Source organism: Telluribacter humicola, assembly GCF_017355935.1.
GTDB lineage: Bacteria > Bacteroidota > Bacteroidia > Cytophagales > Spirosomataceae > Telluribacter > Telluribacter humicola.
Window position 1 is genome coordinate 1 of the sequence record NZ_JAFIQT010000001.1, and the last position, 115,343, is coordinate 115,343.

Annotated in this window: 96 protein-coding genes, 3 tRNA genes, 1 rRNA gene and 1 riboswitch (1 of these 101 running past the window's edge); of the genes, 37 read left to right on the plus strand and 63 right to left on the minus strand. The window is 49.5% G+C overall.

The window, feature by feature from the left end; all coding sequences use genetic code 11:
- From JUB14_RS00005 to JUB14_RS00015, 3 genes are all read right to left on the minus strand, one after another.
- Window positions 1-82 (minus strand): 16S ribosomal RNA (locus JUB14_RS00005); the annotation flags it as partial.
- Between the two features lie 806 nt (window positions 83-888).
- Window positions 889-1,236, minus strand: coding sequence for a hypothetical protein (locus JUB14_RS00010; protein ID WP_207503334.1), 348 nt, complete (start codon window positions 1,234-1,236; stop codon window positions 889-891).
- On the minus strand, window positions 1,236-1,589 hold the full coding sequence (locus tag JUB14_RS00015; protein ID WP_207503335.1) for a carboxymuconolactone decarboxylase family protein: 354 nt from the start codon (window positions 1,587-1,589) through the stop codon (window positions 1,236-1,238). Before JUB14_RS00015 ends, JUB14_RS00010 begins: the two co-directional genes overlap by 1 nt.
- A gap of 84 nt (window positions 1,590-1,673) precedes the next feature.
- Here JUB14_RS00015 and JUB14_RS00020 point away from each other — a divergent pair, with 84 nt between their 5' ends.
- A complete protein-coding gene (locus JUB14_RS00020) occupies window positions 1,674-2,369 on the plus strand; it encodes a ComF family protein (RefSeq protein WP_207503336.1) in 696 nt (231 codons plus the stop codon).
- Window positions 2,370-2,407: 38 nt separating this feature from the next.
- On the opposite strand, the gene gldJ is transcribed toward JUB14_RS00020, so the two are convergent.
- Window positions 2,408-3,658 (minus strand): gliding motility lipoprotein GldJ, encoded by a 1,251-nt coding sequence (gldJ, locus tag JUB14_RS00025; protein WP_207503338.1) that lies wholly within the window; start codon window positions 3,656-3,658, stop codon window positions 2,408-2,410.
- Window positions 3,659-3,762: 104 nt separating this feature from the next.
- Window positions 3,763-7,110, minus strand: coding sequence for a transcription-repair coupling factor (gene mfd, locus JUB14_RS00030; RefSeq protein WP_207503340.1), 3,348 nt, complete (start codon window positions 7,108-7,110; stop codon window positions 3,763-3,765).
- A gap of 222 nt (window positions 7,111-7,332) precedes the next feature.
- On the opposite strand from mfd, the gene pnuC reads away from it, so the two are divergent.
- Window positions 7,333-7,944 (plus strand): nicotinamide riboside transporter PnuC, encoded by a 612-nt coding sequence (pnuC, locus tag JUB14_RS00035; RefSeq protein WP_207503342.1) that lies wholly within the window; start codon window positions 7,333-7,335, stop codon window positions 7,942-7,944.
- On the opposite strand, the gene JUB14_RS00040 is transcribed toward pnuC, so the two are convergent.
- The 4 genes from JUB14_RS00040 to JUB14_RS00055 all read right to left on the minus strand — a co-directional run bounded on the left by JUB14_RS00040 (window position 7,941) and on the right by JUB14_RS00055 (window position 10,480).
- Window positions 7,941-8,390, minus strand: a complete 450-nt coding sequence (locus JUB14_RS00040; RefSeq protein WP_207503344.1) for a barstar family protein — start codon at window positions 8,388-8,390, stop codon at window positions 7,941-7,943. The genes pnuC and JUB14_RS00040 overlap by 4 nt on opposite strands.
- Window positions 8,391-8,486: 96 nt before the next feature.
- The gene (locus JUB14_RS00045) at window positions 8,487-8,783 is read right to left on the minus strand and encodes a muconolactone Delta-isomerase family protein (RefSeq protein WP_207503346.1); all 297 of its coding nucleotides are present in this window, start codon (window positions 8,781-8,783) and stop codon (window positions 8,487-8,489) included.
- Window positions 8,784-8,802: 19 nt separating this feature from the next.
- Entirely contained in the window at window positions 8,803-9,435 is a 633-nt protein-coding gene (locus tag JUB14_RS00050) for an alpha/beta hydrolase (RefSeq protein WP_229367447.1), read from the minus strand.
- Between the two features lie 100 nt (window positions 9,436-9,535).
- Complete coding sequence (locus JUB14_RS00055; RefSeq protein ID WP_207503348.1) at window positions 9,536-10,480, minus strand: ring-cleaving dioxygenase; 945 nt, start codon at window positions 10,478-10,480, stop codon at window positions 9,536-9,538.
- Window positions 10,481-10,727: 247 nt separating this feature from the next.
- Window positions 10,728-10,823: riboswitch (TPP riboswitch) on the plus strand.
- A gap of 121 nt (window positions 10,824-10,944) precedes the next feature.
- On the opposite strand from JUB14_RS00055, the gene JUB14_RS00060 reads away from it, so the two are divergent.
- Together JUB14_RS00060 and JUB14_RS00065 are read left to right on the plus strand one after the other, a co-directional pair.
- A complete protein-coding gene (locus JUB14_RS00060) occupies window positions 10,945-13,401 on the plus strand; it encodes a TonB-dependent receptor (protein ID WP_207503350.1) in 2,457 nt (818 codons plus the stop codon).
- A gap of 95 nt (window positions 13,402-13,496) precedes the next feature.
- Window positions 13,497-13,760 (plus strand): DUF167 domain-containing protein, encoded by a 264-nt coding sequence (locus JUB14_RS00065; protein WP_207503352.1) that lies wholly within the window; start codon window positions 13,497-13,499, stop codon window positions 13,758-13,760.
- 3 nt (window positions 13,761-13,763) lie between these two features.
- Here JUB14_RS00065 and JUB14_RS00070 read toward each other — a convergent pair whose 3' ends face one another.
- Both JUB14_RS00070 and JUB14_RS00075 read right to left on the minus strand, forming a co-directional pair.
- Window positions 13,764-14,243 carry a DinB family protein gene (locus JUB14_RS00070; protein ID WP_207503354.1) on the minus strand — a complete coding sequence of 160 codons (480 nt, stop codon included), beginning with the start codon at window positions 14,241-14,243 and terminating at the stop codon, window positions 13,764-13,766.
- A 41-nt stretch (window positions 14,244-14,284) separates the two neighbouring features.
- Window positions 14,285-14,794 (minus strand): DUF4442 domain-containing protein, encoded by a 510-nt coding sequence (locus JUB14_RS00075; protein WP_207503355.1) that lies wholly within the window; start codon window positions 14,792-14,794, stop codon window positions 14,285-14,287.
- Between the two features lie 92 nt (window positions 14,795-14,886).
- On the opposite strand from JUB14_RS00075, the gene hemE reads away from it, so the two are divergent.
- The gene (hemE, locus tag JUB14_RS00080; RefSeq protein WP_207503357.1) at window positions 14,887-15,915 is read left to right on the plus strand and encodes a uroporphyrinogen decarboxylase; all 1,029 of its coding nucleotides are present in this window, start codon (window positions 14,887-14,889) and stop codon (window positions 15,913-15,915) included.
- 6 nt (window positions 15,916-15,921) lie between these two features.
- Here hemE and JUB14_RS00085 read toward each other — a convergent pair whose 3' ends face one another.
- The gene (locus JUB14_RS00085; RefSeq protein WP_207503359.1) at window positions 15,922-16,317 is read right to left on the minus strand and encodes a VOC family protein; all 396 of its coding nucleotides are present in this window, start codon (window positions 16,315-16,317) and stop codon (window positions 15,922-15,924) included.
- Between the two features lie 119 nt (window positions 16,318-16,436).
- Here JUB14_RS00085 and JUB14_RS00090 point away from each other — a divergent pair, with 119 nt between their 5' ends.
- Entirely contained in the window at window positions 16,437-16,991 is a 555-nt protein-coding gene (locus JUB14_RS00090; protein ID WP_207503361.1) for a D-glycero-alpha-D-manno-heptose-1,7-bisphosphate 7-phosphatase, read from the plus strand.
- 254 nt (window positions 16,992-17,245) lie between these two features.
- Here the strand turns inward: JUB14_RS00090 and JUB14_RS00095 are convergent, their stop codons facing one another.
- Entirely contained in the window at window positions 17,246-18,742 is a 1,497-nt protein-coding gene (locus tag JUB14_RS00095; RefSeq protein WP_229367449.1) for a type III PLP-dependent enzyme domain-containing protein, read from the minus strand.
- Window positions 18,743-19,159: 417 nt separating this feature from the next.
- Between JUB14_RS00095 and JUB14_RS00100 the strand changes: the two genes are divergently transcribed.
- From JUB14_RS00100 to JUB14_RS00120, 5 genes are all read left to right on the plus strand, one after another.
- Window positions 19,160-19,780, plus strand: a complete 621-nt coding sequence (locus JUB14_RS00100; RefSeq protein ID WP_207503363.1) for a TetR/AcrR family transcriptional regulator — start codon at window positions 19,160-19,162, stop codon at window positions 19,778-19,780.
- Window positions 19,777-21,171 carry a TolC family protein gene (locus JUB14_RS00105; protein ID WP_229367451.1) on the plus strand — a complete coding sequence of 465 codons (1,395 nt, stop codon included), beginning with the start codon at window positions 19,777-19,779 and terminating at the stop codon, window positions 21,169-21,171. The genes JUB14_RS00100 and JUB14_RS00105 overlap by 4 nt, the downstream gene beginning before the upstream one ends.
- A gap of 28 nt (window positions 21,172-21,199) precedes the next feature.
- A complete protein-coding gene (locus tag JUB14_RS00110; RefSeq protein WP_207503365.1) occupies window positions 21,200-22,333 on the plus strand; it encodes an efflux RND transporter periplasmic adaptor subunit in 1,134 nt (377 codons plus the stop codon).
- A gap of 94 nt (window positions 22,334-22,427) precedes the next feature.
- Window positions 22,428-25,865 carry an efflux RND transporter permease subunit gene (locus JUB14_RS00115; protein WP_207503368.1) on the plus strand — a complete coding sequence of 1,146 codons (3,438 nt, stop codon included), beginning with the start codon at window positions 22,428-22,430 and terminating at the stop codon, window positions 25,863-25,865.
- Between the two features lie 135 nt (window positions 25,866-26,000).
- A complete protein-coding gene (locus tag JUB14_RS00120; RefSeq protein WP_207503369.1) occupies window positions 26,001-26,516 on the plus strand; it encodes a DUF6265 family protein in 516 nt (171 codons plus the stop codon).
- Between the two features lie 32 nt (window positions 26,517-26,548).
- Here the strand turns inward: JUB14_RS00120 and JUB14_RS00125 are convergent, their stop codons facing one another.
- The 13 genes from JUB14_RS00125 to ubiE form a co-directional block, all read right to left on the minus strand.
- Window positions 26,549-27,118, minus strand: coding sequence for a hypothetical protein (locus JUB14_RS00125; RefSeq protein WP_207503371.1), 570 nt, complete (start codon window positions 27,116-27,118; stop codon window positions 26,549-26,551).
- 21 nt (window positions 27,119-27,139) lie between these two features.
- Window positions 27,140-27,586 carry a DMT family transporter gene (locus JUB14_RS00130; protein ID WP_207503373.1) on the minus strand — a complete coding sequence of 149 codons (447 nt, stop codon included), beginning with the start codon at window positions 27,584-27,586 and terminating at the stop codon, window positions 27,140-27,142.
- Between the two features lie 47 nt (window positions 27,587-27,633).
- Window positions 27,634-27,939: an NADH-quinone oxidoreductase subunit NuoK gene (gene nuoK / locus JUB14_RS00135; RefSeq protein ID WP_207503375.1), complete on the minus strand. Its 306-nt coding sequence runs from the start codon at window positions 27,937-27,939 to the stop codon at window positions 27,634-27,636.
- A 2-nt stretch (window positions 27,940-27,941) separates the two neighbouring features.
- Window positions 27,942-28,466, minus strand: coding sequence for an NADH-quinone oxidoreductase subunit J family protein (locus JUB14_RS00140; RefSeq protein ID WP_207503377.1), 525 nt, complete (start codon window positions 28,464-28,466; stop codon window positions 27,942-27,944).
- Between the two features lie 66 nt (window positions 28,467-28,532).
- Window positions 28,533-30,164, minus strand: coding sequence for a 4Fe-4S dicluster domain-containing protein (locus JUB14_RS00145; protein WP_207503379.1), 1,632 nt, complete (start codon window positions 30,162-30,164; stop codon window positions 28,533-28,535).
- 156 nt (window positions 30,165-30,320) lie between these two features.
- Window positions 30,321-30,773, minus strand: coding sequence for a methylglyoxal synthase (locus tag JUB14_RS00150; protein ID WP_207503381.1), 453 nt, complete (start codon window positions 30,771-30,773; stop codon window positions 30,321-30,323).
- Between the two features lie 60 nt (window positions 30,774-30,833).
- Window positions 30,834-32,063, minus strand: coding sequence for a glycosyltransferase family 4 protein (locus JUB14_RS00155; RefSeq protein ID WP_207503383.1), 1,230 nt, complete (start codon window positions 32,061-32,063; stop codon window positions 30,834-30,836).
- 10 nt (window positions 32,064-32,073) lie between these two features.
- The gene (locus tag JUB14_RS00160; protein ID WP_207503385.1) at window positions 32,074-33,975 is read right to left on the minus strand and encodes a heparinase II/III family protein; all 1,902 of its coding nucleotides are present in this window, start codon (window positions 33,973-33,975) and stop codon (window positions 32,074-32,076) included.
- Window positions 33,976-33,989: 14 nt separating this feature from the next.
- Complete coding sequence (locus tag JUB14_RS00165; protein ID WP_207503387.1) at window positions 33,990-36,101, minus strand: bi-domain-containing oxidoreductase; 2,112 nt, start codon at window positions 36,099-36,101, stop codon at window positions 33,990-33,992.
- A 773-nt stretch (window positions 36,102-36,874) separates the two neighbouring features.
- A tRNA-Val gene (locus tag JUB14_RS00170) sits at window positions 36,875-36,949 on the minus strand.
- A 231-nt stretch (window positions 36,950-37,180) separates the two neighbouring features.
- Window positions 37,181-37,255: transfer RNA gene (locus tag JUB14_RS00175), tRNA-Val, on the minus strand.
- A 109-nt stretch (window positions 37,256-37,364) separates the two neighbouring features.
- Window positions 37,365-38,102 (minus strand): type IX secretion/gliding motility protein PorT/SprT, encoded by a 738-nt coding sequence (porT, locus tag JUB14_RS00180; RefSeq protein ID WP_207503389.1) that lies wholly within the window; start codon window positions 38,100-38,102, stop codon window positions 37,365-37,367.
- Window positions 38,051-38,773 carry a bifunctional demethylmenaquinone methyltransferase/2-methoxy-6-polyprenyl-1,4-benzoquinol methylase UbiE gene (gene ubiE / locus JUB14_RS00185; protein ID WP_207503392.1) on the minus strand — a complete coding sequence of 241 codons (723 nt, stop codon included), beginning with the start codon at window positions 38,771-38,773 and terminating at the stop codon, window positions 38,051-38,053. Before ubiE ends, porT begins: the two co-directional genes overlap by 52 nt.
- A gap of 152 nt (window positions 38,774-38,925) precedes the next feature.
- Between ubiE and JUB14_RS00190 the strand changes: the two genes are divergently transcribed.
- Window positions 38,926-40,572, plus strand: coding sequence for an OmpA family protein (locus JUB14_RS00190; protein ID WP_207503394.1), 1,647 nt, complete (start codon window positions 38,926-38,928; stop codon window positions 40,570-40,572).
- A gap of 288 nt (window positions 40,573-40,860) precedes the next feature.
- Window positions 40,861-42,258 (plus strand): vanadium-dependent haloperoxidase, encoded by a 1,398-nt coding sequence (locus JUB14_RS00195; RefSeq protein ID WP_207503396.1) that lies wholly within the window; start codon window positions 40,861-40,863, stop codon window positions 42,256-42,258.
- 156 nt (window positions 42,259-42,414) lie between these two features.
- Here JUB14_RS00195 and JUB14_RS00200 read toward each other — a convergent pair whose 3' ends face one another.
- Complete coding sequence (locus JUB14_RS00200; RefSeq protein ID WP_207503398.1) at window positions 42,415-44,307, minus strand: amidophosphoribosyltransferase; 1,893 nt, start codon at window positions 44,305-44,307, stop codon at window positions 42,415-42,417.
- A gap of 282 nt (window positions 44,308-44,589) precedes the next feature.
- Here JUB14_RS00200 and JUB14_RS00205 point away from each other — a divergent pair, with 282 nt between their 5' ends.
- Window positions 44,590-45,471 carry a TraB/GumN family protein gene (locus JUB14_RS00205; protein WP_207503399.1) on the plus strand — a complete coding sequence of 294 codons (882 nt, stop codon included), beginning with the start codon at window positions 44,590-44,592 and terminating at the stop codon, window positions 45,469-45,471.
- Window positions 45,472-45,489: 18 nt separating this feature from the next.
- Here JUB14_RS00205 and JUB14_RS00210 read toward each other — a convergent pair whose 3' ends face one another.
- Window positions 45,490-46,971, minus strand: coding sequence for an NADH-quinone oxidoreductase subunit N (locus JUB14_RS00210; RefSeq protein WP_207503401.1), 1,482 nt, complete (start codon window positions 46,969-46,971; stop codon window positions 45,490-45,492).
- Between the two features lie 153 nt (window positions 46,972-47,124).
- Here JUB14_RS00210 and JUB14_RS00215 point away from each other — a divergent pair, with 153 nt between their 5' ends.
- Window positions 47,125-47,805 (plus strand): hypothetical protein, encoded by a 681-nt coding sequence (locus tag JUB14_RS00215; RefSeq protein WP_207503403.1) that lies wholly within the window; start codon window positions 47,125-47,127, stop codon window positions 47,803-47,805.
- 25 nt (window positions 47,806-47,830) lie between these two features.
- On the opposite strand, the gene JUB14_RS00220 is transcribed toward JUB14_RS00215, so the two are convergent.
- Window positions 47,831-48,538 (minus strand): response regulator transcription factor, encoded by a 708-nt coding sequence (locus tag JUB14_RS00220; RefSeq protein WP_207503405.1) that lies wholly within the window; start codon window positions 48,536-48,538, stop codon window positions 47,831-47,833.
- A gap of 96 nt (window positions 48,539-48,634) precedes the next feature.
- A complete protein-coding gene (locus JUB14_RS00225) occupies window positions 48,635-49,477 on the minus strand; it encodes a YjiK family protein (RefSeq protein ID WP_207503407.1) in 843 nt (280 codons plus the stop codon).
- 74 nt (window positions 49,478-49,551) lie between these two features.
- Here JUB14_RS00225 and JUB14_RS00230 point away from each other — a divergent pair, with 74 nt between their 5' ends.
- Window positions 49,552-50,739 carry an AI-2E family transporter gene (locus JUB14_RS00230; RefSeq protein ID WP_229367454.1) on the plus strand — a complete coding sequence of 396 codons (1,188 nt, stop codon included), beginning with the start codon at window positions 49,552-49,554 and terminating at the stop codon, window positions 50,737-50,739.
- Here the strand turns inward: JUB14_RS00230 and JUB14_RS00235 are convergent.
- The 3 genes from JUB14_RS00235 to JUB14_RS00245 are packed head-to-tail and all read right to left on the minus strand — an operon-like array spanning window position 50,711 to window position 52,398.
- A complete protein-coding gene (locus JUB14_RS00235) occupies window positions 50,711-51,340 on the minus strand; it encodes an LON peptidase substrate-binding domain-containing protein (protein ID WP_207503409.1) in 630 nt (209 codons plus the stop codon). The genes JUB14_RS00230 and JUB14_RS00235 overlap by 29 nt on opposite strands.
- A gap of 13 nt (window positions 51,341-51,353) precedes the next feature.
- Entirely contained in the window at window positions 51,354-51,842 is a 489-nt protein-coding gene (locus tag JUB14_RS00240; protein ID WP_207503411.1) for a gliding motility lipoprotein GldH, read from the minus strand.
- A 58-nt stretch (window positions 51,843-51,900) separates the two neighbouring features.
- Window positions 51,901-52,398 carry a hypothetical protein gene (locus JUB14_RS00245; protein WP_207503412.1) on the minus strand — a complete coding sequence of 166 codons (498 nt, stop codon included), beginning with the start codon at window positions 52,396-52,398 and terminating at the stop codon, window positions 51,901-51,903.
- A gap of 157 nt (window positions 52,399-52,555) precedes the next feature.
- Between JUB14_RS00245 and JUB14_RS00250 the strand changes: the two genes are divergently transcribed.
- The 3 genes from JUB14_RS00250 to JUB14_RS00260 all read left to right on the plus strand — a co-directional run bounded on the left by JUB14_RS00250 (window position 52,556) and on the right by JUB14_RS00260 (window position 57,036).
- The gene (locus JUB14_RS00250) at window positions 52,556-53,410 is read left to right on the plus strand and encodes a sugar phosphate isomerase/epimerase family protein (RefSeq protein WP_207503414.1); all 855 of its coding nucleotides are present in this window, start codon (window positions 52,556-52,558) and stop codon (window positions 53,408-53,410) included.
- A gap of 92 nt (window positions 53,411-53,502) precedes the next feature.
- Window positions 53,503-56,412, plus strand: a complete 2,910-nt coding sequence (locus JUB14_RS00255; RefSeq protein WP_207503416.1) for a PVC-type heme-binding CxxCH protein — start codon at window positions 53,503-53,505, stop codon at window positions 56,410-56,412.
- Between the two features lie 111 nt (window positions 56,413-56,523).
- Entirely contained in the window at window positions 56,524-57,036 is a 513-nt protein-coding gene (locus JUB14_RS00260) for a GNAT family N-acetyltransferase (protein ID WP_207503418.1), read from the plus strand.
- Between the two features lie 62 nt (window positions 57,037-57,098).
- On the opposite strand, the gene JUB14_RS00265 is transcribed toward JUB14_RS00260, so the two are convergent.
- Window positions 57,099-57,896, minus strand: a complete 798-nt coding sequence (locus JUB14_RS00265; protein ID WP_207503420.1) for a (Fe-S)-binding protein — start codon at window positions 57,894-57,896, stop codon at window positions 57,099-57,101.
- 236 nt (window positions 57,897-58,132) lie between these two features.
- Window positions 58,133-59,467, minus strand: a complete 1,335-nt coding sequence (locus tag JUB14_RS00270) for a 4Fe-4S dicluster domain-containing protein (protein ID WP_207503422.1) — start codon at window positions 59,465-59,467, stop codon at window positions 58,133-58,135.
- 259 nt (window positions 59,468-59,726) lie between these two features.
- Between JUB14_RS00270 and JUB14_RS00275 the strand changes: the two genes are divergently transcribed.
- Window positions 59,727-59,799: transfer RNA gene (locus JUB14_RS00275), tRNA-Phe, on the plus strand.
- A gap of 997 nt (window positions 59,800-60,796) precedes the next feature.
- On the opposite strand, the gene JUB14_RS00280 is transcribed toward JUB14_RS00275, so the two are convergent.
- Together JUB14_RS00280 and JUB14_RS00285 are read right to left on the minus strand one after the other, a co-directional pair.
- Window positions 60,797-61,720, minus strand: coding sequence for an IS3 family transposase (locus JUB14_RS00280; protein ID WP_207505895.1), 924 nt, complete (start codon window positions 61,718-61,720; stop codon window positions 60,797-60,799).
- 105 nt (window positions 61,721-61,825) lie between these two features.
- Window positions 61,826-62,020, minus strand: a complete 195-nt coding sequence (locus JUB14_RS00285; protein ID WP_207503424.1) for a hypothetical protein — start codon at window positions 62,018-62,020, stop codon at window positions 61,826-61,828.
- Between the two features lie 543 nt (window positions 62,021-62,563).
- Here JUB14_RS00285 and JUB14_RS00290 point away from each other — a divergent pair.
- Together JUB14_RS00290 and JUB14_RS00295 are read left to right on the plus strand one after the other, a co-directional pair.
- Entirely contained in the window at window positions 62,564-62,758 is a 195-nt protein-coding gene (locus tag JUB14_RS00290; protein WP_207503426.1) for a helix-turn-helix domain-containing protein, read from the plus strand.
- Window positions 62,759-63,488: 730 nt separating this feature from the next.
- Entirely contained in the window at window positions 63,489-65,792 is a 2,304-nt protein-coding gene (locus JUB14_RS00295) for a DUF7133 domain-containing protein (protein WP_207503428.1), read from the plus strand.
- 59 nt (window positions 65,793-65,851) lie between these two features.
- On the opposite strand, the gene JUB14_RS00300 is transcribed toward JUB14_RS00295, so the two are convergent.
- From JUB14_RS00300 to gldB, 8 genes are all read right to left on the minus strand, one after another.
- Window positions 65,852-68,986 (minus strand): efflux RND transporter permease subunit, encoded by a 3,135-nt coding sequence (locus tag JUB14_RS00300; protein ID WP_207503429.1) that lies wholly within the window; start codon window positions 68,984-68,986, stop codon window positions 65,852-65,854.
- Window positions 68,987-68,993: 7 nt separating this feature from the next.
- Complete coding sequence (locus tag JUB14_RS00305) at window positions 68,994-70,112, minus strand: efflux RND transporter periplasmic adaptor subunit (RefSeq protein WP_207503431.1); 1,119 nt, start codon at window positions 70,110-70,112, stop codon at window positions 68,994-68,996.
- A 46-nt stretch (window positions 70,113-70,158) separates the two neighbouring features.
- Window positions 70,159-71,475: a TolC family protein gene (locus JUB14_RS00310; RefSeq protein WP_207503433.1), complete on the minus strand. Its 1,317-nt coding sequence runs from the start codon at window positions 71,473-71,475 to the stop codon at window positions 70,159-70,161.
- 107 nt (window positions 71,476-71,582) lie between these two features.
- The gene (locus JUB14_RS00315; RefSeq protein WP_207503435.1) at window positions 71,583-72,941 is read right to left on the minus strand and encodes a sensor histidine kinase; all 1,359 of its coding nucleotides are present in this window, start codon (window positions 72,939-72,941) and stop codon (window positions 71,583-71,585) included.
- Window positions 72,931-73,623 (minus strand): response regulator, encoded by a 693-nt coding sequence (locus JUB14_RS00320; RefSeq protein ID WP_207503437.1) that lies wholly within the window; start codon window positions 73,621-73,623, stop codon window positions 72,931-72,933. Before JUB14_RS00320 ends, JUB14_RS00315 begins: the two co-directional genes overlap by 11 nt.
- An 11-nt stretch (window positions 73,624-73,634) precedes the next feature.
- A complete protein-coding gene (locus JUB14_RS00325) occupies window positions 73,635-75,419 on the minus strand; it encodes a MutS-related protein (protein ID WP_207503439.1) in 1,785 nt (594 codons plus the stop codon).
- Window positions 75,420-75,521: 102 nt separating this feature from the next.
- The gene (locus JUB14_RS00330) at window positions 75,522-77,336 is read right to left on the minus strand and encodes an ABC transporter ATP-binding protein (protein WP_207503440.1); all 1,815 of its coding nucleotides are present in this window, start codon (window positions 77,334-77,336) and stop codon (window positions 75,522-75,524) included.
- 57 nt (window positions 77,337-77,393) lie between these two features.
- Window positions 77,394-78,416 carry a gliding motility lipoprotein GldB gene (gene gldB, locus JUB14_RS00335; protein WP_445515040.1) on the minus strand — a complete coding sequence of 341 codons (1,023 nt, stop codon included), beginning with the start codon at window positions 78,414-78,416 and terminating at the stop codon, window positions 77,394-77,396.
- A gap of 145 nt (window positions 78,417-78,561) precedes the next feature.
- Between gldB and JUB14_RS00340 the strand changes: the two genes are divergently transcribed.
- From JUB14_RS00340 to JUB14_RS00370, 7 genes are all read left to right on the plus strand, one after another.
- Complete coding sequence (locus JUB14_RS00340) at window positions 78,562-79,410, plus strand: Rossmann-fold NAD(P)-binding domain-containing protein (protein ID WP_207503444.1); 849 nt, start codon at window positions 78,562-78,564, stop codon at window positions 79,408-79,410.
- 287 nt (window positions 79,411-79,697) lie between these two features.
- Window positions 79,698-80,210 carry an RNA polymerase sigma factor gene (locus JUB14_RS00345; RefSeq protein WP_207503447.1) on the plus strand — a complete coding sequence of 171 codons (513 nt, stop codon included), beginning with the start codon at window positions 79,698-79,700 and terminating at the stop codon, window positions 80,208-80,210.
- 156 nt (window positions 80,211-80,366) lie between these two features.
- The gene (crtID, locus tag JUB14_RS00350; protein WP_207503448.1) at window positions 80,367-81,851 is read left to right on the plus strand and encodes a bifunctional phytoene desaturase/3,4-desaturase; all 1,485 of its coding nucleotides are present in this window, start codon (window positions 80,367-80,369) and stop codon (window positions 81,849-81,851) included.
- 93 nt (window positions 81,852-81,944) lie between these two features.
- Window positions 81,945-82,796 (plus strand): phytoene/squalene synthase family protein, encoded by an 852-nt coding sequence (locus JUB14_RS00355; protein WP_207503449.1) that lies wholly within the window; start codon window positions 81,945-81,947, stop codon window positions 82,794-82,796.
- A gap of 212 nt (window positions 82,797-83,008) precedes the next feature.
- On the plus strand, window positions 83,009-84,148 hold the full coding sequence (locus JUB14_RS00360; RefSeq protein ID WP_207503450.1) for a Re/Si-specific NAD(P)(+) transhydrogenase subunit alpha: 1,140 nt from the start codon (window positions 83,009-83,011) through the stop codon (window positions 84,146-84,148).
- A 43-nt stretch (window positions 84,149-84,191) separates the two neighbouring features.
- Window positions 84,192-84,476 (plus strand): NAD(P) transhydrogenase subunit alpha part 2, encoded by a 285-nt coding sequence (locus tag JUB14_RS00365; RefSeq protein WP_207503451.1) that lies wholly within the window; start codon window positions 84,192-84,194, stop codon window positions 84,474-84,476.
- 42 nt (window positions 84,477-84,518) lie between these two features.
- Window positions 84,519-85,913, plus strand: a complete 1,395-nt coding sequence (locus tag JUB14_RS00370; protein WP_207503452.1) for an NAD(P)(+) transhydrogenase (Re/Si-specific) subunit beta — start codon at window positions 84,519-84,521, stop codon at window positions 85,911-85,913.
- 58 nt (window positions 85,914-85,971) lie between these two features.
- Here the strand turns inward: JUB14_RS00370 and JUB14_RS00375 are convergent, their stop codons facing one another.
- The 4 genes from JUB14_RS00375 to JUB14_RS00390 are packed head-to-tail and all read right to left on the minus strand — an operon-like array spanning window position 85,972 to window position 88,720.
- Window positions 85,972-86,667 (minus strand): hypothetical protein, encoded by a 696-nt coding sequence (locus tag JUB14_RS00375; RefSeq protein ID WP_207503453.1) that lies wholly within the window; start codon window positions 86,665-86,667, stop codon window positions 85,972-85,974.
- An 11-nt stretch (window positions 86,668-86,678) separates the two neighbouring features.
- Window positions 86,679-87,059, minus strand: coding sequence for a GntR family transcriptional regulator (locus JUB14_RS00380; protein WP_207503455.1), 381 nt, complete (start codon window positions 87,057-87,059; stop codon window positions 86,679-86,681).
- An 11-nt stretch (window positions 87,060-87,070) separates the two neighbouring features.
- Entirely contained in the window at window positions 87,071-87,856 is a 786-nt protein-coding gene (locus tag JUB14_RS00385) for a hypothetical protein (protein ID WP_207503456.1), read from the minus strand.
- Between the two features lie 9 nt (window positions 87,857-87,865).
- Window positions 87,866-88,720, minus strand: a complete 855-nt coding sequence (locus JUB14_RS00390; protein WP_207503458.1) for an ABC transporter ATP-binding protein — start codon at window positions 88,718-88,720, stop codon at window positions 87,866-87,868.
- Between the two features lie 324 nt (window positions 88,721-89,044).
- Between JUB14_RS00390 and JUB14_RS00395 the strand changes: the two genes are divergently transcribed.
- From JUB14_RS00395 to proC, 4 genes are all read left to right on the plus strand, one after another.
- Window positions 89,045-90,130, plus strand: coding sequence for an alginate lyase family protein (locus JUB14_RS00395; RefSeq protein WP_207503460.1), 1,086 nt, complete (start codon window positions 89,045-89,047; stop codon window positions 90,128-90,130).
- Between the two features lie 673 nt (window positions 90,131-90,803).
- Window positions 90,804-92,300: an Asp-tRNA(Asn)/Glu-tRNA(Gln) amidotransferase subunit GatB gene (gatB, locus tag JUB14_RS00400; RefSeq protein ID WP_207503462.1), complete on the plus strand. Its 1,497-nt coding sequence runs from the start codon at window positions 90,804-90,806 to the stop codon at window positions 92,298-92,300.
- A 69-nt stretch (window positions 92,301-92,369) separates the two neighbouring features.
- Window positions 92,370-93,506, plus strand: a complete 1,137-nt coding sequence (locus JUB14_RS00405; RefSeq protein ID WP_207503464.1) for a TlpA disulfide reductase family protein — start codon at window positions 92,370-92,372, stop codon at window positions 93,504-93,506.
- Between the two features lie 190 nt (window positions 93,507-93,696).
- Window positions 93,697-94,500, plus strand: a complete 804-nt coding sequence (proC, locus tag JUB14_RS00410; RefSeq protein ID WP_207503467.1) for a pyrroline-5-carboxylate reductase — start codon at window positions 93,697-93,699, stop codon at window positions 94,498-94,500.
- 85 nt (window positions 94,501-94,585) lie between these two features.
- Here proC and purB read toward each other — a convergent pair whose 3' ends face one another.
- Window positions 94,586-95,941, minus strand: coding sequence for an adenylosuccinate lyase (purB, locus tag JUB14_RS00415; protein ID WP_207503469.1), 1,356 nt, complete (start codon window positions 95,939-95,941; stop codon window positions 94,586-94,588).
- Between the two features lie 156 nt (window positions 95,942-96,097).
- On the opposite strand from purB, the gene JUB14_RS00420 reads away from it, so the two are divergent.
- On the plus strand, window positions 96,098-96,838 hold the full coding sequence (locus tag JUB14_RS00420) for an MIP/aquaporin family protein (protein ID WP_207503471.1): 741 nt from the start codon (window positions 96,098-96,100) through the stop codon (window positions 96,836-96,838).
- A gap of 184 nt (window positions 96,839-97,022) precedes the next feature.
- Here the strand turns inward: JUB14_RS00420 and JUB14_RS00425 are convergent, their stop codons facing one another.
- The 13 genes from JUB14_RS00425 to JUB14_RS00485 form a co-directional block, all read right to left on the minus strand.
- Window positions 97,023-98,306, minus strand: a complete 1,284-nt coding sequence (locus JUB14_RS00425; protein ID WP_207503473.1) for a M16 family metallopeptidase — start codon at window positions 98,304-98,306, stop codon at window positions 97,023-97,025.
- 96 nt (window positions 98,307-98,402) lie between these two features.
- Window positions 98,403-99,596, minus strand: coding sequence for a type IX secretion system outer membrane channel protein PorV (gene porV, locus JUB14_RS00430; RefSeq protein WP_207503475.1), 1,194 nt, complete (start codon window positions 99,594-99,596; stop codon window positions 98,403-98,405).
- 109 nt (window positions 99,597-99,705) lie between these two features.
- On the minus strand, window positions 99,706-103,113 hold the full coding sequence (gene porU, locus JUB14_RS00435) for a type IX secretion system sortase PorU (protein ID WP_207503477.1): 3,408 nt from the start codon (window positions 103,111-103,113) through the stop codon (window positions 99,706-99,708).
- A complete protein-coding gene (locus JUB14_RS00440) occupies window positions 103,076-103,708 on the minus strand; it encodes a SprT family zinc-dependent metalloprotease (RefSeq protein WP_207503479.1) in 633 nt (210 codons plus the stop codon). The genes porU and JUB14_RS00440 overlap by 38 nt, the downstream gene beginning before the upstream one ends.
- Window positions 103,709-103,774: 66 nt before the next feature.
- Entirely contained in the window at window positions 103,775-103,957 is a 183-nt protein-coding gene (locus JUB14_RS00445) for a hypothetical protein (protein WP_207503481.1), read from the minus strand.
- Between the two features lie 152 nt (window positions 103,958-104,109).
- The gene (locus JUB14_RS00450; protein WP_207503483.1) at window positions 104,110-104,886 is read right to left on the minus strand and encodes a phosphoglycerol geranylgeranyltransferase; all 777 of its coding nucleotides are present in this window, start codon (window positions 104,884-104,886) and stop codon (window positions 104,110-104,112) included.
- Window positions 104,867-105,256, minus strand: a complete 390-nt coding sequence (locus JUB14_RS00455; RefSeq protein WP_207503485.1) for a hypothetical protein — start codon at window positions 105,254-105,256, stop codon at window positions 104,867-104,869. The genes JUB14_RS00450 and JUB14_RS00455 overlap by 20 nt, the downstream gene beginning before the upstream one ends.
- Window positions 105,257-105,436: 180 nt before the next feature.
- Entirely contained in the window at window positions 105,437-105,772 is a 336-nt protein-coding gene (locus JUB14_RS00460; RefSeq protein ID WP_207503487.1) for a phage holin family protein, read from the minus strand.
- Window positions 105,773-105,782: 10 nt separating this feature from the next.
- Window positions 105,783-106,397: a bifunctional phosphoribosyl-AMP cyclohydrolase/phosphoribosyl-ATP diphosphatase HisIE gene (hisIE, locus tag JUB14_RS00465; protein ID WP_207503489.1), complete on the minus strand. Its 615-nt coding sequence runs from the start codon at window positions 106,395-106,397 to the stop codon at window positions 105,783-105,785.
- Between the two features lie 81 nt (window positions 106,398-106,478).
- Window positions 106,479-107,258, minus strand: coding sequence for an imidazole glycerol phosphate synthase subunit HisF (gene hisF, locus JUB14_RS00470; protein WP_207503491.1), 780 nt, complete (start codon window positions 107,256-107,258; stop codon window positions 106,479-106,481).
- Between the two features lie 13 nt (window positions 107,259-107,271).
- Window positions 107,272-107,994 carry a 1-(5-phosphoribosyl)-5-[(5-phosphoribosylamino)methylideneamino]imidazole-4-carboxamide isomerase gene (gene hisA, locus JUB14_RS00475; RefSeq protein WP_207503493.1) on the minus strand — a complete coding sequence of 241 codons (723 nt, stop codon included), beginning with the start codon at window positions 107,992-107,994 and terminating at the stop codon, window positions 107,272-107,274.
- Window positions 107,991-108,578 (minus strand): imidazole glycerol phosphate synthase subunit HisH, encoded by a 588-nt coding sequence (gene hisH / locus JUB14_RS00480; RefSeq protein WP_207503495.1) that lies wholly within the window; start codon window positions 108,576-108,578, stop codon window positions 107,991-107,993. Before hisH ends, hisA begins: the two co-directional genes overlap by 4 nt.
- A gap of 365 nt (window positions 108,579-108,943) precedes the next feature.
- Window positions 108,944-109,852 carry a DUF72 domain-containing protein gene (locus JUB14_RS00485; RefSeq protein ID WP_207503497.1) on the minus strand — a complete coding sequence of 303 codons (909 nt, stop codon included), beginning with the start codon at window positions 109,850-109,852 and terminating at the stop codon, window positions 108,944-108,946.
- A gap of 239 nt (window positions 109,853-110,091) precedes the next feature.
- On the opposite strand from JUB14_RS00485, the gene JUB14_RS00490 reads away from it, so the two are divergent.
- The 3 genes from JUB14_RS00490 to JUB14_RS00500 all read left to right on the plus strand — a co-directional run.
- On the plus strand, window positions 110,092-111,582 hold the full coding sequence (locus tag JUB14_RS00490; protein WP_229367458.1) for a M14 family zinc carboxypeptidase: 1,491 nt from the start codon (window positions 110,092-110,094) through the stop codon (window positions 111,580-111,582).
- 225 nt (window positions 111,583-111,807) lie between these two features.
- Complete coding sequence (locus tag JUB14_RS00495; protein ID WP_207503499.1) at window positions 111,808-114,624, plus strand: TonB-dependent receptor; 2,817 nt, start codon at window positions 111,808-111,810, stop codon at window positions 114,622-114,624.
- A gap of 56 nt (window positions 114,625-114,680) precedes the next feature.
- A protein-coding gene (locus JUB14_RS00500; RefSeq protein WP_207503501.1) for a beta-helix domain-containing protein crosses the window boundary here: on the plus strand, window positions 114,681-115,343 show its 5' portion. Its footprint extends 657 nt past the window's final position; 663 of the gene's 1,320 nt are visible here — the first part of the coding sequence; the start codon lies at window positions 114,681-114,683; the stop codon falls past the right edge of the window.

The window sequence follows — 115,343 nt, forward strand, 5'->3', positions numbered from 1 at the left end:
GTGGTATTGCTACCCCCTCGCCTTGCATGTATTAAGCCTGCCGCTAGCGTTCATCCTGAGCCAGGATCAAACTCTCCATTGTAAATATTCATTCAGTCTGACAGTAGTTACACTAGCTGCCAGCTGTTGTTGTATTGTCTCATACAACGCTGCTTGCATTACTTGCTCTTTTCTCACTAAGCCAAAGAACGTTGCTCGTCAGGACTGCTCCTTCTGAACTAGTGGGTTAAGACCGTCTGTCTTACCTGTGTATGCTACTCTTTTTTACTGTGTTTCCCTTTCTTGTTCCCGAATGGGAGTGCAAAAGTAGTAGAAGCTTTTCTTGTTTCCAAACCCAGACGCCGAAATATTTTCTGAGTTTTTTTTCGCTCAGCCTCTCTGGCTTATGTATCCTGTGGATGGGTCAGACACCTCTTATCAATCTGCTCGGGAAGTGGGACCTTGTAAAAGGTCGCTTTACCTGGGGGCGCCTGGTTATAACGGCACCGGGAGTCTTGTTAGTTCCTCACAAAGGAGAGAACTTTTTGCTTCACTACTCAGGGGCTTCTTGCTGCCCCGACCGGACCGTCTGTCCTGCCTTGTTCCCGTTGATTGGGAGTGCAAAAGTAGTATACGTACTACCTATTCTGCAAGGCTTTTCTGAAATATTTTTTAGTTTCTGCTAAGATCCTCAAAAGCAGGATAAAGCGGTTTCTTTTAAACCAAGACCAGAAGTATTACAGTAGCTACTCTTTCCGAAGTTCCTTCACACTGCCTTTTGTAGGAGCTCCTTTTGACACAAAAGGAGGCCCCTTTCTTTATAGAACAAGGGCCTCCATATCATATAAGGTAATGTAGTAACACCGCTGACAGCATAGTTAACTCTCTATTTAGAAGATTTTGCTGATCCTACTGGGCATCGCTTTTGAAGTATTCAAGCACGTGGATTTTCAGCAGAAGCTCCTGCGAAAGAAGATCTCCGGCGGGTAAGGGAGTGACCAGACGCCAGTGTGGCCAGCCATCGGCATCCGTACCTTCATACTCATAGTACCCGGACACACTAAGGATCCGGCAAATACCAATATGCATCAGATCCTGCTTTTGCTCTTTTGTAAAATGCTTAATCCCCTGGCCTAGCTCCTGTACTCCTATAAGGAACAGGACACTATTCAAATCACCGGGACGCTTGCCTACCGTTTGTTCTAAAGTATCCAGTAGTTGTTCCCACTGGACATCTAGTGGTTGTTCGTCTTCCATTATGATAGAGGTTCTTCTGATGACAGAGCTTCCCAATATTCAAAGGCACGACGCAGGTGAGGGATTACGATAGTACCACCGATCAAGGTAGCAATAGAGAATACTTCCTGCATCTGCTTATCGGATACCCCCAGTTCCTTGCATTTGCCCAAGTGGTACTTAACGCAGTCGTCGCAGCGTAGTACCATTGAGCAGGCCAGTCCGATCATTTCTTTGGTGATCTGATCTACTTCGCCCGGGGCGTAGCAATTTGTATCCAGATTAAAGATTCGTTTCAGAATGAGGTTGTCCGAATCCATAATCTTATCGTTCATCCGGCTGCGGTAGTCATTGAAGTCTTCTACAAGGCTCATTGTATTTGATTATATTTTTATGATTTGTCTAAATTTTGAACTGTATTCTCCTAACGGATTGGGTTGATAAAGAGTTTACGATGTATGAAGCTAACCTGTTACTGGTCTGATTTTCTGGATCTTCTTTTTCCTCGTTGCTGCGAAGCCTGTGGTAAGGCACTGGTAGGAACGGAGGAAACAATTTGTACCTCATGCCGGATCACGCTACCACGCCTGAGCCAGGATAGTATCATCAGTAGTTCGGTAAAGAGTAAGTTTGTGGCGACACCCGAAGTGAAAGACGCGTTAGCTTACCTGGTATTTACAAAGAAAGGAAAAGTACAGGAGTTACTATACGCACTTAAATACAAAGGGAACCAGGAGGTGGGAAGGGTACTGGGTATAATGTACGGGCAGGAGTTGATGGAACAGGGACAGGTACCACCGGCGGATCTGATCGTAAGTGTACCACTGCACCCCCGAAGGCTGAAGGAAAGAGGGTATAACCAGAGTGATGCTTTTGCTCAGGGACTTTCAGAGGCAACGGGTATTCCCTGGTCGGGAGCAGTACTGAGTCGAACCCGCTATACCAAAACGCAAACCGGAAAAAGCAGAGCTGAGCGCTACGAGAATATGAGCGGAGTGTTCAGGGTAAACCAAAAAGAGGTAGTTAAAGGGAAGCAAATTGTACTGGTAGATGATGTACTTACGACGGGTGCTACTCTGGATGCCTGTGTAGAAGCTATGAAAGGCTTGAACTGCACGGTATATATAATGACAATAGCCGCCGCTCAGATCTGAGCGGCGGCTATTGTCATTATATCAGAATCTAACTAGTCTTATTTGTTACGACCGGTGGCGATCATGGCGCAACGGAAACCTACCATCGCAGTAGCTGAATCCTGATCCATGAAACGACGGGTACCGGGAGATAGCCAGTAAGCAACATCAGACCATGAACCTCCTTTGTATACACGCAGGCGATCACTAACCAGTGAGTTGCTGTTCTTGGTATCGTAGTTCTTCTCTTCATCCATGTAACCATCGCGACGCAGTGAGTTAAGGTCAGCGAAATCCGTGTAAGAAAGAGGACGGTATACGTCATACACCCACTCATTTACGTTACCGGCCATATCATACAGACCGTAGTCGTTGGCAGGGTAAGAACGTAGCTCCTGAGTAATGATGGCACCGTCGTTAGAACGACCCGCGATACCAGCATAGTCACCACGACCACGCTTGAAGTTGGCTAGCATAGTACCTTGCTTACGGCCACGAGGCTGACGTACTGTAGAACCATCCCAGGGATAGATACGCTGATTAGACTGGTTTTCGTCAGCATACTGAGTACCAATCATACCTTTGGCGGCGTACTCCCATTCGGCTTCTGTTGGAAGGCGGTAAGGAGGCAGTACGTATCCGCTTTCAACTGAGAGTTGTGCAGGATCGGAAGCAGCGACAGTTTCTGCGGTAGCTTCTGACTTCTTCCGCTTACCCAGTGAGAAGCCTTTTTTGTTGCCGTCAATGGTAGTACCCTTGCTGGCCATGGACTGATTTACGGCATTGGAGCGCCATGTACAATAGTCATTAGCCTGAACCCATGACACACCTACTACCGGATACAAACGGAAACCGGGGTGACGCAGATACATGGTTACGTACGAGTCATTGAATGACAGAGGGTTGTACCATACAGCGGTATCAGGTAGCGCCTTACGATAAAACTCCTCGGAAGAGTCGCGCAGGACTGCATCAAGATATTCAAGGTAGTGTACGTTAGCTACCTCGGTTTCATCCATATAGAAAGACTGGATACTAACAGTACGCTCAAGGTTATCACGAGTATTCATGACATCCTCTTCCAGCGATCCCATTGTAAAACGGCCTCCTTCGATGAATACCAGATCAGGACCGGCGGGCAACGCTTTGTATTGCTTCACCTCAAAACCGTCCTCTGTGTTATAGGCTAAGCCAGTTTTAGAGCTGGTTTTGCCTGGTTTTAAACTAGTTGGCTCTTTTTTCTTACAGGAACTGACAACTGTCAGGACCATAAGTAGTAACGCCAGCGACCGGATACCAATACTACGCATGCAAGTCATTGCTTTAATTGTGGCTTTATAAAATTGAAGGTACTTCCTATGATTAACGAACAACAAATATAAATTACAGATATAACTAATTGCTAAAAAATTAATTACCTGCTCATCTCCTGTAGAAGATGGTGAGCCTGATCCAGACTTTTTACTTCATAGCAGGTAAGTATCAGTTTGCCTTTCACATCTTTCAACGAACTTTGCTTAGGATGCTGCTGGATATAATCAATTACTTTGCCAAATTTGGCTGAATGATAGAAGTTGTCGTTCTGGGATGAAACGAAGTAGCCTTTCATCGTATTGTTTTTCAGCGTCAATTTTTCAAAGTGAAGGCTTTCAGCCTCCCAACGCAGACGAACCGTCTTCAAAAGGTCTCTAACCTCTTTCGGTATCGGGCCAAACCGGTCAATCACCTCAGCTTCGAAGGCAGCCAGTTCTTCCTCATTCTTGGTATTGTCAAGACGAGTATATAACGAGAGACGTTCCGAAATATTCTTTACGTAATGATCTGGTATTAAAACAGCGAAGTCCGTTTCGATCTGGCAGTCGGGTAGCAGGTCCTGGGGAACGCCCAGCGCCGTAGCAAACAGGTCTTTAAATTCTGTTTCTTTTAGCTCTTTTACCGTCTCATCCAGGATCTTGTGGTACATCTCGTAGCCCAAATCATTGACAAAACCGCTCTGCTCGGCTCCCAGCAGGTTACCGGCTCCACGGATGTCGAGGTCACGCATAGCTACTTTGAAGCCATCACCCAGTTCCGAAAATTCTTCGAGCGTCTGGAGGCGCTTACGACTATCCGTCGAAAGTACCGAGATGGGTGGCGTAAGCAGGTAACAGAAGGCCTTACGGTTGGAGCGCCCTACGCGACCACGCATCTGGTGCAGGTCCGAGAGCCCAAACATATGTGCTGAGTTGATAATGATGGTATTGGCATTTGGAATATCAATACCTGACTCGATGATATTGGTGGAAACCAGTATATCGTATTCACCATCAATAAAACGCATCATCACCCGCTCGAGCTGTTCGCCCTCCATCTGTCCGTGAGCTACCCCGATACGGGCATCCGGTACCAGTCGCAGGATAATATTAGCAATGGATTCAATATCATTGACCCGATTGTGCACGAAGAATACCTGGCCGCCCCGATCAATCTCAAAGCTGATGGCGTCGCGGATAAACTCTTCGTTAAAGACATGTACCTCCGTAGTCACGGGCTGTCGGTTAGGCGGTGGCGTGGCTATGACGGACAGGTCACGGGCTCCCATCAGGGAGAAGTGGAGTGTACGCGGAATGGGTGTCGCGGTAAGCGTCAGTACATCTACATTTACCCGCATTTCCTTGAGGCGATCCTTTGCCTTTACCCCGAACTTCTGCTCTTCATCCACGATGAGCAGGCCCAGGTTCTTGAACTTTATATCTTTGTTCAGGATGCGGTGGGTACCGATCAGGATGTCGATTTTCCCGTCCTCAGCCTGTTTAAGAGTTTCCTTGATTTCCTTAGTTGATTTGAAACGGTTGATATACCCTACCCGTACCGGAAAGTCGGCCAGGCGCTCCGCAAAGGTTTTGTAGTGCTGCATAGCCAGGATGGTAGTAGGTACCAGTACGGCCACCTGTCTACTGTCGCACACAGCTTTGAAGGCAGCCCGTATGGCTACTTCGGTCTTTCCGAATCCTACATCGCCGCACACCAGCCGGTCCATTGGATACGGCTTTTCCATATCGTCTTTGACGTCGTTGGTAGCCTTGGCCTGATCGGGGGTATCTTCGTATATGAAGGAGGATTCCAGCTCGGCCTGCATGTAGTTATCAGGAGAATAAGCAAAACCCTGCGCATCGCGTCGCTTGGCATACAGGGATATGAGCTCGTGGGCAATATCTTTGAGCTGCTTCTTGACACGCGACTTTTTGTTTTCCCAGTCACCCGACCCCAGTTTGCTCATGATGGGGGGAGTACCTTCCTTACCCGTGTACTTGGCGATTTTATGCAGGTTGTGCACACTCACGTACAGCAGGTCATTGTCGCGGTAGATCAAGCGGATGGCCTCCTGCTCCTTACCGCCTACGTCTACCTTTTCCATACCCGCAAAGCGGCCTATGCCGTAGTCGACGTGGGTGACGAAGTCGCCGGGCTGTAGAGACCGCAGCTCCTTAAGCGTAATGGCTTTGGACTTACTAAACTTCTCCTTCAGGCGGTACTTGTGGTACCGCGCAAATATCTGGTGATCGGTATAGCAGACTACCTTGAGCTGCTCATCCACAAAGCCTTCACGTAAAGAGATGTTGAGCGGCTGGAACTTGACATACGGGTCCAGATCCGCGAAGATGCGCTCCAGACGGTCGAGTTGCTTGGGCTGCTCCGCCGCTATGATATTAGCAAAGCCCTTCGACTGGTTCTCGGACAAGTCGTCGATCAGTCGTTTGAAATCTTTGTTGAATGAGGGCTGCGGCTTGGATGTATAAACGGTCCGGCTTTCATTTTTGAAGTAGAAACGACGCCCAAACTCCACCGTCTTGAACTTCTTTATGTGGTTCAGAAAAGTACGCCGTGTCTCGAACAAAGCCTGCGGGTTGGATACAATCTGTACACCTCCGCCGGTAGTAGCAGCAAGAGCCTGCTCCGCCTTCTCAAAGCAGTTCTCAATGATCTCGAGGGTCAGTTCTGTATCCTTAAACCAAAGGGTAGCATTGTCGGGCAGAAAGTCCAGAAAGGGCTCGCGGGTTTCGAGGGTAAGCTTTTGCTGAATATCCGGAATGATATTGATCTGCTGGACCGTCTCTACCGAGAGCTGCGTGTCCGGATCAAAGGAGCGGAGGCTTTCTACCTCATCGCCGAAGAGTTCGATCCGGTATGGGTACTCACTGGCGTAGGAGAACACGTCCAGGATACCCCCGCGTACCGAAAACTGACCCGGCTCGAATACAAAATCTGTCAGTTCGAAATCATAGCCATTCAGAAACTCCGTCAGAAAAGCAGGATCCAGCTTCTCCCCCACCTTTACCGAAAAAGTATTGGCCAGCAGGGAGCGCTTATTAATTACTTTCTCAAAAAGAGCTTCGGGATAGGTTACGATCTGTAAAGGACCGGGCTTGGCAACATTGAGCTTGTTCAGAATCTCCGCCCGCATCAGTACGTTGGCGTTATCGACGTCTTCGTAATGGTAGGGGCGCTTATAGGAGGTAGGATAAAAAAGTACCTCCTCCTTTCCCAGCAGGTTCTGTAAGTCATTCTGAAAATATGCGGCCTCTTCACGGTCGCTCAGGATGTATACCGCGGGCCGGGTCTGCATGCGGTGCAGTGCGGCCGCTATGACAGCATCCAGGCTACCGATGAGGCCCTTAATCTGCACATGCGCGTCGGCAGGAGAGTCTGATTCAATCTTATTAGCAAGCAGCTTGATGTAGCTGTCTCCGCCGTATAGGGTTAAGAAATCTTTTACTTCCAAGGGACAAATATAAAATATTGTAACAAGACCGCAGGATACGGAGTCATAAGCTGAGAGCCAGGTGCTCCGGCAAGTATGCATCCTGCCTCTTTGAATTTGAAATAAAAAACGCGAAAAGCCGGCGGGCGCTTTTATCCCGTCGGCAGTAGAGTAACAATGCTTTTTTTACTTTTGTTGCACCTTACTTGGTTCAAAACTTAAAATTAACAGACAATCCTTTTGATGCTCGACTGGCTGAATCAAACACTCTCACTAGCAGGACTAACCACTACTCCTCTCGAAATATTAGGCTTTGTAACGGGCGCTATTTGTGTGTACCTCAACACCCAGCAGAATGTACTTGGCTGGCTGTTCGGGATCATCAATGCGGTACTTTATGCGGCGGTATTCTGGCAGGTGAGGCTCTATGCTGACATGGGGCTACAGGGGTACTACTTCGTGACGAGCATCTACGGCTGGTGGATGTGGCTCTATGGGGGCGAAAACCGGCAGGAACTACCCGTTACACCTACACCCAGGTCGTTGTACGGTATTTTTACGGCCCTATTTATTGCAGCTACATTACTATGGGGCTACCTGCTGAATCGCTACACCGACGCCAGCCTGAGTTATATGGACTCAGCTCTGACGGCTGCCAGCCTGATCGGACAGTGGATGATGGCCCGCAAGTACCTGGAGAACTGGCTAGTGTGGCTGGTAGCCGATGCATGTTATGTAGGATTGTACGCATATAAGGGCCTGCACCTGACGGCCCTGCTCTATCTTGTCTTTCTGGCTCTGGCACTGATGGGGTACATACAGTGGAGGCGCGCCATGCTTAGCGACAGGCGCTAGTCCAGTGCCCGGAAAGGTATCTCCTGGTCTTCAAGTAGTGTACGGATACGGGGCGTATCGTCAATGACAACCAGGAGTTCTTTACGGGATACGTCCTCTTCTTCCTCCTCGTCCATCCATTTCCAGTCCTCGGCGGTAGCATCCAGCAAGTCGATGATGGTCAGCAGGCGATCATTAGCTTTTTCGCGGGAGAGCCACTCATTGCTGTTACGGATATAGATAGCTACTTTTTCTTCCTCAATCCATTCCAGATCATTGATCATTTCATCAAATGACTCCAGATCATGGCTAAACTCTTCCGGGAAGTCAAGTGCCTGGGCAATCTGCTCGTAGAAGGCCTTCAAAGTTGTAGCCTGTTTCCCGTCTATAACTGCGACGTACCAACCGGGCAGGACTTTGGCCGGATTGACTTCATTTTTGGCAAGTAGAAAGTTAGTTTTTTCCATAAGTATCAGGTAGCATGAGTTGAAAGTCAAAGATATCTTAACAACCAAAAAGCCCATCCGTTTGTGTCGGAGGGCTTCTGGATCATATTCAATAGGTTAATTCAGCGAAAAAAGCGGGAGTCTTAGTGCTACCATATTATGGAACATTAATTCTGAAATAGCAAGGTCCATATAATCGATGAGCGGAAACTCAGATACAATAGACATTACTTCATACTCACTATCGGCCTTTACGATGCACCATAGTTTGGAGCGATCTTCGGCAAGGGCGTATGAGGTCAGTACTCCCTGTTCCATCATTTCGTTGACTTTTTGACGCTGAGCAGGGATTTTATCTGTAAACCCTTCTGTCATAACCTCTGAAAGCGCGATTTCTATCATGAATTGGCTCATATGATGACTAGGTTAACTGTTAGAATGTATCATTTGCTAATACATTATTAACAATTTTTATCTCATCGTCGTTGATTGAATGGCCAAAATTTTTGTAAAGTTTTGCTAATACGTTAGCATTCATGTTTTTAAATGTGCTTTCTGATTCGAGTACCCGCTCCTTGGGAATGTGAGAATCGATGTCGCTACACCCTAAAAAGATGGGAGTCTCTTCCAGAGACCCTTCGTAGTTACGCGGAGTACCTTCAGGACCAATAAGGCCGCCACTGAGTCCAAATACGCCACCGTAGCGCTGAGGATTGCGGGCTGTGTACTCCAGAGCCAGACAAGCCCCCTGCGAAAATCCCAGCAGGTAGATATTTTCATAAGCAAAGCCATATTCATTGTGCAGGCGCTGCACCAGCGAGCGTACTACTTCCAGTCCGGACGAAAGGCCGGGTTCATTCTGCTGCATGGGAGCAAGGAATGAGTAGGGATACCAGGTACTCTGGGAAGCCTGGGGGGCCACGTAAGCCATATCGTCAGCTTCAAAGTACTCAGCCAGTGACAGGATGCTCTGGGCGGAGGCACCCCGGCCGTGTACCATGAGCATGGCTCTGCCGGCCTCTTCCAGGCGCTTGCCCGCGGTAGCTATATTATCAGGATTATGCATAATAGTCTTCAGGATTAGTCAGTGAGTATAGTAAAATAGCGCACAGGCAGAGGAAATAGTCAGCACCTCCCCTACCTGTTATGACTGTATAGTATTTGGCTTACTTCGCTTCGGCTACAAACTTAGGCAGTTGTGCCTCGAGCTGAGCGCGACGCGGCTCGTACCATTCGGGTAGTTTGAGCGTAGTACCCAATTCAGCAACCGGTTCATCAATGGCAAATCCCGGAGGATTGGTAGCTATTTCGAACAGGACTCCGCCTGGCTCGCGGTAGTAGATGCTATGGAAATAGTTACGATCCAGTACGTGCGTAGGATTATAGCCTTCGGATAGTAACGTTTCCCGGATCTCAAGCTGCGTATCGTCAGATTCGGTAGCAAAGGCCAGGTGATGTACTGAGCCAGCACCCTGCAGAGCTCTCACTTCGTTAGGCGAAAAACGTACATCTACATAAGAGCCGGGTCCACCTGCACCCGCCTGAAACCGGAACAGGTCCTTTTCTTCGGCTACCAGCGTATGTTGCATCACATCTTTGAGCAGCGATACCGTATCATCCACCCTGAACTCATTCAGGGTAACGGTATGGAAGCCACGGATTGAGTGCTCCTGCGGTATCTTGCCGTTATTCCAGCCCGGCCGCTGATCTTCGCTGTTGGCTACCAGCTCTACTCCCATGCCATCGTAGTCTTCGAATCTCAGGTAACTCTCATTGAATCGTTGGTAAGGTCCACTAAAAGGTATATTGAAGCGAGTCAGTCGGTCAATCCAGTAGTCTAACGAGCCCGCCGCTATGGAAAATGCCGTATAGGTAAGCTGTCCTCCTCCTTTACGTCCGCGTGACAGTCCGGTGTATGGAAAGAAAGTAAGGATAGAACCTGGTGAACCTGCCTCGTCGCCGTAGTACAGGTGGTAGACATCAGGCGCGTCAAAGTTGATGGTTTTTTTGACCAGACGCAGGCCTAATACTCCTACATAAAAGTCGACGTTACGCTGAGTATCACTAGCTAATGCGGTAACGTGGTGGATGCCATTGATCAGTGTGTTCATGAGTATGAGAGATTATATGTTATTACATTTAATGTATATACATTTAATATTTTGAATTGGTTCACTACTGCTACCTGATCAGCGTATTTTCTACACAAGTTTTTGTAACTGCCTCACAAGGAGTGGTACTATGGAACGAGCTTAGAAATAAAGGTAAAAGGCAATGTTAGAAAACCATATGCAGGACCTAACAAATTATGGTAGTCATTGTTGGTTTGACAGAAACAAACCCTACTTTTGCAGCTCAAAATCTCATAAGGGGTGCCCTACCTAACGGGCTGAGATCATACCCATAGCACCTGATCCGGGTAATGCCGGCGAAGGGAGAGAAAGCTAACCTGGCTCTTGTAGCAGCAGACTCATATCTGCGGCAACTATTGTTCACTTAGCTGATTTATCGAAGTACATTTTTATTTACCAAAGGATGGGTTGGCCCCTTGCCTGTTCGTTAACTAGTAATCGCAATGCGAAAAGTTACGACCTATCTTTTTACGCTGACAGTGGCATTATTGTCAGCTTTTACCGCACTGGCCCAGGTAAGTATTAGGGGGCAGGTGATTGATGCCGAAGCCGGAGGTCCACTACCCGGTGCCACTGTTAGGGCCGGTGAGGTACGTGGTACTACTACCAACGAATCCGGCCGTTTTACTCTCACTAATATTCCTGCCAATGTCCAGGTGCTGGAAGTATCCTTTGTAGGTTTTGAAACCGTCAGACTGCCGGTAGCGACTGCCCAGGCTACTTCTCCGCTGACAATCCGGCTGAAGCGAAGTGTATTTGCGGCGGATGAGGTAATTGTTAGCGCTACCCGGGTTAATGAGCGTACGGGTATGGCTTATTCCAACGTAGGAGCCGAGGCGCTCGACAAGCAGAACTTTGGACAAGATATACCGGCTCTGCTCAACTTTACCCCCTCGCTGGTAAGTACTTCCGACGCGGGAGCAGGGGTAGGCTATACGGGTATCCGTATCCGGGGTACTGATGCGACCCGCATCAACGTAACCATCAATGGTATACCCTACAACGATCCCGAAAGTCAGGGCGTATTTTGGGTAAATATGCCGGATTTCGCTTCCTCTGTAAGTAGTATTCAGGTTCAGCGCGGGGTAGGTACCTCTACCAACGGAGCGGGCGCTTTTGGAGCTACGGTCAATGTCAACACTAGTGAGTTCAGGGCTGAGCCTTATGCGGAACTGAACAATTCATACGGCTCATTTAATACCTTGCGTAATACCATCAAGGCCGGAACCGGACTACTAAATGGCAAATTTACGGTAGATGCTCGCCTGTCGCGCATTGCATCGGATGGTTTTATCGACCGGGCCTCTTCCAACCTCAAATCCTTCTACCTGTCGGGAGGGTACTTTGGTAAGAAAAGCTTCATCCGGTTCAATGCTTTCTCCGGTAAAGAGCTTACGTACCAGTCGTGGAATGGTACTCCGGAGTCGCGGCTGCGGGGTGACCGCGAAGGCATGCTGGCGTACATTGAGCGCAATGGCCTCAACGAGCGTGACGCCCAAAACCTGCTCAACTCGGACAGCCGTACCTACAACTACTATACTTACGATAACGAGGTGGACGACTACCAGCAGGATCACTACCAACTGGTATCGTCGCACACGCTCAGCAACAACTGGACCCTCAACCTGAACGGCTTCCTGGTACGTGGGCGGGGCTTCTACGAGCAGTTCCGGGATAATGACCGGCTGAGGAATTACAAGCTACCGGATGTAGTGATCGGTGAACAAACCATCAGCCGCACCGACCTGATCCGTCGCCGCTGGCTGGATAACTACTTCTACGGTACTACCTTCTCACTGGACTACAACAGCTTCAAAAAGCTGACGGCTAACTTCGGAGGAGGCCTGAACTACTTCGATAATGATCACCATGGGGAGGTAATCTGGGCGCGCTACGCCAGCACCGGCAACATTCGCCATCCTTACTACTACAACCGGGGGCAGAAAACAGATTTTAACCTCTACGGTAAATTATACTATCAGCTGACGGAGAAGCTCAATGCTTACGGAGATGTACAGGTACGTACGGTAGACTATATCGTAGCCGGTGATGATAACCAGCGTCGCCAGCACGATTTTGACGAGCACTTTACCTTTGTCAATCCCAAGGCAGGTCTGACGTACCAGCTTTCAGAAACCAGCACCGCCTACGCTTCGTACAGCATCGGAAACCGTGAGCCTAACCGCGACGACTTCACCGAAGCTACTACCGATATCCGTCCCCAGGCGGAAACGCTACGCGATCTGGAAGCCGGCTTCCGTACGCAGCGCGGACGCTGGGCCTTTGGTGCCAACTACTACTACATGAACTATAAAAATCAGCTGGTACTGACCGGGCAGGTCAATGACGTAGGGAATGGTATTCGGGTGAATGTACCTAAGAGCTACCGGATGGGGATCGAACTGGAAGGAGCCGTAACGCTGAGTAATCAGTGGAGATGGAATGCTAATGCTACCTTTAGCCGGAACAAGATCGCTAACTTCACGGAGTACATCGTGGACTACGACAACGGCGGCTACCAGACCATTACCCACGGCAATACGGATATCTCTTTCTCGCCTAACCTGATCGCAGCCAGTCAGCTTTCGTACCTACCTGTTAAGAATGTGGAGCTGACCCTGCTGACCAAGTACGTAGGCAAGCAGTACCTGGATAATACATCTAACGAAGGTCGTCGCCTGGACCCGTACCTTACCAACGACATCCGCCTGAACTGGACGCTGACGCCCTCCTGGGCTAAGCAGCTGGTACTAAAGGCGCTGGTGAATAACGTCCTGAACGAGCAGTACGAATCGAATGGTTACACCTACGGGTACATTGCCGGTGGCCTTGTTCAGGAGAACTTCTATTATCCGCAGGCTGGCCGTAATTATATGGTGGGTGTAGATCTGCGATTCTAGTCACAGCATATTAATAAGTACCTATCATTACTAACTTGAAGCGCCGACAGGTACCTGTCGGCGCTTTTTTATTAACAACTAGTAGACAATAGGCTATGATGCTTCATGTCAAAGTAAAGCCCGGAAGTAAGCTGGATCAGCTGTTTTATGACGAACAGGGGCTGCTAAATGTCAAGATCAAGGCACCGGCTCAGGATGGTAAGGCCAATGACTACCTGGTCAGGTACCTGGCTAAGCAGTTAGGGCTGCCCAAGTCAGCGGTAGAAATAGTGTCAGGTTTTACCAATCCGCATAAGCGTCTGGAAATAGAGGCTGATGAGGAGGTAGTAAAAGAGCGGTTGGCAGTTATTTGTGGATAACCCCTATCGCAACCTTTTAATCAAGGTACTGATGTAGCTCATTTCCCCTACGTGTACTCCTTCGTGCAGCAGCAGGGATTCTATCTGTCCCCCTACGGTCGTAGCTCCCGGAAAGTTAATGGGGCTCTGACTCTGCAAGTGCTCCTGTGACACATCATGAAGTAGTTGCTGGATCTGCTGGCCCCGATTGAAGAAAGCGTCCACGATCTCATCCAGAGGCGGGTATACCTCAGCAGTCTGTATAGAGGAGCCAAAGCTGAAAAGAGTAGTTTCGTTTTCCAGCTTGTCCAAAGGTCCATTGGGGCGTAACAGCTTGATGCAGGTATTACGGAAGAACGCCAGATGCCCCATTTCCCACAGCAGTGAGTTGGCCGAGCTATAAGGACGAAATAAGGCTTCGGCCTGAGTAACCCCCTCCGTAGCCTTGGTCACTTTGTGGTTGTGGTACTGGATACTTTTTATGATGAATGATATAGAGTTCATAGCTATGAGTGTCTGTATGAAATATTAAACGAAGTTGCGGGCTACTTGTTAACGGAGCGCTGCTTGGGTATCCAGGCCCAGATAGCTTCGACCAGAATAGGTTCTTTACCGTCAGCATCCACAACCTTTACCTCAACGGTCGTTTCTCCCTTGGGAGTACTTCGGATCAGCTGAATCTGCTCATCAGTCAGGTTGGCAGTGGCTTGCATGGCGCCCTGTGAGCGTTTTACGAAGTCAGCCTTTATGCTCTTGATCACCGGTACCGAATCATCCGCTACATTCATACCTACTACCATTCCCGAGGCCGTTTCAGCTAACAGGATCATAGCTCCGGCGTGTATTTGTTTGATATGGTTCTGTACCTTCTTTCGGTTAGACAGCGCTACCACCACTTCCCGCTCATTCATGGTTTCGAACCGGATGCCGGTAGTACCTACATAGCGTACTACATTGCCAATAGCGTACGAAAGCATGGGCATACGTATTGGTTTTGGCATTTCCATAAACCGGCGTACGGTACGCTGAAGATCATTGGTGAATTGGGTACTCATAAGGGTCAGGATAAATTAGAAGGGAAATCTAACTAAAATTTATTAAAAGATTTGGTTGACAGGGGCAATCCCTTTCTGACTACCTTTGCAGCATGAACTTACAGAATGACTTACTACTAAGGGCAGCGCGAGGCGAAAACGTAGAGCGCACCCCTGTATGGATGATGCGTCAGGCGGGCCGTATACTGGCTGAATACCGTGCTGTGCGCGAAAAAGCGGGTAGTTTTATCCAACTGGCTACCACGCCTGAACTGGCCGCTGAGGTAACCATTCAGCCCGTAGACCTGCTGGGCGTGGATGCGGCTATTATATTCTCTGATATTCTGGTGGTACCCGAAGGCATGGGCCTCCCCTACGAGATGGTGGAGCAGCGCGGACCGGTATTCCCACGGACGGTACGTACCTCTGCCGATCTGGATCAGCTACGTGTGGCTGACCCGGAGAGTGACCTGGGCTATGTACTGGAGGCTATCCGCATCGTAAAGCGTGACCTCAGTGGCCGCGTACCTCTGATCGGATTCGCCGGAGCGCCTTTTACGATCTTCTGTTATATGACCGAAGGCAAAGGCTCCAAGACCTTCTCCGTTGCCAAAAAGCTACTTTATACCGATCCTGAGTTCTCACACGCCCTGCTTCAGAAGATCACCGACAGTACCATTGCCTACCTGAAAGCGCAGGTGGTCGCCGGTGCTGACCTGGTGCAGATCTTTGACTCATGGGCAGGTATCCTGTCGCCGGACCAGTACCGTACGTTCTCCCTGCCTTACATTAAGCAAATTTGTGACGCGATCAATGAAGTACCCGTGACGGTATTTGCCAAGGGTGCTTTCTTTGCCCGTAAGGAGATTGGCGAGCTAAACTGCCAGGTAGTTGGTCTGGACTGGAATATGGATGCCGCCGAGTCGCGCCAGCTGATCCCAGGTAAGACCCTGCAGGGTAATCTGGATCCGTGCGTGCTGTACGCTACTTACGATCAGATCCGGGCGGAGGTGAAGAAGATGGTCGATACCTTTGGTACCCAGCGCTACATAGCCAACTTGGGACACGGTGTATACCCTGATACCGATCCGGATAAGGTTCGTTGCTTTATTGAGGCGGTGAAGGAGTTTTCGGCGAAGTAGTAGCCCTTAGAAAGGATCCCACATCCCGGTTTCGACTACCTCAAGTACATGTCCATCGGGATCGTCAAAGTAGAAGGAGCGGGCGCCGCGTGCCCATACTTCGTGATGGTACACGTCTATACCCTGTTCCTGTATAGCCCGGAGCAGGGTATCATACTGTTCGGCGGGGGCTTCAAAGGCGATGTGCTGCTTACCTGCGGCGTAGTGCGGTGGCGGAGACTGCTTGGCACGCGACACCTCCGGCAGGAAACATAGCAGTACCGACGTGCCTGCCCTAAAGAAAACGTGGCTACCTTCGACGAAAGAAATAAGCTCCAGCCCCAGGCGATCCTGATAGTAGGCACGTGACCTTTCCAGATCGCTTACATAAAGGCAGGTTTCCTTGATTTGAGTAAACTGCATGATTGGCAGAGATAAGTGGGATTTTGGTACTTAGAGTAACTAAGTTGGCCGCCGAGTGTTGGAATGGATTTCAAAGAGCAACCTCCAGTGCACCGGATGGAGCTAAAACAAAGCAACCTATGATACAGACAGATAAAAAGGCTCTAAATAAATGCGTATTTCTAGATCGGGACGGTGTCCTCAACGAAGAGATTGGTGATTATATGCACCGGCTCGAAGATCTGGTGATACCGGAAGGAATGGCTGAGGGAATAAAAATGCTGAAAGAGGCGGGCTACCTACTGATCGTAGTGACCAACCAGGCGGGTATTGCCAAGGGTATGTACGGAAAAGAAGCGGTACACGCTATTCACCAGCGTATGCAGGAAGAATGTGGTAGCTTACTGGATGCTATTTATTTTGCTCCCCACCACGAAAGCCACACTTCCCGCTCATTATCCCGCAAGCCGGAGTCCCTCATGATGGAGCGGGCTATGGCCAAGTACAATATAGATCCGGCTCAATCATGGATGATTGGCGACCGGGCGCGTGATATGCAGGCTGGTCAGAAAGCAGGGGTACGTACCATACACATCCTGACCGAGGGAGATACCCCGGCCGGTGATTATACGGCACTTAATCTGCTGGAAGCAGCACGTCTGATACTAGAACAGGAAAGGGATCAGGCGCGCTGAGAAGTGGTTTTCACTACTTTCTGTGTAGAACCATAAGCGGGGCACGTCTTACGAGCACAAGACGACATCCACAACATTCCACCAACAGCAGCTAGTAACAATACCTTTTTCATCGTAAGAAGTATAGTTAGAGATATATTTCGTTGAGTTTTAGAGGCAAAGATAATGCCATTATAAGTAGAGTCAGTACTGATAAGTCAGTACTGACTCTTTTTGTATAACGAGTTACTTTACATCAACCTTATCTAAGGGTACTAGTTTTTTGAATCAGCCATTTCTATAACTGACTCATCCTCCTGGGTTTTGGACGCTTTGCCATTCCCATTGTTGTTGTTGCTATCCGACCGGACATACGACTCATCGCGGAAGCCTAGTATCTGAAGCATTGTCTCGCTGTCCTGCTCATCCGCAAACACGCGGGTCGTAATGCGACCATCATCATCACGGTCTACCAGTACGTGCTTCGGTGCCGGGATCAGGCAGTGCTGAATACCTCCGTAACCACCCAGCGACTCCTGGTAAGCACCCGTATGGAAGAAACCAATGTACTGATCCTCATCGTCACCGAATATGGGCAGGTACAAGTCAGCACTGTGCATTTCTGTGTTATAGAAGTCCTGCGAGTCACACGTCAGACCTCCCAGGTTTACCTTCTGGTACGGGTTGTCCCAGTTATTGATCGGGAGCATGATGTACTTCTGGTTCATACCCCACGAGTCGGGAAGCTGCGTAATGAACGAGCCGTCGATCATGTACCAAAGCTCCTTATCATTCTGGAGCTTCTTGTCAATGATTTTATAGATCACCGCGCCGCTCTCTCCTACGGTATAGCTACCAAACTCGGTGAAGATATGCGGTACTGGTACGTTATTCTTGTTACAGATCCACTGGATATTTTCTACGATCTCATCAATCATCTGCTGATAGTCGTAATTAGACTGCAGCGAGGTCTGGATAGGCAATCCACCTCCGATATCAATTGAGTCTAGATCCGGACAGATCTTCTTCATCTCGCAGTACTTAAACATAAAGCGGGTCAATTCGCTCCAGTAGTACGCACTATCCTTGATACCGGTATTAATAAAGAAGTGCAGCATTTTGAGCTTAAACCGTGGGTTGGGCTCAATCTTATCCTTATACAGCTGCTGCACATCATTATACCGGATACCCAGTCGTGAGGTATAAAATGCAAAGTTGGGTTCTTCGTCCGTAGCAATACGGATGCCCAGGTTCAGGGTATCAGCCGTAACCTGCTGCTCGTACGACTCGATCTCCTTCAGGTTATCCAGTATAGGTATACAGTTGAATCCCTCGTTGATCAGTTCGCTCAGGTACTGTGTGTAGCGTGGGCGTTTGTAGCCGTTAGCCAGGATGAAAGTAGACTTGTTGATCTTACCCCTGCGATATAACTCCCTGATGATAGGTACATCAAAAGAGGAAGATGTCTCGATGTGTATATTATGTTTCAGCGCCTCTTCCAGCACGAAACTGAAGTGTGACGATTTAGTACAATAGCAATACGTATAACTTCCCTTGTAGTTATGACGTTTAAAAGCGTTCCGGAAAAACATCCGGGCGTTTTCTATATGTTCTCCAACTTTGGGAAGATAATTCAGTTTAAGCGGGGTACCATGTTCCTTGATGATGTCCATCAGAGGTACATTGTTGAACAGCAATTCATTATTGTCAACGTTAAACTCCATGGTAGGAAACTCAAACGTCTGCTGAATCAGGTCAATGTAGCTTTTCATCCTTCAGTTCAGTGCATAAAATGGTTAATTCGTTGATTTCCTTCGCAGTTAAGGGACGCGAAATTCCCTAAAAACCGCGTCTTTTCCAAACACAGTTACAATATAAATCATTCCCCCCCGCTCATTTTGTCCCTGATTTTTTATTGTTCATAAGCCAAAACGAGGGCTTTATCTATTTCAGGTTGATTGGGGCCTTACGACCTGATTAGCTTTGTCTTCGAGCGATATTGGCTAACTACGAATAGTCCAAAAAAATGTAAGTAAAATGGTAGCCATTCAACTGCTTATAAAACCGCTCATCATCAAAAAATGCCAATACATAGATATAAACGTGATCCAGCTGAAAATAATTTGGAAACTCCGAATTATTAGAAAGTTTCCTCAGTTCTTTGCCTAAAATTAAAGAAAGAGCAAGTAGTGAAAGAGCGGATTCAAAAGGTAGCTATGGACTTGTACTGGCGGTATGGTGTCAGGAGTGTCACCATGGACGATATTGCTAGGGAAATAGGTATATCCAAAAAGACTATTTACCAGCATTTTCAGGATAAAGAGGCCATTGTCGAAGAGGTCATAAAACATGAGCTGGAAAAGCTAAGGGCAGACATGGAGCAAATAGAGCGGGAGGCCGATAATCCGATCGAACAGATGCTTCAGGCGTCGAGGTGCCTGCAGAGAGAGATGAATAATGTTAATCCGGTACTACTCTTTGACATTAAGAAGTACTGTCATAACGGCTGGGAGCTGTTTCAGAGCCACAAGCATGAGCATGTTATAAAGAGTGTGAGACGGAATCTGGAAAAGGGTATCCAGCAGGGATTGTACCGGGAGGATCTGAATGTAGACCTAATGGCAAGGCTGCATATTGAGCAGATTGAGCTAGTTTTTGACCCAACGGTATTTCCGATTAATCAATACAATCCGGTAGAAGTGAAGACCCAGGTACTGCACCACTTTCTGCGGGGGCTGCTGACAGAAAAAGGATTTCAACTATATAATCAATACGTAGACCAATCAGTAATCGAAGCTAAAAATCAATGAAACATGTAACACTACTACGAAATGGACTATTGGCGCTGGCCCTGCTGATAAGTATAAGTCCGCTCCGTGCTCAGGACGAGGGCTATACTCTTCAGGAAGCTGTCAACTACGCGCTTAGCAAGAATCTTAACATAAAGAATACGCAACTGGATGCCCTGTCGGCCGAGGCCCGCATTGGAGAGATTCGTGCCATAGGACTCCCGCAGATTAGCGGCCAAATGGGCTTTACTGACAACCTCATTATACAAAGGGTATTCTTACCTGCCCAGTTTGCTGATCCGAATGCTCCCGAGGACGCCCCTCCAATCGCAGCCCAGTTTGGCGTAAAGTATGCAGGTAACGTAGGTGTATCGCTAAACCAAATGATCTTTAATGGCTCTTATCTGGTAGGGTTGAAAGCCGCCTCTACCTACCGCGAGCTGGCTCAGAAAAATGTAACGCAGTCGAAGGTAACGGTGGCGGAGGCAGTGACCAAAGCGTACTATTCGGCCTTGGTAGCCGAAGAACGCGCCAAGGTACTGGACTTCAACATCAACCGGCTGGATACGCTCCTGGGCGAAACCCGTATCCTGAATCAAAGTGGTTTTGTAGAACTTATAGACGTAAGCCGGCTGGAAGTACAGCTCAACAACCTGCGCACCGAGCGCCAGCGGGTACAAAACCTGATTGAGCTGAGCTACGAGTTGCTGAAGTACCAGATGGGCATGCCCCTGACCGAGAAAATCTACCTGGAAGATAAGATTACAGAAGTGGACCTGGAGGAGATGAAAGCGGCATCGGAGGCGGTTATCAACTATACCAACCGCATCGAGTACTCCATTTTGAATACGCAGGAAGAGCTGGCTAACCTGGATATCAAAAACATCCGGAGTGAGTACCTGCCCTCGGTAGGCGGAGTACTTACCTACGGTCATAACAACGGGCGTAACAACCTGGGTGACCTGTTTTCGACCCGCTGGTTCAACAACTCCATGCTAGGCATCAACGTACAGATCCCGATCTTTGATGGTATGTCGAAGCACTACCGTCTGCAGCAGGCCCGGATTACCCTGGATAAGGTAAAGATAGGCCAGAACCTGCTGGAGCAGTCGATAGACCTGCAGGTCAAGCAAGCCAATATTAACCTCCGGAACTTCATGCAGGCCCTCGAAATACAGCGCCGGAACATAGAGCTGGCGCAGGAAGTGGTACGGGTAACGAAGATCAAGTACCAGGAAGGGGTAGGCTCCAACATCGAAGTGATCAATGCTGAATCATCATTCCGCGAAGCACAGACCAACTACTACGCGGCTCTGTACGACCTGCTCATTGCGAAGGTAGATCTGGGTAAATCCCTCGGTGTACTTTATACGGATACTACTGCAACTACTCCTCAGATACAACAGCGTTAAAAATTACAGAAACTCCTAGTCATACATTATGAAAAGCAATATCATCATAGTTGCCGCAGCTACTCTCCTGCTGACGGCCTGTTCAGGTGAAAAGAAGGAAGGTGTGGAAGCCAAGCGTGAAGAGCTGGCTCAGCTCAAAAGCGAGCAACGTGAACTGGATAAAAAGATCAAGTCGCTGGAAGGCGAACTGGCTAAACTGGATCCGGCCAAGGCGGCTGAAACACGGACGAAGTCGGTGACAGTTACCCCTGTTACTAACAACACATTCAAGCACTACGTAGAGGTACAGGGTACCGTTGACGCCAAGAACAACGTACTCGTGACGCCCCAGATGGGAGGTGCCGTAACGGCCATGTATGTGAAAGAGGGTGACTACGTAAAGGAAGGTACCGTACTGGCTCGCGTAGATGACAGCATCCTGCGTCAGTCCATCGAAGAAGTAAAGAACCAGTTGACATTGGCTTCTACGCTTTTCGATAAGCAGAAAAGCCTCTGGGATCAGAAGATAGGAACTGAGCTGCAGTACCTGCAGGCCAAGAACAACAAGGAGGCACTCGAAAAGAAACTCGCTACGCTGAATACGCAGCTATCGCAGGCCCGGGTGGTATCTCCTATTGCCGGTGTGGTGGATCAGGTCAATGTAAAGGTAGGTGAGATGGCGGCTCCGGGTATGGGGGTAGCGCGCATTGTTAACCTGAACAACCTCAAAGTCGTAGCTAAGGTAGCCGATGCCTACGTAGCCAGCGTCCGAAAGGGCGATGAAGTGATCATCAATTTTCCGGACCTGAACCGTAAGTACAATGCCCGCATCAACTTTGTAAGTACTACCGTTGACCCACTCAGCCGTACCTTCACCATTGAGGCCAATCTGCCATCGAGCAGCGATATCAAGCCTAATATGCTGGCGCAGGTACAGATCAACGATGCCGTGAAGAAAGATGCGCTGGTAATCGATCAGAACCTGGTACAAAGTACCGAAAGGGGTCAGGTCGTATACGTAGCAGCTACCGATGGCAGCCGTAAGGTAGCCAAAGCCAAACCTGTAAAGACGGGACTTAGCTATAATGGTCAGGTAGAAATAGTAGAAGGGCTACAGGCCGGTGACCAGCTGATTACGCTGGGTTACCAGGAGGTGGCCGACGGACAGGCGATCAGCTACTAAGGGTAGCCAGGACCTGGAATACGTGCAGTTGTGAGAAAGTATAACAACAATGCCTCCCCCTGGTGCGCACCAGAGGAGCCAATCACGAAAAACTATGAAATTTAACGAGTACAAAACCCTCAGCTTCACCAACTGGTGCGTAGAGAACCGGACTACGATCTACATCTTTACGTTTATCATCACACTGGCGGGGCTTATGGTGTACAATAACCTGCCCAAGGAGCAGTTCCCGGATATCAAGATCCCGCAGGTGTACATCAATACGGTGTACTTCGGTACGGCTCCGGCTGACGTCGAAAACACCATCAACAAACCCATCGAAAAGCAGCTTAAATCCATATCGGGTGTAAAGCGTATCAAATCCAACGCCCTGCAGGACGTATCGGTAATCCTGGTAGAATTCAACCCGGATGTAGAGGTACCCGTAGCGCTGCAGCGGGTACGTGACGCCATCGATAAGGCCAAGCGCGACCTGCCCCAGGAGCTGGATTCTGGCCCTACAGCGCAGGATGTAAACTTCTCGGAGTTCCCGATCATGAACATCAACATGGCCGGTAACTACTCTCTGAAGCAACTGAAAGAGTATGCTGAGGACCTGCAGGATGCCATCGAGGCTATGCCTGAGATCAGCCGGGTGGATATAGTGGGGGCCCTCAACCGCGAGATACAGATCAACGTAGACCTGCCCCGTATGCAGAGCTCGGGTCTGACCTTCTTTGATATTCAGTCGGCTGTACAGAGCGAAAACATCAACGTATCGGGTGGCGATATGAATGTGGACGGTGTACGCCGTACGCTGCGCGTGAAGGGTGAATTCAGTGAAGTTAGTCAGATCGCTAACCTGCGCATCCGTACCAGTACCGGAGCCGTGATCCGATTGGGTGACGTAGCCGAGGTAGTAGATAGTTTTGAGGAGCAGCAGGACTTTGCCCGCCTGGACAATAAGTCGGTTGTAACCCTGAACGTCATCAAGCGCGCCGGTGCTAACCTCATTACTGCTTCTGATCGTATCGAGAGTACCATAGAGGAATACCAGAGCAACCGCTTCCCGCAGGGACTGGATATACGCATTACGGCTGACCAGTCGGAGCGGACTCGAGCCGAGCTGCATGACCTGATCAATACCGTAGTACTGGGCTTTATCTTCGTGGTACTGATCCTGATGTTCTTCATGGGCGTTCGTGACGCGATCTTCGTAGGTCTGTCGGTACCGTTGTCGGCACTGGTGGCGGTGGTATTGATGCCCATCATCGGGCCTATGGTAGGTACTGCATTTACCCTTAATACCATTGTACTGTTTGCGTTCCTGCTGGGTATCGGTCTGGTGGTGGACGACGCCATTGTAGTTATTGAGAATACCCACCGCCTCTTCAACCAGCACAAGGACTGGACCATCCAGCAGGCGGTAAAGGCGGCGGCTGGTGAAGTATTTGTACCCGTACTATCGGGTACTCTTACGACTATCGCGCCTTTCTTCCCGCTCCTGTTCTGGCCGGGTATAGTAGGTGAATTTATGAAGTTTCTGCCTCTGACGCTGATTCTGACGCTTATGGCTTCGCTCTTTGTAGCCTACGTCATGAACCCGGTATTTGCCGTATCGTTTATGGGACGGCATGATGAGGAAAAGGAAAAGCTGGATACCAGTTTCAAAGCTATTCGCCGCCCTGTGATTGTACTGGGAGCCGCCGCTCTGGTTGGGTACTTCATCGACCGGGGTATTGGTAACTTCCTCGTGTTTATTCTGGGACTGTACCTGTTTAACCACTACATCCTGACACCCCGCATCCTGGTACCTTTCCAGGACCGCCTGTTACCAGCTCTTAAGAACAATTACCGCAAGGTGATCAGCTGGGTGATTCAGGGATGGAGGCCGGTAGGAGCCATCTTAACCATGGTGGTGCTGCTGGTATTTACCTTTATCATGATGGGTATCGTCAAGCCTAAGGTGATCTTCTTCCCCAGCGGCGAGCCTGACTATGTCTATGTATATAATAAACTCCCTGTCGGAACGGATGCCCGGATTACTGACTCGGTGACCAAAGTGATAGAGAAGAAGGTATTTGCGGTACTGGAGAAGAACGAGGCCATGTCTATGGTCAACTCCGTAATCTCAAACGTAGGTAAAAACGCCGGTGACCCGACTAACCCTGATCGCTCCGCTACTCCTCATAAGTCTAAGGTGACAGTCGCTTTTGTACCCAATGAAGAGCGCGATGGCCGTTCTACCGAAGAGCTGCTTATCAAAATACGCGAAGCACTGGTTGGTATACCTGGTTCGGAAATCTCTGTGGAGCGCGAAGCAAACGGTCCACCTACGGGTAAGCCTATCTCCATTGAAATCTTGGGAGATGATTTTGCTACCCTGCAGAAACTGGAAAAAGATGTGTTCCAGAAGATTCAGGAGTCAGGTATTGAAGGTATAGACCAGCTCCGTTCGGACCTGGTGACCAACAAGCCCGAAATCACCATTGACATTGACCGTGATAAGGCCCAGCGTGAAGGCATCAGTTCGCAGCAGATAGCCTTTGCCGTACGTACCGCGTTGTTCGGTGCCGAAGTATCCAAGTTCCGCGATACGCAGGATGAGTACCCCATTATGGTACGCCTCAAGAAGGACGACCGCGAGCAGATTGAGCGGCTTCTGAGCCTGAACATCGTGTACCGCGACATGAACTCAGGTGGAGCCTTACGTCAGGTACCTATTACATCCGTTGCTGATGTTCGGTACTCGACGACCTTCAGCCAGATTAACCGTAAGGACCAGGAGCGTATCGTGACGCTGGGCTCGGACGTACTGCCCGGCTATAACGCCAATGAGATTGTAGCGCAGATACAGGATGTGGTGGAAGAAATGGAAGTACCTAACGGCTATACCATCAAGATGGGTGGTGAGCAGGAAGACCAGCAGGAGTCGATGCAGTTCCTGATGGGGGCATTTGGAGCGGCTATTCTGCTTATTTACCTCATCCTGGCTACGCAGTTCAACTCGGTGGTGAAGCCTTTCATTATCTTCTTTACCATTGTACTGTCGCTGATCGGGGTACTATTGGGCTTTATGGTTTTCGACATGACCTTCTCCGTCATTATGTCCGGCGTAGGTATTATAGCCTTGGCGGGTATTGTGGTGAAAAATGGTATCCTGCTCATTGAGTTCATTGATGAGCTGCGTGAGCGTGGCTATCCGTTACGTGATGCAATTATCGAAGGGGGAGCCATCCGTCTGAATCCGGTACTGCTGACGGCCTCCGCGGCGGTATTGGGTCTGATACCACTGGCTCTGGGCCTTACCATTGACTTTGTCAGTCTATTCCGTGACCTGGATCCTCACCTGATCATTGGTGGCGACAGCGCCGACTTCTGGAACATCCTGGCCTGGACCATCATCTTTGGTCTGACGTTCTCGACGGTACTTACATTGGTGATCGTGCCATGTATGTACTACGTCAATGAGCGGATCCGGGAGAAGTGGTTCCGGAAGAATAAGGGCACCGAAGCCCATCAGGAGAAGCTGGAAGCTGCCCCAACCGTATAGTAGCTGTAAGAGTAATCCGTATAATCCAGTACCAGCAGCCGCCTCTGACGAAGAGGCGGCTGTTTTTTTATTTAAAATCCTCAAATCCTCCTATCTTGCCATCCTGTTTCAAACCTAAATCCTTGTAGTAGTAAAATGAAAAATTTCCGCGTATTGGGCGTAGCCGCCGCACTATTTGTACTGAGTTTGCTCACTGGCTTTACGGCACAGGCTCAGAGTACCTCCGGAAAGGGAACTCTGAATGATATTAACTTCCTGGAAGGCCGCTGGGAGGGTACCTTCAACGGTGGGCCTATCCATGCCTCCTGGACCGCACCGGCTGGTGACAACATTGCAGGATTTATCCGGATGATGAAAGATGGCAAGGCTACTCTGTATGAAATATTCGCCTTTGAACAAACTGAGAATGGTCCTGTCGCTATGGTGAAGCACTTCCGTCCGGGCTTGATCAGTGTGGAGGAGAAAGAGCAGTCTGACCGGTACAAGTTTATCGAAGCCAAGAAGAACCAGGCGCTTTTCGAATTGGAAGGCGGCCAGACCCGTATTATCTATGAGAAGCGGGGAGATAATCAACTCGTGATTCAGCGGGGCAAGCAGGAAGGCGGCAAATGGTCGTTTGTAGATCTTTTTGTATTCAACCGCATTAAGTAGTAGTACCGGAGGTATTCGTAGGGTGGGTATACTTACTCTACGAATACTTTCTTATCCGTTATCAGCTTGCGGTGACCTTCCAAAAATTCGCAGAAAGCCCTGATCTGCTGTTCCTGCCGCGAAAAGTCCATATCCAGATTATAGTCTTCCTGGTACACGTCCTTAAAATCAGTAATAACATAGCGGAGGGAACGGATACCCTTAGGGCGTAGAGCCAGCAGGTAGAAGTTCTGGTGATTATATACAAAGCGGCCGGGTGAGTAGCTCCCTGTGGTTTTCAGATCTACAGCCAGTGAACGTCCTATTACATCCACATAACCGTACAGCAGTACATCGTCCAGCTCGTACTGGCAGTACACTTGCGTAGCTACCATCGGGCGCGGGAGCAGGGCCCGGGCCTTACGCAGGATCTCAGCATCAAAAAAGTCTTCATCAGTACCTTTGATTACCGCTTCTTCAAACGATACTCCTCGGGCCTGAGCCTCAGTTTGGGGTACCGGTACCCGATTAATGGAGTCCAGGAGTTCCTGCTCGTTCATGTACCCTCTTTGGTAGCGGGCGAAGGTATTCAACAGCGTAGGGTATAATCGGTAGCGTACCATACGGCATCTTTATGATTAGAGTTAGTACTTCACAATCAACACAGCACCAATAATAAGTAGTACTACACCTAAAAGCCGGGGAAGGGTAAGATGGTTTACGGCAAAGCCTAATAAACCGTAATGATCTATGACTACGGCGGCAATAAGCTGCCCCGCTACCGCCAGACACACGAGCGCTCCCTGGCCAATATCACGTACTACAAAGATGACCGTAAGTACATAAAAGGCTCCGAATAAGCCTCCAATGAATTTCCACCAGCTAATCTGCCGGATGGTCTGCAGGGAAGGTACATCATTCTGATTGAAAGCAGCAAAGGCGATCAGCAGAATGAAGAATCCAACGCCGAACGAAAATATAGCGGCCAGGATCGGGTTGCCAAGAGAAAGCCTGAGCTGTGAATTAACTCCCCCCTGAACCGCGGTAGCCACTCCAATTAAGAAGGCAAGAAGCAGGTAAAAATAATTCATGAATACGAGTCAATCATTAGAGGTTGTCAATTCTACGGCGGCTCTGCTTATTTCTTCAGCTCACTGATCTGATCGGGATCAATGGTGCGGTAGTGGCTGTAAACCCGCAAAACAATAGCCAGGGCTACGGTCACTTCAACGGCCGCTACTACTATAACAAAAAGAGCAAACAATTGGCCACGCAGCAGCTCCGGATCATGGCGGCTGAATGCTACCAGATTCAGATTTACGGCATTGAGCATGAGTTCGAGCCCCAGCAGTACCCCAATCGCATTACGCTTGGTAACCGCCACTGCCAATCCTATGCTGAAAAGGGCTGCCGCTACAACTAAATAGTGAGTAATAGGAATCATACTTATGCGGAAGGATTACGATTCATAGCCAGATAAGCAGCCCCGATCAAGGCTACCAGCAACAGGATGCCAGCGATTTCGAACGGGAGCAGGTGGCTCGTCATCAGTTCTACACCCAGGGTACGTATGGTAGAACGACTGATAAGCACATCGCCGATGAGCGTAAAATTAGCTGCCAGGATGGTGTACAAGAACACGCCAAAGAGAACAACGGCCACTAGTATCCCCCAGAACCGCCGGTGATTTACTACTTCAATCCGGTTGGGTCTCGTAGCGGCATCAGGACGTTCATCGGCCGGACGTGTAAGCATGATCCCGAATATCAGCAGGACCAGGATTCCCCCGACGTATACCAGGAGCTGCGTAATGGCTAAAAAATCAGCGCCTGCCAGTACATACAGGGCTGCGACACCTACCAGGGCCAGGAAGAGGCCGAAGGCGGCATACATGAGGTTACGCGTCAGGAGTATGAACAGCGCTGAAATAATGGCGAGTGCTGAAAAGCCGTAGAAGGCTACTTGTTCCATGCCGGTTAAAAAAGAGTGCGCTGCAAAGGTACCAAAAATTGCAGCGCACTGTTTCCTGAAAAATTATTAGGCTTCGTCTGACGTACCTGATGCCGGAGGCGTACCCTTAGGTTTCATCGTAGGTCTGAAAGCGGGCTTTGGCTTCTCCACCTTCCCCGGAGCGGGTTCGTCCGGTGCCGGTTGGGCCTGAGCTGGCACAGGAGCAGTTGTATCAGGAGCGGAAGCATCAGGAGTTGCTAAAGCCTTAGGCTTCATTGTGGGCTTGAAGGCCGGTTTGGGTTTCTCCACATGCTCCACCTGGTCAGGCTGAGCCTGGCTTATTTCTGGTTGACTAGCCTCTGCTTCCGGTGTAGCGGTTGCCTTCGGCTTCATGGTAGGCTTGAAAGCGGGCTTGGGCTTAGCAGCCTCTACCGGTGCTTCGGGAGTACTATCCGTAGCGGCTTCCGGCGCTGTCTTAGGCTTCATCGTAGGTTTGAAGGCCGGCTTAGCCACAGGGCTGTCCGTAGCAGCCTTTGGCTCCTCAACCGGTGCCGACGTACCTTCGGAACTATCCTTAGGCTTCATGGTCGGTTTGAAGGCTGGTTTGGGAGCCGCTGCCGGTTCCGCTTTTGCCTCGGGTACCTCTAAGGGAGCAGACTGAGCCTCCACCTTAGGCTTCATAGAAGGCTTAAAGGCGGGCTTTGGTGCAGGACTTGTGCTGGCGGTTGGTGTTTCCTCGGTTGGCTCTGCCTTAGGTTCGGCCTCTGCTTTAGGCTTCATCGAAGGCCGGAAAGGCGCTTTGACCGACGCTGGCTTTGGTGCTTCCGCTTCCGTTGGCTGCTCGGCTACCTTAGCTTCCACGGGCTCCTTCGGCTTTATAGTAGGCTTGAAAGCAGGTTTTGCCTGCGGCTTCTCTGCCGTAGCTTCTACTTCCTGCTCCTGCTTTTCAGGTGCCGGCGCTGCCTTGGGCTTCATTCCTGGACGGAAGGCCGGCTTGGGTGCACTTTCGGTATCAGCTTTGCTTTCAATGGGAGCGTTCTCCACAGGAGCCTCAGCGGGCTTTGGCTTAGCAGTAGGCTTAAAAGCCGGACGTGGTGCTGCGGGCTTGGCTTCCGCAGCGGCAGAAGTGGCAGGCTCAGCCGCTTTTTTGCTGGCTTTGAGTGCTTCTTTCTCCCGCTGGAACTGTTCAAGCAGCAGACGCTTTTCCTCGGCTTCCTCCGGTGCAAGATTGGTATAGTGGTACACCATATCCCGAACATCTACCTCACTATAATCAAAGGTCTTGGTCATAGTAAGACACTCCGTAGGACACACGGTCGTACACAGGCCGCAGTAGCAGCACTTAGCCATATCGATATCGAACTTGGCCGCGTAAAGACGGATTGGTGAACCATCTGAAGCCTTACCTACCTCTTCAATTGCTTTGATAGGCTCAATTTCGATACAGTCAACGGGACAGATCTTAGCACATTTGTCACAGACAATACAGTCGTCGATCTCATTGTGCAGGCGATACCGGCCGTTGTCCGGAATAGGAATGGTTTCAAAAGGATACTGTATGGTAACCATCCCATTTTCCTGCTCAAAGTAATTATCCGACCGCACATCCGTGGATTGGCGCCGCTTACGAGCATCCCACAGGTGGCGAAACGTCAGGCGCATACCCGTCAAAGTGGTATTGATACCTTCAGCAATATTTTTAAAATAAGGGGAAGACATTATATCGTATCAATCAATAACAACAATCTCACAAGGGGGTAAAGCCCTGTAAAAAGCAAAGATAGAGGATAGATTCCAGTAATTTCCCTGCTTCCGGAATTGCTGTACTAGTTATGGATTATTCATAAGTACTAACCCGCCTCCCGGTGCTTCAGTTCATGTTTTTCGGGTTAAATACGCGCTGAAATCGGTCTGTTGTGACTCATAATCCTGATTGATCAGCGGGGAGGTAAGCATGAAGTCGGCCGTGGCGCGGTTGCAGGCCATAGGTATGTTCCAGACTACCCCCAACCGAAGCAGCGCCTTGATGTCCGGGTCGTGGGGCTGGGCCGACATGGGATCCCAGAAGAAGATAAGCGCGTCTACTTTTCCCTCGGCTATGAGTGACCCCAGTTGCTGATCCCCTCCCAGCGGACCACTTAGTAGCTTGGTAATGGGCTGATCCAGTTTTTCCTCCAGTAGCTTGCCCGTAGTACCGGTGGCATATAGCTGGTGACGGGCGAGTATGTTGCGGTTATAGTAGGCCCAGTCCAGTATATCATCCTTTTTGTTATCGTGGGCCACCAACGCTATGCGCTTTCGGGATAGTAGTTTTCGTGTTATAGTCATCTGTATCTAAGATTAAGTCAGAATAAGCTCAGAATGGAGTCCTGGCTTGTGCAATCATAATCAAATCTGCTTGATATATTCCAGGTATTTCCTGGCTAGTACATCCCGATCGAAGTAGGTACGGGCGTAGCGGTAGCCATTTTGTCCCTGCTGAACTATCAGCTCAGGATTACTCATATAAAATCGTACCTTTTCGGCAAAGTCCTCTGGAATTTCGGGTTCCACGAAGGTACCTGCCTGCGCTTCTTCGACCAGTTCACGCGATGCGCCATCAATAGCCATCAGTACAGGCTTTTTGCAGGAAAAGTAGTCGAACGTCTTGTTGGAGTACACGGTCTTGAAGGTATCTACTTTTTTTAAGACCGAAGCCCCCAGGTCCGAGGCTAGTATGTACTTAAAGACCTCCCGCTTTGGTACCGAATCTACAAAACGTACATTGGTAAGTCCCCGCCGCTGGGCGTCAAGCTGCAGCTCTTTTTTCTGCATGCCGTCCCCAATGAGCAGGAACAGTGCATTGGTGTCGTGCAGCAGTTCGGCCGTATCCAGCACCTGCACCAGGTGATTGGCTACACCATGGGCGCCTACGTACGTAACAACAAACTTACCCTCCAGCCCATGCTCCCGCCTGAACTGGCAGCAGTCAAACTGTTGCATGACTTCTTCCGAAAGGGTAAAGTCAGCCGCATTGGGAATGAATATAATCTTATGGGCAGGGACTCCCTTCTTAGTCAGTAGCGTTTGGCGGAAGGCTGGTGTAAGTACATTAATGAGCTTCGCTTTTCTGTACACAAAGCTCTCAAACCAGTACGCAAAGCGGATGATCCAGGGATTGGTCAGTACGCCCGTGTCAATGGCTGATTCAGGCCAGAGATCACGTATCTCGAAGAGGAAGGGCGTGCGCTTCCACCACGATAGGGCTACGGCCGTAATACCCACAAAGAGCGGCGGCGAAGTGACTACTATGATGTCATACTTGCCCCTGGCGTGCCGGATGCCGCCCAGGATACTGGAAAACGTAAAGGAGAAGTAGGCCCAGAGTCGCCCCAGGAAGCTCTTGTTGTAGCTCTCCGACACGTGGCAACGAATGACCTGTATGCCATCACGGTTGGTGTACTGATAGAAGTACTGGCCCCTGTAGTGTTCCGGACGGTGGCCCATATAATGCACCATTCCAGCTAGTACCACTACCTCGTGGCCGGCTTCGGTCCAGATTCGGCTCATTTCATTCCAGCGGGAGCCGCCGCCGTCATTGTCTTCCAGAAAGTACTGGTGAATAAGGAGAATCCGCATAGGGGCTAATTTAAGACTTTACCCGAATTTCCGTCTGGATATACCGTTCGGTAGTGGTAAAGGCAAGGCGAGGAGTAGCGGTTTTGGTACCATACAGTCCCGAATACCATCCTTCTGTTTCGATCGGCGGGATTGGCTCTCCCTGAGAGGTATAAGCATTGATCTCATAGGTGTCAAAGAAAGCTTCGGACGGATGCCAGAGTTGATGCATGGGCAGGTGGGTAGGGGCGTTCAGGATTTCGTCTTCTATGATCCAGTGCAGCTGTCCGGTAACTTTAGTAACGTTTCGGGTATGGATAATACCGGAGCTGAGGTGGCTGTATCCCTGAAACCAGCCCCTAAACATAGTGCTCTCTCCATTTTCTTTCCATTCCCCTCCGGCCCTCCGGATCCAGTCGTACCAGATAAAGCGGGGACCTTTACGCATCTGATCGTGTTCATCGAGCATGATCGTATTGTGTGAAGCCGTACCGGCAAAGTACCGTATCAGCTCTTCGTCGGTATTGTACTGATAAGAGCCCGCGTCGCGCAGGACGTTCTGCCCGTTGACCCAAATGTCCAGATGCAGATTATCGGCCTGGAAGGGGCGGTCCTGGTAGCTGCCGCAGCGGAGGAATGTCAGCGTACTATGGTCCCGCAGAATATAGTACCCGCCTTTATGAAAAGCATGCGATTGTGTGCCCTTGGAAGATCGCCTGGCGGCTTTGCGGGTAGAGGGTTGGCCGGCTAGCCAAAAGGCTTCTTCCTTCCAGGTACCATGACCGTAGTTAAGGTCTTCTCCCAGGGTAGTAGCCAGGGCGTAAAGCTGCGGGCGGTAATCGCGAAAATGGCATTCACTCAGCGGAAAGAACAGTGCCCCGTCGTTGTTGCCGGAGTTGGGAAGCCAGCCGCTCCTATCATCCTGGCAGGCCCGCAGGAACTGTAGTGACTTCCGGGCGCGGTCATACACTATCTCCGACCAGCGCTCCCCGTTACGGTGCGCCAGCTGGATGGCCCAGGTCAGTAGTTGTACCACCACCCGGTGGTAGTTCATCGAAAACTGCAGGAAGGTACCATCCTGATAGATCTGATAACCTACTTCCTCCTCAAACCATCGCTTCCCCTGCTCCTTCCAACGGGTACTTTCCTGGAAGAAAGGATACAGCATCCCAACCAGGTACAGGCCCAGCGTTTCGGTAAGGGCGTGGTTGTTGCGTACTGCAATGCGTGAGAAGTGAATATTCTCCTCCACGTGCTGCATCTGCCGGTATAGGCTATTAAGAATACGTGAGAATCGCTCCTCAGTCAGTTGGGGAGAGGTTTTATAATAGTGCAGGGCAAAGGTCCAGTTAAGTACCCGAAGGGTAATCTCCTGACTGCACCGCCAGTTGGGACCACAATTCACCGGATTAGCTTCAATCCAGTTTTCTATTTCTGAAAATACAAGTTCGGACTGGTCTTCCTTCTGGTGAAAATCATAACGGATCAGGTCGTACAGGAATGTAAAGCGCGACTTTTCCCATACGTACTTGATATCGCCAGCCTCAGGAGATAGGTCGGGTATTGTGGTCCAGTGCTGGGTACTATTATAGCGGTAGCCCGTTTTGGGATTGGTGAGCCAGTCGGTGACGGTGTACCAGGTAGAGCCAAAGAATAGCAGTTTGCCTTTCTGCAGCTCTTTTACACGCTTTATAAGTGAGCCAGGTCTGGATAAGGCAAAGGGGGCTTTTTCCAGAAAAGGTTTGTCAAAGAAAAAAGAAGTATCAGAGGCTTGCCAGGCTGCCAGAGTGGTAAAGTCCTCAGCCGGAAGATCAATGGGAAAACGTTGCCTTAGTAGTCCGGTACGTACCTGTACTTCGTGCAGCGTACGAAACAGCACGTAGCGCAGGCCCATGTTGTGGAGGATCTGAAAGAGTGAATACAAACGCTTCATAGACTACAATAACTCTATACCTTTACCCACTCCCCCCGCTTCAGGCTTTCCAGCGCGGCAAAAGTGGCCCGTGATGTATTTATCAGTTCGTCAAAAGAGATTAGGGAGGCGCCCCCCGTACAGATGCGTTCCAGCAGGAGCCGGAATTGCTCCTTATGTCCCTTGTCCTGACTAGTACGCATTTTAGAAAAGCCCTTGAAGCCATAGCCCGTCAAGGTACGGAAGTTATCCAGCACCAGAGTTCGCTCCTGCGAGTACACCTCAACACGTTCCTTGGAGTAGGCTTTACTGCCGTTGGCGAAGTAGTTGATGACGCCCGTAGAGCCATTTTCGTATTTGAGCAGGATGGAGGCATTATCCGTAGTGTCGGAAGGCTGGGTGCCCATCGCGTTCATGCATACAGCCTCTACCCGGCTACCCGTGAGGTAGGTGATCAGGTCAATAAAGTGGCAGGCTTCGCCCAGTATACGTCCACCACCCACGGTTCGGTCATGGACCCACGAGTTGGCGGGGATAAAACCCGCGTTCATCGTAGCCACCACGTTCATGGGAGCACTGCCTAGCAAGGCTTTCATTTTCTGCGCATGGGGTGAAAAACGACGGTTGAAGCCCACGGTCAGGCTGCGGCTCTCGGGAGGATCCAGAAAGGTCGCTATGATTTCATCCAGCTCTTCTTCATAAATAGCCAGCGGCTTCTCCACGAATACATGCTTTCCGGCCCGCAACCCCTCTACGGCCATACGGGCGTGTTGGTTGTGCCGGGTTGTGATCATGACCAGGTCTACATCCGGGTCGCGCAGGAGCTCGTGATAATCGGTAGTACTATAGGTGATGCCGTGCTTCTGGGCCAGAGCTGTGCCTGAGAGTCCATTGGCACTGGCGATGTACTTGACAGCAGCCCCTTTCAGGGCGGGTAGCATGGTCATCTTGGTAAAGTTACCCGCTCCTATGATGCCCACTATGCCTTTTTGGGCGGAGAAAGGGCGATCATGATACCGTACCACCGTACGAAGGTCCACCTGCTCGGGATATTCCAGAATGGAAGCAATGGCCTGTGATGAGCCAATCTCGTCGTATACGCGGTCGTATTCTTCCAGGGGTACTACTTCGGTGATGAGAGGCTTTACATCCAGTAAGCCCGACGAAACTAGTTGCAGGATGGTCTGGAAGTTACGGTTTTCGGTCCAGCGTACGTACGGGAGCGGATAGTCGTGTCCCTTTTGCTCGTAGGCGTCGTCGTAGCGGCCGGGACCGTACGAGCAGGATACCTGGAAGCTTAATTCTTTCTCGTAGAACTCCGCCCGGCTAAGGTTGAGTCCTATAACCCCAACCAGTATGATTCGTCCCCGCTTGCGCGACATACGAGCCGCCTGAGATATAATATCATTGGTTTTGGCCGAAGCCGTGATGACCACACCGTCGGCACCGGTACCCAGCGTGAGGTCTTCTACAAACTTAACCGGATCGTCGCCTTTGGCGGGGTTACAGGCAGTAATGCCTTTGGCGGCGGCTATTTTGAGTTTCTGCTCATCCAGATCTATGCCTACTACTCGGCAGCCGTTGAGTCGGAGTAGTTCGGCCGTGAGCAGGCCAATTAGTCCCAGGCCAATGACTACTACCGTTTCGCCCAGGGTTGGATTCAGCAGGCGTATGCCCTGCAGACCAATCGAACCTATTACTGTAAACGCAGCTTCCTCATCAGAAACACCATCTGGTACTTTCGTAACCAGATTACGAGGTACGCACACAACCTCGGCGTGCGAACCATTGCTGGCAACCCGATCGCCTACCTGTATGTCCTGCACGCCCTCTCCTACCTCAATGACTTCTCCTACGTTGCAATAGCCCAGGGGCAGCGGCTGCTCGAGCTTGTTAAAAACCGCCTCCAGCGTAGGCATCAGCCCATCGGACTGAATTTTGTCCAGGACCATCTTCACCTTATCCGGCTGCTGACGCGCCTTTTCGAGCAGATTGGCTTTGCCAAATTCTACCAGCATTCGTTCGGTACCCAGTGATACCAGGCTTCGGCGGGTCCTGATCAGTACGCAGCCACGCTTTACTTGCGGGGCGGGTACTTCCTGTAAAATGGTTTGTCCGGTTTTAAGGTTCTGGATAAGCTGTTTCATGAAAAACAGGGACAAGGATGGATGTGGGTTCGGAGAAATTAAACTCGCTTTGAGCTTATCTGTTGCAGAAAAACAGGCTACACACAAAATAGGAAGCCACTGATCGGCCTGTTTGTGAACTCACACTGCTCTATAAACTCTGAAAGGGAGGGACTGGTTAAGCAGTAGCTCAATATTTTTAGCAACTGGTTAAAAGTTGATAGTGTAGTAGAGCACTCTGTAGGCAAAGGAGCAGGTAGCTCGCAGGTGCTACTATAACTGGATGTAAATTAGTAATTTAGTAGGAGTGTTATAAGTTGAAATTGGTACACTTCTTGCACTCTTCTGTTTGATAATGCCGATTGTTTTTTTGGGAACAGAGACGCCGCCTCCGCAAGGGAGCGCGGCGTTTTCTATTTTTTCTGATGATACTTGTCACTAATAGTGTATTCTGGCACCATGCTTGCTCTACTATACCTGACGATTCAGTTCGTTTGGTAACAAAGAAGCAGGAGCCAGGAGCTATTAGCACCTGGCTCTCTTCTCTTTTTAGGGATTCTGATTATTGATTGCTCCTCCTCCCTTATAGCTACATGTGATTTAGTGATAAAGCCTGATACCGGCAAATCGTGCCTGTAGTTCCTGCTGAAAGCTAATAGAAAGAATATAGTGAAGTTTACTGGCAAAGAACAGGTGCGGCGGGTAGCGTTCCGGTTGAGGATACGTTAAGAATGAGTAAATACCTTGAAAAGACAAAAGCACTTAACGTTACCGCTAAGTGCTTTTTTGAAGGGTGGGTCCTGAGGGATTCGAACCCCCGACCCCCTGCTTGTAAGGCAGGTGCTCTGAACCAGCTGAGCTAAGAACCCGTCTTGTTGTTGTTTGGGAGTGCAAATATTGAGGATAAATTTTTATTGTGCAAGTTTATCCTGCGCTTATTAATACATAGTGTGGCCAATAGACCATTTATATTAATCCTCTAAAATTAGGGGTCATAATTCTCATGGTGAAAATCATGTACTTAGATAAGTAGCAGGTGGCAATAAGGGGAGCAAAAGAAAAGCCGCCAACTTGTTAGGATTGGCGGCTTTTTTGAAGGGTGGGTCCTGAGGGATTCGAACCCCCGACCCCCTGCTTGTAAGGCAGGTGCTCTGAACCAGCTGAGCTAAGAACCCGTCTTGTTGTCATTTGGGAGTGCAAATATTGAATATGAAATTTTGTTGTGCAAGTGTTTTTTAGGAAAAACTTTAAAAATTTTATAAGCTTCTGATTGTCAATCGGATCTTATTCGAAATTGATATATAGCGTTACCGTGTGGCTCGACAGGCGGTTGAGGCCGGTGCTGCCAGCGTGCTGACTTGGCTGTAACATATTCACTAAGCCGTGGGAAAAGCGTAGTTCGGGAGAGAACTTGAAGAACTCAAAGAACTGCTCAAACCCTACGCCATAGTCCAGCGTCAGGTCTGATGTGGCGGTATTGATGCGGGTAGAGCTACCTCCTTCTCTGCGCTTAACGTTGGTTTCAAGCCCTAGGGTAACCCCCGCCAGCATGTACATACGGGTGTTGACCCGACGGACCGATTTGTACTTTAGCAGTAAAGGAATCTCTACCCAGGTAGACTCCCGCTTTTCGATGCGCTCACTGCCGGAAGGATAGGTGTATTTGATCTGCCGGTCGTACAGGGATACCGACGGAGTGGTACGTATATCAAAGCGCTCATTCAGAAACGCATTGATGATAAAGCCCATCCTGAAGGCAGGCTGTACCGGCGACTGGATCAGCAGTACAGAGTCGGATTGCGCAAAGGACTCGTTATGCTGGAAATTGAACCGGGTAAAGGGTACGGCGAACAAAAAACCATAATGAATGGGCTTATCATCGTAGAACTCCAGGTGGCGACGCTTGTAGCCCAGGCCCTGTGACCGGGACTCATGTGCCATGAATAGCCCAAACAGAACTACCAGAAGAACTACTTTTGACCGGTGTAAATGGTGCAGATTCCGAAAGTCAATGGTATGCATTTAGTATTTTTAAAGCCAGCTTGTTCAAAAATAGTCAGGAAGTCGCGGCCATCCGGAAATGCCTGTACCGATTCGGGCAGGTATGTATAGGCCGAACTGTCCTTCGAAACAATCTTACCAATGGTAGGGAGGATGTACTTGAAATAGAAGTTGTACAGGTGCCTGAATGGAAACGAGCGTGGCTTCGAAAACTCAACAATAACACAGGTTCCCCCCGGTCGCATCACACGATTCATATCACTCAGACCCGCCAACAGATTTTCAAAGTTGCGTACTCCAAACGAAACGATGACCGCGTCGAAATAATTGTCTGCGAAAGGCAAACTTTCCGAGTCACCGGCCCGTAATTCAATGATATCCTGCTTACCAAGCTTCTTTATTTTTTCGCGCCCTACGGCCAGCATTCCTTCCGATATATCTACACCAACAATCTTTTCGGGTTTAAGAGCCAGTGCCTCGATGGCGAAGTCACCCGTACCGGTAGCTATATCCAGTATGGTCCGGGGGTGAGCTTTGCGAAGTAGTTTGATGGCACGTTTACGCCAGTATATATCAATGCCTCCGCTCAGTAAGTGGTTCAGAAAGTCGTACTTAGGCGAAATATTATCAAACATTTCGGCCACTTGCTCTCTTTTACTATTGCCTTTATCTTTATAAGGTACTACTGTCATTCGTTTTGTGTTTTAACCAGGGGGCAAAACTAATAGGTATTCTATCTCTAAACTATTCGTTACTAGGAAAGTTCATATGTAACTGGCTGATTTTATAAGGTTCAGGCATGGATTTTATTTCTGTATGTCTATCACTCAGATCACTTGGTCTTATGCTTCGTATTTCTACACTCACTTACTTATTGCTACTCCTGTCATTCGTAACGAAGGGGCAGGGACGTGTAAGCGTTCAAACTGCTGATAGGGATGCTATCAGAAATCTTACGGCTCGTCAGCTTTCACCTTATTCCGTCACCATACGCGGTGGATTGACGCAGTTCTTTGGTGAGCTGAATGAGCAGGATATGCAGAGTATGGTCGGAATTAGTCTTAACCGAAGGGTACAGCGGGCTTTCACCATGAGCCTGGACTATACAGCCGGAAAGGTAGGAGGCCAGAAAACCGACTTTTTTAATTCGTACTTCATTAACGAGTACAATACGCTGGATCTGCTGGCCAAGTGGGATCTGACAGAGCAGTTTGGGCAGTATGATAATGCGAGGCTGCACTTCAGTGTGTACGGGGGGCTGGGTCTGATGTTTTTCAGTGCAGAAGCGTATGACCTGACTACCAACGAACGGGTGCGGTTTACTAATAGCGATTTGAGTGGCCGTAATCCACTCTTCCTGCGTTGGGGAAACCCCCGGGGTAGGCTGGGCATTAGCAAGACCAATGAGCGCACGGTACCCGTAGGTTTTAATCTGAACTATCAGCTGGCTCGTGCCTGGCGATTAGGACTGGACTACCGCTTTTACTTTGTCAGATCTGATAAAGTCGATGCAACTTCCGGAGAGCGATTGATTAACCCTGAAGAATCAACTACTTACAGTGATACACCCAATGATAAGCTTAGCTTCATATCGGCCACAGTGACCTACCGGTTCAGCCAGAATACCCGGGATACAGATAAGGACGGGATACCCGACGATCGTGACCGGTGCCCCGATGTACCTGGAACAGCTCAGTTCTTTGGCTGTCCGGATACCGATGGAGATGGTGTACCTGACTATGTGGACAGATGTCCTACGGAGGCAGGATCAGTGGCCGCTCGTGGATGTCCTGATACGGATGGGGATGGTATTCTGGACCGGATTGACCCTTGTCCTAACGAAGCCGGTACGGTAAATGGATGTCCGGACCGTGATGGTGATGGTGTGGCGGATAGTGTGGATGCCTGTCCTGATGTAGCGGGTGACCCCCGCTACGGAGGCTGTCCCGATACTGATAACGATGGTATTGGCGATCACGTAGACCAGTGCCCTGACCGGCCGGGTACCTACGCCAACGGTGGCTGCCCCGATACGGATGGTGATGGTGTGTACGATGGTATTGATAAATGCCCCGAAGAGGCCGGCCCTCGTAACCGCGATGGTTGTCCACTGGTAAGTGCGGCTACCCGACAAACGATGCAAAGCCAGTTGGACTCACTACTGACGACGCCAATAAGATTTTCATCAGGTACTGACGATATTGAACGATCATCGTATAATACACTTAATACTATAGCCACCTTAATGAGAAGGTATCCAACGGCTCAGTTTGTGGTGGAAGGGCATACCGACAATGCCGGAAATGCGGACTCTAACCTTAAACTATCCGAGCAGCGGGCTATGGCTGTACAGCAGTACCTGATTTTTCAGGGAGTAAGTGGCGCTCAGATGACGGCATTAGGATTTGGAGATACGCGTCCTCTAGCGGACAATACCACACCCGAGGGACGAAATCGTAACCGGAGGGTCATCATTCGCGTGAGAGAGTAAGATAAGTATATCCTTAGCGTCTTTTTAACTACCTGAAGCCGCTATACCGCTACCTGCGGTATAGCGACTTTTTTGTGTTTAGCAGCCTTCAATCGTATTCTTGTTGCCTGGGTACTTCGTCTATACTCTTACGGAAGCAAGACTAAAAGCCCCTAAATTTGGCTTATAATTGGCATTATTATTGATTTATGAATTATAGAGGTGGTAGATTGAAATCGTGCAGCCAGCCCTAGTAGGCCATCTATCTGATATGAATAGATACATTGGCTTATCACTTTCTAGTTCTGTATGACAAACACACTATCTTCCCTTTATCACTCTATTCCCATCTTTAAAAAAAACATACAAACAATAGGAGCCGCTACCTTGCTGTTAAGCGGGTTATATGGGTGTTCAACTTCAAGTCAGGAAGTACAGCCAGTCGAGAAAACAGCTGACACCTATAGCGCAGAGGTAGCGGATAAATGGGCTCAACTTACTCTCAGGCTCACCCGCACGACTCCCGGATTTTCTCCGCCGGTGGCCTCCCGGGCTATGGGATACGCCGGCCTGACTCTATACGAAGCCGTAGTACCGGGTATGCCTGCCAATCAATCCATGGCAGGGCAGCTCAATCAGCTTGAAAGCCTACCCACAGTGGAGGCCGGACAAACGTACAATTGGGCGTTAAGTGCCAACGCGGCCCAGGCCGAAATACTCCGTAACCTATACGCTAATACTTCGGCTGCCAACAAGGCTACTATTGACTCACTTGAGGTAGCCTTACATACTGATTACGCTCAGGAGGAGCAGACAGAGGTAGTAGAAAGATCAGAGGTATTTGGCAAAGCCATCGCAACGTCTATTTTTGAATGGTCCAGAAGTGACGGCGGTCATGAGGGGTACGCCCGTAATTTTCCGGCGGACTATGTAGTACCTGTATTTAATGGCTCCTGGCGCCCTACTGAAAACGGTCGTACGGTGCCGATGCAGCCCTACTGGGGCCGAAACCGCACCTTTGTGGTCCAGAACTCCGTCATGCCCCTGCCCCAGCCCTTACAGATATCTACTTCACCTACCTCACAGTACTATGCGCAGCACCTGGAAGTATATACCAAGAATAAATCACTAACGCAGGAAGAGAAGGAGATTGCTATCTGGTGGGCCGATGACCCAAGCGAGACATCTACTCCACCTGGTCACTCGTATAACCTTGCCCGAATAGCGCTCAAAACAGCAGGAGCTGATCTGGGGAAAGCGGCCGAAACACTGGCTCGTACCGGAATAGCCGTAGCGGATGCTTTTATACTATGCTGGAAGTGTAAGTACGCCTTTAGCGCTGAGCGCCCTTATACCTTTGTGCGTCGGGCCATCGATCCTAACTGGATTCCGTTCTGGCCGGCTCCTCCCTTTCCCAGCTATACCTCCGGCCATGCCTATCAGTCCGGTGCTGCGGCTACGGTGCTAGCCGCTCTGTATGGTCCCAACTTTAAGTTTACGGATGACACGCACGTAGGTCGTATCCGTGATGTCCAGCGAGGTGCTGATTTTAAGGCACGTGGATTTAATTCATTCTGGGAAACGGCCGAAGAGTCAGCTTACTCCCGCTTTCTGGGAGGTATTCATACTCGTCAGGACAATGATACCGGGCTGAAAGAAGGCAGGAAGATCGGACAGAACATCAATGACCTCAACTGGAAGAGGTAGATTTCCGTCGTAATAGTGCTAAAGAAACTGTGGCACAGAGTTGAACCAGGGCACTGTTCAGAGCTGTGCCATGGATACTAATGGGAAGCCATGGGTACTAAAGGAAGAGAAGCCATATCTGATGATATGGCTTCTCTTTTATATAAATAAGATCTCTTAGTAAGCACGCACCAGCTTGCCCTCGTGGAAGTTGACATATGCTTTGTTAACTACCTTATTTCCTCCAGCTGTCGGGTAATTACCGGTAAAGTACCAGTCGCCCACGTGGTCAGGACAGGCTTTATGCAAATTCTCGACAGTCTGGAAAATAACCGATACTTCGGCTTTTAATCCATGAGGACGAATGATCTCAGCTACCTTAGCGGATACTTCCTCATCCGAGAACGGCTCGTACAAAGCCTTTACAAAGTTGGTGGAGTAGGCATTTCTGGAAGCTACCGTAGCTGCACATTGTGTATATACTTCTTCGCGCAGATAGTCCAGCCCTCTTTCTTCCAACAATTTAAGCGTAGCCCTGAAGGCAACAAAGTCCTTCATCTTAGACATATCTATACCGTAGCAGTCAGGGAAACGGATCTGAGGTGCTGACGATACGATTACAATCTTCTTGGGACCCAGACGATCCAGCATCTTGAGGATACTCTTCTCGAGGGTAGTACCCCGTACGATAGAGTCATCAATGACTACCACGGTATCAATGCCCTTACGAACTACCTCAAACGTAGTATCGTACACGCTGGATACCATATCATCGCGTAGTTCGTCGGCGGTGATAAAGGTACGTGACTTTACATCCTTGGTAACCAGCTTCTCAATACGAGGGCGGAACGAAAGCAGCCGGTCGAGGTCTTCCTCAAACAGAATACCCTCCATGATCGCCTCTTTACGCTTCTTAGCCAGGTACTCTTCCAGACCTTCGATCATACCGAAGAAGGAAGTTTCAGCCGTATTGGGTATGTAAGAGAAAACCGTATTTTCCAGATCGTAATCAATCTCTTCCAGGATCTGCGGGATCAGCAGTTTACCAAGTTTCTTACGCTCGTTGTAAATATCCGGATCGGTACCGCGAGAGAAATAGATCCGCTCAAAGCTACAAGAACGCTTCTCAAGCTGAGGCAGGATTGAAAGCTCATTATACTCACCGTCCTTATTAATGATCAGGGCACTGCCGGGCGTTATTTCCTGAATCTGGTTATATTCTACGTTGAAAGCGGCCTTGATAGCCTGCTTTTCTGAAGCTACTACTACAACCTCATCATCGGCATAGTAGTAGGCAGGGCGGATACCCGCCGGATCACGCATGACGAATGCTGAGCCGTGGCCGGTAAGGCCGCACATGGCGTAGCCTCCGTCAAAGTCGCGGCACGAACGGTGGAGTACACGCTGAAGATCTATATTATCCTCAATAACATCCGACAGTGTCGGGTTTTCGAATATACCCTTGAAGCGGTCAAATACCCGTTGGTTTTCTTCGTCCAGGAAGTGGCCGATCTTTTCCATTACGGTTACAGTATCCACTTTTTCCTTGGGATGCTGTCCCAGTGATACCAGCTTACCAAATAGCTCGTCCACGTTGGTCATGTTGAAGTTACCCGCCATAACCAAGTTACGGCTACGCCAGTTGCTCTGACGAAGCATGGGGTGGCAGTTTTCAACTTCGTTGGCACCATGGGTACCATACCGAAGGTGCCCTAACCAAAGCTCACCCGTAAAGGCTACGTTCTCCTGCAGCCATTGGGCGTCAGTAGCACGTTCTTTATTATCCTTTAAAGCTTTACGGAATTTTTTGTGAACTTTAGCGAAGATATCCGCTACGGGTTGTGGCTCGACTGAGCGGTACCGGCTGATATACCGGCGACCTGGGGGTACCTCTATCTTGATGTTAGCTACTCCGGCTCCGTCCTGTCCACGGTTAACCTGCTTTTCCATCATTACCGATAGCTTGTGTACCGCGTAGAGGGGGGTCTGGTACTTATCAATATAATACTGATAAGGCTTCCGCAGACGGATGAGAGCAATTCCGCACTCGTGCTTTATGGCGTCACTCATGAGAAGATGAGGTGTTAGTGTATAAGCTGGTATTCAAAAAATTACAAAACTTCTTCTCGGTTTTGATACTGACTAAACTACCCACTGGATGCTTTAGTTCGTAGTGATTATTACAAAGGTATAAATTACTTTGCGTGGAAGAACGATGTGTAGCCTGAAAAAATTTGATGGCTCCAACGTTACTTCATTGCGGAAAGTCGGCTCATTGTAACCAGGCCGCCATTATGATAACTATGTAGTTGTACGAATAGAAATTTATTTAGAAAAACGATCGAAAATAATATGGGAAATATAATTAAAAAAAGATGGGGTTGGGTAGTGGCAGGTCTGGTACTTGCTGCCGTTACGGTCCGGGCGCAGGCTCCCAGGGAGTCGTCGCTGCTATGGGAAATCTCAGGAAAAGCGTTGACCAAACCCTCGTACCTGTATGGTACCATACACCTGATCTGCCCCACTGATTTCAGCCTGAGTGATGGTCTTAAAGAACGCCTACAGAAAGCCGAGCAACTGGCGCTGGAACTGGATATGGACGATCCGGGAATGATGATGTCGATGGCCCAGCTCATGCTGATGCAGGACAATAAGCAGCTAAGTACCTTGTTGCCTAAAGATGATTACACCCGGCTGAACCAGTTCTTCCGGGATTCGGTGGGAATGAATATAGCGCCGTTTGAACGCGCCAAGCCTTTTGTGCTGATGAGCCTCCTGTTTAACCGGGTATTGGACTGTCAGCCGCAGTCGTACGAAATGACGCTGGTGGGTCTTGCCAAAAAGCAGCAGATAGAGGTAGTAGGGCTGGAAACCGTAGCGGAGCAAATGGCCGTATTTGACACCATACCCTACCAGGATCAGGCCCGAATGCTGGTACAGATGATTGATAACCTACCCAAAGCCCGCACAGAATTTACACAGATGGTGAGCCTGTACAAGAAACAGGATGTAGCCGCGCTTCACAAGATGACACTGGAAAGTGACTTTGATATGCAGGGCCAGGAAGAGGTTCTGCTCAATGGTCGTAACCGCCGCTGGATACCACTTATGGCAGCTATGATGACACAGAAGCCTACCTTTTTTGCCGTAGGAGCGGCACATCTGGGAGGTGATGAGGGAGTAATAGCCTTACTCAGAAAGCAGGGATACAAAGTTACGCCTGTACGTCAGTAGGGGCTCTTGCTTACTTCCCTACAACTGTCCGATCCAGTGGATAAGCCAGTTGGGACGGAAGAAGAGTAGCACGACCAGCGCCATCAGCAGGCCTGCCAGTACGCGGTTGGCGACGAGAGGCGCTGTAAAATCCTGCTGCTCGGGTGCCGTCTCGGGGACCATCACGGGAGACGTACGGAAAAACAGTAAGAATGGTATGCGCAGGTAGTAGGCCAGCGATATAGCGGCATTCAGGATACCTCCGATCAGGAGCCAGAGCATCCAGGGCTGTCCCATCTGCTGGTAGCTATCCCAGAGCGCCGAGAATACCAGCCACTTGGCGGTAAAGCCTACCGTAGGCGGTAGACCCGCCAGGGCTATCATTACTACCGTAATCGCTATACTTACTCCTACCTGCTTGCGTCCCAGCCCGGTGTAGAGGCTTAGATCTGTATTGGTTCGCGGATGAAGCAAATCAATAAGGAAGAAGGCAGCCATATTGATGAGTACGTAGGAGGCCGTATAAAAGGTAGCTGCTTCAAAGCCGGGTTCCGTATAAGCCACTATACCTACGATCAGGTACCCGGCCTGTGCGATGGATGAGTACGCCAGCAGGCGACGCGCGTTCTGCTGCCAGAGCGCTGCGACGTTACCGGCCGTAATGCTGATCAGAGCTACACCACCCAGCGTGGGAAGCAACTGGGGAGGAAGGGCACCAGTAAGCCGCATCAGTACCAGGAGTGCCGCCGCCTTGGGGGCTACTGACAGAAAGGATACCAGCGGCGTGGGCGCAGCCTCATACACATCGGGTGTCCATACATGGAAAGGTACCAGTGACAGCTTAAAGAGCAGCCCGCCCAGTGTCAGCAGTAGGGCTACCTGCATCACAAAAGTGGGATTATTGGCCAGGCCCGCCTGCATGGCCTCGTTGGTGATATCCAGGGTGCCCGTGAGGCCATAGATCAGGGATATACCATAGAGCATAATGGCCGAACTTACCGACCCATAGAGCAGGTACTTGATGCCGCCTTCGGTTGCTTTTCGATAGGGAGAGAGGGCCACCAGCAGGTACGAACATATCGACAGCAGCTCCAGAGCGAGGTATATTGTCAGCAGGTGCGTGGCCATACACAGCAGCGTCATACCTAGCACCGCTGCTACCAGGAGCGCATTCAGCTCGGAGGGGAAGGTATAACGCAGGTACCTTATATGCAGCAGTGTGCCTAGCCAGGCTACCACCACCAGACCTTTGAAGAATACAGCCTTGTTGTCCAAGTACAGTAACGGTTCAAATCGGAAGCCGGGTGCACCTCCCCACTGCGTTATTACCAGTCCCAGCGTCACGATGGCTCCCAGTATGGTACCTGTCTGCAGCCAGCGGGCAGCTTTTTCTTTTCCCAGCCGGGGCGTTAGTAGTAACTCGGCCGTGAGGAGAAGCAGAAAAAAAACGGTCAGAAAGAGTTCAGGGCCTATACCGGCCAGACTCTGACGAATATGGAGGAGTTGTTCGTTGAGATACAAAATCGTTGGAACAATTTTTTGACAAAAGTACACACAAGATGGTAGGCCTCACCAAAAAATGTGAGATTAAAGCCTGCACCGCATTAAATCATAGATTTATTACTTATTTAAGGTCAAAGTAGTACCTAACACAAATCTCTAACTTATATGACCATGAAAAAAATAATAAGTAGTCTGGTACTGGCAGCATTTCTGATACCAGCCCATGCTCAGTACATGACCGACGTCAACGGGCGTGTTGTTTCGGAATACAAATATACGGATACAGAGGGATCTCCCTATTTGCTCGACGACAAGTGGATTACGGGGACTCTCCGGACTACCAGCGATAAGGTGGTAGATGGCGTTAAAATGAAGTACGATATATTTCAGGATGAACTTGAGTATGAAAAAGAAGGTAAGCTGTATCGTCTGGGCGCTAATGAAGTAGTAGAGTTCGCTATGCCGACCGGTGATGCCCTGTATATATTTCGACGTGGTTTTCCGGCCATTGATGATCAGACCGAATCCAGCTTTTACCGGGTACTACATGATGGTAATACCAAGCTGCTGAAGCGCTTCGAAAGCAAAAAGCGGGAGGAGAAACAGTATAATTCGGCTACGGCCGTCAGCCGTTTTGTTCCTAATGAGCAACTATATGTTTATAAGCAGGGGAAGATGCACCCTATCAAAAAAGGGGACAAGAAGGCGCTCCTAAGCCTGCTTAGCGATAAGAAAAATCTTATGGAGCATAACATAAAAGAACAGCAACTTAACCTTAAGTCAGAGGTGGACATGGTCAAGTTGCTGGAAGAATATGATGCCTATAAAGCTGGTGACGCAGATCCCCGCTAAGACATTAAGATATAGAAGTAGGCCTCTATTCGGGTTGGTCTGTAAACATGTATCCAACTCCCTTTAGGGTCTTGATGTAGCCTTCGCCGAGTTTTTCACGAAGCTTGCGAATGTGTACATCTACGGTACGTTCGAGTACATAAATGTCAGCTCCCCATATTTTTTGGAGTAGCTCTTCGCGGCTAAACACCTTGTTGGGGCTCTGGGCAAGGAAGAACAGCAGTTCAAATTCTTTCTTGGGGAGTATAATCGACTTTTCTCCCTGACTTACCGTATAATTCTGACGATTTATAGAAAGGTCGGCAATGGTGACTTCATCACCAGGGTCGGCCTTTTGTGCTTCCCGCCGGAACAGCGCGTTGATGCGGCTCATCAGAGCGCGGGGTTTGATGGGCTTGGTAATATAATCGTCAGCGCCTATTTCGAAGGCCGCTACTTCGGAGTACTCTTCGGAGCGTGCCGTCAGGAACAGGATGTACACGTGGCGGAGCTCCGCGGTCTGCCGGAGGATACGGGCTGTTTCGATCCCATCCAACTGAGGCATCATGATGTCCAGCAGGATCAGGTCCGGGACAAAATCTTTGGCTATTTCAATGGCCTTTTTACCGTTGGAAGCGGTTTCTACAAAGTACCCCTCCTTCTGAAGATTATACTCCAGTAGCTCTACTATATCCGGATCGTCGTCAACCACTAGTACTTTTGTTGCTACCTGAGTTGCTGCTTTGGCGCTCATGCGGTGAGGTGATTGAGGTTATTAATTCAGGTTCGAAATTAGCGTATGTGTTAAGGATATCGGTCGCAGAGGCTGAGTCTTAACACAAATTTAACATCAGCGACGCATTAATTTAAACACCTGCCTTTGCTCATTGGTCACCAGCAGGTCCGTGTTATTCAGGAACATAATACCTTCGGTCTGCTTCTTTACCAATCGGAGGCAGCCCAGAGGGTGGTTGAAATTGATCCTACCTGACTCTACTCCAAACAATAGTATTTTACCATAGGTTAGTAATGCGTAGGTTTTACCATCGGGGCTAATGTCCGCTCCGGTTACCTGGCCTTGTATAGCTATACTATCAACGGGAGTTACCACATAATCACCCGCCTGTGTAGGTACTTCATAAAGCTTGACTGAATGATCCGTTTTAGTCCGGTTTTTCGAGAAGAGGTACAGCTTTTGGTTGTAGTAAAACATCGCCTCACTATCATATTGCTGTGATTCAGGAGCCAATGACGGTTGGCTATCCTGCTCTGCGTAGCGAAAGGTGATGGTTTCAGCCCGGGAGGTTTCGGGTGAAACAGCGAAGATATTGAATGAGCGGCGCGTGTTGCTGTTGTTGCCCGTATCAGCAATATACAGGATGCCTTCCGGGCTTTGGGCCAGATCTTCCCAGTCCTGGTTAGGTATGTCCGAAACCTGAAAGGTAGATACCAGGGCTCCTCTATGATCTACTTCGTACAGTACCGATCCTCCTCCACTATCATTATGAGTCCAGAAGGTATTGTCGCCTCGGCCCATAGCCAAACCTGAGCTCTCATCAATAATCGCCGGAAGTTTACCTATTTTGCTAATCTTGTAGTCGGAACGTACCTTTTCAAGATTATGCTGCTGACGTTCGGTCTGACAGCCGCACAGCATTGTTTTAAATAAAAACCACAGATAAAAAAGCTTCATATATGAACACCTCTACGGGGCCTGGCCAAATCAAAGATACAAGATTCCCTTTGTACTTTAAAGTAGCCTGTATTATGGTATCACTGCTGGCAGGCGTATACATACTGTACATTCTTCGTGAAATTATTATTCCCCTTGCCTTTTCGGTACTGTTCTCTATACTGCTGCATCCGTTGTGCCTGCGGCTTGAACGCTGGCGTGTGCCACGCATACTGGCTATCCTGATCAGTATCCTTATATTTATCGTGGTCCTGGTGGGCCTGATTTATGTAGCCTCTATTCAGATCGCAGGCTTCGCCGATGAGATACCTCGCATAACAGCCAAAGCAGAAGACCTATTGGACCAGATGTTGTCGATGGGCGAGCGATACTTTGATTTAAGTCGTAGCCAGCAGGTAACCGAAGGAAAAAGGTACCTCTTGAATGCATTGGGTGAAAGCCGGACCATGCTACTGAGCACCGTAGTTGCTACTACCGGTACTCTTACAACCGCTATTCTGGTACCTATTTATGTATTCTTTTTCCTGCTGTACCGCGATTTTTTCAGACGCTTTCTGCACAAGGCTTTCAAGCAGGTACCCCATTACAAGCTGGATCGTATTCTGCAGAAAATATATGAAGTCATTAAGAGCTACCTGGCGGGACTGGTGCTGGTCATAGGTATCGTGGGGGTGTTAAATACCATCGGCTTACTTCTGCTGGGGATTGACAATGCCATTTTCTTTGGCTTTCTGGCTGCTTTTCTGATCCTTATTCCCTACGTCGGTATCCTCATCGGCTCTATTCTACCGGCCCTGATGAGTATTGTCACGGAAGATTCTCCCATTTATGCTCTAGGGGTAATTGGGGTGATGGCTTTCGTGCAGTTTCTGGAAGGTAATTTTATCACGCCTAATATTGTAGGTTCCAAGATAAGTATCAACCCGCTGGCGGCTATTGTGGCTCTGTTTCTGGGGGGGCAGCTATGGGGCCTGTCGGGATTAATACTGGCGTTACCGCTGACAGCCATCATAAAGGTAATACTGGACTCCAGCCCCAGCCTTGAGCCATATGGCTACCTGTTGGGTGAGCCGGAGCGTGAGGTGGCGGAAGAAAATGCCCGCGAGGAGCAGCGCGCACAGATAGTGGAACCCCAAAAGCGCCGACGACCACCCCGTCACCGCAATCGTAAGAAGCCTACCCCTAATAACAGACCTGAAGGTACTCCGCCGCCACCGCCCGGACCTACTGGCCCTAGAAATTCAGAGGATCAAGATTCTTAAAATGGCCGTTGAGACGGATGCGGGCCTTGGTCTGCTCCATGTCAGCCACTACAGGTAATACTTTGCGCAGGTGTTGGATCAGGAATAGTTGCCTTTCGCTTTCCTGAGGTATTGTAAGCAATTCGTACTCATCGTCCAGCGACATACCTACCTTATGAGCAACCTGGAATGAGAAAGGCGCAACCTCTACCTGATACTCCACAGTAATGGAAAGCAAGTTGTAGAGCTGGTCGAGTAGCTTTGTGAGCTCGGGCAGAGGGCTATCCAGGTCGGTAGACTCGGAGGTGTAGATAACTTCTCCACCGGCGTATAGCTTATCTTCCATGGGATTATTGAAGGTATCGATCTGGAACACCCGCAGGCCTCTCGTTGAAATGTCCATCCGGCCGTCGTCGTAGCGCTTGTGCAGGGCCACTACTTCTACCTCGGTACCATAGCCGGGCAACCGGTCGTTCAGAAAGGCCGGGATTCCAAACGTCTTATTTTCCTCCAGGCACTCATCGATGAGCTGTCGGTAGCGAAGCTCAAAAATATGCAGATTAAGTTTCTCGCCCGGATAAACAACCAGATTCAGAGGAAACAGGGGGAGCATTGGTGTCATGCCTTAGAGTTATTTATGGGTTGGCAGGAGTAGCCTTTTCGACACTAACACCAACACCCAGTACAAATGGCAGCGGATTTTGCCGCATGGACTGTTCAATGGTGAGCGTATAGGTACCTGACTTAGGGAAATGGTAGTTCTGGAGAAAAGGTATCTTGTGGTCGAACAGGTCTCCCAGGCCGCTTCCGTACGGTTTACCCGTAGTTTCGTTGGAAAGATACAGCTCTTCCAGGCGGGCAGCTACTATCTGACCATCCGGCCCGGTTATTTTGCGTGTCAGGTAGAGGTTATAGTAGGGGTACTGCAGGCTGTTACGTACCAGGTAGTACAGGTTATATGCCTGAGTAGTATCCGTAATTTCGATCTTAAAAGTAGGAGTGTTCTTGACGTACCAAAGGCCATCTTCAATATCTTCGTAGGCTTTATATACGGTGTTAGGGTCATTACAGCCGGATAGCCATATGCTTAGCCCCACTACTCCCAGAATCTTCAAAAGTCTCATTCGGAATCAGATAAAGTACAGGACAAATCTAATTCCGAATGGGCACCTTTCAAAACGGTCAGGCTGTTTGCTGCCTAAAGTAGCGTTTCAGCCAGGTCCGGTCAGCCGCTACTTTCCACCGGGTCATCCACTGCGCTTTGGTACTGACCAGATTATCAAATACCGTGGTAGAAGGAGTGATTTCTTCGTCAGCAATGGCCTGCTTCACTTCACTCATAGATAAGGTCTTAACCTTCTTATGCGCATCAAGGTAAGCTACCGACCGATCAAAGAAATCCACATTCAGTTGCTGGCCGATTTCCTGTAGCCAGTGTACAGTCCTATCGATGGAGCAGCCGCTGGGGTGTTCGTGCGATTCATCAACGGCAATGACGACAAATCGGTTATAGAATACTTTTCCCGATGATAGCAGGGGTTTGTTGTGCGCAGCCCATCCATCAAGTGCAGCCTTCAGGGTTTCGGTGATGGTTCCTGTCTCCTGCTCGGTCAGTTCCCGTGAAGCCTGATAAATCCAGATACGGGCGTTAAAATCTATCTCATCAAACGGAATGTACATAACATATAGAGTTTTGATTACTACTAATTTACAAAAAAAGGCTAACCAGGGGCTGTCGGCTCATTAGTATTTCAACAAGTTGCCCCCGCTCTGGGTTCGCTTGCAGTAAAAGGTATCTCTTACTATCCTTTTTAGGATGTAAAAGAACAAAAAAACTATGTTTAGTCGTCGCGATGCTATCCGAAAAGCTACTCTTGGATTGGGAGCTATCGTTATGCTGGATACTGAGTCTCTTCTAAAGCCCCAGTATCACCTGGGCGCCTGCGACTGGTCATTGGGTAAAGCCATGAGTCCGGAGGCGTTTGACCTGGCCCGGCAGATTGGCTTGCAGGGGCTGCAGGTGAGCTATAATACGGGCAAGGATGAAGTAGGCCTATCTAACCCGGCTATGCTACAAGCCATTCGTGAAGCCGCCAAACGTACTGGAGTGCAGGTATCCAGTCTGGCGATTGGGCAGCTAAACCAGGTACCCTACAAGTCAGAAGGCCGAACGGAGGAGTGGGTATGGAATAGCGTGGAGGCGGCCCGGGCGTTGGGGGCGCCGGTAGTGTTACTGGCTTTTTTCTCACAGGGGGATCTGCGGAAGGATGATGCGGGTAAGAAAGTAGTCGTTAGTCGGCTTAAAAAAGTAGCCCCGCAGGCTGAGAAGCAGGGCGTGACGCTTGGAATAGAGTCGTACCTGAGCGCGCAGGAGCACCTGGACATTATCCAAGCCGTAGGCTCGCCCGCCGTAAAGGTGTACTACGACTTCCGTAATGCCACCGATGCGGGCTACGACATCTACCAGGAGATCCCCATGCTGGGCCGGGAGCAGATCTGCGAGATCCACATGAAAGAAAATGGCTTCCGCCTGGGTGAAGGCACCCTAGACTGGCCCCGAATAGCCAGGGCGGTGAAGGATATAGGCTATAAAGGCTGGATGCAGCTCGAATGGGCCAGTCCCAAAGGAATTGATATTGTAGAATGCTACCGCCATAACCGCCAGTACCTTGAGAAGCTGTTCAGGTTTTAGGTAGCTGTATGCTTTAAGCTTTAGGCAGTAAGCTTCATTTATTAAACCAACTAGCTTTAAATTCATCAGTGAGTAATAACGGTACTTGTCCCATGAATATATCCCTGCCTCTTCCCTCACACAAGCAACTCACCCTCGTTCTGGCCGCTGCCGTTACCGTGCTGGGTGGCCTGGCTTTTCTGCCCTCCCTCCCACCACAAAAATCTGCTTCGCTACCCGTAGCGGCCGAGGACTCCTCCCGCCTTTACGCCCCCGATGACCTGGATGTAACGCTCTGGGCCGAGGCACCGCTGTTCCATAACCCTACTAATATAGATATTGATGCCCGGGGACGAGTATGGGTAACTGAGGCGGTTAACTACCGGGACTTCAACACCAAACCGGGTGAACGACTGTCGCACCGAACTAAGGGTGATCGGGTGGTGATCCTGGAGGATAAAGACGGAGATGGCAAGGCTGAAAGCTCCAAAGTATTTGTCGAAGATTCGCTGCTGACGGCGCCGCTGGGTATTGCGGTCATTGGTAATAAAGTAATCGTATCCTGCGCACCTAACCTGCTGGTGTACACGGATGAGGATGGCGACGACCGTCCTGACCGTCGCGAAGTACTGCTGACTGGCTTCGGGGGCTACGACCACGACCACTCGCTGCACGCTGTAGTAGCGGGACCGGATGGCCGCTGGTACTTCAACACTGGCAACGCCGGGCCGCACGTAGTGACCGACCGCAGCGGCTGGACCCTGCGTAGCGGGAGTCTATACACCGGCGGTACTCCCTATAACAAGGAGAACCAGGGCAACATGAAGTCGGACGACGGGCGCGTATGGGTAGGTGGCCTGGCGTTGCGTATCAATCCTGACGGGACGGGGCTGAAGGTACTGGGGCACAACTTCCGTAACAACTACGAGCTGGCGCTGGATAGTTACGGTAATATGTGGCAGAACGACAATGACGACCAGGTCATTACCTGCCGAACGTCTTTCCTGCTTGAAAATGGCAACGCTGGGTACTTCTCGACCGACGGTACCCGCTATTGGCAGGCCGATCGCCGACCGGGGCAGGATATGTTCACGGCGCACTGGCACCAGGAGGACCCAGGCGTCATGCCCGCCGGTGATAACACCGGTGCGGGTTCGCCTACCGGCGTACTGTACTACGAAGGCGACGCGCTGGGGCCACAGTACCGGGGTACCTTATTGAGTTGCGAGGCCGGGCGCAACGTCATCTTTGCCTATCAGCCGCAAAAAGACGGTGCGGGATTCAAGTTGCAGCGCCGCGACATGATTAGCTCCTTCCCGCAGGCCTCGGAGCGCTATGAGTGGTTCGAGACGGACAAAGACGCGCGTAAGTGGTTTCGGCCATCAGACATAGCCGCCGGGCCTGAAGGCGCCCTTTACATCGCCGATTGGTACGACCCCATCGTGGGTGGCCACGCCATGCATGACCGCAAAGGCTACGGCCGTATTTATCGCGTCACACCCAAAGGTAAGAAGCTCTCCACGCCCAAGCTGGACTTAAGTACTACAGCGGGTATGGTGGAAGCCCTGAAGAATCCGGCGGTAAACGTGCGCCTGCTGGGATTTGAGGCGCTACGTCGTAAAGGCGAAGCGGTAGTGGGTGAAGTGAAAGCACTACTAACTGCCGATAACCCTTACCACCGGGCGCGGGCGGTGTGGTTGCTGCCGCAACTGGGAAAACTGGGGAGAATAGAAGCCGAGAAACTACTGCAAAGTCCGGATGAAAATATGCGCATGACAGCCTTCCGGGCGCTACGGGCTACAACGCCGGATGTACTCCCCTACGCCCGTCAGATGGCAGGAGATGCCGATGCCGCCTTGCGGCGGGAAGTGGCCATTGCCCTGCGTGATGTACCCTATGAACAATCAAAACCTATAATTACAGAGCTGCTGCAATTCTACGATGGAAAGGACCGCTGGTACCTGGAGGCGCTGGGTACTGCGGTCGAAGGTAAAGAGGCGCAGGTGTACCAACTGGTGCAAGAGCTGTACAGGGAGCAGCCGGAGGCCTGGTCGCCGCAGCGATTCAACCTCACCTGGCGGTTGCATCCCGCACAGGCTGTAAGTGATCTGAAGCTACGCGCTGGTTCGGCGAAGGTACCTGCTGAGGAGCGGCGTAAGGCCCTGACGGCGCTGGCCTTTGTAAAGGATAAGAAGGCGGCAGAGGCGATGCTGGCTCTTTCGTCTTCGCAACTACCCGATGTAGCCACGGGTGCGGGCTGGTGGCTCAACTTCCGCCGGACCAACGATTGGGCCGAGCTGCTCGACTGGCAGACAGCCACGACGCAAGCCATTACGCCCGCCTACCGTCAGATGCTAGATCTCAAAAAGCAGGTACAGGACAAGAATCAGCCAATAACAGCCAGGATCGAGGCGGCAAAGAAGATGGCCTCAGATGCCGACGGAGGTAATATGCTGATAGACTTGAAAGCCCAGTGGCAACTACCCGATACCATTGCAAAGGCGGTAAGTGAGCAAATCTTCGCCAATCCTGACCAGAATGTGCGGGTACTTGCCAGTCAGTTCTTTCCGCGTAACGGCAAGGTACTGAAGGTAGACTTCATCGCCCGGATGAATGGTAATAGGGAGAAGGGAAAAACCATCTTCGCCACCAACTGCGCCACCTGCCACCGTCACGGCGAGAACGGCGCCGAGGTAGGCCCCGACCTGACGCAGATTCACCAGAAGTTCGATAAACTAGCTCTGTTGGATGCTATCGTAAATCCCTCGGCTAGTATGGTGTTCGGTTACGAAGCCTATACCATTACGACTAAGAAGGGCGAGAGCTACTTCGGTTTCCTGCTCAGCGACGGCGCCACGGTAGTACTCAAAGATGCCGCTGGGAAGCAGCATGCCATCAAAGCCAATCAGATTAAAGACAGAGTAAAGATGCCCCGGTCCCTGATGCCCGAGCCTACGGTACTGGGACTGGACGAGCAGGCTCTGGCTGACCTGACGGGCTACCTGCTTAGTTTTAAGCAGTAGGTGTGCAGAATCTGCTTCGCTAGTCACTATTTTTGCCCCTCAATTTAAGAGTAGCAGCACCAGGTAGTTCTACAGAAACTACCTGGTGCTGCTCTTTGGTAAAAATAAAAGATGATACAGTACCAATTAGCCTCACCCGTAGACCTGGAATCGCTCCGCCAGTTTAGCCAGCGACTATTCATTGATACCTATCAGGCGCTAAATACGCCAGAAGACATGGCTTTGTACGTGGAGCAGGCTTTTGCTGAAGAGCCTTTCACCGCTGATTTTTATAAGCCTCAGGTGAAGTACTGGCTGGCGGTGGAGGATGGTGCCATCGTAGCCTATATGAAGATGGTACTGGGAAGTCAGTTACAGCCGGAGCCGGAGCGGAAGGGCGTTGAGATCAGTCGTTTTTACGTGGATAAACCCTACCAGGGAGCCGGTTTGGCTCGTGAATTTATGCAGCACTGTCTGGATTGGATGCAGGCAGAGAGATTTGAGCTGGTATGGTTGGGTGTATGGCCCCAGAACCCGCGGGCGGTGCGTTTTTATCAGAAAATAGGCTTTGAAAAAGTAGGCGAAGCTACTTTCCTGCTCGGCACCGACCCGCAGACGGATGACCTCATGCGCAAGTACCTCTAAAACAAAAGCGGATACCTTTATCAGGTACCCGCCTACTGGTTTGTAGATGAAGTGATATAGTTTTAGAGGCCTTGTCTCTGAGCTATCAGCTCGGCCAGGTCCAGTACTTTTACCGAATCCTCCCGCTCCTTGTTCTTTACGCCGTCCGTCATCATCACCATGCAGAAAGGGCAAGCTACCGCGATGGTGTCGGCCCCTGTATTAAGGGCCTCCTCGGTACGCTCTACATTGACTTCCTTCCAGCCGGGTTCCGGTTCTTTGAACATCTGAGCACCGCCGGCTCCGCAGCACAGTCCCTTTGAGCGGATGCGTTTCATCTCTACCAGGTCGGCATCCAGCGCCTCCAGTACCTCACGGGGAGCTTCGTATACGCCATTGCCCCGACCCAGGTAGCAGGGGTCGTGGTAGGTAATCTTACGGCCTTTGAAAGTACCGCCTCCTTCCATGCGTACGCGGCCTTCGTTAATGAGCTGCTGCAGGAAAGTAGAGTGGTGAATCACCTCGTAGTTGCCGCCCAACTCAGGGTACTCATTTTTGAGCGTATTGAAGCAGTGCGGACAGGCCGTTATAATCTTCTTAACGCCGTACATATCCAGTACCTGAATATTGGTCATAGCCTGCATCTGGAACAGAAACTCATTACCCGCTCTGCGTGCAGGGTCGCCGGTACAGCTTTCCTCTGTACCCAGTACGGCAAATTTTACTCCTACGGCATTCAGTATTTTTACAAAAGCTACGGTCACTTTTTTATAACGGTCGTCAAATGACCCCAGGCAGCCCACCCAGAACAGGATCTCGGGTGTTTCACCATTGGCGGCCATTTCGGCCATGGTAGGTACTTTATATTCGATTTCTGACATAGTTTAGAGTATGTGCTCAATTTGAGCAGTTAATATCAGTTATTGTATTCGATATAGCGCTGTCCGCGTTACTAGAAAGATTATAGTTAACAGACTTATCAGGGATACCATCGCTACTACCGGTACCAGCTCATAACGTGTATCTTGCAGTTGCCACAACAATACCCCCTTCCAGCATAAGTACTCCTGCCAGCATGATCAGGAATAGCCTCAGCCAACTTGCCAGCTCCTTCCGGTTATTGCCGTAGGTTGTTGGCCCAGTTGAACCGGTCACTGGGTGAAAACTTCCAGGGGGCCTGGCTGGTCTCCATGTTCTGGAACATCATGTTCCAGGAGCCGGGGGCATGGGCTTCATCCATGATCTTATAGCGGCGTAGCTGCAGAATGATGTCCAGCGGATTGATCATCACCGGGCAAGCCTCCACGCAGGCCATGCAGGAGGTACAAGCCATAATTTCCTCCTCCAGAATATAGTCGCCTAGTAAGGTTTTGCCGTCTTCCACCACTTTACCTCCGTTGGCCCGCATATTGTGCCCCAGGTCCTGTAGGCGGTCGCGGGTATCCATCATAATCTTCCGCGGTGAGAGCAGCTTACCGGTAATATTAGCCGGGCAATTGGCCGTGCAGCGCCCGCACTCAGTGCAGGTATAGGCGTCCATCAGGTTTTTCCAGCTCAGGTCCATGGCATCTTTAGCACCAAAGCGTCCAATCTCAGCAGGTGCCTCGTTCGGGTCAGCCTGTTCCATCCCCAGCATCAGCTTTACCTCTTTGGTGATGTCGGGCATGTTTTTCATCTCCCCCCGGGGACGCAGCCGGGCAAAGTACGTGTTCGGGAAGGCCAGCGCGATGTGCAGATGCTTCGAATAGGTAACGTACAGCGCAAAGCCAAGAATACCTATAATATGGAACCACCACGCTCCCCGCTCAAGCGCAATGAGCGCTCCCTCGCTCCAGCCCGCAAAAAGTGGCTTCAGGAACTGGCTGAACAGGAAATCGCCGGTACGGGCGTAGTGGACACTATTCATGTCCTGCAGAACCGAATCAGCCGCATTCATAGTAAGAATTGCGATCATGAGCACGATCTCAAAGATCAGGATCAGGTTGCCATCCAAAACTGGAAATCCGCGCAGCTCACGATGGCGCTCCGCCTGCAGGCGATCTACCCGTACTACGTCGCGTCGAAAAAGGAAAATAGTGCAGACGACTATTACAGCTACCGCCAGAAATTCAAAGAAACCGATCAGGTACAGATAAAAAGTGCCAAAAAACGGGGCAAACATGCGGTGCTGGCCTGATATACCATCCAGGATAATTTCCAGCACTTCGATATTAATCAGCAGGAAGCCCGCGTAGAGGATGAAGTGCATAATCCCCACCAGCGGCCGGTCAAACATCTTCTTCTGTCCGAATGCCATGCGCAGCATCATACTCAACCGCTCAGATGGACGATCGGTACGATCTTCTGAATGACCGAGTCGGATGGTATCCCTGATGAAGGTAATGCGTCGATATATAAGCCACCCTACTACGCCCAGAACAATAGCGAACAGGATCTGCTGAATGTATTCCATAGTAGTTAGTTTAAAATAAAGTCTAATATGTTAACGTAATAGTATGCTTGCATACTATTACAAATATCTAAAAAATGAGTTGCCAGACAAAAGCTAAATAATGAATATTTTGTGGGTGATGGATAAATGATACAAGATCAACCTGTTAAGCTTGGTAGTTGTTTAGTGCCCAAAAATATTTCAAATTATTTTATTGAAATGTTTTGGAAAGAAAAAGTCGCCTCCTATTTTTGCAGTCCCAAAACATACCAACTGGAACGGTGATGTAGCTCAGTTGGTAGAGCAAAGGACTGAAAATCCTTGTGTCGGCGGTTCGATTCCGTCCATCACCACGCAACAGATAGCCCCTTAATTCGATCAGAGTTAAGGGGCTTGTTGTTTTCGAGTCGACCAGTAGTGCAACCTCTGAAAGTCTCTTGCAGCTAAGTCTTGCCTATCCTGTTTTATTTCCTGGCCGGGGAGCAACAAAAGTCAGGTACCAACTCTGTGATGTATTCCGATGGTGCTGCCTCCTTATTTCTTCTCATACATGGTAAGGTCTGAATAGTGCTAATCCCTAGGAAAGGCCAGCATAGTGGGTTAGATCAGTAGCACATTTGTTTTGCCCGAAGCCTTTCAATCAATAATTTACCATCCGATAACTTTCGCTTGTAGTTATTTTTCGCCCCCTATATACTTGGGTTACTTTTGATATCTCACCTGAATAGCATAATGTTTGGGTTTGGTACAGATACGAGGATATAGTACTATCAGCCTACAGATATTTTCTGTAGGCTGATTATTTTCTTCATTGTTCTAGTACGCGTTTTAAGCTTGAGATAAAGCTATTATTTATTAACATCTATTGAATGCTACTTTATATACTAGACGTATTGCTACTTACTAAGACTATCGTTAAATTCAATGAAGTTGGAGTAGATGTAACTACTTAAGAGCTTACTTATCTTATAGTATATAATTTCAGAAGCAGCGGAAAACAGTCTAATAATTGTAAGTATTTAATTTTTCAACTATGGTAAAACTATGTTACTAAATTTATATTTGATTATATTTAGTAACTGTTAAGTAGCTTATACACAATAATTGATTCACTAGTACCTCCTATTGACTATTATCTTTTATAGTATCTAAGAGTACTTTACAACTCTTAGTATCCTTCGCTCTCCTTCATCTTACTCTATATACTACTGATCACTCGACCTACATTATTGAGTAATGTAAGGCAGGTGTTGTATATGATATTGCTGGTCTCTGTGTTCTGGGGATGTGTTGATGTGGATCCGTTTTGGTTTACACTTTTGCGGGTTAGTGAATATTAAAAAATCAATTTCATCCTGTTTGCCGATAGTATTGAGCCTCGAAGGCTGCAGGATTCAGATAGTTTAAAGAGGAATGCAATCTTTTTGTATTATAGTATCCATCAATATATTCGAAAAGGGCTGCCTTCAATTTTTCGAGGCTTTCATATCCACCTTTCGGCATATTCAACTCCGCCTTCAATCTGCTCCAGAAAGATTCGGCCCATGCGTTGTCATACGGATCATCGGCTCGCGACATACCGCGCGGCGGACCGCTCTGTTTCAGATTAAAGGTTCTAATCAATTCCTTCATTTTGTAAGAAAGATATTGCCCGCCGCGGTCTGAATGTACGATCATACCTGGCTTTACCTTCCGCCTCAAAAGAGCCTTTTCTAAGGGGTCTCTGACAAGACTTTCCTGCATATTATCACCTAACTGCCAGCCAACTATCTGGCGTGAGAATAGATCCATCCAGACACACAAATACGCCCATTTGCCGCCTTTTAGAGGCATGTATGTAATATCGGAAATCCACACACAGTTAGGCTTGCTTGGCTTAGGTTGATCCAGCAGAAGATTAGGAGATACCCGTTTTCCATGCCCGCTATCAGTGGTTCTAGGAATATATCTGGGAGGCTGAATGGCTCTCAAGCCCTCTTTTCTCATGATTTCAACCACTTTTCGACGACCAATCTTCATCCCCTTCTGTTTCAAGGATTCCTTAATGCGGCGACTGCCATAGCGCTTCATGTTCCGGATGAATTCGATTCGTATCTCGTGCTTGGGTCGGTTATACTTCCTTTCTACGTTGTGGCTTTTCCCCCGCCTATATCGGTAATAAGCGGTTCTGCTTACTTCGAAAAGCGAGCACAAATAACTGACCTTTTGTGTCCGTGAAAGTGAGTATATTAGCTCATAGAGGTCCCTGAGTCGGACTGGCTCAAGAGACCTAATGCCTTTTTTAAGATCTCACGGTCCGTTTTCAGGCGCTCATTTTCAGCACGTAGTTTAGCAACTTCGGCAGCCAGTTTCGCTGCTTTATCATTGCTGTCTCCTCCGCTATTCGATTTTGTCGTTTTTGTTGCCATTCTCTTCCAACGATAAAGAACCCGCGGCGGCGGACCGCTTCTCGGCAATTCCAAAAGCCTCGGAAACTTCCCTGGTGCTTCTGCCTGAGGCTAGCATTCTGGTTACTTCCTGCTTGAACTCAGCATCGTAGCTCCTACGGGATTTTACTTTTTTGGGATCTTTCATTCTGCATCATTGATGTGCAAAAATGTGTGCCGTTTTTTGGAGCCACCTCAGTGTATGAATACTCACTGTTGAAATGTTATGACATGCCAATATACTTGTGGCGAGTAGAATAAAGAGAAAGTTCGTCTGGTGGTATGCTCTTGTTGGCACAAAAGTTAGGTAGTTGTAGATTTTCCTTTCGTATATACCGTTAGATAATATTTGCTTTGAGCGAGAGACTTGATTTAGTAAGTTTGAATTATACACACATTAATATCAATCTTATGCAAAAATCCTCCTTCTTAGCCATAGCTAGGCGATCGCTTACTAATAGCGCTAAATACTACATAGTAAGCTAAGGTTACGGCCAGGGCTAGTTCTCTAATCCATTCTCTCTTCTATTTTATTTCTAGTATTGTCTTTGTGCAAGTTGGTTTAGATATTTTATTCAACTATCCAAACTATTACGAAGGCTTAAATATGCCTAATAAGGCTAAGTACATTATTAACAGTCGGTTTATTTATTATCACATTAAATACTTAAATTTTATTTCCATGGTTATTATGACAAACTACGAAATAATAAAGTCTCATCGTTTAAAAGCGGGGATAAGTCTTGGGCAGTTAGCAAAGGCTACGGAATTAGATAAAGGGGGACTTTCCAAGATTGAAAATGGAAAATCGAATCCAACAGTAAAGACACTCGCTAAGGTTTGTAAAGTGCTGAACCTAAAGGTTGAGATCGTTGAGGACAAATAAGGTGTAGGGGTTCAGCTAGTGTCGATGCAATGTGGCGGCTATGAGTACTTTGATAAAGTTCAGTAGCCTAAGTATGAAGTAGTGTCATATCGCTGCTGTTTTTAAATAAAATAGCATATGCTTCTATTGGCTAAGAGGGACGTCGGAGTAAAAGCCTGTTTGCCTCTCCTAGTAGAGCGAAAACATAGACTACTGCTCCTTAAAATGGTATAAGACAAAAGAATCAGCGGCCAGTAACCGCTGATTCTCCAACACTATACACACTATATTGTCAATAAAAAGTATAGGCAAATTGTATGCCAGGATCTGTTGTTTTTTCTTTGGAAGGGAAAGAATACTGTAAATATAGTATTGACTCAACATACCAGAAGCTTATGAATTTGTTTGAAGCCTTCTGGATTACTATCCACACTTGTTAAAAGTACTTTTCTTTTTAAGAACGTAGTGTTTGCAGAAGCTAGATTAAGATAGAAAGGATACCATCAATCTTAAAATTGCCAATACTTTTTAAAGAGCCCTCATACAGTAAGGGCTCTTGCTTTTTGGTATACCTATAATTGAGTACGGAGCGGAAGGTCTGAACAGGTTTAGTAAGAATAATGCTAGAAAAAAGGTAAAAGATAAGCAGATTGCTCTTTACCCTAATACGCTTGAAGGGAGTACTACACTTCTTAGTAGTGTGTTACCCTGAGCAGTAGAGATTTAATTACCTTACTACCTTACCTGAATCATGAAAAGAAACCATTGGCTGGCGGGCAGCCTGGTAGCGGCAGCTTTCCTGGCTGTGACCTGTACCCGTACTGTTACTACGTCCCAGCAGAGCCAGTCAACTGCCCAGGTACCGGAAGAATCAGGCTTTGCTTCGCCCCGAGTCGTAGACCAGAATCCTTCCCCCGCACCGCTGACGCCGGAGCAGAGTCTAAAGTCCTTCCGTGTTCCCAAAGGGTACCACCTGGAACTGGTAGCTAGCGAGCCCATGGTGACCGAGCCGGTGGCCATCGCCTGGGATGGAAATGCCCGCATGTACGTGTGCCAGATGGAAACATACATGCAGGATGTGGAAGGTACCGATGAGCATACAAACCGCAGCCGCATCATGCTACTGGAAGATACCGATAACGACGGCAAGATGGACAAAAGCTCGGTGTTTATTGACAAGCTGATGCTGCCCCGCATGATCCTGACGGTAGGTAATGAGCTGCTGGTTAATGAAACCGATACCTATGACATGTACGCCTATAAAGATACGGATGGCGACGGCGTGGCCGACCAGAAGCGTCACGTGTACAAGGTAGGGCGTAAAGCGCCCGGTAACATGGAGCACCAGCGTAGCGGTCTTGACTGGAACTTAGACAACTGGATCTATGTAACGGTGGACCCAGTCCGGTTCAAATACCGAAACGGAATGATCCAGGCAGATTCGCTGGTAAGTGGCTCCAATGGTCAGTGGGGACTTACCCACGATAATTACGGGCGGGTATTTTTCAGCCGGGCCGGCGCTGAAAACGCAGGTATTGGCTTTCAGATCAACCCAAGCTATGGCCAGTTGGATTTTAAAGATGCTTACGATGAAGCTACTTTCGGCCCTGTATGGCCTATTATAAAAACGCCGGATGTACAGGGAGGATTGAAAAGGTTGCGGTCCGATAGTACCCTCAACCACTTCACCGCTGGAAACGGACAGTCTATCTTCCGGGGTGACCGCCTGCCCAAGACCCTAGTAGGGGACTACCTCATCAGTGAGCCGGTAGCACGTATCATCCGTAGGGCCAAAGTAGTCAATAAAGCCGGGAAGACTACGCTGGTCAATGTCTATGAGCAGGAAGAGTTTATTGCCTCTACGGATATGAACTTCCGGGCGGTCAATACCTATACCGGTCCTGATGGCTGCCTGTACATAGTAGATATGAACCGGGGTATTATTCAGGAAGCAACCTGGACCGGCGCCGATAGCTACCTGCGTCCACAGATCAAACGGCTGGGCCTGGATAACAACAAGCAGCGTGGCCGTATTTACCGCTTAGTATATGATGGCATGGGGCGTGGTCCCAAGCCCCGTATGCTGGATGAGCCTACCAGCAAACTGGTTACCTACCTGGATCACCCCAACGGCTGGTGGCGTGATAATGCCCAGAAAGAAATAGTACTTCGTGGTGATAAGTCGGTAGTACCAGCCTTACGGCAAATGGCTCTGGGACAAAAAGGTACTTTATCTCAAACTCCTTCTTCCTTGGGACAACTTCATGCTTTGTGGACGCTCGAAGGGCTAGAATCAGTTGACAAAGAGGTACTATTCCAGTTGATGCAGTCGGAAGACGCGCAACTTCGGAGAGCCGCTGTCTGGAACAGTGAGCCCCTTCTGAAGAAGGGGGATGAAGAGGTACTTGGTAAGCTGGCCTCCATGAAAGCAGACCCGAGCTATGACGTTCGTACGCAGTTGCTGCTTTCGCTGGACCGGAGCAAATCACCAAAGGCTAAGGCCATCGCTAAGGAGCTACTGGCTATGAATGCGGATAATGAAATGCTGACCAGCGTTCAGGCTAGTCTGCAGAAGAATGAGGACGTCAGGACGTACGGAGCCCGGCTAGGCGCACTGGATGCGGCCAGCCGCAAGATGGTGATGGAAGGAGCTACTACCTTTAAGTCCCTGTGTGCTACCTGCCATGGTGCCGAGGGCAAAGGCTCACCTACCAACCTGGCACCTGTACTGGCGGGCAACTTCCGGCGTATGACCCCCAAAAAGAACGAAGAGATCAAGATCCTGCTGCACGGGCTAACCGGCCCGGTAGAAGGCAAGACTTATCCGGATATGATGCCGCCCATGGGTGCCAATAGCGACGAGTGGATTGCGGCGGTACTTAGCTATATCCGCTACGACCTGGCGCTGGCCGGTGCCGGTTTCCCCGGTCGGGTGAATGCGGAGTACTTAGCCCGTATTATGGTGAAGCCCGAAGAGGTGAAAAAAGTGCGGGAAGAAACAACCGGCCGTACTACTGCCTGGACCTGGGAGGAACTGGATAAGCCTATAAAGTAGATGAGCTGATATAAAGGAAAGAGGCACTACCCGTAACAGATGGGTAGTGCCTCTTTCCTTTATAGCTCATGCATTTCAGCTTGCATGATCCGTCGTTTTTCTTTCGGTTTGGCTTCTTTCCGGTAAGCCAGGTAGAACACCTGCGGAAGAACGACCATTGACAGTAACATGAGTATGGGTAAGCCCCCCACGATCATCACAGCCAGCGGTTTCTGTATTTCGGAGCCCATACCGGTAGAAAGTGCCGCTGGCAGGAGCCCTAGAGAGCCCATCAGTGCAATCATAAGTACAGGCCGAATCCGGTTGAATACTCCCTCGTGAATGGCTTCTTTCAGAGGCATCCCCTTAGTAAGGTTGTCCTTCATGGTAGCGATAAGAATAATACCGTCGATGGTAGCGACTCCAAACAGGATAATGAACCCTATACCGGCTGAGATACCAAAGATGGTGCCACTGATCCAGAGGGAGATAAATCCACCAATAAAGGCAAAAGGCAATGTAATGACCGAAAGCAGAGTATCTTTCAAGTTGCCGAAGTTCAGGTACAGGAGGAAGAAGATCATGAGTAGCGAGACCGGCACAATGAACATGAGCTGTCTGGTTGCTCTTTCCTTGCTCTCAAATTCTCCCGCCCACTCCATTTTATAGGGTCCTGGCAGATCAATCGTAGTAGCTACTTTCCGCTGCGCCTCTTCCACGGCACTACCCAGGTCACGGCCGCGTATCGAGAAGCCTACGGCTATGTAGCGCGAGTTGCCTTCCCGGTATATAAAGGCAGGGCCGGTTTTAAATTGGATATCGGCAATCTCATACAGAGGCACTTTGGCGCCCTCTGCTGCCGGAATAAGAATGTCACGTATCTCCTCCTCCGACTTTCGGAAGTTCTCCTTAAAGCGGATCCGAATGTCAAAGATCCGTTCGTTCTCGTAGTAGTGGCTGGCGGCTTTTCCTCCCACGGTCATTTCGACTACTGCCTGCGCGTCGGCCATGGATACGCCATAGCGAGCCATTCGCGATTCGTTCAGCTTGATGGTCAACTCTGGTAGTCCAATGTTCCGGAATACAGTGAGATCTTCAATACCTTCTACATCCTGAATGGAGCCAGCAACCTGATCGGCAAGATCTTCCAGCTTGTACAAATCATCGCCGAATATCTTGATTACCAGGGAGCTTTTTACCCCGGCCACGTATTCCTCCACGTTATCCTGAATGGGCTGGCTGAAGGCAAAGGTGACTCCCGGGTATATACTCAACGCTTTTTCCATCTCGCCTATCAGCTCTGCTTTGCTGAGGCTACGTGTCCATTCTTTTTCGGGCACGAGCTGCACGTGAAATTCGTTGTTGAAGAAACCGGTAGGATCTGTTCCGTCATTGGGGCGGCCCGTCTGTGACAGTATGAACTTCACTTCGGGGAATGTCTGCAATTGCTGCTTCATCTCGTTGGTAAGACGTACCGACTCCGGAAAGCTCACACTGTTGGGCAGGGTAGCCCGTATATAGATGGCTCCTTCGTTAAGTTTGGGGATAAATTCAGATCCCAGGCTATTGAAGAAAGCACCGCATAGTACCAGCAGCCCTACGAAAAGGGCAATGGTAAGCGTCTTGAAGCGATACCCCCATTTGAACATCACATAGATAACATTGCGGAACAGGTTCGTAATGGGGTTTTCACGGTCAACAACGTTCTTGGACAGAAGTACCTTACATAGTGCCGGTACCAGCGTAAGGCTTAGCAGGGTTGCTCCCAACAGGGCGTATCCGTAGGTAAATGCCAGCGGCGTAAACATCTTGCCTTCTACCTTCTGGAAAGTAAAGATGGGTAGCAGGGCCACAATCAGGATAATCTGGGCAAAGAAGATGTGCTTGGCTACACTGGCGGCACTGCGCTTGATGATGCCTAGCTTGGAGATGCGGTTAAAGCGCTCCATACCTAGGGTTCGGGCTTTGTCATCAAGACCCACAAAGATTCGTTCTACCAGTACCATGGTACCTTCCAGCAGCAGGCCAAAGTCCATCGCCCCCACAGAGATCAGGTTGGCGGGCAGGCCCTGCAGTCGGAGCAAGGTCAGGGCAAACAGAAACGCCAGCGGAATGATGACAGCGACTACGACCGTAGTCCGCCAGTTGAACAGGAAGATGAATACAATCACCGATACCAGGAATACCCCTTCAATCAGGTTATGGGTAACGGTACTTACCGTAGCATCCACCAGCTCATTCCGGTCCAGGAAGGGCACAATCTTAACATCAGCGGGTAAGATCCGGTCGTTGAGATCATCAATGCGCTCTTTCAGGCGCTCGATTACTTCACTGGGGTTCTCACCCCTCAGCATCACGACAATTCCCTCTACGAGGTCTTTGTCGTCATTAAGGCCTACCTGTCCCAGACGCGGCTTGGCCGAGATGGTAACATCCGCGACGTGCTTTACCAGGATGGGAGTAGCTCCACGTACCTCAATCAGGACATTCTCAATGTCTTCTACACTCTCCAGCAGGCCCACTCCACGTACTACGTAGGCTTGGTCGCCGCGCTGAATTACATCACCTCCTACGTTGACGTTGCTCTTCGAAACGGCCTCAAATACATCCAGTGGCGAAAGGTTGTAGTTAGCCAGTTCAGTAGGGTTTACCTGGATCTCGTATATTTTCTCCTCACCTCCAAAGCTCACCACATCGGCTACACCCGGAACCGATACCAGCTCACGCTCTATAACCCAGTCCTGAATGGCAGTGATTTCTTTGATCGGACGGTCGCTTTTTACCACATACCGGAATATCTCACCGGTAGCGCCATAGGGTGGCTCTATTTCGGCCTCGGCGTCATCGGGTAGATCTACGCCCTGAAGCCGGTTGGCTGCGTACTGCTGAGCATAAAAGTCTTCGACTTCATCCGTAAAAATAACCGTGACTACTGACAGACCAAAGAGCGATATGGACCGGACCTGTGCTTTACGGGGAATGGTATTAACGGCTTTGGTGATGGGTAGCGTGACGAATTTTTCTACTTCTTCAGCACTGCGGCCGGGCCATTGAGTAATGACACGCGCCCGTGTGTTGGTCACATCAGGAAAAGCCTCAATGGGTGTATTGATATAGCTAATGATACCACCAACCAATAAAACGCCTGTCATAAAAAATACCAGAAGGGAATTTTTTAATGAAAAGGCGACAATCTTCTCTACTAGCTTTTGCATGTTGCCTTTACTTCTTTGCGTTTTGTAATTCTTCAAATATCAGGAGGTGGTTCTGAGCTATGATCTTCTCACCGCTTTGTATACCTCCCGAAATAAAAATATCCTGATGGTCCCTAGTCAGGATCTCTACCTCACGTGCCTCTAGCTGGCAATCCGAGCCATATACTACCAGGTAGTTCCGGTTATTGCTGAAGATGAGCGCCTTTTGGGGGGCCAGAAGGGCCTGGGCGTTTGTCTGCTTTTTGACGATGACGTCGATGAACATACCGGGCTTGAGTTTCAGAGTCTGATTGTTCATCACGATCCGGGCCTTCAGTACCTTCTCGTTGGCATCGAAGACTTGGGATAGAGCCTTAATAGTCCCATTGAATACTTCACCGGGATAAGCCGTTGTCTGCAGCGATACGGGCATATTTGCCTTGACAAATTCCAGGTCACTTGCGTACACGTTGGCTGTCACCCATACCTGATTCAGGTCCGAAATGGTGAAGAGAGGCTCTCCCTCGGCAGCGATCTGCATACCATCATTGATATTCTTATTGACGATAAAGCCACTGGCCGGAGCCTTGATCTGGAATACGTCACGCTGTTCGCTGGCGCTGAATAAGGCAAGGTTGGCCCTGGTCTTTTCCAGCTCGGCTCTGATCACCCTCTCTTCACTTTTGGCTTCTAGTAGCGCCTTCTCGGAGGCAATACCGTCTTCAAACATCGACTGAGTAGCCTGTACATTACGAACGGCTACCGTCAGGCGCGACTCGAGGCTTTTGCGCTCTGACTCCAGCGAGCTTAGCTCAACGCTACGTATCTCAGCCAGTACGTGACCTTTCTTTACATTATCGCCGAGTGAGAAGTAGGTTCTTGTAATCACACCTCCCACCAGACTTACGTAATGAAGTACCCGGTCGGGGTTATAATCCACCTTACCCGACAGCCGGCGCGACTCCGTGACCGGAGCCATGTGTACGGTATCTACTACTAACCGTTCTTTAAGGGCAGCCGGGATACAGTACGTCTTTTTCTCAATGGGCACTTTCTGGGCTTCATCGGTTTCACATCCGGTACCTAACAACAGGAGACCGATCAGGAAGCCAATGTTTCCTACTTTGACATAAGGAGGATGTATCATGATATACGTAGATTAGTGGTAAGTGATTACTAGTAGTTTAGGTTGATCATAGCTCAGAGCCAATGATGTACTGTAGCTCTTCGTACGTCTGACTGAGTTCTTTGCGCGTCGATATGATCGTTCGCTTATTGTCGAGGTACGCCTCAAAGAAGTCCAGGTACTCCAGCATGCTTACATTCCGGCTGCGGAAGTTACTGGTGTAGCTGCGCAGGAGCTGATCCAGCTCGCCCTCATAGGCAGGGTCAATGGAGTTGTAAAAGCTGAGGTTGGTCTGCAGGTTCTTAAAAGAGGCCATAACTTCCGCCTCAACCTGTCTTAGTTTATCGTCGCGCAGGACGCCTGCTCTCTCCAGACCTATCCGGGCGTACTTGATATTGCCCTGATTCCGGTTGAATACAGGCAGGTCAACAGCTACTCCGAAGCCAACGAAGTTCTTAAGGAAATTACCTCCCCGGTCATAGTTTACGCCCAGCGTCAGATCGGGCTTGCGCAGGGCTTGCTGGTAGGTTAGCTGCCTGTTCTGGAAGGTAACCTCCTGCTGAGCAAGGGCTACGTCAGGACGGGAGGAAAGCGCACGGTTCATGAGGCTGTTGGCACTGAGGCCTTCCAACCGGGCCAGATCGGGTACGAAGTCGGACGTATCCAGGACAATGTAAGCAGTAGCAGGCAGATTCATCATCACTATGAGATCCCGCTGAATGTCATGTATCTGCTTTTGCAGATCGACACTTTCGTTGGTCAGCTCCAGTACCAGAGCTTTCAGCCGGACTACCTCCGCCCGGTTGATGTTTCCGATCGTAGCCTGGCGCTCGTAAGAGGTTAGCAGTTGCTGGGTTTGTGAGATCTGGCTGGCAAATACCGTCTGGTAGAGTTGCAGGTACTGTAGCTCTACGAGTGATCGCCGTACTTCTACCTTAAGGTTCCGCAGCAGCTCCTCAAAGTAAGAAACGGCCATGTCGCGCGAGACCTCTTCGATGGCTATCAGCTTACGGCGCTTACCAGCAGTCAACAAGACCTGTTCCAGCTGAATGGCAACCTGGTGGTTTCTGCCGAAGTTGTTGAAGTAAGGAGGTAGCTCTTCACCCAGCGATAGCTGATTGGGCGTAGCCCACAGGTTGACCTCCTCAACGGTAACTGATGGATTAGGCCATAGCCGGGCCTGCATGACCAGAGCCTCTGATTGCTGAATAGTTAACCTTTCGGCAAGTAAGAGGAGGTTTTTCTCGAGGAAGAGCTTTTCAGCCTGCTGTTTGGTAAGGTGTAAAGTATCGGTACTGGTTGGTTGACTTTGGGCATGGAGTGTTTTGGTACCAATTACCAGAAACAAAAAGAATAGACTAACTAAAAAATGGGATGGTTTCATGCTCTAAGGATATTATAGCGGCAAAGCTATGATCCTAACCTTAGAGCCACCCCAACGCTACCTTAGAAGTAGCTTAGAGCCCGATTATATGTAGCTTAGAGTACTTGTCAGAACTGTATACCTACTCTGGTACTTTGATTTGGAGTACTTTGGATAGAGATACTGGCCTGGCAAAAGTTCACAATCTGGCGCGTCAGGGCCAATCCTATCCCGTGCCCCGGCACAGACCTGGCATTAGCCCCTCGGAAGAAAAGCGTATAAATCTGTTTTAGGTCTTCCTGCGCTATACCCGGACCATTGTTTTCTACAACCACCGCCGGACGCCCCTCCTCTATACAGATAGATAGCGAAGGATTGCCATTCTGGGAGAACTTGATGGCATTGTCCAGGATATTCAGCAGCGCAGTAGATAACAGCTCCCGGTGCGAAACGATTTCCAGCAGGGACTCCTGCTCTGAGCTGACATCCAGCGATGTATGAATAATGGAATCAGGGTACTTAAATTTCAGCTTTTCCAATACGTCCCAAACCAGTTCATCAAGTCGAAACGGAACAGCAGGCATTCGTTTGCTGCCGGTATTAAGCCCACTGATCAGGAGCAGTCCATCAATGATCGCCCTGATATCATGGGTATCCCGTACGATCTTCTGTAAGGCCTGCCGGTACTCCGGTACAGTATGTGAATGATCCAGGGTTATTTCGGCTTGGCCTATGATAGCGGTCAAGGGCGTCTTGAGCTCGTGTGAGATGTTCTTAAGGAACATTTTCTGGTTAGCAACCTCTTTCTCGAGCCGCTCCAAAAACATATTTAGGGTACTGGTCAGGTGGCTGAGCTCATCATTAGAGTCGGGCGTAGCCGGAAGTCTGTCGTTGAGGTTATCAGTAGAAATCGCGTTTACTTTCTGGAGGATTTGGGAGAATGGCTTGAATGTACGGTTAGCTACTAATATATTGAGCAAGTAGTTAAGGGCGACACCAGCGATAAAAAACAAAATAAGAGAGTTCCGGAGGTTGTTGATCTGGTCAATCCCCCTTCTGTTAATCCCTGAGGTGACGATGACGAAATCTCCTTCGTTGTCATGGTAGTACACGCCAGTGTACTGGCGTTGCCCTATCCTGAATTCATCTTTTTTCCGCTGCCGTATCCGGTTCAGCAGTTCATCACTGATTTTAATTTCAGAATGGGTTTCTACGAATGTATTGGTATTGGTGGCGTCGTAGATCTGTACGATCTCTTCATTAAGTGGCTGACGGTACTTCCTTTCGTACTCCTGGTACGTATGCTTGCTCACTTCATCTTTTTCCAGAAAGAAGAAAGCCGTAGTCAGAGCCCGGTCATTGAGGCGTGTGTAGTATCCCTGTGAGATGTAGTTGCTGAAGAAGTAGTAAGTACCTGAGAAAACAAAAAGCAGGGTAAGCGCACAGACCAGCGTAGACCGTAAAGCGAGTTTTCGTTTAAGATTCATCCAGTTTATGTTTTAGGAGGTACCCTCTCCCCTTGATTGTGTGGATCAGCTTGTCATCAAAGTCTTTGTCGATCTTATTGCGGAGGTAGTTGATGTATACCTCTACTACATTGGTGTTGCTACTAAAATGAATGTCCCACACCGACTCTGCAATCTCTACTTTGGAGAGTACTCGTTCGCGGTTGCGTAGCAGGTATAGTAGTAAATTAAATTCCCGGGGGGTCAGAAGTATCTCTTTTCCGCTCCGTGTAACCCGGTTTAGCTCTACATCCACTTCCAGATCAGCGTATTTATTGTATTCGAATACACCTTTTTCGAGTTGCTTACGACGTAGCTGGGCGTTGATTCGGGCTAGTAGTTCTCTGAAATGAAAAGGCTTGGCTATGAAATCATCGGCTCCTGCTTCCAGGCCTTTTATTTTCTCTTCGTAATCACCCAGCGCGCTCAGGATGATGATGATAGATTTGATGCTGCGCTTCCGCGTGATCTTGCATACCTCAAAGCCATCAATATCCGGGAGCATAATATCCAGGATAATGACGTCGTAGTCATTGGTGCTGATGTTGCTTATAGCCTCGTAGCCCGAAGTAACGGCATCAACCAGAAAGCCCTTTTCCATAAGTCCTTCTTTGATGAAGGAGGCAACCCGATCGTCATCTTCAACCAAAAGGAATTTAACCATAGTCAGTAGTATTACAGGTCTACCCTAATGCCCATCATGCGCATCAGTTCGCTTGCGTTGAAGCTCTGGCAGATGCCTTCGTGTAATCTATAATCAAAGGATAGTTGTCCATCCTCTACGTCAGAGCGGAAATGGAAGTTCTGCACGTACGACTGCGTAGCGCCCCACTGCCCCAGCTCGAGGTCGTGGGTAGATACCAGTCCGGCCGACTGCTTGGGGTGTAGCTGGCGGATCAGAGCCTCGGCACCCCGGTGACGATCAGCGGAGTTAGTACCTTTCAGGATTTCATCTAATAAATAGAAAACAGGTACCTGCGCGTCTTCGGCCAGCAACAGAAGCTGTCGCAAGCGCTTCAGCTCGGCGTAGAAAGAAGATGTACTTTCTTCCAGCGAATCCTGCGTCCGCATGCTACTGAATACCTGCACAGGTATACATACAAAACGTTTAGCGCTAACAACGGCTCCCATCTGCGCTAGTACCAGGTTGAGCCCGATTGTACGCAGAAAGGTACTCTTGCCGGACATGTTGGAGCCGGTGATAAGCATGGTATGTCCGGTACCTTTCAAACTAAAATCGTTACTCACCCGCTTATCGGCGGGTATGAGCGGATGCCCCATCGTATCAGCTTCGATGTGTACGGTAGTTTCAGCCAGTAGGTGTGGCTCAGTATAGTCAGGATTGGCGAAGGCGAATCCTGCGAGGCTGCTCAGGGCCTCGGCATCGGCGAGGGCTTCGAGCCAGGCATGCAGCTGACTACCGTACTGTTGTTTCCAGCGCTCAATAGCCGCCAGACAGTGTAGGTCCCACAGGAAGGGCAGACCTACCAGTAGTACAAAGAACGGATGGTGACGGTAGTCCAACCGGGCAAACCAGCCTCCGAGCGAGCGCAGTGACGTAGAGGCACCTTTTATGGAAGAATGCCGCTCCGCCCACCAGCGTGAGGTATAGGGTGCTGTTTCGGCCAGGTGGAGGAGGTCAGCGTAGGCCAGCAGCGTATGCCCAAGGGTAGTAGTACGATTTGTTAAGGACTGCAGCTGGTCATTAAATCGCTTAAGAATTACTCCATGCGCCAGTAGGCTGATCCAGAAGGGCCAGGCAGGTAGTATATCAATCAGCGCCAGTACGCCGAGCAGGATTGTTGCTACCGGCCACCACCGCCAGCGAAGGGAGTGCTGCAAAGGCGCAGGCAGCGGCTCATTCACCCACGTCCGCAGTTCACCCAGGTGCTGGGCGGCGTGCTCGTGCAGGAGCGCCGTGGCCTCCCACTGTTGTCGCCATTCGGCGGCCTGTTTGAGCTCCCGGGCTGCTTCCTGCCGCTTAGTTACTTCTTCCTGTGGCGCATGCTGGTTGAGCCACTGGGCAAGACGACGGCTGCCTTCGGCGGTGCGGGTGCGGTTGAGGAGGCGGTACAGGCTGTGTTTTCCAACTATATCCAGATCGGTAGCGTAAGGATGGTCCCGCTCCAGGTACTGTTCGCCGGTATCTTCTCTTCTGAACTTGAATGAGAGCCGGTCCAGTTCATCTTCGTTGATATGCTGAAGGTTACGCTGAAAGTCGCGCTGCGTGCGGGCCGCCTGCTGCCTGCGCATCAGTACCAGGAAGATTACCAAAGCTATCAGTGCCACAGCACCCCATATACTATCGCCGCTCCGATTCCACCACCAGGCTGAGGCTATGCCCACCACAAAGGCAGTGAGGCGGCCGATGGCCAGAGTGTTGAACTGCCGCTGGGCTTTGGCTTCGGCTTCACGGGCTTCCTGTAATCGTGTTTCAAAAAAAGTACGGGGAGAGGTCATGGCTATATACAGAGTGTATGATGGGCAAAAATAGAAAGGGCTGGGTACTAAACCAGCCCTTTCGAAATATATCAGCTAATCGGTGTACTAGTACCTGCTACTTTATGAATGGCTCTCTGCCGTTTCGAATTGCAGCTTGATCAGGTTGGCGTACAGACCGTCTGTAATCATGGCGAGTACATCGTGCGAGCCGGACTCCACGATCTGGCCTTCCCGGATTACGTAGATAGTATCTACCTTGCGGATCGTAGCCAGACGGTGGGCAATGACAATGGTAGAGCGGTTTTTCATCAGCTCGTCCAGGGCTTCCTGCACCAGTTTTTCTGATTCGGCATCCAGTGAGCTGGTCGCTTCGTCCAGGATCAGGATCTTCGGATCTTTCAGAATGGCGCGGGCAATGGCAATGCGCTGGCGCTGACCACCCGATAGTTTAATACCCCGCTCTCCTACTACCGTCTCGAACCGCTCAGGGAATGATTCAATGAATTGAAGGGCGTTGGCCTTGCGGGCAGCTTCCCTAATCTCGGCTTCGGTGGCACCGGGACGACCGTAGCCGATATTTTCGTAGATAGTACCTCCAAACAGCATTACCTCCTGCGGTACTACGGCCATGTTGCGGCGTAGCTCCGTCAGTTCGTAGGATGTAAGCGGAAGACCATCAATGCGTACCTCACCACCCTGCGGCTCATAGAACCGCATCAGTAGTTGTACAATGGTAGATTTACCCGCACCACTGTACCCTACCAGGGCTATCTTTTCACCCGCGTTCAGATCAAAAGAAATGCCCTTGAGTACCTGTACATCCGGACGGGATGGATAGGCAAAATGTACATTGTCGTAGCTGATCTGTCCCTGAACAGCATCCTGTTTGGTAGAAGGGACTGTATTAATATCTATCTCCGAAGGTTCTGCCAGGATTTCCAGCAGGCGCTCAGAGGCACCGATGGTTTTGTTGATCTGCGCGTAGATATCACCCATCCCTCCGATGGCTCCTCCGATAAAGGCGGTGTACAAGGTAAAGGTGAATAGGTCGGAGATGCCCATTTCACCCGTTTGTACCAGTGAAGCACCGTACCAGATTACCCCCACAATACCTCCGGTAAGAGCGAATATGATAAATGAGACAAAACCACCACGGAAGGTAGAAGCCCGAAGCGCATTATCGACCACCCGGCCCAGAGCCGTCTGGTAACGGGCTACTTCGAGGCGTTCGTTGGTGAATGCCTTTACGATATTCACCGACTGGAGGGTTTCTTCCACAATGACGTTGGCGGAAGCCAGTTCATCCTGCGCTTTCTTGGAGAGCTTGCGGATGTACTTGCCAAATACCATGGCGGCAATTACCAGCACCGGGAAAGTGGCCATCATGAACACAGTCAGCTTCCAGGATGTATAAGAGATCAGCACCACACCTACGAGCAGGGTTGCCATCTGCCGGAAAAACTCAGCGATCGTAAAGGAAAGTACATCCTGAAGCTGGGTTACGTCGGAGGTGATGCGGCTGGTAAGCTCCCCTACGCGGCGCTGCTCCAGAAACACCACGGGCAGTGTAATGATCTTGCTGTACACGTCGCGGCGGACATCGGCCATCGCGCGCTCACTGACGCGGGCAAACAGGTAGATACGCAGGAAGGCAAAAATAGACTGAAACACCAGCAGGACAATCAGGATAGTGGTGATTTGATTGATGGTGTAGGATGACCTGCCTTCAATAACCTCTACAATACTACCTACCAGTTTAGGGAAAGCCAGTGAAGTACCTGTGGAGAGGACCAGGAAAATAAAGCCTACAATGAATAGTCCCTTATAGGGAAGTGTGTACCTGAAAATCTTGAGAGTATTCTGTATACCCTTCCAGCTTATCTTTTTTGCGGCGACCGAATCATCATCGTCGTCTAAGCGTCTTCGTTTTGCCATGTTAGTCGTAATCTTTTCTTTTTGTCACTCGTCAGTTGCTGATACCTGTACGAGTTGTTAGTCATCAATCTGCCCTTTATAGCCTGACTCCTGTAGTATCTTACGGGCATCGGCTGTTTTCATAAGCTCCGGTAGCGTTACATCCGGGTTTTTAGCCATGTACTTGTTTACAATGCGCCAGCCAATCCACCGACCGATCGATCCGGGTACTTCCGGCCCTATCTCGGGTGTAAGCGGGCGCTCACCTACATACTTTTGTTTTTTGAGATCGCTGGTTTCGTACAGGAGCTTATTTTCAACAAAGAATGCCCACAGCTCTGTCTGGCTGTTGTACGTGCGTGTCAGGTTCTGTTCAGATAATCCAATGATAAGGCTATCAGGAGTCTGCGGAGCCATGTGCTTCACAAATTCGAATGATTTACCGTATCCAACCATATCGGCCAGTAGTGTACGATCGTCCGGCGTTATTCGATTGTATCGGTCAGACAGGAAAAATAACAGGGAAGGTACTATGGACTCCGGCTGGTAGCGGCGGAGCTGGTAGGTGTACACCTGTGGGCGGTACTGGACCCGTTCGCCACCAAAGTAATCCAGCCCAATGATGATAAGGCTGTCGGATACGAACAGGTCGTTGCCCATAAATCCGGTAACGATGGTCGCTACCTTTGGTACTTTAAAGTCAGGGTAGTAGTACTTGACATGTTTGAAAGCCTTCTCCAGCTCTTCTTCCAGCGGATGAGTCTTTTCACTGAATATAGAATCAAGTTGTTGTTTGAAACCCTGTAGAGAATTATTACGTATGTTCTCGTAGAGGTGCGAAGCCAGCAGCGAATCACTGGGGGACGACTCGCCGGAAGGTGTATCTGTAAAATAAACCTTAGTCAGGAAAGGGTACTTAGCCAGGAAGTTTTGTACATCCTGTACCGACTTACTGGCAAAAAGCTCATCTTCCAGGTGTTGAATTGTTACATCAGCCTGAATCTGACTGACGTCAGGTCCTTTTTCGGTGAGTGGGTTACAGCCCACCATACCTGCTAATGAACTGATTAAGACTATAAAGAGGAGTTGGGACAACTTCATACGCGCGTGGTCGAAATGCACAGTAATCAAACGTGCAAAAGTACAAAAAAAGTTGCAGCAGAGTTGACTATCACCGAAGTATCAGGGGGAAACTTTACCTACTATCAGCTATTTTAAACATTTAGATCTCTCATACCCATTACCAATGCAAGATACCCCTTTACAGACAGTAAGTATTATAGGCTGCGGCTGGCTCGGACTACCGCTAGCCAAGCACCTGCTTTCCAGCCAGGAGCCCTATAAGGTTATCGGCAGCACTACTACGCCTTCCAAGCTGGAGCTACTCAGTGAGAGTGGCATCACGCCGGTTCTGTTTAGCCTTGATCCCGAACCCACTGGGGAGGCCTATTCCACACTTTTCCACAGTGATTTTGTCGTTGTGGACATTCCACCCCGTCTGGCGAAACAAGGTGAGGATTTTCATACTCATCAAATAAAACACCTCGTTGAGCTACTAAAAAATAGTACAGCGAAGCAGATTATTTACATAAGCTCTACCTCCGTATACCCTGAATTAAGTAGTGAGGTAAGAGAAGAAGACGTACTTGTACCAGAACATTCACCGGTTCCGTCGATGGTAGAGGCGGAGTTGATAATGAGTAGCTTACGGGAAAATTGTGAGGTTATAATACTTCGTTGCGCAGGTTTGATGGGCTATGACCGTATACCGGGTAAATATGTACGGGGGAAGAAGAATCTGACAACGGCCGGGGTACCTGTCAATTATGTACACCGGGATGATGTCGTGAGTATAATTGCTCATCTGATAAATAATAAGGAAAAAAGCAGCCTATATAATGTGGTTGCACCGCAACATCCTACCCGAAAAATGGTTTACGAGGCTTCTTGTCGCCAGTTTGGGTGGGAGTTGCCCACTTTTTTAGAGTCTGAGAGCAACGAGCCTTACAAGAAAGTACTAGGTGATAAATTAACGGCTCAGACGGGGTACTCCTACCTGTCCCCGGATCCTCTGGATTTCTTTTATCAGGTGTAGAAGTAAGCAACTAGAAAGTGCAGGTATGGTTTTTACAAATATGTGTGGAGCCGCACAGGAAAAAAGTTGAACATATAAGGCATTGTACGTAGTAAGGCTGTCGCGACTTGTATAAGGTAAAGTAATGCTTTGTATAATTCAATTCAGGATAAGTTGCTAGTTAGTACAGCGGGGTGTGGGTTAGCCTGTTTAACATTTTCGAAAGAAACTTCAACAAGAATTAGCATATTTGTTTAATTGTTTTTAAATTTGATTCAACAAAATATAAACCTTATACTTTGTTTGTTATGACGGCTATAGAATTCACATATAATATCCATCGGGTTTCGAAGTCTCTGAAACCATTCGCTATGCGCCTGACCCGTGATTCTGAAGATGCGAATGATCTGTTGCAGGACACGCTTCTAAAAGCATTTACCAATCGCGACAAGTATACGGATGGAACAAACCTGAAGGCTTGGCTGTACACCATCATGAAGAATACGTTCATTACCAACTATCAGCGGATGGTGCGTAAGAATACCTTCATCGATACCACCGATAACCTGCACTATATTAACTCCATGGAGAGCAGCACTGACAACGGTGCCTACACCAGCTTCGCCATGGATGATATAAACCGGGCTATCGAGAATCTGGATTCGGCCTATCGGGTACCTTTCATGATGCACTTCCGGGGCTTCAAGTACCATGAAATAGCCGCCAAACTGGATATACCCATTGGAACTGTTAAAAATCGTATCCACATTGCAAGAAAGGAGCTAAAAGGAAAGCTAAAAGTTTACTCTCATTTCGACTGATTAACAAAAGACATATATACATTGAGCGGTCTGTTCAAATCTTTTTGAGAGACCGTAATGAGGTAGTTTTTGGTTAAAAAGAGGAAGGTTTGGAAAAGTTAGATAGGATTCTGTCTAACTTTTTTTCATGTCTCAGCATTACTATTTATACCCTATATGACCCCTCCTAAACGAGTAATTGTAATCGGAGCCGGTTTTGCCGGCTTATCTGCTGCTACACAACTAGCCCATGACGGCTACGATGTGACTATACTGGAAAAGAACAGTATGCCCGGCGGGCGAGCCCGCGTGTTCCACGAGCAAGGCTTCGTGTTTGATATGGGACCCAGCTGGTACTGGATGCCCGATGTATTTGAAGACTACTTCGCCCGATTCGGCAAAAAGCCTTCTGATTACTATCAACTGGTACGTCTGGACCCTTCCTACAAGGTAGTTTTTAGTCCGGATGAAGCCGTGGATCTTCCCGCCGGACTACTGGGACTCCGGCAGTTGTTCGAGTCGATGGAGCCGGGTAGTGGCGAGCGCCTGGACGAATTTCTGCGGCAGGCTGCTTATAAGTACAAGGTCGGAATTGGTAATTTTGTATGGAAGCCCAGTCGCCGCCTGACGGAGTTTGTAAGCCTTAAGCTTCTGTATGATGTAGCCCGCCTGGATGTATTTCAGTCGTTTGCGGCGCATGTCCGCAAGTTCTTTCAGGATCCCCGCCTTCTTCAGCTGGTTGAGTTCCCGGTACTGTTCCTGGGAGCTACAGCCGAAAATACCCCTGCGATGTACAGCCTCATGAACTACGCCGAAATGAGCATGGGTACCTGGTACCCAATGGGGGGGATGCATGAGATTGTGAAGGGTATGGTAGCGCTGGCGGAAGAGAAAGGTGTAAAGCTGCTTCTTAATCAGAATGTGACTCAAATAGAGGTAGATAAGGGGCAGGTGCGGCGCGTTCATACCGACTCCGGCATATTCGAGGCGGATGTATTGATAGCGGGAGCTGATTATCATCACGTAGAGAATGATCTTTTAGGTGATTCTTATCGTAATTATGATGAATCGTACTGGAGCAAGCGAACTATGGCCCCATCATCACTACTATACTACTTGGGAATCAATAAGCGGGTACCTCGCCTTGAGCATCATAATCTCTTTTTTGACGAAGATTTTAAGGTACACGCGGCTGAGATATATGAGAGTCCGCAGTGGCCGTCAAAGCCTCTGTTCTATGTATCAGCACCTTCCAGGACAGACCCATCCGTGGCGCCTGAGGGGTGTGAGAATCTGTTTGTACTGATTCCGGTAGCCCCTGGCCTGTCTGGCGATACGGATGAGATCAGAGAAAAGTACTATAACCTGGTGATGGAGCGCCTGGAGGCGTACGTAGGAGAACCTGTGCGGCCCCATGTAGTCTATAAGCGCATGTACGCTCACAGTGATTTCATTAAAGACTATAATTCATTCCGGGGTAACGCCTATGGACTGGCCAATACCCTAAAGCAGACTGCTATCCTGAAACCTGCTCTTAAGAGTAAGAAAATCAAGAATATGTACTTTACCGGGCAGCTAACCGTACCTGGTCCGGGAGTACCTCCTTCCCTTATTTCAGGGATTGTTGTAGCTCGTGAGGTGAAGAGGGAGAATATTTTATAATTTTGTTTAAAGTTAGTTAAACAAAGAGGTGGGCTTTAGGTTAATAGTATCATTAGCTATTAACGGAACATCTCCTCCCAAAACCGACGTCCTATGCTGGAGCTATTTAACCAAACGTCATTTCACTGCAGCCGTATCATTACCGAGCAGTACAGTACGTCCTTTACCCTGGGGATTCGTACCCTTGATCGTAAGTACCACATGCCTATTTACGGGATATACGGATTTGTGCGTTGCGCGGATGAAATTGTAGATACATTCCATGATTTTGACAAGAAGGCGCTGCTGGATAAGTTCCGAGAAGATGCATATAGTGCTATCAATGACAGGATCAGTGTTAATCCGGTCCTGCATGCGTTTCAGCTGGTAGTTAATCAGTACGGAATTGAGCGGGAGCTGGTAGACTGCTTTCTGGATAGCATGGAGATGGACCTGTATGATCAGGATTATACTTCCGACAACTACTGCAAGTACATATATGGATCGGCTGAAGTAGTAGGGCTGATGTGTCTGCGGGTATTCTGTGAGGGCGATAGGGATATGTATGACCGGCTTCGGGAAGGAGCCTGTAAGCTGGGATCGGCCTTTCAGAAGGTAAACTTCCTGCGTGATATGAAGAGTGACTACGTGGAGCGTGGCCGTGTTTATTTTCCTGGTGTACAATTCACAACATTTGATCCGGACTCCAAGCTGGAGATTGAGAAGGATATCGAAGCTGATTTTGATGCCGCCTATCAGGCCATTCTGATGCTGCCCCGGGGAGCCCGGCAGGGAGTATATCTGGCGTACGTCTACTACCGGACGCTGTTTGACAAGATCAAAAAGATACCTGCGGCCCGTATTCAGGAAGAGCGCATACGGGTAGCTGATGGTAAAAAACTCGCACTTTTAGCACATACCTACTTCAAATTCAGGATGAATGCTCTGATTCCTGCATTTTTTTAGGAGATCTTTAAGGTTAACTACCTACTTTCAACGTCTCTAACACTACCATCTGGGTCTACCTGGTTACAAGTCTTGGGTTAACTCCTTAGGCCTTGTGGCTGTATGCATAGGGCAAACTCCTGTGCTGTTGAACATTTACCTTGTTCTTAATGAGTAGAATTCCCGTTGGGTTAGCTGTATTAGTTTTCTAACCAAAACTCTGTCTGGAAACATTGAAAATTGCAGTCCCCAAAGAGACCAAGCCTTTGGAAAGGCGTGTCGCTCTAACCCCCGACGTTGTCAAATCTCTTCAAAAAGCCGGATTCAGCTGTCTTATTGAAACAGGTGCCGGCGAAGCTTCCTACTTTTCCGATGAGTCGTATCAACTGGCCGGAGGTACCATTGTCCCCAATGCGGCTACGGCACTTGCTGAGGCCGATGTAGTACTGAAAGTCAATGCTCCCTATCTGGATGACATAGCCCTGATGAAGGAAGGCAGTGTACTGATCTCTTATCTCTATGCTTACACTATTCCTGAGGTAGTAGATGCCCTGAAACGCAAAAAAATCTCGGCTTTCTCCATGGATGCGGTACCCCGTATCTCGCGGGCCCAGAAGATGGATGCGCTCAGTTCGCAGGCCAACCTGGCGGGTTATAAATCGGTATTACTGGGAGCCAACGCCCTGGGTAAGATATTCCCGCTGATGATGACCGCGGCTGGTACCATCACACCCGCCCGGGTACTGGTATTTGGAGCCGGTGTAGCGGGCTTACAGGCTATTGCTACCGCCAAGCGCCTGGGAGCCGTCGTAGAGGCTACAGACGTACGTCCTGAAACCAAAGAGCAGGTAGAGTCACTGGGTGGCCGCTTTCTGCAGGTAGAAGGTGCCGAGGGAGTTAAGACCGAAGGAGGTTACGCCCGTGAGGTGTCAGCCGACTACCTACAGAAGCAGCAGCAATTGATCAAAGACCGCATCAAGGAAGCTGATATAGCCATCACTACCGCGCTGGTTATAGGCAAAAAGGCGCCGATCCTGATTACCGAAGAAATGGTAAAAAGCATGAAGACGGGGTCGGTGATTGTGGATATGGCGGTAGAGTCGGGAGGAAACTGTGAAGTGAGCGAGATGAACAAGACCGTCGTCAAGCACGGCGTGACCATCATCGGGGAGTCCAATCTGCCTTCGTTGCTGCCTGTCAACGCCAGTGAGCTTTACGCCAAGAATATCTCGACGCTGCTGTTGCACTTGGCTAACAAGGATGGCTTCAAGTGGGAAATGGACGAAGACGTTACCAAAGGTAGCCTCATTACCTACCAGGGCGAGCTTGTGCATCCGTTCACGAAGGAGATCCTGGCGAAGTCTAAAGTCTGACACGTACACAAGTACATCACACAACCACAATCATTCCCGAAACATGACACTTGAGAACTTTATATTCCTGCTCTATATACTGGTGCTGGCCAGCTATTGCGGCTTTGAACTTATCTCCAAAGTACCTCCAACCCTGCATACGCCCCTGATGTCGGCCTCCAATGCCATCTCCGGTATCACCATCGTAGGTGCTATCCTGTGCGTACGCGAAGGCGAAATCAGTAAGTATCTGGGCATGCTGGCGCTGGTGCTGGCTACCATCAACGTGGTAGGTGGCTACGCCGTGACGGACCGGATGCTCCAGATGTTCAAAAAGAAAAAGGCCTGATGCTGCCTCCTCAGTTTTACTATTAATCCTGTAATTCCTCACATGAACATACTTGTACAACTTACGTATCTGATATCGGCAGTACTTTTTATCGTAGGTATCAAGAAGCTGAACCGTACGCAGGAAGCCCGCCAGGGCAACACCCTGTCGTCGGTGGCGATGCTACTGGCTATTCTGGCTACCATTACTTACGTAGAGGCGCTGACGCTGCCCGAAATACTGGCCTGTATTGCAATAGGTGGCGCCATTGGTCTGTTCTGGGCTCGCAAGGTAGAGATGACCCAAATGCCCGAGATGGTGGCTATCTTCAACGGTTTCGGTGGTGCCGCTTCCTTCTTGGTAGCTATGTCCGACTACTGGACCCGCGCCGTGGAGCAACCCACCTTATCAACCGATATGGTTACGCTAATTAGTATCCTGCTGTCTGTACTGATCGGTGGTCTGACCTTTACGGGCTCTCTCACTGCCTATGGAAAACTCAGTGGTAAAATAAGCGGTAATGCCATTGTTTTCGGTGGCCAGCATCTGCTCAACCTGGTACTACTAATCGTAGCTATTATCTGCGGTGGCCTGCTGGTTACTGAACTGGATCTGGTGACGGCCATGCTGGTACTGGCGGCTATCTCACTAGTACTGGGGATACTAGTGGTGATCCCTATCGGAGGTGCCGATATGCCCGTAGTGATCTCACTGCTCAATTCTTACTCGGGTATGGCGGCCTGTACAACTGGTTTCGTACTCAATAACTCAGTACTGATCGTAACGGGAGCCCTGGTAGGTGCATCAGGTATCATCTTGACCCAGATCATGTGTAAGGCCATGAACCGCTCGCTGGTGAGTGTACTGTTAGGTGGCTTTGGTGCTACCTCGGGCGCCGCCGCTGCTGCTGGTGGCGGTAGCGAAATGGTGATCAAAGAAGTAGGTGTAGAAGAAGCCGCCATGATCTTTGATTCGGCCTCGTCGGTAATCGTGGTACCTGGCTATGGTATGGCCGTGGCGCAGGCTCAGCACGTGGTGCGCGAGATGATGGACCTGCTCGAAAAGAAAGGCGTAAACGTACGCTTTGCCATTCACCCGGTAGCGGGTCGGATGCCCGGGCACATGAACGTACTGCTGGCTGAATCCAACGTACCGTATGACAAGCTCATCGAGATGGAAGAGATCAACGATGACTTTGGCAATACGGATGTAGTACTGGTAGTAGGGGCTAACGACGTGGTGAACCCGGCCGCCCGTACCAATCCGGCCAGTCCGATCTTTGGTATGCCTATCCTGAATGCTGATAAAGCCCGTACCGTGATCGTGAGTAAGCGCTCCATGGCCGCGGGTTACGCCGGTATCGAAAACGAGCTCTTCGGCTACGACAACTGCCTCATGCTCTTCGGCGACGCCAAGTCTACCCTGACTAAGATGGTGGGTGAATTGAAAGAGATGTAATAAATAGGTACTGGTTTGCATCCTAATGATGCAAACCAGTACCTATACCTCTACGCTGCTAAAGATTAACTTTTCTTAGCATACTCCCCGGCAGGCTCACGTGAGCGTTAGTGTCTGCCTGTAATTGAAAAGTATTGAAGATATCCTTTTCAACAGCCAAACGGCTGGAATCGCGCACCTGGCAAGTAGCCGCACCTATCCGATTATTGGCATCTATATCTACAAAGCTGCCCGAATAAGCCGAAACGCTCAGTGAATCGAAGCGGTTATCCGTAAGCAAAGCGTTCTTTCCCACTTGCGTGACAGATAATGATCCTCCCTGCCAGCCTGTGATCTTATTAAATATACCTTCGGAGCTTACCCCTGATAGAGTCGGAGCCATAATATAGATAGAAGGCTTCCGGTCCAGAGGGTCTTTCTCAAAAGAATAACTTTCCGGTCTCGCATCTTTTTCGAAGAGAACAATAAGGGTATCTCCCCGCATTTCCGTTATAACACCCTTGCCATTAGAGCCACCTTTGAAGTGCACTCTTCTCATTTCAAACCGGGTACCTAGCTGAATTTGTGCCAGGACGTTGCTTTGCCCCACCAGCTTTACATACTTAAATGCAGGTAGTGTTTCATGCGCATAGCCATAGTACGGATCATTCCGGTTTATCGTATCGTAGGTCTTTTTCAGGGGAAGGTTAGCCCCCAGCGAGGATACTAAAATAAAAGCGAACAGCGCCAGGAGTAATTTATTACTGGTCTTCATGCAGCGTAGAATTAAGGGGTTGACGGATATTCGGTGGCAACAAATTTCTCGTAGCGAGTTTGTAGTTCTTCCATACTGATGTTAAGCAGGTACATGGCCTTAAAAAATTCAGGCAGTTCGCTTTCCAGAAAACGCTCCCGTCGGTAAGCCAGGATGAGCGTCTGTGCGTTATCAGATGCCGAGTAGCCAATCCCGCGCCTGTTATAGATAATTTCCTGGCTTTGCAGAAAATCATACGTACGCATGACAGTATTTGGATTTACTTCCAGCATAGCGGCCAGGTCGCGCACCGAAGGGATACGCTCACCTGGTGGCCACTGCCCCAGTACGATCTGCTCGCAGACGTAATCAGCGATCTGTATATAGATTGATTGTTTATCTTTAAATTCCATTAAGTAGCAGGTTAAATTTCTTTTTCACCCAGCCGCACGTAGGTGATGTACCAGAGGGCAAGCAAAAAGAGCAGGGGCAAAGTGTAAAACAGATTTTGAAACAGCGGTGAATGATCTATGTGATGATAGTGGTGGCTTCCGTCAAAGGTGATCCGCCAGCCGGAAAAAGGAGAGGCTCCCATCATGTAGGGATTAGAAGCAAGGTACTCAGCAAACCACAGATTAGCTTGTGATATCAGCGCAGCAGCCACTATGAATACCGCCGAGGCCTTGACAAAAGAGGCTTTAACAAAATACAGGGACCCAAGAAACAAAAAACCCTGGAAAAGGACATACATAATGATAAAGGCCTGCAGAGTATCCGATGATATCTTCTCATACTGGTAGCTGTTAGGCGGAAGCTTGCTATTGACAAAGTCAATCGTCCAGCTATGCAGAAACAGGAACAGCAATAACAGTGGGATCTCAAACAGCAGATTGAAAAGCAGCGCACTAAGTACCTTCTCTAACCGGGAGGCCGGTACCATTAGAGCCGCTATACCGGTATCACGAGAAGTATATTGGCTGAATGCCAAATTGGTATAGAGGCTTCCACCTAAAAGCACAGGGAGTAGCAGCGCGGCAAAATGAAGTCCGGGCAGCTTGCTGTTGCTCGCACCGATGAATATAGTGGGAAGCATCATAAGCAGCAAAAAGGCGAGTACAGGTACTGCCGTAAGCAGGTAGCTCTGACCCTTAAAAGCAAGTTCCCATTGGACTACCCGGCGGAAACGAGGAAAACTGAATGTCTGATTCATAGACTGAGCTTAGGATCTGGGGTGGTACGTTGGTTCTTTTTGGAATAGGTCGCGGATACGCAGAGGGTGGGTTGTGACCGCATTAAACAGTTGTTCGAGATCAACGCGACTTTCCTCTCCGGCGAGATTTTCGCTGATTGTTTTGTAGCCACGCAGGGCGGGCTCCGAATATAGCTCGCTACCGTCCAGAGTAGGGCGGGTACCAAAGTAGAGCCGTTCCGTAACTGCTTCGAGGCTGTGCTGCATCAGTACTTGATACTCATTCAGAATGATGATGCTGTCGATCAGATGATCCAGGTCTCGGACCTGATGCGTGGAGATCAGGATCAGACGGTCGGGGTTCAATGCGGCAGAAACAATACGGCGGAACTGACTCTTGGACGGAATATCCAGGCCATTAGTGGGTTCGTCCATCAGCAGCACCTTTGTATTGGCAGCCAGGGCAAAGGCAATCTGCGCCTTCTTTTTTTGACCATGAGATATCTCTGTCAGCCGATTGCTGTCTGGGATCTCAAATTCTTCAATATACCTTCTGAATAGCGCTTCATCAAACTGCGGGTAAAAAGGGGCCATTATTGCCAGGTACCGGTCTATGCTGACAGCAGGCAGGTATACCTCCTCTGGAATGAAAAACACATCCTGCAGGAAAGCGGGCTGCCGCTTCCGGGGCTTGTATCTATTTATAACTATTTGCCCATCCGATGGAAAAAGTAGCCCGGCTATAAGGCGGAGCAGGCTCGATTTTCCTGCCCCATTCTTACCCAGTAGCCCATAGATGTGGCCGGGGCTAAGTTGCATATTCAGGTTTTCGAATACTTGCTTTCGCCTGTTGTACCCGAATGAAACGTTATCGAGTTGGATCATAGCAACTTTTGTTATAGTGTATTAGTATAATAGTACACTGTAAATGTAAAGATTGCTTTTTGAAATACAAGCGCTGGAGAGGCTTTTTTTGAAAAGTGGACATTGCTTTCAAAAGGCTGATAACCAGCAAACACCTTATCAATCCAACAAAAAGGTTTACCCATCTATCAATTCCACTTTAAAGTGCTCCGCTCCGGATTGAACAATGAGCGAAGTGACTTCTGACCTATTCTAGTTAAAGACATTGTATCATGAGAAAAAAGTAGATAGTACCTTTTCCATTAGAGATGATCAAAAGGGTATCTCAAACTACCAGCCCAAATTATGAAACACTACCCGTACCTCGCCTTTTTGCTGCTGCTGTCCTTCTGTGCGGAGGCCCAGGTCCGGCAGACGTTGCTGCTAACAGCCCGGCAGCAACGGGAAGTAAAGACACTAGTCAAAACTAACCCAGAAGTACAGGCTTTGTGGAAACCCGTTGAGCAGGAAGCCAAGCAGTACCTGAACGATGAGCCCCGTCCCCTGCGCGTGATCCACTACGAGGGCCTGCTGGATACTAACCCCGACCGAATACGTACTACCGAGAGCCTCAAAGATCTGGATAAGGTAGCGGTGTGGCTATCGGCTTACTATGGTACTCAGGATGCCGTGTATGCCAACAAAATAAAGGAGTACCTGCTGGCTTGGGCAGGCGCCTACCAGCCTACCGGTAATCCTATTAATGAGAATAAGCTGGAGCCGCTGGTGCATAGTTACCAGGTACTTAAAGAGTACTTCTCCACAGTGGAGAAACGGCAGGTTGATAAATGGCTGACCCAGCTGGCGGAGGCGGAGATGGCTTTTCCCCGCATTCCTGAGAATAACTGGAAGGCCAAGCACATCAAGTTGGTAGGTACCATCGGACTGGTGCTGCAAAAGCCCCACTACGTAGAGTATGCGCAGGAGAAGTTTAAAAAGTACATCGATAAGGCTCTCTACGCCGACGGCACCAGCCGGGACCTGATCGAACGCGACGCCCTGAGCTACCACGTGTCGGGTCTTGACCCGCTCCTGATTTATGCGCTTACTGTGGAGCAGCTAGGAGGTAAGCAAGGCGGCTTTCGCCCCTTCACCTACGAAAGCCCCGAGGGCGGCAGTATCCAAAAATCGATAGACTATGTAGTACCTTACGCCAAACGCGAAAAGGTACACGCAGAGTGGGTGAATACCAAAGTAGAGCTGGACCGGCAACGAGCCAAAGCGGGACTGGAACACTATCAGCCCGGCAAACCGTACAATCCGGAAGGTTCTTTAGATATGTTTACTCTAGCTTCTTACTTTAACCCGGCTTATAGGGAGGTGATTAAGGGGCTTAAGAAAGAGGATTTCAAAGAATATAACTCGTGGCTATCGGTGCTGGTGGCCAGGTAGTGGTAGAATTAGTAGTCATAATTCTGGCTGTAATAACTTTAAGATTCATACATCAGGAAAACGAGAAAAAATGAAATCATAAAAGAGAGTATGCTTCCGACAAATAGGCGATTAGCCTTTTTTATCTTTTCGCTCTTTGCAACCTCGCTGATGTGCTCATCAAAATTTTCCAAGCTGAGCAACGGATAAATCAGAAGTCGGTATAAGATGAGGTACAATCCGAACATGTAGAAGGCCACTAGGATAAATGATGGTTTAAAGGCTCCATATACGGATACTGTTACACCTATTGCAAGAATGACAACTGATACGTAATAGAAGTAGAGAGATACCAAAAATCTGAGATGTACTACCCAGCTGGAAATATCAACTGACTCATAGCGTGCGGAATTAAAGTATATCCCTTCGTAAACATCGTTTAGATATCTCTTGATGGAAAGCATAAGTAAGTTTTGTTATTGTAAGAAAGACTAGTCTTTATGCTCTTTTTACGCCTTAAGGTACCGCTTCTATATTCAGTTTGGCAATACTGTAAAGCAGGTAATTTCGTCAAAGGGTTACCTCCTGTACATTCTAATGCTCAGCTAGAGGAGAAGGCTTTCCCAATCCCGCTAACAGCTTCGCTTTCTATGGGCAAACCATTATCTTTGTAAGAAGCGTCTTTATTTTAAGCATGATTTCTACAACACTACAACCGGCCGAAGTGACGGACGAACTTTTAAATAAGTACGAAACCGTAATCGGACTCGAAGTACACTGTCAGCTTCTGACTGATTCCAAATTATTCACTACTGATATAAACCGTTTCGGAGCCGAGCCCAATACCAATATCGGTGCGCTGACGCTGGCCCTACCGGGTACCCTTCCCAAGCTCAACAAGAAGGCCCTCGAGTTCGCCGTACGTATGGGGCTGGCCTGTGGCTGTACTATTACCCGCCGTACTATATTTGACCGTAAAAATTACTTCTACCCTGACCTTCCTAAGGGATATCAGATCTCTCAGGATAAGGCGCCGATCTGCCAGGGAGGAGGGATTCTGATCACGACCAAAGGTTCGGACGGAAAACCCGTAGAAAAGACTATTCGGTTTCACCACATTCACCTGGAAGAAGACGCGGGTAAGTCCGTACACGACGGCAACGATACCGCTACCCTGCTGGACTACAACCGGGCAGGTACACCTCTGATCGAGATGGTATCGGAGCCTGATCTGCGCTCGGCCGAGGAGACAGGAGCCTACGTGACGGCGATCCGTCAGTTGGTAAGGTACCTGGATGTTTGTGATGGCAACATGGAGGAAGGTTCCCTGCGCTGCGATGTGAACATATCGATCCGGCCCTGGGGACAGGAGGAGTTCGGTACCAAAGTAGAGATTAAGAATATGAACTCGATCCGCAACATCATGCGGGCTGTAGAGTACGAATGGCGGCGTCAGGTGGCATTGGCCGAGAGTGGAGGTACCATCACGCAGGAAACCCGGATGTTCGACGCTGATTCAGGACAGACGTATGGGATGCGGGTGAAAGAAACCATGAACGACTACCGCTACTTCCCTGATCCGGACCTGTGCCCGGTAGAACTATCGGACGAGTGGATGGAGGAGGTAAAAGCCAAGATGCCTGCGTTGCCTAATGAGCTGCGTGAGAAATTCGTAAACCAGTATGGTATACCTGCCTACGATGCGGCTCAATTAACCGATACCAAGGAGATGGCTGCGTACTTCGAAGAACTCTGCAGCCACACTGCCCACTACAAAACGGCCTCTAACTGGCTGATGGGCCCGGTAAAATCCTACCTGAACGAAACCGGTGAAGATATGGAGGCTTTTCCTCTGAAAGCTGTCGTGCTGGCCGGACTGATCGAACTGGTAGAAACAGGCGTAATCAGTCACTCAACAGCTACTCAGAAAGCCTTCCCGGCCCTGCTGGAAAACGCGGAGCAGTCGCCCCGCGAGCTGGCCGAAGCAAATAACTGGCTGCAGAACCGCAATACCGGAGAGTTGGAAACGTTGGTAGATGAGGTATTGGCCGCCATGCCGGATAAGGTAACTGCTTACCGCAAAGGAAAGAAAGGACTGCTTGGGCTCTTTGTGGGAGAGGTGATGAAAAAGTCCCGCGGAACGGCTGATCCTAAGCTAGTGAACGAATTGCTGGCAGAAAAGCTTAAATAGAACAAGTGGCCAATTAAAGAGTTGATCTTTACTGGACTACATCCATATATCTAATCAAGAAGCTGACGTATGAAAAGGATGATGTATCTGATGGGACTGGTGCTGTGGGGCGCGATAGCCCAGGCGCAGACGCCCAAGGAGTTCACCGTTGCAGGAAAAATTAAAAATGGTAGCGCAGGCGAGAAAGTATACCTGCAGCTGTCTACGAACCCACCTACCGTAGTAGATTCAACTACGCTGGCGGCCGATGGTACTTTTACTATCAAGGCCACGGAAAAGGACGGTGGTAATTTCTACATTCTTAACGTAGCTAACCGGCAGAGGGTCGTATTGCTGGTAGAGGGCGGCGAGCAGCTCAATGTGGTGGCCGATGGCTATGAGCAGGACCCTAACGGTAAGCCAGGCCAGGCCGAAGTGAAAGGCTCCAAAAATATGGAGTACTATGGGAAACTGGTAACGCTAAACCAGACAATGGTTGAGAAGGTGAACAAGTGGACAGAGGAGTTTAACAAAGCCAACGAGAAGAAAGATACTAAAAAAGCGCAGGAGATACAGGGAATCTTTCAGAAAGCTGAGGAAGAGCATCTGTCCAAAATTAAGGCAATGATTCCTGAAATGGGTACTTCAATGGTAGCCATCTTTGCCGCTAATAACCTCTTAAATCCAGAGCGGGATTTTGAATTGATGAATGCCGTGGCGGAGCGGTTCCAAAAGGAGAACCCGGACTCCAAGCTGGCTCAGATGTACATTGGCTACATTAAGCGGCTCAAAGGTATCGCGGTAGGTGATGTCGCCCCGGATTTTACGCTTAACAGCCCCGATGGTACCCCTATTAGTCTTTCTTCGCTACGCGGTAAGTACGTCCTGATCGACTTTTGGGCCGCCTGGTGTGGTCCCTGCCGTATGGAAAACCCTAACGTCGTGAAGATGTACAATAAGTACAAGGACAAAGGCTTTACCATCTTTGGCGTGTCGCTGGACAGCAGCAAAGATGCGTGGCTAGGGGCGATCAAGAAAGATGGACTGCCCTGGCACCACGGCTCCGAGCTGAAAAAGTGGAATTCGGAAGTTGCCCAGACCTACGGGGTCAATGCTATACCGGCTACCTACCTGCTAGATAAAGAGGGCAAGGTAATTGCTAAAAACCTACGCGGAGCCTCTCTGGAAAACAAACTGGCTGAGCTGCTGGGAAGCGAAGGTAAGTAAGATACCATCTAGGTAACGATACATTAGTGAACGGTACTATTCAGATAGTACCGTTTTTTTGTGCCTTACTGGTTCATTCCCCGTTGGTTTCTTCGGCTCAGACACGTGCTTTTTGTATCTTGCTGCCTGTTTCTGAGCCACAAGTAGTTGCGGCAGGAATAGCCTTGTACTTTTAACCCCTCTTTTGTTCATGAAGATTGCCATTGTTGGGTGCGGTAATATGGGAATGGCCTTTGCCCGTGCCTTTTTAAAATTTGACCTGGTCAAGAAAGAAGACTTCCTGCTGGTGGAGAAGAGCCCGGAGCGTATGGAGAGCCTGCGTAGCTTTCAGCCGGGTGTACTGACAGGTATCATTGGCCCGCAGATTGGCGAGTACGACCTGGTAATCTTATCAGTAAAGCCCCAGGACTTTGTATCAGTACAAGGGGTGCTGGCGGAGGTAATAAAGCCGCATCAGGTGGTGTTCTCTATTATGGCCGGTATTACCATTGCTACCATTCAGGAAGCTTTGCAGCATAAACTGGTTATACGGGCTATGCCTAATACTCCGGCCATGCTCGGAATGGGTATTACGGCCTATGCCTCTTCACCGGAAGTAGATCTGCAGCAGCTCCGCCGGGTAGAGAATCTAATCAACGCGACGGGACGCTCCGTATTCCTGGAAGAAGAGAGCCAGCTGGACGCCGTTACGGCACTTAGTGGTAGTGGACCGGCTTATTTCTTCTACCTCGTCAAAGCTATGGTGGAGGCCGGTAAGCAGATGGGCTTTGAGGAGTCGGTGGCTTCATTGCTGGTAAAACAAACCATGCTGGGCTCTTTCCACCTGATCAACAACGCTGATAAATCACTAGATGAATTGATAAAAGCTGTAGCCTCCAAGGGAGGTACTACCGAGGCAGCCCTGCGGCAGTTTGAAGAAGGATCACTGGCCGAAACGCTGGCTAAGGGTATACTAGCCGCAGAGACCAGAGCTAAAGAACTTTCGAAAGGATAACTTTTATAATTAGAAGTGAAAATGGAGAGTGAAAAACAGAATTACTGTTTTTCACTCTCCATTTTCACTTCTCACTTTTTACTAATTACCTGTTATCTTCTACAATACCCAAGTAGTTGAATGGAGTGATTCGGCGTAGCTCCTCGCGTACGGACTCCGATACATCCAGCGTCTCTACAAAACGTGAGATAGATTCGTGGGTGATCTTCTCATTAGTACGGGTAAGATTTTTGAGCGCTTCGTAAGGCTTGGGGTACCCTTCCCGGCGCAGGATTGTCTGAATGGCTTCTGATACCACGGGCCAGTTATCTTCCAGGTCCTGCTTCAGTATCTGTTCGTTCAGCTCCAGCTTACCTAATCCTTTCAGCAGCGAGTTCAGTGCGATGAGCTGGTGCGCGATAGGTACGCCTATGTTACGGAGTACCGTGGAGTCGGTCAGATCGCGCTGTAGCCTTGAAACAGGCAGCTTGGCTGAGAAGTGATCAAAAAGCGCGTTGGCGATACCCAGGTTTCCTTCGGAGTTCTCAAAGTCAATAGGGTTGACCTTATGCGGCATAGCCGATGATCCTACTTCGCCCGCTTTGATCTTCTGCTTAAAGTAGCTCATGGATATGTACGTCCACAGGTCACGATTGAGGTCAACCAGGATCGTATTCAACCGTTTCAGACCATCAAACGTAGCCGCCAGGTTATCATAGTGCTCGATCTGGGTGGTGTGCTTGCTGCGCTTCAGTCCCAGGCTCTCAACGAAGCGGTGCGCGAAGTCCATCCAGTCTACGTTCGGGTAAGCTACATGGTGGGCGTTGAAGTTACCGGTAGCCCCGCCAAACTTGGCTGAGTAGGGTACACACTCCAGCAGCTCAAACTGCCGCTCGATCCGCTCAACAAATACCAGGAACTCCTTACCTACGCGGGTAGGTGAGGCCGGCTGACCGTGCGTAAAGGCCAGCATAGGTACATTACGCCACTCGATGGACATCCGCTTCAGGACAAATAAGACTTGTCTGAACAGCGGTTTTACCTGCTTTTCCAGCGCATCTTTCAGCGACAGCGGTATAGCCGTATTATTGATATCCTGAGAGGTAAGTCCGAAGTGAATAAACTCCTGAAGCTCGCTTAGCCCCAGTTGGTCGAATTTTTCTTTAAGAAAATACTCGACAGCCTTCACATCATGGTTAGTTTCCTTCTCAATGTTCTTTATATGAAGAGCGTCATCCTCGTTGAATCCTTCGTAAATGTCGCGTAGCCTGGGGTACAGTTTCTTATCAAAATTGGCCAGCTGCGGGAGGGGAAGTTCACAAAGGGCAATAAAGTACTCTACCTCTACCAGTACACGGTAGCGGATCAGAGCATACTCTGAAAAATAAGCAGAAAGCTCGGCTACTTGTTTATGGTACCGCCCGTCTACAGGAGATATAGCCGTTAGTTGATTTAAAGCCATCGTTACTAAAATAGATGTTAGTATACAAAGGTAGGGGATTTAGTGGGTTGTGTTTTAGGGTTTTTGCGGGAAAATCTTCTTCCTGGTATTTGCTGTGGAAATTTTAATACAATTCTCATATTTGTCAAAAGTTCATTCTAAACCCTACTAGTATTTATGCAAACTACTCCCTTTATCGGTGAGCTTATTGGATCTCTCGTACTGTTACTTCTGGGCAATGGCGTAGTAGCCAACGTAGTACTCAAACAAACCAAAGGAGAAGGCGGAGGCTGGATCGTAATTACCACCGGCTGGGCCTTTGCCGTTGTGATGGGAGTATTTACGGCCAATGCCTTTGGTAGTCCTGATGCCCATATCAATCCGGCCGTAACGCTGGCTTTTGCGGTGTTACATAATGACTACAGTCAGGTAGTCAGCTACATCAGTGCACAGATGATCGGGGCTTTTCTGGGAGCCATACTGGTGTGGGTATACTACCTGCCGCACTGGAAGGCTACGCCTGATCCGGGGGATAAGCTGGCCTGCTTTGCTACCGCACCCGCTATCCGGACCAACGGCCCCAACTTCATCAGTGAAGCACTGGCTACCTGGGTGCTGATCGTGGGTATCGTAGCCATCAGCCGGGCGGGAGCTATTCCGGAGAGCGGCGCTATACCATCCGGATTAGGGCCCTATCTGGTAGGTCTGCTGGTGTGGAGTGTTGGTCTATCGTTGGGAGGATCTACCGGTTATGCTATCAACCCGGCCCGTGACCTGGGCCCACGGGTAGCCCATGCTATTCTGCCCATTCCGGACAAAGGACACTCCGACTGGGGCTATGCCTGGATACCCGTAGTAGCACCAATGGTAGGAGCTGCTCTGGCGGCTATTATGCTGCAGATATTTGCGGTACAATAAGCTATTAGGTGTTAGTTATTAGCTATTAGTACTCTTTTTCCCTGGCCTGTTTTTCAAAGGCCAGGAACCATGGTGAAATAAGTAGGTACTACCTAAAGCTACAGCGCCCGAGCCTGTATGACAGGTCCGGGCGCTGTACTATATAGGGCTTAATATAAAGTTGCTAACGGCTAATAACTAACCACTATTTTCCCCCAACCACTACCTCAGTCAGGTCTTCTTGTTGGAGGTAGTGGTTAGCCATCTGCTGAATATCTTCGGCGGTAGTAGCGTGAATCTGCTCAATATATCGGTCAAAGAAGTCGGTTGGTAGTTCGTCAAGGAGCAGTATTTTCTGGCGGTCTGCAACCTCAAAAGCCGTATTAAGCGATCCGGCAAATTCACCTGCCATAAAGTTTTTTACGTTTTGTAGCTCATCATCCGGTACGGGCTGTGTCTGCAGGATGTTTATCTCCTTTCTGATCTCGTCCAGCGTCTGTTGCGTAAATTCTTTCTTTACATCGGTACCAATGGTGAAGTAGCCATCGTGCCGAAGCGTGACAACACTGGACGAAATACCATAGGTAAGACCTTTCTCCTCCCGGATGTTCTTCATGAGCCGCGACCCGAAGTACCCCCCCAGGATCTCATTCGTCACGAGCATTTTGAAATAGTCAGGGTGCTTGCGGGTGAACAGTCGCTTGCCCAGCCGGATCGACGACTGTAAGCTTTCTGCCTTTTCGGTTAACGAGGCGCCACCTACTGCCGGTAAGGCTGAATAGTCCAGTTCCGTTTCGGATGGAGTTACAAGCCCCTGAACCTGCCCCAGGTACTGATTAACCAGTTGGATCTCCTGCTGCCCTACCTGCCCCGACAGGATCATGCGGTAGCTGCTGTTCCGGATGTGCTGCTCGTAATGCGCCTGAGCGGCTTCTCTGCTTAGTTGATCAATCTGCTCTTCGCTTTGGCCGCGGCCGTATGGATGCTCGGTGCCGTACAGGCTGGCCCGCAGCTGTCGGGTAGCCAGGTAGGCGTTTTTCTCCTGATTGACACGCAGGTTCTGTAACGTAATATTCTGAAGGTCCTCCCACTCTTTCTCCGGAAAAGTAGCCGAGGCTATTAGTTCCTGCACCAGAGGCAGTACCTCGGGTAGAAAGCGGGCCAGGCAGTACACGACTATACCGGCGCGATCAGCGGAGTGCGTCATTTCGGTAAAAGCTCCTACGTAATCAAAGGCTTCGCTTATACCGGCGGAGCTACGCGTCAGGGTACCTTCAGTCAGCATCTTAATGGCAAAGTAAGAGGCACCGGGCTGTGACTCGTACCAGGTACCGGCCTCGAAGATACATTCCAGCCTGATGACGGGCTGTTCGCCAATATTGATAACGTGTAAAGCTATACCATTATCAAGTGTAATAGTCTCGGCATCGGGCAGATGTATAGAGCGGATGATGCGGTAAGAGGGAGCGATGGTTCTATCTAGTTGCATAGGCGTAGTCAAGAAGGCTATAAAAAACGAATGACATCCTAAGGGGACGTCATTCGTACTACTATAAAAACTCTGCCGTAGCAGATTTAGTTCTGATTATTCATCCACCTCATTCAGTCCGGCTACGCTCTTCTTATTCAGACTCATTGAGAGGGAGAGGCGCAGGGTTTGGGCGAGTGGGCTACCCTGACGTACCGGCATCAGGTAAGCAAAGTCAAGTGCGTACTTCTCCTGAAAACGGAGACCAAAACCAGCCGTAAAAAACTTGCGGTCGCCTTTCATACGGCTTTCGCCAAAGTATCCAAAGCGGGCGGCAAATACATCATTGTACCAGTACTCTACACCGGTTGATAGTGAAATCTCTTTGAGTTCTTCGCCAAATCCGTCGGGGGCGTCGGCAAAGGAGCCGAAAATACCCGTCATCAGCGGTAGATCACGTGGGTCGCGGCCCCGTACGGCTACGTACTGTCCTGCCTGATATTGCCACACCGGAGGAGTGGGTACCATCAGCTTATTAGCGTCCAACAGGAAATTGAAGCGGTTGCGACCGTCGGCGGTATAGGATATACCGGTACCTATCTTCAGGTTGGTAGGAATAAAATAGCGGTCTTCGCTACCGTAGGATACCTTACCTCCCAGGTTAGAAATCATAGCTCCCCACGACCACGTCAGGTTGCTACCCGTTTCCAGATTTGAAAATTCTTTCTTGTAGTAGGCACTGATATCACCGGCCGCGGTTTGAGCGGGACGTACCGAAAATCCACTCACTACAGCATTACCAGCCAGGTTGGAGTACACATATTTCAGCGTCAGACCCATGGAGAAGTTCTGGGAAAGCTGACGGCTATAAGTACCTGCGGCAGCCAGTTCCTGCGCTACAAAGTAGCCTATATTCATTCCCTGATTGTTGCGTAGATCAATCTCACCATTATTGAAGTAATTTATAGAGAAAGCTACGGCCTGTCCTTTACCCACTTTTTTATAAGCAGAGATATAAGACAGAAACATATCATCTACCAGGTTGCGAAGCCAGGGCGTATAAGACACAGATACACCAAAGTCTTTTTCTGCATAAGGAAGTTTGGCAGCGTTCCAAAACGTAGCGTTAGCGTCAGGGCTAAGAGCGACACCGGCATCACCTAAGGCAGCACTACGGGCATCGGGAGTAAAGTTCAGGAAAGGTAGTGCTATGGATGGAATACGCCGGGTGGTGTCGGTGGTAAGCGGTTGAGCAAGTAGACTGCCTGCCCAGAAAATAAATAAAGATAAGCTAACGAAAAAACGTTTCATGTTTCTTTGGTTTTACTGGCAGAGGCCCGTGGGGTACACTCAGACAGGGAAGTCAAAATTACGACGAAAGTAACAGAATAATTAAATTTTTTACAACAATTCACCTCAATCACCGTGCCATAAGCAATTTGCCGGCCCGCCGATCGCTACTGCCATCTTTAACAGAACGAACGGATAGCTCATACAGGTACGTGCCAGGGACAACAGGTAATGATAGCAACGTTTCGGGCTGTAAAGCCTCACGTATAGTTTTTTCACTTGTATAATATATCCAGCGGTAGGTACATAAAGTTTGGCCGGATACGCTAAAGATCCGAAAAAAGACCTCGATGTCTTCACTGTCACGGGTATGTTCTAACTCAAACGACAGCTGTTCCTGGAAGGGGTTAGGAAATACAATGGCTCGGGTAAGTTTGATGCCGGATTCAGGTCCGACTATGAAACGCAACGTTGATTCGGAGGAGTTAGTATACGTATCCCATATTTTTACGTGTACGGTATATTCGCCCGGAGGAAGCAGTCCCAGCGGGAATCGGATGGTACCTTTTCGGTAGTCGTCGGTTTGGGTAACGAAATATTCGTTTAGTACAAATGTGATAGAGTCATTCAACGTAGCCAGCAGCTCATGTCCCAGCCCGGCCTGCGATATATTGATACCGCTTTCGTCGGCGGCTTCGATCCAGAGTACTGACGAGGCAGGCACTACCTGCCCATCCCGGAAGCTGCTGTCGTTGAGGTACGCCCTGATCTGGGGCGGGGTGCGGTCCGACAGCTCATTTTTGCTACCACCTACCACGATTCCTAACTGCCCGGCAGCATCATGAAGGCTATCTTTGCTGACGGCATACACACTGACCCGCCCTTCGCCCAGCCGGTAGTCAATATTACGGGGGACCACAAACTCTACATTGAAGCGGCCGTTCCTGACGCTAACCATACCATCAAAAAGTCGGCTACGGTATTCGCTGTAAGTAGCGGCGGTACTTTCGGAGCCTGCGGTCCGGAAACTGACAGGTTTATCAAACAGGGTTACACGGGCCATCCCCTCAAAAGTACTTTCGGCCGATGAGGAGCCTCGTTCAGCTACCAGGCCCTCCAGCTTCACCTTTTGGAGCGCACGTAGCGTATCAGGCAGAGCTGCCCACTGTATCTCGTACCCGGGCCGGGCCAGCCGCATGGAAGGATCTCCGAGCAGCGTAAAGTTTCGGTTCAGGCTACCGCTGAGGCTCCTGTTCTTTGTGAGCCGGACTATGTCGCCCATTCGTCCACCGGCCCCCACCGCAGCCATAGCTTCGTAGAAGGCTTTATTCAATGAGAAATTAGTACTGGCAAAAACGGGCCGCGTAGTAGTAACAGCCCCAATGGCCGCTCCCCGTGGGCTCAGTACCATAAGTTCCGCTCCTGATACCAGTGCGGGATCGTCATAGCGCCCAAATTCGCAGGTAGCCGTGACGAGCAGGGGCATATTGTTGTACCCGCGTAGTGATAGCATATCCGACAGCATCAGTACCTGCTCCTCGGCCCAGCCACTGATGCCACCGTGCCCGGTGTAGTTCAGGATCAGGGTACCTTCCTCCACACTTCGGCGGACAGCCGCATTGAGATCAGGTGCCTTAGGTCCCTCCGAAGTAGTAAGTTGCGAAAAAGCATCTATAAACAGACGCTGGGGGAGCAGGTAGGATTGCGTGAGCCCGGCCAGTTCGTCGGCGTGCTGCTGGTGAATATTGCCATCGCCATCGTCGGCCACAAAGCTGATGCGGTTACGCCAGGCACCTTTAGTTCGGGGAGAGGTATCATAATAGACTAGTTTATCCACCATAGTACGAGCCTCTTCGGCTGTTTTGGCGGGTAGGCGGCCAATGCCTATCTCTAAGGTATGGTCACCGGCTGTGGATTCCTGCCATTCTCCTTCACTGTTCTCCAGAAATCCGAAGTAGTCATCCGATGAGTAGGTGAATACCGGATGCAGCGATTCACGACTTTCGTAGACCGGTACCCAGTTCTGCTGTTGGGCTGGCGATAGGGTACGGTTGCGATTGCGGTAGTCGTAGGTGGCGTCGCCAAACAGCAGGAGGTACTTCAGTTTGTCTGGAGCCTTTTGATAGAGGTGCCGCACAAAATCACGAATAGCCGATACATCAGCCCGTCCAGCCGAGTACGCATTATATACCTGATCGGTAGTGACTACCTGTACATCCAGCCTATCGTGCTGCCTCCGGTGTTGTGCCAGGCGCTGGGCCTCTGTCTCCCAGGCTTTGGCGGTCACAATAAGCAGATCAGGTACTGGACTATTAGTTATTTGCTGATTAGGAACATGCTGCCACGCCAGTGGGTCAAGGGCCTGCTGCGGGAGGAAGCCCACGTAAGTACGCACCTGCCGTCCCCCCTGCGCCCTAAAATGCGCTATACCTGCCGAAGTTCGCTGTAGCAGGGCCTGGTGCGGAGAATGGGGCACCGTGACATCCCACCAGAGCCAGTCGGAGGAGTTGACTTGTATGCGGTATAGTACTGTATCACTTGTAGCGGGCAAAAATCGGTATACCTGCTGGCCGTCATACTGCTGAAGGCGCCGCTTAGCCTGCAGGGCTATATAATCCAGGTAAGCCTGAGCGTTGGCCTGGCCGTTTTTATCAAACTGTACCCCTACTGTAAAAGCAGACGGAGGAGAAGCGGGCACCTGGTAGAAGTAGTCTTTTTCGGCTATCTGGGCCCGGAGGTCATAGCGGTAGGTAGATACCGTTCCTACGGGCTGCTCGCCTACCTCCTGCCCATTGACCTGCCAGCGAAAGCGGGTAGCTACCTGAGCCGAGGCGATGGCTCGGGTCCAAAGCCGGGCTTCGGTACCGGGTACTATGCCGGGCAAGGGGATCGAAAGATTTAGCTGGCCGTTCAGACCCAGGTATTCGCCCCACCATTCCCGGCCCGATTGCAGCAGATTGACTGACTCCTCCTCATGAAACCAATAGTCATCAAACTGATCTACAGTTTTACCGCCTTCCACGCTTACACTTTCGGTACCCATAACGCGTAATCCGGGAGCTTTGCCCTGCGTCAGGAAGTAATAGGTTGTATCGGCGTAGTAGTTGATCTGGTGTCGGAAACCAGCTCGGGCGGAGTCATAAAGTACTTGATGAGGGGCTTCAGCGTAGAAATATAGCATATCACTTTCGTCAAACCGGCCATCTTCCTGTCCGGTAACCCATACTGCGTTTTGAGTAAGGCCCTGGGGGCGGGGGGTACTATTAGCCTGCGGAAGCATTGCTCCTCCATTCCCATACAACTGTAAGTACTGAGGGTTCAGCGTAGTCAGGTCAAAGCCCATCTTACGCAACAGAGCCGCATTGATCTTGTAGATACCGGTTTGGGTGGAACTTAGCCTGCGCCAGCTACCTTCTGTAAGTGCAGCGGCTGGCTGGGCCTGTATAGTGGCAGTCAGTAAGCTCCAGACCAGTACCCAGAGCGGCACTACGTAGCGTATGTTATTCAGGACAAAGTTCACTTTGTTCCACCAGCGCATGGGCAGGAATGGTATAGCGGCGTTGTGATGCCTTTTCGGTGCAGAGTACACGGGTACGGCGTAAGGCGCCACGAATAAATTCTCTCTTTTGAAAAACGAAAACAGCGCCTTCGCTTAGGTGCATCAGGGGCATTTTATTATTTTCTCCGGCCGTATCATATTGCTTAAGGGCCAGCAGCAAAGCAGGATCGCTTCCGGTCGATGCCTTTGGATTTAAAGCATACTGCTGCAGAGGGCGGAGAATGTCCGCCGGAAGTATCTGTTCATGAAGTATAGGTTGCAGCAGAGCACTGAATAGGGTCTTCCATTCAGGTCCGTGGGGAGCTACCTTTTTGCGGTACATTCGTCCGGAGTATTGACGGTATACGGCACAGTGAGCTACTTCGTGAATGTAAGTAATCAGAAAGCTATAGGAGTTGAGGTTGGCATTGACCGTGATGCGAGGTCGCTCTTTAGGACGGACCATAAAATCACCAAGGCGACTCTGGCGGGGACGTGATATGTGCAGGTCAAAATCATACTGCCGCCAGAGCTGCTCACAATAGGCTAGTGTAGCAGAGGGAAGATATGTGGCTAAAACGGTCGCTATTTCCATGCCCTGAATAAAAAAAGAAGCCTTATTTGCATAAGGCTTCCCATTTCTTTAGACTTTCGTCAATAATTAGCGAATAGTATCGCTAGTCATTGTAGTATCCATAGCCATTGTGTCAGCAGCCATTGTGTCTACAATAGCAGTGTCAACGCTAACTGCAGTTGTGTCAGCAGCTTCTTCTGAAGGCTTGCTTGTACAAGCAGCGAAAGTTACCATTGTAGCTACGAAAGCGAATGCAAGTACTTTTTTCATTTTTTGCGGTGTTTTAAGGTTTGTGCTACAAAAGTAGTACAAAAATGGATAAGTCAATACCTGGATCGTTGTATTTTTCTAAGAACTTAAAAATTCCTTAGAAAATAATGTGATAGCTAGAATTTGTACAACAATTACTGCTAATAGTAGCATTAGAGGATGCGTTCTGACTGAGTATTAAAGGCTTTTACGGCCTGTGCGACCTCAGGTAACAGATTGGGATTACGCTCGATGCCATTGCCAACCACTACCACATCGGCGCCAGCCTCCAGCGCCAGGTAGGCTTTTTCGGCTGTGTTGATTCCTCCACCTACTATAAGCGGGGTTGAAGTAACATCACTGACTGCCTTGATCATGGCCGGGGGTACTGGTTCCTGCGCTCCGCTACCGGCATCCAGATACATGTACCGGAGGCCGAGCATTTCACCGGCCAGAGCGGTGCAGGCGGCAACGCTGGGCTTATCACGTGGGATAGGAATGGTATTACTTATATAGGATACGGTAGTGAGCTTGCCGCTTTCAACCAGCATGTAGCCGGTAGGGAGTATCTCGATTCCGCTCTTGCGCAAAATAGGTGCCGCAATCACATGCTGACCGATGAGCAGCTCGGGATTGCGACCTGATATTAAAGACAGTAGCAGGATAGCGTCGGCTGAAGGATCGATATGCAAACTACTACCCGGAAACAGAATCGCAGGGATTGGAGTATGGGCATGAATGGCTGCAATCAATTGGTCAATAGCATAATGAGTAACCAGGCTACCTCCAACGAAGAAAAAATCTACCCCCTCACCTTGAGCGTATTGCAGAAAGTCCGGGAAAGTAGCTATGTCGACCTTATCAGGGTCCAGGAGTACAGCAAAAGACTTTCTGCCTTCAGCCTGCTTTTCCGTGAGTAATGTCGATATATTATAGTTCGCTTTGTGCATTCGTAGTATGCTCTGCTTCCAAAAAATCTGTTAGCCTTTTGCGTGCCCAGGCCAGGGCCATTGATAAGGCCACGCCCTTTAAAGTACTTCCTAAAGTGCTGCTATTGCTTTCTTTACGAGGTTTATCTGCGGATGGTTTATTTTCGGCAGGAAGTAAGGCCTCCATAGCCAGATATACGCCAGCTACTACTCCACCGATTACTAAAGCATGCTTACCGTAATAAAGAGTATCATCTTTTACCTCATCCCACTGGGCTTCGATCTGTGCCCGGTAGTGCTCTGCCAGTGCTTGTAATTTTCTCTTCTGTTCCTCAGTATCAAACGAAAAAGGCTGATAGGTGGATGTTGCATCATTAAGCGTGAAACTCATCGGGTAAGCGTACGTTAGTAGCGTTTGGGGCTAAAATTAAAGAAAAGTAACGAATTGAACGAAAAACGGGTGGTATGGTCTCTCTAATTAGTACTATGCCTACCCTGCCCGCTGTACTATTCTGCTATAGTCAGTTGCATGGTGTAAGGAGGGGCTGAAGTCTTCGACTTATTGCAAAGCTTAGTCCAGAATAGCCCCCAGTATAGAGGATACTACGGATACAATAAGACTGAAAATCAGTGCGGATAGAAATCCGCCCACATCAAAACCAGCTACCAAGAAGTCTACCAGATATATAATGAATACATTGACTATGAAGTAGAATAGCCCCAGCGTCATGATGGTTAGAGGCAGGGCCATGATCTGAAGGACAGGCTTAAGAAAGGTGTTAAGTAAGCCTAGTACAATGGCTACAACAATGGCTGATCCCAGACCATCCAGGTAGACGTCAGTCAGAAGGTTAGCGGCTAGTAATACAGCCAGGGTGTTAACAACCAGGCGAATCAGTAAGCTCATAGGTGGTAGTTTAGCGGTGTCGGGTAGTAAGTACGTCAATTACATGATCCAAATCAACGTTTTTGTGTTCCAGCAGCACCAGCAGGTGAAACAGCAGATCGGCTACTTCTCCCTTGAATAAATCATCATTGGTGTCTTTGGCCTCAATGACTACCTCCACGGCCTCTTCCCCTACTTTCTGTGCAATCTTGTTGACGCCCCGACCAAACAGCTGGCTGGTGTACGACTCCTCCGAAGGGTTCAGTTTGCGCTCCCGGATCACCTGTTTCTGCAGGTAATTAAGGAACGACGCTTTACCGGTATTTGTTTCGCCGAAGCAGGTGTCATCCCCGGTATGGCAGGTAGGTCCGGCCGGATTGGCCTTGATAAGTATAGTATCCCCGTCACAATCCACCAGGATCTGCTTTACGTGCAGGAAGTTATCAGAGGTTTCGCCCTTGGTCCAGAGGCGTTGCTTGCTGCGGCTGAAGAAAGTTACCTTGCCCTCCGCCTGGGTCTTCACCAGGGCATCCTGGTTCATGTAGCCCAGCATCAGTACTTTGCCTGACACGGCATCCTGCACTACGGCGGGTACCAATCCATCAGCGGCCTTCGCGAAATCTATAGTAGTAAGGTCTGTATTCATTTCAATAGAAGAAATAGTAACTCTTTATATAATGGGATGAAATCGCTCAAAGCTAACACCTGACAACCTAATTGCTACTACTTAATTGGTCATCCGCATGGGCAGGTGGTGGTCGCGCAGGTAGTTTTTAAGATCAGGTATATCAATTTCGTGAAAATGGAAGATACTGGCGGCCAGTCCGGCGTCGGCCTTTCCGGTAGTAAATACTTCCCGGAAGTGATCCATAGTACCCGCACCTCCCGAAGCGATGATCGGAATGTTAGCATTGGCCGAAATAGTACCAGTCAGTTCCAGCGCAAAGCCATTCTTAGTACCGTCGGAATCCATGGACGTGAGCAGGATTTCGCCCGCTCCGCGTTCTTCTACTTCCTTTGCCCAGGGTATAGTACGTAATTCAGTAGGTTTGCGTCCCCCGTGGGTATGTACAATATGCTCTTCGGGCATGCCTTCACCCAGGGATATGTAGCGGGTATCAATAGCTACCACGATACACTGACTCCCAAACTCCAGCGCCAGCTCATTGATCAGGTCCGGATTGCGGACGGCAGCGGAGTTGATCGATACTTTATCCGCCCCGGCGTGCAGCAGGGCCGATACATCGGCCTTGGACGATATGCCTCCTCCTACCGTAAAAGGTATATTGATGGTATGCGCTACCCGGTGTACCAGCTCCAGGAGTGTCTTGCGCTCCTCTACGGTAGCCGTAATATCCAGGAACACCAGCTCGTCAGCGCCCTGCTCCGCGTAGGCAGCGGCCAGTTCGACGGCATCACCCGCGTCGCGCAGGTTCAGGAAGTTGACGCCCTTAACGGTCCGGCCATCTTTTACGTCTAGGCAGGGTATGATTCGTTTAGTCAGCATAGGTCAGGTGGATTTAAGCCAGAAACCGTTTCAGTTCATCCAGCGAAATTCGGTTTTCGTAGATGGCTTTTCCAATAATGACCCCAAACAGGTTCATTTCTGCCAGCTTCTCTACATCCTTGATATCACTTACGCCTCCGCTGGCAATGATGTTCAGCTCGGGACACTTGTCCTGCAGGTTACGGTACAGGTCGTAAGAGGGGCCCTGTAGCAGACCATCTTTAGCTACATCCGTACTAATGGTATAGCGGACGCCTTTCTCCACGTACTCTTCCACAAAGTCATACACCCACAGCGTGGTACCTTCCTCCCAGCCGCTCACGGCTACTTTTTCGTTACGGGCGTCGGCCCCCAGTATGATCTTATCACCACCATACTGCTTTAGCCAGCTCTCGAATAGGTCCCGGTTCTTGACGGCTATGCTGCCTCCGGTTACCTGCTTAGCCCCACATTCAAAGGCAACACGCAGGTCCTCGTCCGACTGTACACCGCCGCCGAAGTCAATATGCAGGCGAGTCTTGGACGATAGTGTTTCGAGTACCTTCCAGTTGACGATCTTTTTGGCCTTGGCGCCGTCAAGGTCGACCAGGTGCAGGCGGGTTAGGCCGGCATCTTCAAACTGCTGGGCTACTTCCAGCGGATGCTCGTTGTATATCTTTTTCTGGTTATAGTCACCCTGGGTAAGGCGTACGCACTTGCCTTCTATAAGGTCAATAGCAGGTATAATCTGTATCATAGCGTCAGGAAGTTATGGAGTATTTGCTGGCCTACGTGTCCGCTGATCTCGCAGTGGAACTGGGCGGCGTAGAAGTTATCTTTGTGCAGCATGGCGCTGAAAGGCCGGATGTACTCACAGGTAGCCACGGTATACTCACAGACCGGCGCGGCGTAGCTGTGCACAAAGTACACGTAGGCGTCGTCGGGTAGGCCCTGGGTGAGCGGAGTGGTATAGTCAAATATGTTATTCCAGCCCATGTGGGGTACTTTATAGCCCGGTGTAGCCGGAAAACGCTGTACATCCACGTCAAAGATCCCCATACAGGTGGTGTTGTTCTCCTCGGAGTAGCGGCACATGAGCTGCATACCCACGCAGGTACCTAATACCGGCTGCTTCAGCGAAGGAATCAGCTTGTCCAGCCCTTTTTCGCGCAGGTAGCTCATGGCAGTACTGGCCTCTCCTACTCCCGGAAATATTACCTTGTCGGCGGTACGTATCTCGTCTTCGTCGTCGGTATAGATATACCCCGCACCCAGGCGATCGAGGGCGTACATGACCGACTGCACGTTGCCGGCGTTGTACTTGATAATGACGGTTTTCAAGTTTTTAGGTATTAGCTGTTAGCCATTAGTGATTAGGTATTAGCTGCCAGGTGTTAGCTTATTTGTTCAATAAAAGCATCCCCGTAGTACTTATATAAATATCTCTCCTTTTACTGCCAAGGCCTGCGGCGGTTGACCGGAGGAGCGCCTCCCGCTGCCATGAGATCAAGGTAAAAAATGAAGCCCGACTCTTAAAAAGAACCGGGCTTCTGGGGTACTATGTATTCAACCTTATTACACCTTTACTCGCAAAAACACATCACCCGATGGACCCGATTGTGAACAACCGATGGTGGAGATGATATGTTCCTGCGTTTGTCATGGCACAAAGGTACAAAAACTTTGCAAGTGCGATGCATAAATTTTCAAAAAAGAGAACCTTGAATGGGCTGTACGCGGATAGAGGGAGCTTCTAAAGATAATCCTAATTGCTTATTCAACTGCTCTACCCAGTATTTGGTTAGTTCGGGGGCCAGCAGGTTTTCACCGCAGTGTATAAATATGTAAGCTGTCTGCAACCCCTGCTCAAACCACTCCCGCAGCCGCTGTACCCAATCATTAGTACGGGTGTAGTCGGTCGGGTGCAGCTCATGACCGACAAAACGAAGAGCCGCTACCGGCGTCGAAAGCCCCATGTGCAGTACGTCGCGTCGTCCGGCTACGTCGGTAAGTATGGTACCAGCACCCAGTTCGTGAAGGGTCGCCAGTACCCGGTGCCAGCGGTACTCATCCAGGAACCAGGCCGCATGCCTGAACTCAATAGCAATGGGAAAGCCCTGGGGCAGAGCTTTCAGAAAACGAATCAGCGTGGGCAGTCGGGCCGGGTTGAAGGCGGGCGAGAGCTGCAGGAAGGTAGTACCCAGATTTTCTTCAAAGCTCAGTACCGACTCAACAAACCGATTGGTAAGCATACTGACACCCAAAAGTTGTGCTTCGTGGCTGATGGCCTGTGGCCACTTCGGACAAAAGCGAAATCCGGAGGGTACCATTTCCTTCCATCGCTTTACCGTTTCGAGACCAGGTATTTGGTAGTAGGTACTGTTGAGTTCGATGGTGCTGAACTGGCGGGCGTAGTGGTACAGGAAGTCCTTGTCTTTGGTATTAACCGGATAAATTTTACCCACCCACTCCTTGTTGGCCCAGATGGGTGGGCCTATGTATACCTGCCGGGCAGAGGGCTCCCCACTCTCTTTCAGGACCAGCGCCGTGTGCGGGTGGTCAGGCGGGAGCGTAAAGTCTATCTGGCTTATATCTTCTACTTTTCCGAAATCCATACTCTATATAATATAGTAGCCATCGTATCAGCGGCACTTGTAACCTTTTCAGAGTACTAATAACGCTTTGATGATCCTTAGGGATTAATAGTTGATGTAAATTTAAAAAGTATCCGGTAGATAAATAAAGGATCAATCACATAGCAACCCATTCACAATGATTACTTTTGTAGGTCCTATCTGATGTGTAAGAGAAACCCTTTGAACTAATGGTGAGGTACGTCTCTCCTATTGGTAACATGGAACGAATTATGAAAGCCCTTTTATCTGTTGCTATGTCTGTACTTGCTGCTTCTGCGACGCTGGCCCAGCCTACTGAACTGGCGCGTCGCCTGCACGATACCCACACTACCTACCGCGAAGCCTCCCTTACCCAGCGCCGATTCAAACACAAGGATGTGCAAGCCCTGATTCAGGAAAGGGAGGAGAACCCTATGTACGAGATTACCAAAGTGGGAGAATCCTATGAGGGGCGCGATATCCGGATGATTAAAGTAGGACGTGGCCCGCATAAAGTACTGCTCTGGTCGCAGATGCACGGCGATGAGCCGACCGCTACCATGGCTATCTTTGATATATTCAACTTTCTGGAGGCCCGCAACGATGGCTTTGACCAGTTCCGGAAGCAGTTGCTGGATAGTACTACACTGTACTTTGTACCCATGCTCAACCCTGATGGAGCCGAGCGGTACCAGCGCCGCACTGCCCAGGGAATCGACATGAACCGCGATGCCCTGTACCTGCAGACGCCCGAAAGCCGCATCCTGAAAGGGTTGCAGCAGAGCCTGAAGCCAGAGTACGGATTTAACCTGCACGACCAGAGTCCCCGCTACTCCGCCGGGCGTAGCCCCAAGGCAGCTACCATCTCCTTCCTGGCTACGGCCTACGACTACGAGCGTTCAATCAATCCGGTGCGGGAGCGCTCTATGCAGCTGATCGTACGGATGAACCGGATGCTGCAGCACTTTATACCCGGACAAGTAGCGCGCTACGCCGACGACCACGAGCCCCGTGCCTTTGGCGATAACGTACAGAAGTGGGGCACTACCCTGATCCTGATCGAGTCGGGAGGCTACGCCGGAGATCCGGAGAAGCAGTACATCCGCAAGCTCAATTTTGTGGCGATCCTGTCAGCATTGGGTGCTATAGCCGACGAGTCACTGACGCAGGAAAACCGCAATGACTACTACCAGATTCCCGAAAACGATAAGTATCTCTTCGACCTCCTGATCCGCAACGCTACTGTAAAGCAGGGAGGTAAGCAGTACCGTACTGATTTGGGAATTAATCGTAACGAGATCAACTATGCCAACGCCAGCAAATTCTTCTACCATAGCAAGATCGAAGAGTACGGCGACCTATCTACCCACTATGGCAGCCAGGAAATAGATGCTACAGATTATGTCATAGAGCGCGGAAAGGTATATCCAACCCCTTTTAAGAATATGAGCGAGCTAAGCAAGATAGATCCGTGGGAGCTACTGAAGCAGGGATATACCTACGTAACCCTTACCCCCGATGCAAATACACGTACCCTCGGTTTGTACTTTACCGTGCATCCGCTGCACGTGCTTCGGAAAGGCCAGGTATACTCAGGGCCGGTACAAATGGGCGAAACAGCTTCTTTTATATTGAAAAAAAACGGAAAAGTACGCTATGCCATAGTGAATGGATTTGTGCACGATGTGCAGGAGGAGACAAGGAGGCTAGGTAATGGTATTGTAGAATAAGCAGAAGATTCTATTGTGTAATGGAGCAGAAGCAGCTGATGCTTCTGCTTTTTTTGTGATTGTGCGAATCCAGTGTTGGGTGTTTCTATATTTTAATAAATTATTGTATTTCAATATTTTAGCCAATGTTATTGAAATAATAGAGCCGTAATACTGGCTTAACATTCAGGTAATATTGTCCATCTACTTTTGTGGCACGTAACATAAGTTTACTGACACCAAAGTATGAAAAAGCAAATTTTAACTCTCATTTTCTCTGTCTTGACGATGGCCTTGGCCGTTGCTCAAACGGGCTCTATCAAAGGTACCATCGTTGATGCCAAGACCAAAGAGGCTATCATCGGTGCCAGCATCCTGCTGAAAGGTACTACTCCTCCCCTGGGATCTTCCAGCGACATTGAAGGAAACTTCGAAATCAAAAACGTTCCGACCGGAGCTCAGACTGTACTGGTTAGCTTTGTATCCTACAAGACCAAAGAAATCCCGGTAACGGTTTACCCCAATCAGACAGTACTTATTAATACTACCGTTGAAGAAGACGTCGCTACCCTCGAAGAAGTAAAGATCACTGGTCAGCGTCAGACATTCACGGATGTGTCAGTAATCACCGAGATCAAGCAGGCTGAGCAGATTGCCGTAGGTATCTCAGCCCAGCAGATCCAGAAATCACAGGACCGTGATGCTTCGCAGGTCATCCGCCGGGTACCCGGTGTATCTATCCAGGACGACCGCTTCGTCATCATCCGCGGTCTGAATGAGCGCTACAACACTGTAATGCTCAATGATGCCATCACTCCTTCTACCGAAGTAGATGTAAAATCTTTCTCTTTTGACCTGATCCCCAGCTCCGCCATTGACCGGATGCTGATTTTCAAATCAGGTGCTGCTGAACTACCCGGCGAGTTTTCGGGTGGTGTAATCAAGATATATACCAAGACCATCCCTGATGAAAATGGACTGAGCCTCAGCCTGACCTCAGGCTACCGTAGCGGTACTACCTTCCAGAACGTACTGTCTCACCAGGGTTCTTCACTGGATTGGCTTGGCTTTGGTGCTGGTGACCGTAAACTCCCCTCTTCTTTCCCCTCTACCAAAAGATTGACTAACGAAGGAGTACCTTCTGACCGCAGTATCGCCGCTTTCCGTAACCTGCCTGAGTACTTCACTGCCAAGAATATAACAGCTGTACCTGATCTGCGGGCTTCACTGGGCTACAACGCCAAGTTCTTTGTAGGTGATAAAAAGCTGACTACCTTCAACAACATCAGCTACTCCAGTACTCGTCAGGCCATGCCGGTCAACCAGTACCGCTACCTGTCGTTTGATCAACAGAAGCAGGAGTCGATGCTATGGGTAAACTATAACGACCAGCAGTATGCCGAAAACGTACGTCTGGGTGTGATGTCAAACTGGGCGCTTATCCTGAACCCTAACCACAAGATTGAATTTCGTAACCTGTTCAACCAGCTGGCTAATAAAGAAACAACCTTCCGTCAGGGATTCACACAGGAGAATGGCCGCGAAGTACAGAACTACGCCTTCCGCTACGAGTCCAAGAGCATTTACTCAGGCCAGTTGAGTGGTACCCACGACCTGTCTGACCTTACTACGGTACGCTGGACCGGCGCCTTTGGATACACACACCGCGAAGAACCTGACTACCGTCGCTTCGTATCAAGCCGTAACATAGGTTCGGATGATCCTTTCACCGTAGAGGTAGTACCTGGTAGCAACGCCAGCCTTGCCCGTACCGCCCGCTTCTTCTCTACACTTAATGAATATACTTCGTCCGGAAGAGCTGACGTAGAGCACCGCATCAACCGCAGCGGTTTCGAAGGAGACGAGAAAATGCAGATCAAACTGCGCGCCGGAGCCTACGCCGAATACAAAGACCGTGCATTCAAGGCTCGTTGGTTCAACCTGATCAATCCGGGTGGCGTATCACAGGAAATCCTGAACCAGTCGCCTGAGCAGCTTTTTGACGAGAGCAACATCGCTACTGATAAACTGTACTACGGCGAGCGCACCAACTTTGATGATCGCTATACCGCTCAGAATATGCTGGCAGCCGGTTACGTAGGAGCATACATACCTTTCTCTTCCAAGTTCAACGTATCGCTGGGAGCGCGGGCTGAGTACAACCGCCAGCAGCTACAGAGCCGTCAGCGTGGATCAGGTACCCGCATTAAGGTAGATAACCCTATCTTCCGTCTGCTGCCTTCGGTAAATATGGCGTACAACTTCACCGAGAAGACCCTGCTGCGCCTGGCATATAGCACCACTGTCAACCGTCCTGAGTTCCGTGAGCTGGCTCCATTTACCTACTATGACTTTGCTTTTGACGTATCACGGGTTGGTAATCCTAACCTGAAGACGCCTTCGATCCAGAACATGGACCTTCGCTACGAGTGGTACCCACGTGATGGTGAAGTGATATCGGTAGCAGCCTTCTACAAGCACTTCAAGAACCCAATCGAGGCCCGTATCCGCTACGCCGGTTCAGGAGTATCCTTCTACGTAGATAACGCCGAAGAGGCCTACGCTGCGGGTGCCGAGCTGGAAGTACGCAAGTCTCTCAAGAATATGACTAACTCCGGCTTTGTCAACAACCTGACTCTGCTCCTAAATACCTCAATAATTAAGAGTGATGTACTGACAGGCTTTACCGGACAGGAAAACAACCGTCAGCTACAGGGACAGTCGCCTTACCTGATTAACTCGGGTATCTATTACAACGATGCGGACCGCGGCTGGCAGATCAACCTGCTCTACAACGTAATCGGTCGCCGGATCTTCCTGGTAGGTGATAAGGAAATCCAGCCTACTGTGTACGAAATGGCCCGTAACGTAATAGATGTGACCGTAATCAAATCCCTGGGTCAGCACCTGGAACTGAAAGTAGGTGTACAAGACTTGCTGAACCAGCCCTTCCGCCTGATTCAGGACAGCAACCTCGACCAGAAGATCACCAATGTGGATGAGCCTTACCAGACTTACCGTCGCGGCTCGTACTCGACCATCGGTCTGAGCTACAAATTCTAAGAATACCCTAACTAATTATACATTTATCAGTCAGATTGTTTAAAAACAAAAATCGCATGAAAAACGTAGGAAAACTGTTAAACCTGTTGCTAGTGGGAATGCTCATGACTGCATTCGTCGCATGTAATAATACGGATGATGATGATGATGATATTGAAGTGCCACCGGTAGGAGGTACCAATACCGTCACAGGTAAAATTACCCAGAATACAACCTGGACTGCCAACAACAAGTACGTTCTGAATGGTTTTGTGTACGTTGAGAATGGTGCTACCCTGACCATCGAGCCGGGTACTATCATCAAAGGTGACAAGGCTACCAAAGGCTCTCTGATCATCAAGCCAGGTGCCAAGATCATCGCCAACGGTACTGTTGAGAAGCCTATCGTATTTACTTCAAACCAGCCTAAGGGCCAGCGTGCTGCCGGTGACTGGGGAGGATTGGTTATCCTGGGTAATGCTCCGGTTAACAAAACCCCGGCTGTAATCGAAGGAGAAAACCTTTCTACTTTCGGTGGTACTAACGCCGCTGATAACTCAGGTAGCCTGAAGTACGTTCGTATCGAGTTTGCCGGTATCGCCTTCGAAACCGACAAAGAGATCAACGGTCTTACTTTCGGTGGTGTAGGTAGCGGTACTACTGTGGACTTCGTACAGGTTTCGTACAGTGGCGACGATGCGTACGAGTGGTTTGGTGGTACTGTTAATGCCAAGCACCTG

Bases quoted from the DNA above. Each gene is read 5' to 3' on its own strand.
- JUB14_RS00010 (WP_207503334.1), bottom strand. From the start codon at position 1,236: ATGGAAGACGAACAACCACTAGATGTCCAGTGGGAACAACTACTGGAT.
- JUB14_RS00015 (WP_207503335.1), bottom strand. From the start codon at position 1,589: ATGAGCCTTGTAGAAGACTTCAATGACTACCGCAGCCGGATGAACGAT.
- JUB14_RS00020 (WP_207503336.1), top strand. From the start codon at position 1,674: ATGAAGCTAACCTGTTACTGGTCTGATTTTCTGGATCTTCTTTTTCCT.
- gldJ (WP_207503338.1), bottom strand. From the start codon at position 3,658: ATGCGTAGTATTGGTATCCGGTCGCTGGCGTTACTACTTATGGTCCTG.
- pnuC (WP_207503342.1), top strand. From the start codon at position 7,333: ATGCTCGACTGGCTGAATCAAACACTCTCACTAGCAGGACTAACCACT.
- JUB14_RS00040 (WP_207503344.1), bottom strand. From the start codon at position 8,390: ATGGAAAAAACTAACTTTCTACTTGCCAAAAATGAAGTCAATCCGGCC.
- JUB14_RS00045 (WP_207503346.1), bottom strand. From the start codon at position 8,783: ATGAGCCAATTCATGATAGAAATCGCGCTTTCAGAGGTTATGACAGAA.
- JUB14_RS00050 (WP_229367447.1), bottom strand. From the start codon at position 9,435: ATGCATAATCCTGATAATATAGCTACCGCGGGCAAGCGCCTGGAAGAG.
- JUB14_RS00055 (WP_207503348.1), bottom strand. From the start codon at position 10,480: ATGAACACACTGATCAATGGCATCCACCACGTTACCGCATTAGCTAGT.
- JUB14_RS00060 (WP_207503350.1), top strand. From the start codon at position 10,945: ATGCGAAAAGTTACGACCTATCTTTTTACGCTGACAGTGGCATTATTG.
- JUB14_RS00065 (WP_207503352.1), top strand. From the start codon at position 13,497: ATGATGCTTCATGTCAAAGTAAAGCCCGGAAGTAAGCTGGATCAGCTG.
- JUB14_RS00070 (WP_207503354.1), bottom strand. From the start codon at position 14,243: ATGAACTCTATATCATTCATCATAAAAAGTATCCAGTACCACAACCAC.
- JUB14_RS00075 (WP_207503355.1), bottom strand. From the start codon at position 14,794: ATGAGTACCCAATTCACCAATGATCTTCAGCGTACCGTACGCCGGTTT.
- hemE (WP_207503357.1), top strand. From the start codon at position 14,887: ATGAACTTACAGAATGACTTACTACTAAGGGCAGCGCGAGGCGAAAAC.
- JUB14_RS00085 (WP_207503359.1), bottom strand. From the start codon at position 16,317: ATGCAGTTTACTCAAATCAAGGAAACCTGCCTTTATGTAAGCGATCTG.
- JUB14_RS00090 (WP_207503361.1), top strand. From the start codon at position 16,437: ATGATACAGACAGATAAAAAGGCTCTAAATAAATGCGTATTTCTAGAT.
- JUB14_RS00095 (WP_229367449.1), bottom strand. From the start codon at position 18,742: ATGAAAAGCTACATTGACCTGATTCAGCAGACGTTTGAGTTTCCTACC.
- JUB14_RS00105 (WP_229367451.1), top strand. From the start codon at position 19,777: ATGAAACATGTAACACTACTACGAAATGGACTATTGGCGCTGGCCCTG.
- JUB14_RS00110 (WP_207503365.1), top strand. From the start codon at position 21,200: ATGAAAAGCAATATCATCATAGTTGCCGCAGCTACTCTCCTGCTGACG.
- JUB14_RS00115 (WP_207503368.1), top strand. From the start codon at position 22,428: ATGAAATTTAACGAGTACAAAACCCTCAGCTTCACCAACTGGTGCGTA.
- JUB14_RS00120 (WP_207503369.1), top strand. From the start codon at position 26,001: ATGAAAAATTTCCGCGTATTGGGCGTAGCCGCCGCACTATTTGTACTG.
- JUB14_RS00125 (WP_207503371.1), bottom strand. From the start codon at position 27,118: ATGGTACGCTACCGATTATACCCTACGCTGTTGAATACCTTCGCCCGC.
- JUB14_RS00130 (WP_207503373.1), bottom strand. From the start codon at position 27,586: ATGAATTATTTTTACCTGCTTCTTGCCTTCTTAATTGGAGTGGCTACC.
- nuoK (WP_207503375.1), bottom strand. From the start codon at position 27,939: ATGATTCCTATTACTCACTATTTAGTTGTAGCGGCAGCCCTTTTCAGC.
- JUB14_RS00140 (WP_207503377.1), bottom strand. From the start codon at position 28,466: ATGGAACAAGTAGCCTTCTACGGCTTTTCAGCACTCGCCATTATTTCA.
- JUB14_RS00145 (WP_207503379.1), bottom strand. From the start codon at position 30,164: ATGTCTTCCCCTTATTTTAAAAATATTGCTGAAGGTATCAATACCACT.
- JUB14_RS00150 (WP_207503381.1), bottom strand. From the start codon at position 30,773: ATGACTATAACACGAAAACTACTATCCCGAAAGCGCATAGCGTTGGTG.
- JUB14_RS00155 (WP_207503383.1), bottom strand. From the start codon at position 32,063: ATGCGGATTCTCCTTATTCACCAGTACTTTCTGGAAGACAATGACGGC.
- JUB14_RS00160 (WP_207503385.1), bottom strand. From the start codon at position 33,975: ATGAAGCGTTTGTATTCACTCTTTCAGATCCTCCACAACATGGGCCTG.
- JUB14_RS00165 (WP_207503387.1), bottom strand. From the start codon at position 36,101: ATGAAACAGCTTATCCAGAACCTTAAAACCGGACAAACCATTTTACAG.
- porT (WP_207503389.1), bottom strand. From the start codon at position 38,102: ATGCATACCATTGACTTTCGGAATCTGCACCATTTACACCGGTCAAAA.
- ubiE (WP_207503392.1), bottom strand. From the start codon at position 38,773: ATGACAGTAGTACCTTATAAAGATAAAGGCAATAGTAAAAGAGAGCAA.
- JUB14_RS00190 (WP_207503394.1), top strand. From the start codon at position 38,926: ATGCTTCGTATTTCTACACTCACTTACTTATTGCTACTCCTGTCATTC.
- JUB14_RS00195 (WP_207503396.1), top strand. From the start codon at position 40,861: ATGACAAACACACTATCTTCCCTTTATCACTCTATTCCCATCTTTAAA.
- JUB14_RS00200 (WP_207503398.1), bottom strand. From the start codon at position 44,307: ATGAGTGACGCCATAAAGCACGAGTGCGGAATTGCTCTCATCCGTCTG.
- JUB14_RS00205 (WP_207503399.1), top strand. From the start codon at position 44,590: ATGGGAAATATAATTAAAAAAAGATGGGGTTGGGTAGTGGCAGGTCTG.
- JUB14_RS00215 (WP_207503403.1), top strand. From the start codon at position 47,125: ATGAAAAAAATAATAAGTAGTCTGGTACTGGCAGCATTTCTGATACCA.
- JUB14_RS00220 (WP_207503405.1), bottom strand. From the start codon at position 48,538: ATGAGCGCCAAAGCAGCAACTCAGGTAGCAACAAAAGTACTAGTGGTT.
- JUB14_RS00225 (WP_207503407.1), bottom strand. From the start codon at position 49,477: ATGAAGCTTTTTTATCTGTGGTTTTTATTTAAAACAATGCTGTGCGGC.
- JUB14_RS00230 (WP_229367454.1), top strand. From the start codon at position 49,552: ATGGTATCACTGCTGGCAGGCGTATACATACTGTACATTCTTCGTGAA.
- JUB14_RS00235 (WP_207503409.1), bottom strand. From the start codon at position 51,340: ATGACACCAATGCTCCCCCTGTTTCCTCTGAATCTGGTTGTTTATCCG.
- JUB14_RS00240 (WP_207503411.1), bottom strand. From the start codon at position 51,842: ATGAGACTTTTGAAGATTCTGGGAGTAGTGGGGCTAAGCATATGGCTA.
- JUB14_RS00245 (WP_207503412.1), bottom strand. From the start codon at position 52,398: ATGTACATTCCGTTTGATGAGATAGATTTTAACGCCCGTATCTGGATT.
- JUB14_RS00250 (WP_207503414.1), top strand. From the start codon at position 52,556: ATGTTTAGTCGTCGCGATGCTATCCGAAAAGCTACTCTTGGATTGGGA.
- JUB14_RS00255 (WP_207503416.1), top strand. From the start codon at position 53,503: ATGAATATATCCCTGCCTCTTCCCTCACACAAGCAACTCACCCTCGTT.
- JUB14_RS00260 (WP_207503418.1), top strand. From the start codon at position 56,524: ATGATACAGTACCAATTAGCCTCACCCGTAGACCTGGAATCGCTCCGC.
- JUB14_RS00265 (WP_207503420.1), bottom strand. From the start codon at position 57,896: ATGTCAGAAATCGAATATAAAGTACCTACCATGGCCGAAATGGCCGCC.
- JUB14_RS00270 (WP_207503422.1), bottom strand. From the start codon at position 59,467: ATGGAATACATTCAGCAGATCCTGTTCGCTATTGTTCTGGGCGTAGTA.
- JUB14_RS00285 (WP_207503424.1), bottom strand. From the start codon at position 62,020: ATGAAAGATCCCAAAAAAGTAAAATCCCGTAGGAGCTACGATGCTGAG.
- JUB14_RS00290 (WP_207503426.1), top strand. From the start codon at position 62,564: ATGACAAACTACGAAATAATAAAGTCTCATCGTTTAAAAGCGGGGATA.
- JUB14_RS00295 (WP_207503428.1), top strand. From the start codon at position 63,489: ATGAAAAGAAACCATTGGCTGGCGGGCAGCCTGGTAGCGGCAGCTTTC.
- JUB14_RS00300 (WP_207503429.1), bottom strand. From the start codon at position 68,986: ATGCAAAAGCTAGTAGAGAAGATTGTCGCCTTTTCATTAAAAAATTCC.
- JUB14_RS00305 (WP_207503431.1), bottom strand. From the start codon at position 70,112: ATGATACATCCTCCTTATGTCAAAGTAGGAAACATTGGCTTCCTGATC.
- JUB14_RS00310 (WP_207503433.1), bottom strand. From the start codon at position 71,475: ATGAAACCATCCCATTTTTTAGTTAGTCTATTCTTTTTGTTTCTGGTA.
- JUB14_RS00315 (WP_207503435.1), bottom strand. From the start codon at position 72,941: ATGAATCTTAAACGAAAACTCGCTTTACGGTCTACGCTGGTCTGTGCG.
- JUB14_RS00320 (WP_207503437.1), bottom strand. From the start codon at position 73,623: ATGGTTAAATTCCTTTTGGTTGAAGATGACGATCGGGTTGCCTCCTTC.
- JUB14_RS00325 (WP_207503439.1), bottom strand. From the start codon at position 75,419: ATGACCTCTCCCCGTACTTTTTTTGAAACACGATTACAGGAAGCCCGT.
- JUB14_RS00330 (WP_207503440.1), bottom strand. From the start codon at position 77,336: ATGGCAAAACGAAGACGCTTAGACGACGATGATGATTCGGTCGCCGCA.
- gldB (WP_445515040.1), bottom strand. From the start codon at position 78,416: ATGAAGTTGTCCCAACTCCTCTTTATAGTCTTAATCAGTTCATTAGCA.
- JUB14_RS00340 (WP_207503444.1), top strand. From the start codon at position 78,562: ATGCAAGATACCCCTTTACAGACAGTAAGTATTATAGGCTGCGGCTGG.
- JUB14_RS00345 (WP_207503447.1), top strand. From the start codon at position 79,698: ATGACGGCTATAGAATTCACATATAATATCCATCGGGTTTCGAAGTCT.
- crtID (WP_207503448.1), top strand. From the start codon at position 80,367: ATGACCCCTCCTAAACGAGTAATTGTAATCGGAGCCGGTTTTGCCGGC.
- JUB14_RS00355 (WP_207503449.1), top strand. From the start codon at position 81,945: ATGCTGGAGCTATTTAACCAAACGTCATTTCACTGCAGCCGTATCATT.
- JUB14_RS00365 (WP_207503451.1), top strand. From the start codon at position 84,192: ATGACACTTGAGAACTTTATATTCCTGCTCTATATACTGGTGCTGGCC.
- JUB14_RS00370 (WP_207503452.1), top strand. From the start codon at position 84,519: ATGAACATACTTGTACAACTTACGTATCTGATATCGGCAGTACTTTTT.
- JUB14_RS00375 (WP_207503453.1), bottom strand. From the start codon at position 86,667: ATGAAGACCAGTAATAAATTACTCCTGGCGCTGTTCGCTTTTATTTTA.
- JUB14_RS00380 (WP_207503455.1), bottom strand. From the start codon at position 87,059: ATGGAATTTAAAGATAAACAATCAATCTATATACAGATCGCTGATTAC.
- JUB14_RS00385 (WP_207503456.1), bottom strand. From the start codon at position 87,856: ATGAATCAGACATTCAGTTTTCCTCGTTTCCGCCGGGTAGTCCAATGG.
- JUB14_RS00390 (WP_207503458.1), bottom strand. From the start codon at position 88,720: ATGATCCAACTCGATAACGTTTCATTCGGGTACAACAGGCGAAAGCAA.
- JUB14_RS00395 (WP_207503460.1), top strand. From the start codon at position 89,045: ATGAAACACTACCCGTACCTCGCCTTTTTGCTGCTGCTGTCCTTCTGT.
- gatB (WP_207503462.1), top strand. From the start codon at position 90,804: ATGATTTCTACAACACTACAACCGGCCGAAGTGACGGACGAACTTTTA.
- JUB14_RS00405 (WP_207503464.1), top strand. From the start codon at position 92,370: ATGAAAAGGATGATGTATCTGATGGGACTGGTGCTGTGGGGCGCGATA.
- proC (WP_207503467.1), top strand. From the start codon at position 93,697: ATGAAGATTGCCATTGTTGGGTGCGGTAATATGGGAATGGCCTTTGCC.
- purB (WP_207503469.1), bottom strand. From the start codon at position 95,941: ATGGCTTTAAATCAACTAACGGCTATATCTCCTGTAGACGGGCGGTAC.
- JUB14_RS00420 (WP_207503471.1), top strand. From the start codon at position 96,098: ATGCAAACTACTCCCTTTATCGGTGAGCTTATTGGATCTCTCGTACTG.
- JUB14_RS00425 (WP_207503473.1), bottom strand. From the start codon at position 98,306: ATGCAACTAGATAGAACCATCGCTCCCTCTTACCGCATCATCCGCTCT.
- porV (WP_207503475.1), bottom strand. From the start codon at position 99,596: ATGAAACGTTTTTTCGTTAGCTTATCTTTATTTATTTTCTGGGCAGGC.
- porU (WP_207503477.1), bottom strand. From the start codon at position 103,113: ATGCGCTGGTGGAACAAAGTGAACTTTGTCCTGAATAACATACGCTAC.
- JUB14_RS00440 (WP_207503479.1), bottom strand. From the start codon at position 103,708: ATGGAAATAGCGACCGTTTTAGCCACATATCTTCCCTCTGCTACACTA.
- JUB14_RS00445 (WP_207503481.1), bottom strand. From the start codon at position 103,957: ATGAAAAAAGTACTTGCATTCGCTTTCGTAGCTACAATGGTAACTTTC.
- JUB14_RS00450 (WP_207503483.1), bottom strand. From the start codon at position 104,886: ATGCACAAAGCGAACTATAATATATCGACATTACTCACGGAAAAGCAG.
- JUB14_RS00455 (WP_207503485.1), bottom strand. From the start codon at position 105,256: ATGAGTTTCACGCTTAATGATGCAACATCCACCTATCAGCCTTTTTCG.
- JUB14_RS00460 (WP_207503487.1), bottom strand. From the start codon at position 105,772: ATGAGCTTACTGATTCGCCTGGTTGTTAACACCCTGGCTGTATTACTA.
- hisIE (WP_207503489.1), bottom strand. From the start codon at position 106,397: ATGAATACAGACCTTACTACTATAGATTTCGCGAAGGCCGCTGATGGA.
- hisF (WP_207503491.1), bottom strand. From the start codon at position 107,258: ATGCTGACTAAACGAATCATACCCTGCCTAGACGTAAAAGATGGCCGG.
- hisA (WP_207503493.1), bottom strand. From the start codon at position 107,994: ATGATACAGATTATACCTGCTATTGACCTTATAGAAGGCAAGTGCGTA.
- JUB14_RS00485 (WP_207503497.1), bottom strand. From the start codon at position 109,852: ATGGATTTCGGAAAAGTAGAAGATATAAGCCAGATAGACTTTACGCTC.
- JUB14_RS00490 (WP_229367458.1), top strand. From the start codon at position 110,092: ATGGAACGAATTATGAAAGCCCTTTTATCTGTTGCTATGTCTGTACTT.
- JUB14_RS00495 (WP_207503499.1), top strand. From the start codon at position 111,808: ATGAAAAAGCAAATTTTAACTCTCATTTTCTCTGTCTTGACGATGGCC.